Here is a 115,343-nt window from a genome sequence, read left to right on the forward strand (position 1 = left end):
TCAACCTAACACAGAAGACATTAACAGAGATAACACATTAAGTGAATTTGAAAGTTATTTTCAATATAAAATCCAAATGCGTCCTGATAAATTGCAGGTTGGACAAAATTATATTGTTGATGAAATTACCGGACAAAACTCTGAAGGAAATCCGGTTAAATGGTATCAGTTTAAAATTCCATTATACAAACCCGATACTATTGTAGGAGCAATTCAGGATTTTAAATCAATCCGCTTTTTCAGAATGTTTTTAAGAGGTTATGAAAAACCTGTTGTTTTACGTTTTGCAAAACTTGAACTGGTAAGAGGTGAATGGAGAAAATATAATGCATCTTTCTTAGAAGGAGGATTTAATTTGCCAGACGAATTATCAGATGCAGCTTTTGATGTTACTGCTGTTAACATTGAAGAAAACGGTTCAAAAACTCCTGTAAATTATGTTTTACCTCCGGGAGTTGACAGGGTAATAGACCCAACCAATCCTCAGTTACGTCAGTTAAACGAACAAGCAATGGTTCTGAAGGTTTGTGCTCTTGAAGATGGTGATGCACGTGCTGCTTATAGAAATGTAACACTTGATGTTCGTCAGTACAAACGCCTGCAAATGTTTGTACATGCCGAAGCAATGCAAGGTTTGCCAATAAATAATAACGACATGTGTGTATTCTTACGTATTGGTTCTGATTATCAGAATAATTACTACGAATATGAAATTCCTCTTACCTTAACACCTCCCGGAGCATATAATAATGACGATGAAGAAGCCCGTAAAATAGTGTGGCCCGAATCAAATATGTTCGATTTTCCATTTGAAGATTTCCAAAAGGTTAAACAATTGCGTAATAACGAAATGCGAGCTGGCGGAAGTGATATTACGCTAACTTCATTATACCCTATATATATTGGTAACAATAGAGTATCTGTTGTTGGAAACCCAAATTTAAGTAATATCAGAACTGTAATGATTGGACTTCGTAACCGCTCTAAAACCAATAACAATATTGCAGATGACGGAATGCCAAAATGTGTGGAAGTTTGGGTAAACGAATTACGTCTTACCGATTTTGACGAAAGAGGCGGATGGGCAGCTAACTTAAGAATGTCGGCAAAACTTGCCGATTTTGGAACAGTTACAGTTTCTGGCTCTACAAGTACACCTGGGTTTGGAAGTATTGAGAAAAAAGTTAGCGAACGAAGCAAGGAAGAAATTTTACAATATGATATAGCTTCAAATTTTGAACTTGGAAAATTCCTTCCTGAAAAAGTTAAACTAAGTGTTCCTATGTTTATTGGATACTCAGAAGGAATTAAAAACCCACAATATAATCCTCTGGATCCTGATATTCCATTAAAAGTTTCTCTTTCCGATTTAGAATCAAAAAGCGATAAAGATTCTTTAAGAAAAATGGTTCAGGATTATACAAGAAGAAAGAGTTTGAATTTTACCAATGTTAAATTAAATACTACCAGTACAACTCCCGCACCATGGAATATTTCAAACTTTGCAGTTAGTTATTCATTCAGCGAACAATATTCAAGAAATATCTCAACTGTTTTCAATCGTCAGAAAATGTACAGAGGTGCATTGACTTATAATTTTAACACTACACCTAAAAATGTAATGCCATTTCAAAATAGTAAATTGTTAAATAAACCGATTTTTAAACTTATTAAAGATTTTAATTTCTATTTTCTGCCTTCTCAATTCTCATTTATGACTGATGTTGACAGAACTTATAATGAAATTCAACTTCGAAATGTTGAAAATATGAGTTACCCAATTCCTGCAACATATACTAAAGATTTTCAGTGGAACAGAATTTATGACTTTAAATTTGACATAACTAAATCTTTAAAATTTGATTTCTCGGCAAATAATATTGCTAAAATTGATGAGCCTGTACAATATGGTCAAAGAGTAGATAAAGATTATAAACAGGAATACGAACATTGGAAAGACTCAGTATGGAACAGCGTTTCAAATTTTGGAAGAACTACAAATTATAGGCATAATTTCAATTTAAATTACACTTTACCAATAAATAAATTACCTATATTAAACTGGCTATCAGCTTCTGCAAGATACGGTGGTACATATGAATGGATTGCGACACCTCGCTTTGCAGACGAATCAATTAATTTAGGTAACACCATTAAAAACAGTAACACCCGTCAGATAAACGGTCAGGCAAATATGATTTCTTTATATAACAAATTGCCGGTTTTACAAAGAATTAACCAGAAATATGCCAAGGGTAAGAAACCTGCAAAGAAGCAAAAAGAAACGGTTGTATTCCCAAAACAAGGTGACCCACCTAGAAAATATAATTTTAAAGCAAATATTCCTAAATCAATTTCTCACAAACTCGGAACTATTGACGTTACAGTAAAAGTTACCGACACCTCAGGTAAAGATGTTCCAAATGTTCTGAAAGTTGTTACCGAAAACAGAGTTCTTATAACTACAGATAAAGATGTAGATATGGCATCTGTTGTTGTTACTGGTCAACGGGAAAAAGAAGATAATATTTTTATTATAGCTCTTGAACAATCTGCAAGACTTATGATGTGTGTTAAGAATATTACCGTTACTTATTCTGATAATAGCGGAACTGTATTGCCCGGTTATTTACCAAACACTAGATTTATAGGAATGGAACCTTATGGTCCAAGTTGGGCACCAGGTTTAGGATTTGTTGCAGGTATTCAGGATACTGCTTTTGGAACCAGAGCAGCAAATGAACATCGTTGGTTAACAAAAGATACTTTATTAAATGCTGCTTATTTAATGAACAACACAAGAACTCTTAATATCCGTGCTACAATTGAACCATTAACCGGAATGAGAATTGATGTAACAGCTAACAGAACTAATTCCGAAAACGAAACAAAGTACTTCAGATATAATAGCACAAATGACAATTTCAGTCAGTACGGAAAACAAGTTACAGGAAGTTTCAGTATGACATATAACACATGGAATACCACTTTCGAAAAATTTAATGCAGATTATAGCTCAAATAATTTTGACCACTTTAAAGACTATAGGCTAACAATTGCTAAAAGACTTGCTGCAAATCGTGCAGAAAGTTCATTGGCAAACTCTCAGGGTTATACAGGTCAGACAACTGCTGACGGATTCCCTGACGGTTATGGACCAACTTCACAGGATGTACTTATTCCTGCATTTTTAGCAGCATACTCGGGCAAAAGCCCAGATCATATAGGATTAACATCATTCCCTGGTGTTGCAAGTATGAGTCCTAACTGGAGTATAAATTATGGTGGCTTAACAAATTTAAAAATTGTAAAAAAATATTTCCGAACAGTTACTCTGGCTCATGCATACCGTTCTTCTTATAGTGTAAATTCATTCTCAACAAGTCTTGATTTTAATCAAGATCAATATGGTCAGGATGGTTTCAGCTGGACAAGATATACTTTAGGCAACTTTATTCCACAGCGAGAAATTAATGCTGTATCAATTAGCGAACAATTTAGTCCGCTTATTAGTATTGATGCAACAATGCTTAATAGTGTAATAGCAAAAGTAGAAATTAAACGAAGCAGAAATCTTTCTTTTGGTTTAAATAATAATCAGGTTACAGAAATGCAATCTAAAGAATTTGTTTTTGGAACTGGATACCGATATAAAGATTTAACATTCCAGATAAATTCTAAAACATTTAAAAGTGATTTAAACCTCCGCGCAGATGTTTCAATCAGAAACGATTTTACAATTATTCATAAATTAGAAATAACACAAACGGGTACTACAGGTGGCTATGATCAACTTACAGCAGGTCAGAAAATGATTACAATTAAAATTTCTGCAGATTATCAGCTGGGGCAAAACTTTAACCTCCGTTTATTCTATGATAGAATTGTTCGTAAGCCCAAAATATCTACAAGCTTTGACACATACAATACCAACGTTGGTATAAGCGTAAGGTTTACATTATCACAGTAACAAAAGTTACCCACAATTTACTTTACATCTGTTACATCTCGAAAGTTCGCCTCTTAAACGTTTTTCAACTAATCCGGTTATCTCATCACGTAAAGGAGCAATAGAAATTTTATTTATTACATCATCAGCAAAGGCAAGCATTAATAAGTGACAAGCTTCCTTTTTTGAAATTCCTCTCTGACGTAAATAAAACATTGCATCTTCGTCAAGCTGTCCGGTTGTTGAGCCATGACTACACTTAACATCATCTGCATAAATTTCGAGTTGTGGCTTTGAACGTGTTTTTGCATCATTAGTCATTAACAGATTTTTGTTCGACTGAAACGCTATTGTTTTCTGAGCCAGCTTATCAACCAATATTCTACCTGAGAATATTCCAGTTGAAGAATTATCAAGTATCCCTTTATAAAGCTGATTGCTTTCGCACTCTGGCGCTGCATGATGAATGTACGTATTGTTATCGATATGTTGATTTTTATCTGCTAACCACAATCCATAAGATTTATTTTTGGCATTTGGTTCAGAAAGATTTACATATAAGTTATTTCTAACAATACCGCCATGTAAAGTAACGTATACCGAATTTACATGACTGCTTTCCTTTTGCAAAATAAAAGTATTTGTTAACTGTACAGAATGATCATGTGCATTTTGTTGACGACAAATTTCAAATCTTGAATTTTTACCTGCATGTACCTCTGTTGTGCTATTTAATAAAAATGCATGTGGATTTAAACTATGATCGCATATAACTACACTTGCCGAGCTCTCTTCTTCAAGAATAATAAGGTTATGCGGTTGAATCATCAACTCCTCAGTTGCAACAACTAAGTTTATAAGTTGAATTGGTTTTTCAATTACAACACCTTTTGGAATATAAACAAAAAGACCATCCTGAGCAAAAGCCATATTAAGCATCGACAAAGACTCTTTTTGCTCAGCAATATATTTCCCATAATGTTTCTCTACCAATTCCGGAAACTGCTTTGAAGCTTCAATTACACTTCCAATTATAGCACCATTAGGTAAAACATTTAACTTTTTTTCTTTATCGTAAAACCATCCATTTACAAGCATTAAGTGGTTTTCTAGCTCTGGCACATCACAAGTAAATACTTCTTTAATGTCTATTGTTAGGGGCTGTGGTGAAAATTGTTTTTTATAAGCTCCAAAAAATGCAGACTCAATATTGGTATATTTATAAAACTCACTGTTTTTTGCAGGTAATCCGACTAATTCAAATTCCTGAAAGTATTTACTTCTTAACTCATTTATGAATCCAGGAGTTTGTTCAAAAATAATTTTACTGTTTTTGCGAAAAGCATCAACAAGGTCATTTTTAATAATTGATATTTTATTCTCTTCAGCCATAATAAACAAAATTAAACAGCATATTCTTTTTTTATCCAATCATATCCTTTTTCTTCCAGCTCTAAAGCAAGCTCTTTTCCTGCTGTTTTAACAATCTGACCATTGTACAAAACATGTATAACATCTGGCACAATATAATCCAGTAACCTTTGGTAATGAGTAATAACAATTGTCGCATTATCTGGACGTTTTAACTTATTTACTCCATTTGCAACAATTCGCAATGCATCAATATCAAGACCAGAATCTGTTTCGTCAAGTATCGCTAATTTAGGCTCTAGCATTGCCATTTGGAATATTTCATTTTTCTTTTTCTCGCCACCGGAAAAGCCTTCGTTTACTGAGCGATTTGTTAGCTGAGAATCAATTTCCACCAATTCCTTTTTTTCGCGCATTAATTTCAAGAAATCTGATGAGCTTAACAATGGCAAACCACGATATTTGCGAATCTCGTTTACTGCAGTTTTCATAAAATTAACCATGCTAACACCCGGAATTTCAATTGGATATTGAAAACCAAGAAATATACCTAATCTGGCTCTGTCTTCAGGAGATAATTCTAAAAGATTTTTTCCTTCCAAAAGAACCTCTCCACCAGTAACCTCGAAAATCTCACGACCTGCAAGTACAGAAGCTAATGTGCTTTTACCCGAACCGTTTGGTCCCATTATCGCATGAACTTCTCCAGGTTTAACTTCTAAATTTATCCCTTTTAAAATAGGTTTTCCGTTTATGGATGCCTTTAAATTTCTAATTGATAACATATCTTATTCTTTTTACTTTTTTGCCACAAAAACACTAACACTCAAAATTTCACTAAAGCTTATTTTAATTTTCATATTTTGTTTTATCCGACACTACCTTCCAGACTAATTTGCAGAAGTTTTTGTGCTTCAACAGCAAACTCCATAGGAAGCTGTTTAAGAACTTCGCGCGCATAACCATTTACTATTAAACCTACAGCATCTTCAGTAGAAATACCACGTTGATTACAATAAAAAATCTGGTCTTCACCAATTCTTGAAGTAGTTGCTTCGTGTTCTACTATTGCTTCTTTATTATCGACTTCAATATACGGGAATGTATGCGCTCCACAATTATTTCCTAATAACAATGAATCACATTGAGAGAAATTGCGTGCATTTTCGGCATTCTTTAGAACTTTTACCAATCCACGATAGCTGTTTTGGCTCTGTCCGGCAGAAATACCTTTAGAAACAATTCTGCTTTTTGTGTTTTTTCCAATATGAATCATTTTTGTTCCAGTATCTGCCTGTTGGTAATTATTTGTTACAGCAACAGAATAAAATTCTGCAGAGGTATTATCACCTTTTAATATACAACTCGGGTACTTCCATGTAATCGCAGAACCGGTTTCAACCTGAGTCCAAGAAATTTTTGAATTATCTTCCTTACATATTCCGCGTTTTGTTACGAAATTATAAATACCTCCCTTTCCATTTTTATCGCCAGGATACCAGTTTTGAACAGTTGAATATTTTATTTCTGCATCTTTTAATGCTATAAGTTCAACAACTGCAGCATGCAACTGATTTTTATCTCGTTTTGGAGCTGTGCAGCCTTCTAAATAACTTACATAAGATCCTTCATCAGCAATTATTAAGGTTCGCTCAAATTGACCAGTATTTTCAGCATTAATTCTAAAATATGTTGAAAGTTCCATTGGACAACGAACACCTTTTGGAATATATACAAAGGACCCATCGCTAAATACAGCACAATTTAATGTTGCGAAAAAATTATCGGTATATGGAACAACAGACCCTAAATATTTTTTAATTAAGTCGGGATGTTCGCGAACAGCTTCGCTCATCGAACAAAAAATAATTCCCAGGTCTGCGAGATTTTCTTTAAATGTTGTTTTTATAGATGCACTATCCATAACAGCATCAACAGCAACTCCGCTTAATTTTTTTTGTTCATCTAAAGGAATTCCAAGTTTATCAAAAGTAGCTTTCAGTTCGGGGTCAATTTCATCTAAAGATGCTAATTCAGCACTTTGTTTTGGAGCTGAATAATAAATAATTTCCTGATAATCAATTTTTGGAATTGTTAAATGAGCCCACTCCGGCATTTTCATTTTTTTCCAATGTTCAAATGCTTTTAGTCTCCATTCAAGCATAAATTCAGGTTCGTTCTTTCTTCCAGAAATTAATTTTACAACTTCCTCACTTAAACCTTTAGCAATAGTATCTGATTCTATTTCGGTAAAAAAACCATACTTATACTCACCATCTGTAACTTCCGAAATTATTTTATCTTGCTCGTTTTCCATAATATAAAGTTAAGTACTTTAACCACCGCAAATTTAATTAGAATAAATCTAAATAGCAAGAAATTTGGCATTTTCTTTATAAAATTGATTCATCATTTAAATAACATATTTTATAAATCATAATTTTTATAGTTCAAAAATATTTAGCATTTTTATACAATAATTATATTTAATATTTTTAGACTATGGAACACCCTTTATTAAATGAACAACACGATCTTATAAGAAAATCTGTTCGCGATTTTGCAGAAAGAGAAATTAAGCCACTAGCAAAAGAATTAGATGCTAAACAACAATTCTCTGTTGAATTAACACAAAAAATGGGCGATATTGGTTTATTTGGAATGGTTGTTTCTGAAGAATACGGTGGTCAGGGTTTAGATTACTTATCTTATATTATTGCTGTTGAAGAATTAGCAAGAGTTGATGGTTCTCATGCTGCTACAATTGCTGCTGGAAATTCATTAGGCTTAAATCCTATTTATTATTATGGTACTGAAGAACAAAAGAAAAAATATTTACCAAGATTATGCAGTGGTAAAAATCTTTGGGGTTTTGGATTAACTGAACCCGAAGCTGGATCTGACTCAAGAAATTCAAAAACCACTTCAAAAATTTTGGATGGTAATTGGGTAATTAATGGCTCAAAAATTTTTATAACAAATGCTTCTTCTGAAATCTCACTTGGCTCAACAATACAAACTGTATCGAGTGACGAGAATGGCAAAAAAGAATTTACAACAATCATAGTTGAAAATGGAACTCCAGGGTTTACACCCAAAACAATGCATGATAAAATGATGTGGAGAGCATCAAACACTGCAGAATTGTATTTTGATGATTGTAAAGTACCAGAATCAAATATTCTTGGTAAACGTGGCGACGGGTCTAAAATAATGCTTAGCACACTTGACTTAGGTAGATTATCTATTGGCGCAATGGGCTTGGGTCTTGCACAGGGAGCTTTTGAAATGGCATTAAAATATGCACAGGAAAGAGTTCAGTTTGGAAAACCAATTTGCAAACAACAAGCAGTAGCTTTTAAATTAGCCGACATGGCATTAAAAGTTGAATTAGCAAGAAACCTTTTATATAAAGCATGTTGGTTAAAAGATAACCATAAGCCATTCGAAAAAGAAGCTGCAATGTCAAAGTTATATTGTTCTGAAGTTGCAAAATTTGTTGCCGACGAAGCTGTTCAGATACATGGTGGGTATGGGTTAATGAAAGATTACGATATTGAAAGATTTTACCGTGATCAAAGATTATTACAAATTGGCGAAGGTACTTCTGAAATACAAAGATTAGTAATTTCGAGGTATATTGGGTGTTAAACACAAAAACAATTCCTCACTTAAAGGCAGTAAGTACATTTTGTTATAACATTATCTTAAAGAAATTTTATTCCTAAAATCGAAATGTCGTCAAAGAATGATTTTCGTCCTTTGTAGATATTTAATCGCTGAATAATCTTCCAGATTGTACTATCCATACTCTCTTCACTCTCCATGTAACGTTCAATTTCACTAAAACCAAATTCAACGTTTTTCTCATTTTCCATTTCAACCAAGCCATCAGTACAAAGGAGTAATTTTGAACCTGTTGTAACATCCAGAGAGCCAACTGTAATTTTAGGTATCTCGTTTAACATGCCAAATCCGGGACAGCCTTCTTTAAGATACTTTATTTCTTTATTATTCGATAAATATGCAGGAGGAATATGTCCGGCATTAATATATGTTAATTGCTTATTGTTAGTATTATATTTTGCAAGAAATACAGTAATATATTTTTCTCCATTTGTATTTGTCATTACAATACTGTTTAGCCTTATCGCAAGATCACTCAAGCTAATTTCCGTTGTAAATAATGCACGTAAACTTGCCTGAAAGTTTGACATAATAAGAGCCGCTGCCATCCCTTTTCCCGATACATCGGCAATACAAAAGCCATATTCGTTATCACTTAATTTTAAGCAATCGTAATAATCACCCCCAACTTCAAAGTGCGGATGGTAATATGCTGCAACATATAAGAATTCATTATTTGGCAAAGTATCAGGATTAGGGATTAGGTTAGTTTGCATTTTGCTTGCAAGCTCCATTTCCTTTCTAATACTTTCCTGCTGGATATGTTCATTATATAGTCTTTTATTTTCAATTGCTACAATTAAAATGTTTGTAAGCGTTTGAAAAAAATGAAGATGTTTTATTACCGGACTAATCCCATCTCTTTCTTCATCAATATCACCTAAAAGCAAATATGCCAATGGCATTGCTTTATGAAATACAGGAATTACAACATCAAAAGAAGCAAGTTTTTGATGCTCCATTGTTGTAAGATTTGTTATCTCTCTGAAATGAAGCAAATCATGCTCTACTATTATTTCGCTATATAATTCGTATCTTATTCCTGATGACAGAATACACTTCCACGTATTGTTATAACTATATAAAATAACTTTGCCAATTCCAAGATCTTCTCTTATTATTTTCTCATAACGTCGCAACAACCCTTCGGTAGAAAGATTCTCATTTATCGCCTGTGAAATATCAAGCAAAGCATCAAGCTTAAAATTCGAAAGCTGTAACCTTTTTAGTGATGCTTTTTCGCTCATAGTTTTTCTGTTAAAAGTTTCATTAAAACAGGTATTTGCTTCAGGTAAGCTATTTCTTTCATTTTTTCACGTGCCTCAGAAGCAGGAGAACCAAAATACGTCTTTCCCCCTTCCAAAGATTTAGGAACACCTGATTGACCCAGCACTACTGCTCCTTTTCCAATTGTAATATCTTTCTGAATTCCTACCTGTCCCCATAATATAACATCATCCTCAATAATTACATTTCCTGCAACACCAACCTGTGAAGCAAGCAAACAATTCTTTCCAATATTAACATCGTGCGCAATCTGTATAAGATTATCCAACTTTGTACCTTCTCCAATAATTGTATTACCACTAATTCCTCTGTCAATAGTACAATTAGCACCTATTTCAACATAATCTTTAATAATAGCTTTTCCGCATGAAATTAATTTATCAAATCCTTCTGGTTTTCTTTTATAAGAAAAAGCATCAGCTCCAATAACTGTATTGGAATGTATAACTACGTTATCACCAATTTCGCAATCATTATAAATACTTACATTAGAATGAATAACACAATTCTCTCCAATAATCACATTATCGCCAATAAAAACATTAGGTTGAATAATAGTATTCTTACCAATTTTGGCTGTATTACTAATTGCAAGTTGACTCTGTTTAAAAGTCGAGAATTGTTTAATAAATTTATTATAATCGCGAAATGGATCAGGAGAAATGATAAAGTTTTTTCCATGCTTTTCATCAGGAACTTCATTAATAATAATTACCGAAGCTGAACTAAAAAGGGCCCGTTCATAATATTTCACATTATCAACAAATGTAAGATCGCCCTTTTCTACCTGATGTATTTCGTTTACCCCATTTACAAAAACGTTGATGTCTCCATTAAAAGTTGCTCCCAGAAAATCTGCAATTTCTTTTATTGAATATGGTCTGGGCAGCCTCATAAAAAGATTTATTTCCTAACTCTTTCTGAGTAACTCAAATCGCGTGTGTCAACTTTAATTATTTCACCTACAGAAATAAATAATGGTACTTTTATTTCTAAACCGGTTTCTAATGTTGCTTTTTTAAGTGCGGTTGATGAAGCGGTATCACCTTTTAAACCATGTTCGGTATAAGTAACTTCCATTTCAATAAATGGCGGAAACTCACAAGTTAAAGGAGTTTCAGTATTTGCATCAAAAGCAATATAAATTTGAGTCCCTTCTTTTAATAAACCAGGGGTTTCAATCATATTCTCCTGAATACTTATTTGTTCAAATGTATCAGTCTGCATAAAATTAAATCCCATATCATCCTTATAAAGATACTGATAAGCCCTACGCTCAACATTTGCCAAATCAATTTTTACTCCTGATGTAAATGTGTTTTCAATAACCTTTCCGGTTTTAAGGTTTTTAAGTTTTGTTCTTACAAACGCTCCACCTTTACCTGGTTTCACATGCTGAAACTCCACTATAGAGAACAAATCATTGTTATATACTATGCAAAGTCCGTTTTTAAAATCCGCTGTTGATGCCATATCTAATTTTAAATATTATACTGCAAAAATAGGTTAATTTTTAGATTGAAAAAATTATAGTGAGACTTGTAGCTAAAATAGTAAATTTATTTAAATCATTTAATAAAAAAAGACTTAAAGAATCATATTATGAAATTTTTAGAAATATATTAGCTTTGTTTAATTTTTTAAAAAACAATTTAGTTGTGATTAACAAATTATCTATAGTTATTCCTGCGTATAATGAAGAAAAAACAATTGCTGCGATAATTGACAAAGTCGCAAATGTTAAATTAATAAATAATATTTTAAAAGAGATTATTGTTGTTGACGACTGTTCAAAAGATAAAACCAAAGAAGAAGTTGAAAAATATTGCAACGAGCACAAGATATATAACATTAAATTCTTACACCATGAAATAAATCAGGGAAAGGGGGCTGCACTTCATACAGGTATAAGACAAGCAACAGGCGATTATTTAATTATTCAGGATGCCGATAACGAATATGACCCAAGAGAATATAACGACTTACTTAAGCCAATTATCGAAGGATTTGCTGACGTTGTTTATGGATCTCGATTTATTGGTGGACGACCTCACAGAATATTATATTACTGGCACAGTATAGGAAATCGATTTTTAACTAGACTGTCTAATATGTTAACGAATCTGAACTTAACAGACATGGAGACTTGCTACAAAGTATTTAAAACTGAAATTATACAATCGATAAAACTTAAGGAAAAACGATTTGGCTTTGAACCTGAAGTAACCGCAAAATTATCAAGAATAAAAGGAATTAGAATATACGAAGTTGGCATTTCATATTATGGGCGAACTTATGCCGAAGGGAAAAAGATTGGTTGGAAAGATGGATTCAGGGCTATATATTCTATTTTTAGGTATACCATTTTTAATAAAAACTGTATTTATCACATAAAATGAAAATAGCTGTTATCATACCATGTTTTAAAGTTAGAGATCACATAATTAAATTAATTAGCGAGATAAGCTACAACGTAAACAACATATACATTATAGATGATTGTTGTCCAGAAAAAAGTGGTCAATTTGTTAAGGAAAATATTTCCGATCCTAGAGTAATCGTTATTTTTCATAATAAAAATTTAGGAGTTGGAGGTGCTGTAAAAACAGGTTATAGACAAGCCTTAGAAGATGGCTGTGAAATAATGGTTAAATTAGATGGCGATGGTCAAATGGACCCAAATCTAATCTCACAATTAATAAAACCAATAATCAATGGTAAAGCTGACTTTGTCAAGGGTAATCGTTTTCATAACATTACTACTTTATTAAAAATGCCAAGAATTAGATTGATTGGAAATAGTATATTATCTTTAATAAATAAAATAGTTACAGGATATTGGAATATAATGGACCCAACAAACGGATTCATTGCAATTCATCATTTTGCACTTAAGCAACTACCTTTAGACAAAATTGAAAACAGATATTTTTTTGAGAGCGATATGTTATTTAGACTTAGTAGTAATAGAGCTGTCGTTACTGATTTTATAATGGATGCAAAGTATCAAAATGAAAAAAGTAGTTTAAATATTAAAAAAGTATTATTTGAGTTTCCTCCTAAATATTTCATCCGATTTAACAAAAGAATATTTTATAATTATTTTCTTCGTGATTTTAATATTGCATCTATTGAATTGATTTTTGGTATAATTCTATTTCTATTCGGCTTTTCTCACGGACTAAACAACTGGATAGGTAATAGTTATTATCATATCCCAACACCAAGTGGTACAGTCATGCTTGCTGCATTACCTATTATTCTAGGATTTCAACTTCTACTTTCGGCATTAAACTTTGACATTAACAATGTACCCAAAACCCCATTGCAAGATTATTCTAAAAATTAATTAAAAAAGTTTATGAAGTTAAGACTAAAAATAAACTGGCTAAGAATTTTTAATATTTTAATAGTTGGAATACTGATAATAATTATAGCCAGGAATTCTTTATGGAAAAAGGAAGATAGAGTTATTGAATGGGATGTTGTATCATATTATGCCTATGTACCTGCTGCCTTTATTCATCATGATCTTTCACTTGATTTTTTCACAAAAAACAAACAATTACCAGGCGAAATTTATTGGCCGTTAGTTTCTCCTACCGGAAAGCCTGTAATTAAGACAACTATGGGTCTTGCAATCATGTATTCTCCATTTTTTCTTATTGCACATGCCATTACACCATATACAAAATATCCTGCAAATGGCTTTTCACAACCATATAAGCAACTTTTAGTTCTCAGCAGTGTTATATATTTGCTATTTGGTCTTTATTTTCTTAGAAAATTTCTTCAATATTATTTCAATAAATACTTAATTGGAATTACAATATTGAGCATTGTGTTAGGAACAAATCTTCTTATTTATTCAACATATTTCTCAACCACATCACACATTTATAGCTTTTTCTTATTTTGTACCTTTATTTATTTTACAAAAAAATGGTATTCTAATCCAAGCATAATTTACAGCATTATTATTGGTTTGTTAATTGGATTAATTTCGCTTATAAGACCAACAAACATTATTATAAGCGTTTTCTTCATTTTTTTCGAAGTAGATAGTCTTAGCAAATTAAAAGAAAGGTTCTACTTTTATTTTAGAAACTATAAACTAATAATTACAATTATCTTATTTTCTATTGTTATTTGGATGCCGCAAATAATATATTGGAAAATGCAAGCTGGTCAGTATTTTTATTTTTCATATCAAAATGAAAGATTTTTTTTCAACAAACTGAATATATTAAATAATTTGTTTAGTTTTAGAAACGGGTGGTTATTATATACCCCATTAATGATTTTATCATTAATGGGAATCCCTATTCTTTTAAAGAATAAGTTTATGTTTTATCCCATTTTTATTTTTACCATATTAAATATTTACATCATCTCTTCTTGGTGGTGTTGGTGGTACACAGGATATGGGAACAGAGCTTATATTGAATCATATGCCATTTTATCTATCCCTTTTATTATTCTTTTATCTAAAATTCAAAAATGGAATAAAATTATCTTTATTTTAACATTACATATTATATTTCTACTGATTGGTTTTAACCTATTCCAAAGCAGACAGTATTATAAAGGTTCTATTCATTACGACTCCATGACCAAAGAGTCTTATTGGGCGTCTTTTGGGAAAATTGAGCCAACTCTGGAATATTATAATGCTTGCAAAACCCCCAATCATAATAATGCAAAGGTTGGAATTAACGAGGATTTGTTTGATATAAGAACGTATTATTGTGGAGCTGAAAAATTAGATTCCTGCAAATCAAATTTTATATCAGAAGCAAATAATAATATTAAATTTTTATATTCATTAAATCGCACAACCGAAGAGCGTTTTAAAGGAGATTATGCTATTAAACTAAGTCAATCTGACCCATATGGCTTTACTTATATTTTTAAGGACTTTGTTTTCCCTGAAAAAATAGATATTACTGTTTGGATGCTTGATAAAAAGGGAGGCAGTAATGCTGGCATTGTATGTTCTTCAGTTACACCTGGTCTTTATTATAATTTTGGTAATACTGTAATTAAAACGTTACCTAATGGATGGAAAAAGATTGAATTAAAATTAGAGTTACCATATTTTAGACCTGAAGATATTAAGGTTTTTGTAATGAATCAAGAAATAAATCCCGTTTATTTTGATAACTTGCTTATAGTAAGACATAAGCTATTGTCAATTCCCAAACAAATGCATTAGAGGATTGTTTATTACTCTATCTCCAAATCATAAATATATCCTTTAATATCTTCAGCAGGAAAAGGAATATTATCTTGTGCAAAGGGAGCTTCGGGCCACCATTTAGTAATATGAAATTCCTGAGTAAAAATTAGCAACATCTGATTATTTGGGATTGATGTTACGGAATTGTTCATATATCCAACAACTTTCATTTTATCTTTTGATGGTCCTATTCTCCAGATAATTTCTGTTGGTTTCCATTCTATTTCAAAATAATAAAAATCAGAATCAAAAAGAGTTTTTTCAGGTTGTGGGTTTTTCAATGTTACTGCATTATACCAATGATCCCAACGATGTAAATAAAAAGTCTGATTATCATAACCTATTTCATGAACCCCTACACCAAAGTCTGAAGGATCCTTACATGCCATATCCCAATTTGTACATGTTACCATTATTTTATCCTTCATTGAAGGATCATCTTTGGGTCTTTTTGAAATATCAATGTAAGATGTTATTGGCCAACGATACGATGCTTTTAAAATCTCAAAATCAATTTCTGAATAACTTATATATGGCACTCTTTTATCTGCTTTTGTGCTAAAATATGAAGGCATAAAACCTTCATTTCTACAAATTCTTCGTTGATTCCATTCCTCGGTACTTTCATAAATAAGCCACATAGCATTAGTAATACCATTCCAAACCTGGCTTTCATTTAGTAAAGAAGTTAGTTTAACTTTTGCTCTATATTTGCCATATGTTAAACCATGTCTTGTAATAATTCCAACATCTTCTTTTTTAAATTCTTTATTCTTATTACCCGGGTTAAATATTGTTATTTCCTTTTTTATTGAATCAGAGTTTACAGTCTGGCAAGGGCATTCGGTAGTTGAAACCAACTTTTTAATCCTATCTTTATCACTTACATTACTATTTTTTTCATACTCTTCTATAGAATAATTTCCTGTTGAAACATCTGCTATAACAGGAATATTATCGAGTATAACATTATCTCCAATATTATGAATAAATTGTTGAAATGCAGCTTTTTTATATAAACTAAACCCTTTATTGCAATTCAAATTAAAATAAGAAGTATCTAATATTTTCTCTTTATTTGGTTGTTGTCCAATATATATTCCTGCGCCTAAGTCTAGATTTGCATTTACTTTTAAAACACTATCGATTTTTATAATCTCTAAATTTTTAATGTCGTCAGTCCTTTTAAAAAAGAAAGTATATGGATTTATAAACGTACTATCATTTTTAATGCAAATATCTTGTATATATGCAGGAATAATTAATTGCTCAACATTAGATTTTTCTGTAACAACAAGCATAACACTATAATATCCAACCCGTGGATTTCTTTTCCATCTGTTGTTAAAATTACCCGCTTTTCTGTTTGACTGAACAGTCCACTCGGCATCTAATAAAAGTTGTTTGTTTAAAGAATTATTGTTGGTTTTTGCCTTCTCAACAACAGAATTATACCATTCGGTATTGCTTTTTATAGAAAGAATCACATCATTTAGTTCTTTTTCTGTTGGCTCCTTAAATTGTAAATACCTTGATGCAACTCCAAAATATTTTTTTTCATTTCTTGGATTTCCAACAATTCTGAAACTGCCTTTAATATGATGTAAATTGCCATCATTAGAAATTACAGGAGTTTTTAAAAATCCGACATTAGCATTTTCCCAGCTGCCATAAAAGTTTTCTGATGCCAATTCATCTTCTTCAGAAAATTTATACGATTCATTCTGATAATAAATTTTATAATAATATTCCTGAGGTTGTTCCGAATTATTTTTCAGATCAAATTCAAACTCGAAAACACCTGTATTAATTTGCTTTATATGTGGAACTACAAACCCACTATCAATTGCATCAGTATATTCAAGATTTATTTGCTTATTGTTGATTCTCTCTGTTTGATAATTTGATATAGGGTTAAAATTTAATACCTCAAAATTATTATTCTTCTTAGAAGTACAAGAGAATAAAAAGCAAGCAATAACAAATAATAATAGTTTATACATTTTATTTAGTTTCTTGTTCTGCCATCCATACAGCATCAATATGAATCATTTCTTCAAGAGTTTTATTCTGTTCTGATGCTTTTTTTCTTATAGCTTCCAGCCAATTTGGATCAGCTTTAATTGCATTTTCAAAAGCTATCACTCTCTCATTTTGTTCTGCTAAAGTGCCCGAATATATTGCATAAAGTTTATCAATATATCCAAAGCCAAAGTTAACAATGTTATGCTCTGTTGTAACAATTAGTACAATATCTCTGTTTTCTGTTTCCTGTTTTGCATCAAGTTTTTCAACATCAATATATTTATTTACAAGAGAATCTGGCCACGAAACAATTTTATTATAATACCAATAAACTGAATTGTTACCAAAAAGCTCAGAAAAATAAGGATAAAATCCCCAGAAACTCTGATTAAAACTATCTCCTATTGAAAGTATATCAGGCTTATTTTTGGTCTCATCTTTTTCAAAAACAATGTTAGGATAGTACATTTTCCAAGAAGGTATATCCCAAATCAGATTCATCCCCTTTCCAATATCATCATCAGTAAACCTTAAATCTACATCAGTTAAATATCCTGGCTCTGAATGAAAATTAACTAAATCTAAACCCGATTTATTTTCAATATATTTAAAAAGTGTATCAGCAACTAACGTAAGTCCATATCCACTCCAGTGTGTTCCACACTTAGGAAATAAAGGATATTGAGAAGTTTTCTTTATCTCTAAAAAATATTTTCGCATATCTAAACAATTGGCATTAACCCTTGCCATCTCTTTAGAGAAAAGATCATAGTTAGATGTTTGTGCCTTTGTTATATCAACATACGAAGGTAAGTTTTCTTTTAAAAAAGAAGCCTTGCCAGGTGCTATTAACATAACAAGAGTAATATTTCTTTTTGCTAACTCATTTTGCACAAAGAGATATTTATTAACCTTCTCCTCGACTTTTTCCTTTGTTAATAGATCTTTTCCTAATAAAGCATCAATATAAAAGTCCTGATATAAAACATCCTCTTTTCCAACAACAACATTACTTGCATGTGCTGTTTTAAATAAACTAAATTCAAATTGATTTCTAATTCTTATCAGAGTATTTCTAAAACCTATATGATCTTCAACGTATTTATTAAATTGTTCCTGAAACTCACCTGAAAACCAACCATCTTTACTAAATTTTGGCTTATCGGCTAAAGTAAATACCCCATCCAAACCAGCTTCGTCAAATATTTTAATTTTCTTTTGAATATCAGGAAATATTAATGAACAAAACATTAATATAAACAAACCATATTTTATTTTTTCTTTAATCATTTTAAAATCTGAAATAAATAAAAGGATTAAATCCTGAAGAAGTTATCGAACCTAAAGATATCATAAGAAAAGAAATACATAAAACAGTCATAACTGAATAACTAAGCAAATTATGACTAGTTGCATATAATTTACTTTCCAGTTTAAGACCTAATTTTATTGATGTACTAAAAGACAATAAAATTGCAACTACAAGTATTGCCCAAAATTGCATCGAGAAATGATTTGATAAAGTAAATCCATCGAAGTAAAACATCTTCTTTAAGAAACCTAATGCACCCATAAGTGTTTCTGATCTGAAGAAAACCCAACCAATCATAGTTAATAAAAATGTAAATGCTATACTGGGCCATTTCCCAATTTTATCAAGCCATTTTATTAAGAAAATTCTATCAAGAATTAAAAAGAAACCATGAAATGCACCCCATATAACAAAGTTCCATGCAGCTCCATGCCAGAATCCCGAAATAATAAAAACCAATGCTAAATTAAAATATAATCTTGCTTTTGAATTAACTCTGTTTCCACCAAGTGAGAAATACAAATAATCTCTCATCCATCTGCTAAGAGTCATGTGCCATCTGCGCCAAAGCTCTGTTATGTTTCTTGAAATATATGGGTTATTAAAATTCTCTGGAAAAATAAATCCCATCATTCTGGCAATACCTATTGCCATATCAGAATAACCCGAGAAATCGAAATAAATCTGAAATGTGTAAGCTAAAGTTCCAATCCATGCAAGTGGTGTAGTTAATTGATCGGCAGGTAACGAGAAAATAATATCTGCTTCTTTCCCCAACACATTTGCAATTAACACCTTTTTTGATAATCCTATAACAAATCTAAAAAAGCCGGTTAATCTGTTATCGATATTTTCATTATTCCCCCTGTTTTCAATCTGATCGGCAATTTCGTTAAAACGGATAATTGGTCCTGCAATAAGTTGTGGAAAAAACAAAATATATAAAGCGTAATCTGTTATACTTTTTAGCGGCTTTTTAACATTCCTGTAAACATCAATAAGAAAACTCATTTCGTGAAATGTAAAAAAAGAAATACCAACAGGTAAAGCAACTTTCATAAACGCATGCTGCTGAAATCCAAAAATGGATAACATCTCGTTTACATTATCAGTAAAAAAATTAAAATATTTAAAATAAAGAAGTAAGCCTATATTTATGGACAATGCAGCTACTAAATAATATTTTTTGGCTTTTCTCTGACTCTTATAAATTTGATTTGCAAAAAAGAAATCCATAATCATGGCAGCCAAAACCATAAATAAATATTTTGGCGCTCCCCAAGCATAGAAAAATATACTAAAAGCAACAATAACTAGGTTCTTATATTTTCTATCGATAAAATAATAAGCAAGTAATGCTAATGGTAAAAAATATAAAATAAAGAGGCTGCTACTAAAAACCATTTGTTTAAAAATATAAACCGCAAAAATAAGAGTTTTTAATAATTATGAGAACTTTAACTAATTTATTAATTAAGATAATTCATTTCACAAAATTTATTATTGTTATATTTTTAAATCATAAGAATTAAAGAATAGACTAATCTCTTAATTTTTTGAATTATACCTTGTGAATAATTCTTGTATTATTCAACACATAACAACCTTTTATTCATTATTAGTTTATTTAAACTTGCACTAAATTTTTTATCTTTATTTAAGTGAAAGAGTTGTTACAAACAACAGAGGGTGTTATTATATTATCTATAACAGGTTTATTTGCATTAAGTTTATTAATTCAATTGTTTTATTATTTGTTTTTCTACCTTAGACTAGCATGGGGAAAAGTTAAAATAAATGAGAACAATAACGAACCTGTTTCTGTTATTATTTGTGCCCGTGAAGAAGCAGAAAATCTGGAAAAATTTCTTCCATTAGTTTTAGAGCAGGATTACCCAAATTTTGAAGTAATTGTAGTTAATGATTGTTCTGAAGATCATACCGAAAACGTTTTAAAAAACTTTCAATTAAAATATTCTAATTTACGTTACACAACTATTAAAAAAGACGAGAAATTTACTCACGGGAAAAAATTAGCTCAAACAATAGGTATAAAATCTGCCATAAATGAAAAACTGATTTTTACAGATGCTGATTGTTACCCAACAAGTAATCAATGGATAAAAAATATTTCAGGAAGTTTTCAGTCTAAAACAGAAATTCTTTTAGCATACGGCGGATACGAAAGAGCTCCCGGTTTTTTAAATAAGCTTATAAGATTCGACACTTTTTTTATTGCTTTACAATACCTTACATTTGCACGTGCAGGCATACCATATATGGGTGTTGGCAGAAATCTTTCATATTTAAAGGGCTTGTTTTTCAGAAACAAAGGGTTTGCAAGCCACGCCCGCCTTCTCTCTGGTGATGACGATCTTTTTGTAAATGAAACAGCAACAAGCAAAAACACAAGTATTTTAATTAATACAGAAAGTATTACACGATCTATCCCTAAAAAAAAATTTATTTATTGGTTGCGTCAGAAAAAACGTCATAGAACCACGTTTCCAAGATATAAATTTTCTCATAAATTTCTTTTAGCCTTAGAACCAATTAGTAGGTTATTATTTTATGCCAGTTTCACTACATTATTAGTTTTTCAGTTTTTTCCATTATGGATAATTATTGCATTTTCTATTAGGCTTATAATACAATTACTTACTTTATATTTTGCAACAAAACGTTTGCAGGAAAAAGATTTATTACTATATTCGCCAATATTTGATTTGCTTTTTATTTTTATAGGATTCATGATCAAATTTTCAGGAAAATTTAGAAATCCATATGTATGGAGATAAACCATAATCTTAGCGATAAAGCCCTTCAGGATTACCAACTGGTGCAACAAGCCATTAAAGGTGATCAAAGGTCGTATGCTGAACTTATGGGCAGATATCGTGATGCCATTTATTTTATGTTGTTAAAAATGGTAAATAATAAGATTGATGCAGAAGATCTTACCATCGAAGCTTTTGGAAAAGCATTTCGTAATTTAAGCCAGTATTCACCTAGCTTTGCATTTAGTACATGGCTGTTTAAAATTGCATCTAATAATTGTATCGATTTTTTACGAAAGAAAAAGAATGATATAATTTCACTTGATACACCTAACGATTCAAGTGAACAAGATCAAAGCATTCCAATTCCTGCAAATGTTTTAGATCCCGAAGAGGCACTAATTAAAGATCAGAAATTAAGTGTAATGCACTTGATTGTTAGCAAACTTAAACCCCGCTACCGTAATTTAATTGAACTAAGATATTTTAAAGAATATTCATACGAAGAAATATCTCAGGAACTTGAGCTACCTATAGGTACCGTGAAAGCTCAGCTTTTCAGAGCACGCGAATTGCTATATAATATTATTAAGAATTCTCAGGAAAGTATATAACAATTGACAATTATTAATTGACAATTGATAATATGGATTTAATAAAACGCTTTTTTCCAAAATTCACAAATGAACAATTATTGGCATTTGAAAAATTAATGCCTCTATATACTGAATGGAACAGTAAGATAAATGTTATTTCGCGAAAAGATATGGAGAACTTATATGAAAGACATGTTCTTCATTCGTTAGCTATTGCACGATTTATTAAGTTCCAGAAAGATGCAGAAGTACTAGACGTAGGAACCGGTGGAGGTTTCCCAGGAATACCTTTAGCAATTGCTTTTCCCGATTCAAAATTTACATTACTTGATGCAATAGGTAAAAAAATAACAGTTGTTAAAGCTGTTGTTGAATCACTGAAACTGGAAAATGTCACAGCAATTCACGGTAATGTAATTGAACTAAAGCCTAAATTCAATTTTATTATTAGCCGTGGTGTATGCGCTTTCCCCGAATTTGTTAATCTCACAAAGAAAAACATTAAGCACATTAGCGGGGTACAAAAAAACGGAATTATTTATTTAAAAGGCGGCGACTTAAAAGAAGAACTTTCCGAGTTTAAAAACAAAGTTAAAGTTGAAGATATTTATAAATGGTTTCCATTAGATTTTTTTGACACAAAAAAGATTGTGTATTACCCACTTTAACTTTCACCAATATTTATTCACTTTGTTATTATCCGATTTTTTTAATCTTGTATTGTACATTTAACAACCGGCAATGAGCTTTTATCAATTCATAAAATTCTTCTATTCTTTACTTTTGCTTTTCTTTTGATGCTTAATAATTTTTGCTTCCATGAAAAAGATTAATTCTTCAGCAATATTTTGAATATGATCTCCAACCCTCTCAAGTTTACGAATAGCAGATAACACATTCATTGCAGTCATAACATCTTCAGGGTTATTTATAATGTAATCAGATACTATTATAGTTGCATCTTTATTTATCTTATTAATTGCTTTATCTCTTCCTAAAATATTTCTTGTATCCCAATTATTCTCAGTTTCAAAAGAGTTTAAACTGTCTTTTAACAGCTCCTTACATAAATTAAACATTTCAATTATATTAGTTGATCTTAATAATTCTTCTGAAACAGGATTTTCAAGATCATTTATTAATTTGCTAACACCATTCGCATAATCGCCAATTCTTTCAAGATTGTAATTAATTTTCAGCACAGTAAGAACAAATCGCAAATCAACAGCAACAGGACTATAAAGAGCTAAAATATTTTCGCAATCTATATCAATCATTAACTCAAATGTGTCAACCATTTTTTCGTTAATTTTGATATTCTGTATTAAATTTTTATCAAAATTGGAAAACACCAATTGAGATTTATCTACCTGACTATATACCAGTTGCCACATTTCAACTGTTTTTCTTTTTAACGATACTATTTCTGTTTCTAAATGATTCATCTTTTCTGTTTTTATATAATGTGATAACAATTTATTAATTTTACTATCAACCAAAGCGACCTGTAATGTAATTCTGCGTTTTAATATTTTTTGGATTGATAAATAACTCTTTTGTTTCGCCTATCTCAACCAGTTCACCCAAATAAAAGAAAGCCGTATAATCGCTTACCCTACCTGCCTGTTGAAGATTATGTGTTACAATTACTATTGTATAATTTGCTTTTAATTCGTAAATTAATTCTTCTATTTTTGCTGTCGAAATCGGGTCAAGTGCAGATGCAGGCTCATCCATTAATATTATCGACGGCTCAATTGCCAATGCTCTTGCAATACAAAGTCTTTGTTGTTGTCCACCAGATAATTCAAAAGCAGATTTTTTTAATTTATCTTTTACCTCGTCCCATAATGCAGCTTGTTTTAACGAAAATTCAACTTTTTCTTTTAAGGTCGACATATCATTAACACCGTTCACTCTTAAACCATAGGCAACATTTTCGAATATTGATTTTGGAAATGGATTTGGTTTTTGAAAAACCATTCCTACTTTTCTTCTTAGTTCAACAATATTTGTGTCTTTTTGATAAATATTTTCTCCTTCAACTGTTATTTCACCGGTAATTCTAACATTGTCTATAAGATCGTTCATTCGGTTAAATAAACGAAGATAAGTTGATTTTCCGCAACCAGATGGACCAATTAAAGCCGTTACAGTATTTGGCAAAAAATTTATAGAAATATCTTTTAAGGCCTGTGATTCGCCATAAAATAAATTTACTTTATTTGTTGTTATAATATATTCCATTTTAATTCATTTTAACTTTTTTTCCAAAATATTTTCTTAAAGCATTAGCCAGCAAGTTAACAATTAATACGAATCCAATTAGCACCATTGCTGTCCCGTAAGCTATAGGTCGGGATGCTTCAACATTTGTCCCGCTAGTTGAAATTACATAAAGGTGATATGGTAATGCCATAACCTGATCGAAAATACTCGAAGGAAGTTTTGGTAAAAAATATGCTGCAACTGTAAATAAAATTGGTGCTGTTTCGCCCGAAACTCTTCCTACCGACAATATTATTCCTGTAATAATATTAGGAAATGCCATCGGTAAAACCACTTTGCGAACTGTTTGCAACTTTGTAGCACCTAGTGCAAGGCTTCCATGCCTAAATGAATTATCAACTGATTTTAATGCTTCTTCTGTTGTTCTTATAACAACAGGTAAAACCATTAACCCTAAAGTAAGCGATCCTGCAATTATTGAATCGCCAAATCCTAATGTGTTTACAAATAATGACATTCCAAACAAACCAAATACAATAGATGGAATACCGGCAAGGTTATTTGTCATTAATTTTATAAAACGTTTATACCAGCTATCTTTGGTGTATTCATTGATATATATTCCAGACAAAACCCCTATTGGAATTGCAAAAATCATACTTCCTGCTACCAAACATAAAGTACCTATAATTGCCGGATAAATACCACCTTTGGTCATCCCGTCCTCAGGCATTTGAGTTAAGAAATTCCAGTTTATAACACTAATCCCATTATAAATAATAAAAGATAAAATGGCAATTAAACTAAGTACAACAATTGCACTAAAAACACGAAAAATATTGAATGCAACTTTTTCTTTTAAATTCTTTTTTCGTATGACTTTTTTACTGATAATCATCTTGCGTTATACTTTTTCTTTGAGGAAACATATCCTACTATAAGATTTATAGCCATAGTAATTATAAATAATATGCAGCCAAGTGCAAATAATGCTTTATAGTGCAACCCTCCTTGCGGAGCTTCTCCTAATTCGGCTGCAATTGTTGCCGGAATAGTTCTTACGGGTTCTAAAAATGAATGTGGAATAACTGCTGCGTTGCCTGTAACCATTAAAACTGCCATTGTTTCGCCAATTGCGCGGCCAATACCAAGTATTGTTGCTGCTGTAATTCCGGATCCTGAATATGGAATGATTACTCTATATATTGTTTGCCACTTGTTAGCTCCAAGTGCTAAGCTGGCTTCCTTCATTGCTTTTGGAGTTGTTCTAAGTGCGTCCTCAGAAATTGTAATAATTGTTGGCAATGCCATAATTGCTAATACTATACTGCCAGCTAATGCTGTTTCACCAACTGGTAAATCAAATATTTTTTGAATTCCCGGAACAATTATAACTAATCCAAAAAATCCATATACTACAGATGGAATTCCTGCTAATAATTCAATAAGTGGCTTTAAAATATTTCTTATTTTGGGACTTGTAATTTCTGCCATGTAAATTGAAGTGGCTAATCCTAACGGAAGAGCAATTAGTATAGCTCCAAAACTAACCCAAAGTGTTCCAAGAATTAATGGCAAAACTCCTAATTGTGCAGCTGGTTGTGCAGTCGGGAACCATTCTTTTTGAGATATAAACTGTGAAATATTAACTTTTGTGGTTGTTAATATTTTACCGGTAAAACCTTTTCCTGTATACCTTGTTGTAACAAATGCAATTGTTCCTGGATTTTTTTCAGTATAATCGCTTATACACTGAGGTAGATATTCAAAATTTTCACCAATTGCAGAATCGGAATAGAATTCTCCAATATTATCTATATTGAATAATGTTATGGAATCGTTTTTACCGCCAACTGTCTTCCAATTAGTAATATTCTGATCGAATATGTTTTTAATTTCATTTGCTGATAATTCATTAATCGGGTTATTTTTATTTACTACTAATGAAAACCCATCTTCAATTGGTGTTTGATTAAAAGTTCCTATTCCTTCTTTAAAAAGAAAAATAATAATAAGCACTATAGCCAAAGTGGTTATAGTGCTGCTTAAAAACAATGTTCCTTCTTTAAGCTTTTCAAATGTGGATTTTAAGAACTTAATCATTCTCTTAATATTCAAATTATTTTAAACTGATGTATCCAACTTCATTAACAACTTTTTGTCCTTCTTCAGATAAAATGTAATCAATAAATGTTTTTACTTTTGCAGCATCCTTTGTTAAGTAATAATAATATAACGGACGAACTACAGGATAAGTTTTATTTTTAGCATTTATAACATTAGGCTCAATAAATGTTTTTCCTTTATCATATGATATTTTTAACGCTTTTACATTTTTCTCCATGTATGCAAAACCGATATAACCAATTGCTCCTTTAGTCTGGCTTACAGATTGAACCATTGCACCAGTTGCAGGCATCATTAATATCGAGGTTCCGTAATTTTTGTTATTAAGTACATGTTCTTTAAAAAATTCATATGTTCCTGAACTTGATTCACGTGAATAAACTACAATTTTTTCATCATCACCACCAACTTCCTTCCAGTTTTTAATTTTTCCTGTAAATATTCCTTCAATTTGTTCACGGGTTAATTGGCTTACTTTATTTGCTGGGTTTACTATAACTGAAAGTGCATCGTTAGCAATAACTACTTCTTTATATGCCTTTCCTGCATCCTGTAATTTTAGTTTTTCGCTCATTTTCATTTTTCGTGAAGCCATTGCTATATCTGTTGATCCGTCAACAAATGCAGCAATACCAACCCCACTACCTCCACCGGTTACAGTAATTTTTGCAGATTTATTTTTTTTCATGAATGTTTCTGCTTCTTTTTGCGAAAGTGGAAGTACTGTATCGCTTCCTTTAATTTTTAAATTCACTACGTTTTGTGAATAAGCACTTATACTAATTAATGTTACTATAATAAGTACTGTTGTGATTTTTGTTTTCATTTTCTTAATATTTTATATTACAAATTTCGTCTTGTTGTATTAACTGAATATTTATTTTACCTTAAGTATTTATTAATTTATGCTTTTAAAATTTATATTGAACTCTTAAAGTAAACACATTGTCTTTTAAATCTTTTGTGTAGCCTGTTACATTTTTACTTGTTTCGTTTTTAACCATATCGTAGTAAGCAGTAATTTTAACATTATTATCCCAACGATATGCCAAGCCTAATCCAATTGTAGTGTATTTTAAATCATTCTTTCCTGTTTTTGCAACTTTAATATCTGCTGATGATTTTACTGTTTGTCCAATTACATCACCGGCAACATCAGTATTAGGATCATACCAGTCATATTTTGCTACAAATTGAAATTTTGTAGTCCATATATTTTGTAGAAAATAAAAATATGCTCCATTAAAGTTTCTTATATAATTATCAGTTGTTGGTTGTGTTGTTAAACTTGCAGTTGTTGAAGAAGTGCCAGGTTGCTGCCCTTGAATATATTCTCCACGAATAGTTGTCATTCCTATAGGAAGATCAAAATTTAGCTGAAAGTCACCACCCATATATGTGCGCTTTGCTATAGCACCGTAATTAGTTGTGTCATTATTTAAAACAAATGCCATTAGCCCCGAAGAATCAGCTGCGTTTGTATATACATTTTTTCTTCCCTGACGATACCCTCCATCATAATATGAAAAACCTAATCCATAAGATATTTTCTCTGACTTTGTAGATTTATCCATTCTTATTCGTCCGATAAAATCTTTCTTATAATCAAAATCAACTGCCCCAGAACCAGTTCCATTATACATTCCGGCCTCTGCTTTAATAAAATTCCATTTTGAAGTTTTTGGCATTTGAAAAGTTAACATAGCACCTAAGTCCCTTTCGCCTGGGAAAATAATTTGCGACATCCTACCACGTTCAGGTGATTCTCTTAAGCTTGAAGAATAACCTATTTCATAACCAAATGGTCGATTCATACAACCAACAGTTAATGAAACTGCTTTTGCCCATGGTTCTGTAAATTTTGCATATATATCTTTTATTGCAAATCCTTTTTCTGTAGCATCAATTTGAAATACATATTGTGATAACAATGTTTCATAACTAACTTTTACACGAGCTCTCCTTAACATGAAACGCTTATCGGAATTGGCATTGAAATTCCCTCCTGCAAAAGAAGCTATTCCGTTTGAATCTGACATTTGAAACTGAGGTTGTAAATATCCTGAGATTTTTATTCTCTTAAGCAAATCCATATCATCTTTGAGTTTGTTTACACTATTTGCCAATGTATCAAATGGACTTTGTTCTGTTTCTTGTGCTTTTATTACTAACGAGGTATTCATTATAAACAAAGCAATAATTACTTTTAAAAAAAATTGTTTTTTCATGTTTTTTACTTTTGATTTCGAAACAAAATTAAATTTCTAATATTAACTGGATGTTAAAAGTGTTTTATGGTAATCTTAATTGTCTGTTAAGTTTGAGTAAATTATTCTGAAAACCTATACCCAACACCCTTTTGAGTTTTAATATAATCTCCTCCAAGTTTTTCTCTTATTTTTCTTATATGAACATCAATGGTTCTATAAGTTGATGCACTGTTATCACCCCATATTCTGCTAAAAATTTCATCTCTCGTAAAAACTTTATCTGGTTTTGAAGCCAACATTGCAAGTAATTCAAACTCCTTTCTTGGCAAAATGATTTCTTTATTATTCACAACAATTAAATACTTTTCTTTATTAATAAACAATTTTCCTGGCGTTAAATCATAATTATTTACATCAACAAAAATCTTTTCTGCTCTTTTTCTTGTCAACATTATTCTTAATTTCATTATGAGCACTTTTGGACTTATTGGTTTTTTTATATAATCATCTGCACCGGCATTGTATGCAGCAATCTGAGAATAATCTTCACCACGAGCAGTTAAAAAAATTATTAATGAAGAGTCGAGCTTTTCGACTTTACGTAATTCAATACAAGTCATTATTCCATCCATTTCCGGCATTGTAACATCTAACAATATTACATCAGGAATATGCTTTTTAGCAAACCGAATGCCCTCTAATCCATTTTTTGCAGAATAAACTATAAAATCCGATTTTTCCAGATTATAAGTGAGAAATTCATGAATGTTTTCTTCGTCATCAACTATCAAAACAGTTTTCATTAATTCAGCCATAATTATTAGTTAACCTAAATTTGTCAACGTAAAATTATTTTATAAGTATTAACTGATTGTTAACTTCATATTAAGTGTTAGTTACCAAAAAATTACCATCATATTTATTTTTTTGAAAAAACCCAACACAATACGTTGACTAACAACCATTTTTTATATTTTAAATAATGCTATTGACAAGTATAACCCTTTAGCTTACCTTTGCATTCCTTAAATTAATTTTTTATGAAAAATATTTTTATTACAATAGCTTTTCTGGTAACCATTACACCTGGTTTTTCTCAAAATAAAGCTAATAAAATCGAAAAAACTGTTTATTTATACACATTTGAAAACCTTACTGAGCAAACACAACCGGATAAATTAGTTGCAGATGTATTAAAAATAAAATATATTAAAGAAGCAAAAGTAAATTGTAAATGGGAAAGCGGTAAGGGTCAGCTTATTTTTGTTGTTGAACAAGAAATTACAGGATCGGAAAATATTGAAAATATTAATCTGATACCTGTAAAAGAAGCTATCTTAAATAACAACCTCATGCCAATTGAATGCAAACCAAGAGAATCTGTAAAATAACAAAGAACATGAAAACAAAAATTTCACTTTTAATATTAATGTTGACACTTTCTTTCGGGACTTCATTTTCTCAATCAGATGGATGTTCGGGTGCCACTTCCTTACCAGTTACACTAAACTGCACAACCCCAACTGCAGGTACAACAACAGGAGCTACTCAAACAATTTCCGGTTGTGTTGGTACTGCCGACGATGATGTATGGTATACCTTTACAGCAACTGCAACAAGCCACGTAATAACAGTTGTTCCTTCTGCAAGTTTGGATCCGGTTGTTCAGCTTTTTTCAGGCTCTTGTTCTTCGCTAATTTCATTAAATTGTATGGACAATGGATTAACTGGAGAAACAGAAACTATTTCTGCTTCAGGATTAACTATTGGTGTAATTTACACTATCAGGATTTATCATTATTATGCTGGTTCCGGCTCTGGCACCTTTACAATATGCGTAACACAGGCACCAACTCCTCCTTCAAATGACAACTGTGTAAATGCCACACTTTTAAATGTAAATTCAAGTTGTAGTTATACTAATGCAACATCAGTTAGCGCAACCCAATCACAAGCTGGATGCGCAGGAACCGCTGATGATGATGTTTGGTTTAAGTTTATAGCAACTAATTCGGTTCAAACTATTACAGTAGATCCATCTTCAACAATGGACCCTGTTGTTGAACTTTTCTCAGGTTCATGCGCATCTCTTATTCAGGTAACTTGTATGGACGCAGGTTTTACAGATGGAAATGAAATTATTAGTGCTGTTGGGCTTATACCTGGCAACACATATTATATAAGAGTATATGATTACTATAGCGGAACAGGAGGCTCACCTTTTCAAATTTGTATAACAGGAACTCCAACAGCAGCACCAACTAATGACGAACCTTGTAGCGCCATTCAACTTCCTGCTGTAACATCAGCTTGTAATTTTATGAATTTTACAACTGTAGGAGCAACAACTTCTGCCGGTGCACCTGTGCCTTCAGCCTGTGCTGGTGGCTCTGCGCCACAACAGGGTGGATTTAACAATACACCACAACCAAAAGATGTATGGTTTAAAATTACTGTGCCTTCAAGTGGAATAATTACAATTACTACTCAGCCAGGTTATGGTATTTCTGATGGAGTTATGGCTTTATATTCAGGTACCTGTGCGTCCCTCACCCAAATTGCATGTTCAGATGATTATAATTACCCCGGTGCGGCTAATGATTTTAAACCATTTATTTTAGCATCAGGGCTAACATCTGGATCAACAGTATATTTAAGATACTGGGCTTTTAATGGAAATACAACTAATGTATTTGGAATTTGTGTATCAACTCCAACAAATGATAATTGTGCTAACAATTTATACATTTGCGATTTAAATAATTATTCCGGAACAACAAGTGCCGCCTACTCTACTGACCGACCATGCAACATGCGTGGAAATGCTGAGACTAATAATCCTCCAACTTATACATATACCCCTGGCACTTGCCAGGGTGGAGTTTTCGGTTTAGGAGGTGCATGGGGAACAGGTGCTCCAAATTGTGATGTTAAAATTGATAATAATTCATGGATACAGTTTACGGCATCAAATACAACTGCAACTCTTACTGTAAACATCAATAATTGTTTTGTTGGAAATTATCCTTCAGGTGGAATTCAAATGCAAATTTTTTCTGCAGGTTCTCCATGTTGCAACTATACTCCTGTTTCGGATTTTAAAGAAGGCTCTTCACAACTGACAATAACTGCAAACAATCTTACAATTGGAAACAACTATTACTTAATGATTGATGGATTTGCCGGAGATATTTGTAGTTATTCGCTTACTGCTACAGCAGGAGTTCAATTTCCGGATATTACGACTACAAGTACTTCTATTTGTGCAGGTCAAACAATAACTTTAAACGGACCAGCCGGTGCAAGTGCTTACGATTGGTCACCAGGTGGACAAACAACACAAAACATTACAGTTACTCCTGCATATAGTCAAACATATTCTTTAGAAGTTACCGGTGTTTGTGGTTATAGACAGACGCTTTCAATTCCTATTACAGTAAATAATTTTCCAATAGCTACTTCAACTAGTAATAGTCCATTATGTATCGGACAAACAATAAATCTTAGTTCTGGTGGCGGAGCTACATATTCATGGTCAGGTCCAAACGGATTCACTAGCACATTACAAAACCCAACCAGGTCAAGCGCTACAGCATTAATGGCAGGAACTTATTATGTTACTGTTACAAGTTCTGCCGGATGTAGCTCAACAAGCTCTACTCCTGTAACAATAAATACACTTCCTGCAGCAACTGCTAGTAATACCGGACCTTTTTGTCAGGGGACAACCATTTCACTTTCTTCATCTGGGGGAACTTCTTATAGTTGGTCGGGACCAAGTGGTTGGACTAGCACATTACAAAATCCAACACGTACAAATGCTACAACAGCAATGAGTGGAACATACAATGTAACTGTAACAAATTCTAATGGTTGTACCGCAACAAATAGCACTGTTGTAACTGTAAACACATCACCATCAGCAACAGCTGGCAATACTGGAGCATTCTGTGTTGGAAATTCAATTTCGCTAAATTCTTCAGGTGGTACAAACTATAGCTGGTCAGGACCTAACGGATTTACAAGTTCTGTTCAAAATCCAACAATAGCAGGTGCTACAACAACGATGGCAGGAACATATTATGTAACCGTAACAAATTCCAGTAGCTGTACATCAATTGCGTCAACTTCTGTTTCTGTAAATACAAATCCAGTAGCGACAGCTTCAAATAGCGGACCTTATTGTGCAGGTGCCACAATTAGTTTAAACTCATCTGGTGGAACCTCTTATAACTGGTCAGGACCATCCACCTTTAGCTCAACTGTTCAAAACCCTATTCGCCCAACATCAACAACGGCAATGTCAGGAACATATACAGTAACAGTAACAGGAGCAAATAACTGTACTTCCGTAACAACAACCAGCGTTATCATAAATAATAACCCCGTTCCTAATGCAGGAAGTGATGTTTCTATTCCCAATGGCACCTCAACAACATTAAACGGAAGTGCTTCCGGTGGAAGCGGCAACTATTCATACTCATGGTCGCCAACATCTTCACTAGTAAACCCAAACCTTCAAAACCCTCAAACAGTAAATTTAACCGTAACAACAATTTATACAGTAACTATAACAGATAACACAACAACTTGCACATCAACCGATCAGGTAACAGTAGTTGTTACAGGATCTATTTTATCTACTAACCCAAGCGCTTCTCCTTCTACAATTTGTTCTGGAAATACAACACAATTGTATGCAAATGCCGGAGGCGGTACCGGATCATACACATATACATGGACTTCATCACCGGCAGGTTTTAGCTCTAACATTGCTAATCCGACAGTATCACCAACAGTTACTACCACTTATTTTGTTTCAATTAATGATGGTTCAAACACAACCTCATCTTCTGTTACTATTACAGTAAATCCGTTACCCTCATTAACACTTAACAGCAACAGTCCTGTTTGTGAGCAAAATGTTATAAACTTAACTTCAACAAGTGGAACAACATATCAATGGAGTGGGCCAAATGGTTTTACTTCTACAAACCAAAACCCATCAATAAGTTCGGTATCATTATCTAATGCAGGAGTTTATTATGCAACAATTTCAAATAGTTTTGGTTGCACTACAACATCCTCTACGACAGTAACAATTAACACAATTCCAGTAACAACATCCGCTTCAAACAGTCCGGTATGTGAAGGCAATAATATAAATTTTTCTCTTTCAGGAGGAACGTCATGGAGTTGGACTGGTCCTAACTCTTTTACAAGTTCATTACAATCTCCTGTTATAACAAATTCAACACCGGCAAATTCTGGAACATATACCTGTATTATTAGCAATCTTCAAGGTTGTACAAATACTGAAAACATAGCAATAGTAGTAAATAATGGCATTACCGCAAATATTAACAGTAATAGCCCTGTTTGTGAAGGCAATAACATAAATCTTACCTCATCGGGCAGTACTTCATATATCTGGAGTGGTCCTAACGGATTTAATTCTACTTCACAAAACCCAGTTATTTCTACTTCTTCAATTTCTGATGCAGGTACTTATTACGTTACAGTATCAAATATTTTTGGATGTACATCTACTTCAACAACTAATGTAATAGTAAATTCGATTCCTGCTGTAACAATCAATTCAAATAGCCCAGTTTGTGAAGGTAATAATCTGACAATTACATTAACCGGCGGAGCTGTCTGGAACTGGACAGGACCTAATTCTTATACAAGCACTTTACAATCTCCAATGATAACAGGAGTTACATTAGCTAATAGCGGAACTTATACATGCCTTGTAACAAATAGTAGTGGCTGTACAAATAATGCATCAGTAAACATTATTATTAATAGTAACCCATTGGTTAATACTAACAGCAATAGTCCTATCTGCGAAGGGAATGCAATAAATTTAACAACTATCAGTGGAACTAATTATCAATGGAGTGGCCCCAACGGCTTTACTTCTACATTACAAAACCCCTCAATTAATACAGCCTTGCTTTCAGATTCAGGATACTATTCTGTTACGGTAACCAATAATTCAGGATGTACCTCAAGTGCTTCTGAAAGCATTACTATATTTGCAATTCCTCTGATTTCCATAATATCCAACAGTCCGGTATGCGAAGGAAATAATATTTCAATTACATCATCAGGCGGTGCAACATACTTATGGTCGGGACCAAATGGATTCTTCAGCAATACACAAAACCAAACAATTAGCAATGCTAATAATTTAAATAGCGGTATTTATACTGTTACAGCAACAGGAGCAAATGGCTGTACCACTTCAGCAACAACAACAGTCTCTGTTCAAAATCTTCCAATAGTATCGTGCACAAATACTACTCCACTTTGTGTTGGTGATCCAATTGAGTTGTTTTCTTCAGGAGGTACAACTTATAATTGGACTGGACCAGACTCTTTTATAAGTACAGATCAAAACCCTGTAATACTAAATGCGTCTTTATTAAATAGTGGAATTTATAATGTTACGGTTACAGATAATTATAATTGTACAAATATTGCTCAAACTTCTATAAATTACCCAACACCTTTAATTATTACAAGTAATGTAGAACAATATCCTTCAAGCAAAACAGGATCTATTACTTTAACAGTCAGTGGAGGTTCCGGTTCTTATCAGTATTTATGGTCAAACAATGCAACTACATCATCAATATCTGAACTACAAACAGGAACTTATATTGTTACCATTACAGATAATTTACTGTGCCAGTTAATTGATACATTTACAATTGACATTCCCTTAATAATTCCAACATTAATTACACCAAACGGAGATAATGTTAATGATGATTTCGAAATTATTGGAATTGGTGCATACCCTGAAGTAACAATAGAAATCTTTAATAGATGGGGCGACAAATTATTCCTTTTTGATGGTACTGGAGAAGAGTATTCTATTCAAACAAACAGATGGAATGGAAAGTTAAAAGGTAAAGATTTGCCTTTGGGTTCTTATGTGTTTATTGTTAATTTACATAATGATAAAGATCCTATTAATGGAGTATGCTCAATCGTAAGATAATTTTATATTTAATAAAATCATCCTTTATTCTATAATATAGTAACGATTTTTATCTTATAGTTTTCTCTATGCTATCCCAAAGCTTTGATGCTGTTTTATCCCAAGTAAATTCTTGTCTGCGCACTTTTGCATTCTCAACTAAAGACTTTCTTAAATCTTCATTGCAATAAATTTCCTGCATTGCATCAGATATAGAGTCAACATTAAACGGATCAACATAAAGAGCAGCATTACCACCTACCTCAGGCATTGATGATGTGTTTGATGTAATTACAGGCACTTCGCTATACATTGCCTCAACTATGGGTATTCCGAAACCCTCAAAAAGTGACACATATGTAACAGCCAATGATGAAGCTAACAATCTTTTCAATACATCTGTTTCAACCCTGCCAACAAAAATAATATCCTCTTTATGAATTATTTTTTTATATTCCTTTTCCATCTCTGCATTCCACCAATAAACTTTTCCTACTATAACCATCTTAACTTCTGCTTTTGTTATGGAAATAAATTTATCGAATGCTTTTAAAAGATTAATAATATTTTTTCGAGGATGAAGTGAACCGACATAAAAAAAATATGGTTTACCATTTGAATATTGTTTTCTTGTAAGAGTAGAGATTTCATCGGTTACAGGACCATACATTTCATTAGCTCCATTAAATACAACATCCATTTTATTTGCATCATATCCATAATGAGAAACCACATCCTGCTTTGAAAATTCTGACACTGTTGCTATTCTATCAGCCCTTTTAATAAATTTTGGAAAATATATTTCAAGATATTTTCTGGCTACAAATGGGATATATTGCGGATAGTGTACATAATTTATATCATGAACAACTTGCAAAATAGGAACCCTTTTTGAAAGAGTACTATAACCATCAGGTGTGATAAATAAATCTGCTCCAACTTTTTTCAACACACGAGGAATAACCCATTCAAACCATATATAATATAAAAAGGGATGTCGTGCAGGAGGTCCATATACTAATGGAATAACATTTTCAGAAAAAATAAATTCTTCAGAATATGGTCTGTCAAATAAAAAATAAAACTGATGCTCCGGATGATTTTTGGTAATTCTTTTGAATGTTTCAAATGTGAACCAGCCAATTCCTTCCAGATTACCTTTTTGAAGCAATCTTGTATTTACAACAATTTTCATTTCCTGCAAAGGTAATTAAATATTAAAAATAGAAAATTCCAGAAATTAACTCATTCTTTAAAAAAAGATTTAATTATATCTTTGCCGAGCCAACTACTTAATTTATATATTATGAATAGAATATGTCAACTTTTTAATGTTCAGTATCCGGTTATTCAGGCAGGTATGATATGGTGTAGTGGCTGGGAACTTGCCTCTGCTGTAAGCAATGCAGGTGGACTAGGACTTATTGGTTCAGGTTCAATGACACCTGAAATATTAACAACTCACATTAAAAAATGCAAACTAGCTACAAACAAGCCATTTGGTGTAAACATTCCTTTAATTTTTCCTTACGCAGAAGAATTTATAAAAATTATTATTAAAGAAAATGTAAAAATAGTTTTCACTTCTGCCGGAAATCCAGCAAAATGGACTGGATTTCTGAAAGAAAACGGAATTACTGTTGTTCACGTTGTTGCAAATACCAAATCAGCAAAAAAATGCGAAGAAGCCGGAGTTGATGCTATTGTTGCAGAAGGCTTCGAAGCCGGTGGTCATAATGGTAAAGAAGAAACAACAACAATGGTTCTTATTCCATTAGTTAAAGAAATAGTTTCAATTCCAGTTATTGCAGCTGGCGGGATTGGCAACGGAAGAACCATGTTTGGAGCAATGGCTTTAGGTGCTGATGGTGTTCAGATTGGAAGTAGATTTGTTGCTTCGATAGAATCATCTGCTCATCAAAATTTTAAAAATAAAATTATAGAAATAAAAGACGGCGACACTCAACTAACACTAAAGCAACTCGTTCCGGTCAGGTTAGTTAAAAACAAATTCTTTTTCGAGGTTGAACAAAAACAAAACCAAGGAGTAAGTACACAAGAATTATCAGAATTACTTGGTCGTGGCAGAGCAAAAATGGGAATGTTTGAGGGAAATGAAGATGAGGGAGAAATGGAAATCGGACAAATCTCAGCAATGATTAATGAGATAAAACCGGCTGCTGCTATTTTAAATGAAATTATTACAGATTACATTAAAATAAAAAAAGATTTTATTAACTCTAAAGAATCATTTTAAAGTATTATTCATAATGTTACCAGATTATAAAAAGACAGGTTATCTTTCTGTTCTTGATAAAAATATTTACTACGAATTATTAAATACAGATTACTTTTCCGAAAATAATCCACTAATTATTTTTCTGCATGAAGGTTTAGGAAGCTGTCGTCAATGGCATAACTTTCCAAAAGAAATTTCGGATTATACAAAATGCCCGGTATTAATGTATGACAGATATGGCTATGGCAAATCTGAACAAATAAACGAAATCAGAACTGTAAATTTTTTAAACAAAGAAGCTCTTGAATTTTTACCTGAAATTTTAAAAAAACTGCATTTCTCAAAATCAAAAATTATTTTAATCGGACATAGTGATGGTGGTAGTATTTCTATTATATACGCCGGAGCATTTCCAAAAAATGTAGTTGGACTTATTACAGAGGCCGCACATGTTTTTATCGAAGATATTTCTGTAAACGGAATATGTTTAATAGCAGATTCTGAAAATAAAGCTAAATGGATTAAAATATTAAAAAAGCATCATGGTGAAAACACTGAAAGCATGGTAAATAGCTGGACAAATACTTGCCTTATACCCGAGTTTAGACTTTGGAATATTGAAAACTATTTACATACAATAACTTGCCCAGTTATGGCTATACAGGGCGATTTAGATAATTATGGCACCTTTGCACAACTAGAATCAATTAAGCAAAACGTAAACTCAGAAGTAGAACTTCTATATATTCCTGATTGTGGGCACGTTCCGCATCAGCAAGCAACTGAAGTCGTAAAAAAGAATATGGTTAAATTTGTATTAAAGGTTAAAAAGAGACTTTCGGCAGTTTAATTTCCAAAATTATTTATAATTTTATGACAATAAAAAACTCGAATTATTAATCACTAAAATTATAACTATGAACTTTGAATTATCAGAAGAACAAAAAATGATTCAGCAAGCTGCAAAAGATTTTGCAGAACGCGAATTATTACACGATGTTATTGAAAGAGATGAAAAAGCTATTTTTCCAACAGAAGGTATAAAAAAATTAGTAGACCTAGGATTTTTAGGAATGATGACTGACCCAAAATGGGGAGGTGGTGGAATGGATACTATTTCATATGTACTTGCAATGGAAGAAATTTCAAAAGTAGATTCGTCAGTTGCAGTAGTCATGTCAGTTTGTAATTCTCTTGTTATTTGGGGACTTGAAACATATGGAAACGATGCTCAAAAAGAAAAATATTTAAGACCACTTGCAACCGGCCAAAAAATTGGTGCTTTCTTACTTTCAGAGCCAGAAGCCGGATCTGATGCAACATCACAACGCACTATTGCAGAAGATAAAGGTGATCATTATTTAATTAATGGAACAAAAAACTGGATTACAAATGCTAATTCAGCTTCTACATACATTGTTATTGCACAAACCTATCCAGATAAAAAACATAAAGGAATAAATGCAATTATTGTAGATAAAAACACCCCTGGTATAACATTAGGCCCACATGAAAAGAAAATGGGAATGAGAAGCTCAGATACACATTCTGTAATGTTTAACGATGTAAAAGTTCCTAAAGAAAATCGCATTGGAGAGGATGGCTTTGGATTTACTTTTGCAATGAAAACATTAGATGGTGGACGTATTGGTATTGCTTCACAGGCTTTAGGTATAGCATCAGGTGCTTTTGAACGCGCAGTAAAATATGCAAAAGAAAGAAAAGCATTTGGTACCGAAATCGCAAATCATCAGGCTATCGCATTTAAATTAGCAGAGATGGCAGTTAAAATTGAAAACGGTCGTAATCTTTGCTTAAAAGCTGCTTGGTTAAAAGATCAACATTTACCTTATGGATTAGCAAGCGCAATGGCAAAACAATATTGCGCTGATATGGCAATGGAAGTTACAACTGAAGCAGTTCAGGTTCATGGAGGTTATGGATATGTTGCCGAGTATCATGTAGAAAGATTAATGCGCGAAGCAAAACTTACTCAGATTTATGAAGGCACATCAGAGGTTCAGAAAATTGTAATTTCAAGAACAATATTAAAAGATTAATTTATTAACAATATAAAAAAGAAAGAACAGAAATGAAAATTTTAGTTTGTATTAGTAATGTTCCTGACACAACAACCAAAATCAAATTTGTAAATAACAATACAACATTTGATGCAACAGGTGTACAATGGATTATTAATCCATGGGACGAACTTGCATTAACAAGAGCAATTGAATTAAAGGAGGCACATGCTGGTGCAATCACAGAAATTACAGTTGTAAATGTTGGATTACCAACAACAGAACCTACTATCAGAAAAGCACTTGCTATTGGAGCTGACAAAGCTATCAGAGTAAATGCAGACCCAAAAGACGCTTATACTGTAGCTCTTCAACTTTCTGAAATTATAAAGAAAGATTCTTATGATATTATTCTTTGTGGAATAGAATCGAGCGACTATAACGGAACTTCTGTTGGTGGTATGTTATCAGAGTTGGTAGATTATCCTTCTGTTTCTGCAGTTTCATTTATTGACATTGAAGGCGACCAGCTTAAACTAAAAAGAGAAATTGATGGTGGTCAGGAAATTATTGGCATCTCAACTCCTTTTATTGGAATAGTTCAGAAAGGTATTGCAAAAGATGCACGTATTCCTAATATGAGAGGAATTATGATGGCAAAAACTAAACCTTTGCAAGTTGTTGAACCGGTTTCTGCTGATTTATATACAGATTTTGTAAGCTTCGATTACCCTAAATCAAAAGCAGCCTGCAAAAAAGTAGATCCAGAGAATGTAAAAGAACTTGTAAACTTACTTCATAATGAAGCAAAGGTTATTTAACAAAGTGTCAATATTTATAAATCTAAAAAACTTAATATAATATGTCAATTTTAGTTTTTGCAGAAAATTGGGATGGAAAGTTTAAAAAACAAACTTTTGAACTTATTTCATATGCCCATGCCTTATCAAAATCAATGAATACAACAGTATCTGCTATTTCTATCGGAAAAGTAGATAGCGAAGAGCTCAATAAACTTGGAACATATGGAGCATCTAAAGTGTTAAATGTTACAGATTGTCGTTTATATAATCTTGATAACAAAGCATACACGATGGCAATTGCTCAGGCAGCGGCAAAAGAAAATTCTAAAGTTATTGTATTTGCTCAAAACAATACAGGAAAAGCAATTTCTCCTAGAGTTTCTATAAGATTAAAAGCAGGATTAGCTTCAGGTGTAATTGGTTTGCCAACTTCATTTGAACCTTTTACTATTGTTAAGAAAACATATACAGCCAAAGCATTAGCAAATGTAGTTATTAAAACAGATGTTAAAATAATTACACTTTCACAGAATGCATTTGGTATTGTTGAGAATCCTACAACTGCTAATATTGAAAACTTTGCACCAGAAATAGCTGATACAGATATTAAATCTACAGTTATTGAAGTTAACAAAGTAACAGGAAAAATTCTTTTAACCGATGCCGAAATAGTTGTTTCGGGCGGTAGAGGAATGAAAGGACCAGAAAACTGGGGCGGTATTGAAGAGTTGGCTCAAATTTTAGGTGCAGCAACTGCTTGTTCGCGCCCGGTATCTGACGAAGGTTGGAGAACTCATGAAGAACATACCGGACAAACCGGAAAAATTATTGCTCCTAATCTTTATTTTGCATTTGGTATTTCAGGTGCAATTCAGCATTTAGGTGGAATCAGCTCATCAAAATGTATAGTAGCTGTTAATAAAGATCCTGATGCTCCTATTTTTGAAGCTGCTGATTATGGTATTGTTGGCGATGCTTTAAAAGTTATTCCTGAATTAATTGCTGCGATTAAAGAATTAAAAGCAAATTAACATTGTACACAGAAAACAAAAAACCTCGCAAATTGCGAGGTTTTTTGTTTAACCGTTTTGTCATTCTGTCCGCCGCGGCAGAGTAGTGAAGAATCTATTTTAACATACATTGATTACTTGGGATTGTAATTTCCTTTTTTTATTGTTTAACTATTCAGCTCAGATGGATTTATAATACATCTGCAAAATATTGAAAATGCTCCTCTGGATTTACAATCCAGAGATAAATACTTTGGGGATTTGTAATCCCCTCTTCTTACTGCACCACAATTTTCTCAGTTGAATAACTATTATCAGTATATAACTTCACAAAATAAATTCCTTTTGAAAAATTGGAAATATCAATTTCCATATTATCTTGAATATTGTTAGTAGTATTAAAAATTACCTCACCCAATACATTTGCAATTTCAATAGCACTAACTCCATTAACATTTGTTATAGTAAATTTTCCACTTGAAGGATTTGGGTATACTGATAATTTTGATGTTTTATTGTTTTCTTTAATACCAGTAATTTCTGATAGTGCTCTTTTCCATACACCATTACTACTTGTACCAACATATATATAACTGTCTTTTACAAAAATAGAACTAACAGAATAATTTATTAAACCAGTACTGATATCTAACCAATTTATACCTTCGTCATTCGAGAAAAATACGCCTTCATTTGTTCCTAAATAAATATTGGCATTATCAGTTGCAAAAGAATAAACAAAAGCATTTATTATTCCAGTATTTATACTTGTCCATGTTGTACCATTGTCTGTTGATTTAAAAAGACCACCACAATCTGCAAAAATACTAGTTCCAACAATATCCAATGATTGAGCAGAGCAACTAGGTAAACTTGTTAAGGACCATGAAGCACCGTCATTTGTTGATTTAAATACTCCATCATCAGTTGCTGCAAAAATATTTTGCCCGCTTACTAATAAATCAGTTATATTTAGATTAGTTAAGCCGGTAATTGACGGAACCCAACTGACACCATTATTTATCGATTTATAAACCCCACATCCTGACAATCCTCCAATTCCCGCAAAAAGAATCGCATCCTTAAGAACTATAGCGTTTACTCTATTGTTAGTAATAGTTAATCCTGAATTCACAGTTGTCCAACTTATCCCATTGTCTGAAGATTTAAAAATTCCTTTACCCCAAGTTCCAGCAAAAATCTCAGTTCCATTAACCAATAAAGAAAAAGTCTCTTTAGTGGTTATGCCTGTATTAACTGTCAACCAGCTATCTCCATTATCTGTTGATTTAAATATTCCATTATAATCAGTACTAACTAAAATATTATTACCAATTTCAGCTATGGTATTTACTCTTGTATTTATAAAATTATTATTTATTTCTATCCAATTTAAATCATTATTATTTGTTTTATAAATACCCTCATTTAATGTCCCTGCATAAACAGTTGTTCCACTAACTGCAAAAGACCATATATATGAACCAAATAAACCAGAAGTGCTCACCTCAGTCCAGCTTGCACCATCATCTGAAGATAAAAAAATACCATGTGAAGTTCCTGCATAAACATGTGCTCCACATACTGTAAAAGCATTTACGATAAAATCATTAGTATGAGTAAATCCCTCATTTACTGCAGACCAATTTAAACCATCATTAGTTGACAAATAAACACCACCTTGCCATGTGCCTGCAAAAATATTATTTCCTTTTACTGCTAAAGATTTAACATAATAATTCAATCCTGTACTTACAGATGTCCAATTTCCACCATTATTTGAAGACAAAAACACACCACCACCAAAAGTACCGGCAAAAAGATTGCTACCACTAAATACTAATGAGGTTACATCTAAATTAGTTAAACCAGTATTTATTGAAGACCAAGAACTTCCATTATTATTTGAAACATAAATCCCCTTATTGGTACCTGCATATAAGTTGGTACCATTAACCGTTAAAAAATTTATGTTTGTTGCAGAATGAGGAATACCTGAATCAACTGCAATCCAGGAAATCCCGTTATCGGATGACATTGAAATTAATGCATTAGTATTAGAAAAAACAGCAAAAATATTTGTATTAATAACAGCTAAAGAACGAACGGTTAGCTGTTGATTTGTTGTCCCAGTTTTTAAGACATTCCAATTTACACCTTCATCTGTTGATAAAAATAATCCTCCACCTTCAGTTCCCGCTAAAACATTAGGTCCGCTAATTACGATAGATTGTACACATCCTTTATTTGGACCACCTGTCTGCTGCCATTGGGCATTTGTTGTTAATGTTATAATAATAATGCTAGTTAATAACGTGTATATTTTTTTCATAATTCTTTTTTTTAATATTAAATAAATATACTCTTTTTTACTGTCAAAACAAAATAATTTTGTATTAACAACGTGCCTAACCCTCCTAACAACATTCCTTACCCGCCAAAATGCATTTTAAGTAAAAATTTTTCTGTTTTTAAAAGCGTTATAAATTAAAGCCACTATTTTAAATAGTTTACAATTTGTAATTATTTTAATATTCTTAAGTCATGAAGCAAGTAATATACCTATGTCTTTTTCTTGTTTCAAGGATTTATACAGCAAAAAAGCTCAAAGCTCTTCCCAATGCTTAATAAGTTCTTCATGACTTTCATTTTCATCAGGGAATTTGGCATGGAAAAACTTATCCTCGTTTTCTTTCCAGGGACCTGTTTTGTTTTCAAATATTATAAAATATTCAGAAAGTGCTACAATAGTATGAAATTGTTCTGCTGAAACCCAGACCATCGTTTTTTCCTCAGCATTCATTAAAATTACTTTTAATATTTCACCATTGTTATCAAATAAAATAATTTTCCCTTTGCCCTCAATAGCAAGGAAAGACTCACCTTTTCTGATAGTTTTTCCAACATTTGTTTTAATAAAATGATTGTGAGGTTGTATGTATGTTCCCTTTTTTAGAACATTAATCATTGTATGCAACTCCTCATCATGAGAAGAATGCATTTTTTTTAAAGCACGTTTTCTTGGACTTTTATCAGCTTCCTTTTTCAACAATAACAACGTGTCATTATCTTCTATTGAAAAAGAATAATTCGTTTCCATTTAAAAACATTTCTAGTCCAAAGTTATCAATCCAGTAGATGATTCTACCATATCGCCTACTTTAACATTCACTTTTTGAATTTTACAGTCTTTTGTTGCAAATATTCTATTCTCCATTTTCATTGCTTCAATAATTATAAGCACTTCACCCTTCTTTAATTCATCGCCCTCTTTTACACTTATTTTTATAACCTTTCCTGGCATTGGTGAAGTAATGGTATTGGTATCCTCAACAAAATCTTCTAACCTGAAAACAGAATAATCTTTACTTAATATATCTTTTCGTAACAAATTAAATATATGACTGTGACAACTTAAAAAAGCATTCCCTTTAGTATCTTCAGAAATATATGTGGTGTAAAAGAAATCATCCATATAAAAGGCTAATTTGCCTTCTGCGTTTTCTTTTAAAGTAGCATGATATGTTTTTCCTTCAATATCAAATGTATATTCATCCTTTTTAGGACATTCTATGCCAATATAATATTCCTTCTCAGCAAATAAAATTTTAATCTGCATTACCTCACGCCAATATCCAATAATGTTCCATATATTATGTTCATCTGAATAATGTTTGCGTTCCTGAATATCTTTATTGTTAAGTGTAAATAAACTATATGCAATAAGTGGCACATGAGCAGGAATGTCATTTTTCTCTTTGTTAATCCCTTCTATTATCTGTGGTGTAAAATGATCACAGAACTTAGTAGAAATAGTATTTTGAATAAATGTTTCATTCTGAAGCAAGGCTATCAAATAAGTAATATTGGTTTTTATTCCATGTATTACAAACTCGTGTAAAGCATTTACCATTTTCTTTGATGCAAGATCACGATTGCTTTCCCATACTATCAACTTGCAAATCATCGGATCGAAAAAACTCTTTATTTCTGTACCTTTTGCAATACCTGTTTCTATTCTTATATCAGGAATAGTTGGGGTTTTATAAAGAAACATTTTACCGGGTGAGGGCAAGAAATTATTCGATGGATCTTCTGCATAAATTCTGCATTCTATTGAATGACCGTTTTGTTTTACATCTTCTTGTTTTAATCGAAGTGGATTCCCTGCTGCAATGTGCAATTGTTCTTCAACTATATCAATTCCTGTAACCATTTCCGTAACAGGGTGCTCAACCTGAATACGGGTATTCATTTCAAGGAAATAAAAATTCAAATCTTTATCTACCAAAAATTCAATTGTTCCTGCGTTGTTATAACCAATTGCCTTGCCAATAGTAACAGCAGCTTCTCCCATCTTCTGACGAACCTCTGGTGTTAATGTTGGCGATGGAGATTCTTCAATAATCTTCTGGTAACGACGCTGAATTGAACATTCTCTTTCAAACAGATGAATTACATTACCAAAATTATCTCCTAATACCTGAATTTCTATATGTCTTGGTTCTTCAATAAATTTCTCAATATAAACTGTCTCGTCACCAAAATAAGATTTAGCTTCGCGACTTGTTGATTCAATGGCTTCAGCAAGTTCAGATTCATTGTAAACTATCCTCATTCCTTTTCCACCTCCACCTGCAGCAGCTTTAACCAATAACGGAAAAGCAATTGTTTTTGCAGCAGTAATAAGAGTTTCAACAGTACCGGTAATACCTTCGGTAAGCGGAACATTTAAAGTTTTTACAAAATTACGGGCTTCTATTTTATTGCCCATTATCCGCATCGACTCTGTGTTGGGTCCAATAAAAACTATTCCGGCTTTATTACATTCGTTTACAAACTGAGAATTTTCAGCCATAAATCCATAACCTGGATGAACAGCATCGCAGCCATAACGTTTCGCAACATCAATGATTTTACCAATATTAAGGTAAGTGTCACTTAGTTCAACTTCGCCTATGCAATATGACTCATCAGCAAAACTAACATGCAATGACTCTTTATCAACTTCTGAGTAAATAGCAACAGTTGCAATTCCTAATTTTTTTGCAGTCTTCATTACTCTTACTGCGATTTCACCTCTGTTTGCTACTAATATTTTTTTAAATAATTTCATTTTAAACAAATTTATTTTCTATTCTATATATTGTTACAACTAACTAACCCAGTTAGGTTTTCTTTTTTCTAGGAATGCCGCCATTCCTTCTTGTCCTTCTTCTGATGCACGAATATCTGCAATAACTTTTGCTGTATAATCATGCGACTCATCAAATGACAACACATTACACACATCATAAATTAATTTCTTACAATGTGCAATGGCTTTTGGACCGCTGGTTCTTAACAATTCTATAACTGAGTTAACTTCAGCTTCCATTTTTTCAGTAGTCTCGAATGATTTATTTACAAGTTTGTATTGTTCAGCTTCTTTTCCTTTTATTCTTTTACCTGTAAGCATCAAATCCTTTGCACCATATTCACCAACTCTTTTAATAACATAAGGTGAAATACAAGCTGGCACAATACCTATTTTTACTTCACTTAATGAAAATGTAGCATTATCTTCACAATATGCCATATCGCAAGCAGATAAAAGTCCGTTTGCACCGCCTAAAGCAACGCCGTGAACCATTGCAATTGTTGGCTTTTTGCAGGTATAAATTGCATAAAAGCATTTTGAAAGTTTTTTGCTTTCGCAAAAATTTTCTTCATAACTTTGCTTTGCTACATCACGCATCCAGTTAAGGTCTACACCGGCACAAAAAGATTTTTCGCGACCACGAAGAACAACAGCTGAAATCTCTGACTTATTACTAACAGATTCAAAAAACTCAGTAATCTCAGCAATCATTACATCATTAAAAGCATTGTGCACATTTGGACGATTCATCCAAACAGTTGCAACATTTCTCTCTAATGTTATTTCAAGACTATTGTATGTTTTCATATTATTAAATTTTACATTCTGAAAACACCAAACTGTTGTTCAGGAAATTTTTGATTTAACGACATTGCAATACCCATCGCTAAAACTTTACGTGTATCCACCGGGTCAATAATACCATCGTCCCATAAACGTGAAGTACTATAATATGCCGAGCCCTCATGCTCATATTTTTCTAAAATACTTTGCCTTAATTTTTCTACTTCTTCTTCGGGCATTGTTTGTCCTCTTTCAGCCAGCTGATCTTGCTTTACCTGAATAAGTACACCAGCAGCCTGCTCACCTCCCATTACTGAAATTTTTGAATTTGGCCACATATTTAAAAGTCGAGGTTCATAACCCCTGCCAGCCATAGCATAGTTTCCAGCTCCATTTGAGCTACCAAAGACTAATGTAAATTTAGGAACATTGGCATTCGCAACAGCGTGCACCATTTTTGCACCATTACGTGCAATACCACCTCTTTCATATTCTTTTCCAACAATAAATCCTGTAATATTCTGCAAAAATAAAATCGGAGTTTTTCTTGCACAACAAAGTTCAATAAAATGAGCTGCTTTTAATGAAGATTCAGAAAACAGAACTCCATTATTGGCAACTATCCCTATTGGATACCCCATTATTCTTGCAAAACCGGTAACTATAGTTGGCGCATAACGAGCTTTAAATTCGTGAAATTTACTACCGTCAACAATACGCATAATAATTTCTTTCGAATCAACAGGTTTTTTCAAATCAATTGGCGCAATGCCATAAAGTTCTTCCGGATCATAGAATGGTTCTTCAATCGGAGCTATATCTAAAATCTGTTTATCTGATGCTTTAAGTGTTTCAAAAATATTTCTGCAAATCTGAATTGCATGAACATCATTTTCTGCAAAATGATCGGAAACGCCTGATATTGCAGTATGAACATCTGCTCCTCCAAGTTCTTCGGCTGTAACAACCATTCCGGTTGCAGCTTTCACAAGAGGAGGACCACCAATAAAAATTGTTCCCTGTTTTTTTACAATTATTGTTTCATCACTCATAGCAGGCATATATGCTCCACCAGCTGTACAAGAACCCATTACAATTGACAACTGAGGAATTCCCAGAGCAGATAGACGTGCCTGATTAAAGAAAAATCTGCCAAAATGATATTTATCTGGAAAAACGTTAGCCTGATCGGGTAAGAAAACTCCACCAGAATCAACCATATAAACACATGGCAAATGATTTTCCAATGCAATTTCCTGAGCGCGGACATGCTTTTTTATTGTTTCCTTCATGTATGTACCGCCTTTTACTGTTGCATCATTTGCCACAATAACGGCTTCCTTGCCATGAATTATTCCTATACCGGTTACAATTCCAGCGCTAGGAAACTCATTATCATACATACCATATGCAGCAAGAGGAGATAATTCCAAAAAAGGTGTATTTGGATCTATTAATAAATCAATGCGCTCACGAGCCAGCAATTTTCCACGCTCTTTGTGCTTTTTAACAGCCTTTTCGGAACCTCCGTTTTTAACGGTTTTTAAAACTCCTTTATATTCGTTTAATAATTTAAGATATGCCTCTTTATTAGCCTTAAATTCATCAGAGTTTACATTAATTTTTGTTTCTAATCGGTACAAGGTAATTTATATTTTATGGTTAAAAAATAATGGTTAGCAAACCTACCTAAATTTTCTAAAAAACACAAATTACCAACTCAAATGAATATGTTCTTTAACAGAATTATTCCAATATAAATCGATTTTCTTTAACAAAAACATATTTACAGCTCATTTTGAATTTCTTAATAAAATTATCTTTAATTTTAATGCATTATTAAAACCTTAAAAAACTATCAATATGGCATTCATTAAAATTCTATCATTCTTGATTTTAATTTATGGAATCGTTGGTTTGATTCTTTCGTTTGCTTTAATTAACGGTAAAGACAAATACGGAAACGCTACCGGAGAAAAAAAGAAAATCGTTTTTCCTTTTCATAAAATAGCCATCGGAGTTGGAGCAGTAATATTCTTTATTGCGATGGTAATTGTCAGAATCGGAGCTCAGGATGCAGGAGTTCTTGTTACACCAAGAGGAGTTCAGGATGAAGAATTACATACTGGCTGGCACATTATTATGCCTTGGAATGACATCTATATTATGGATAAAACTCTTTGGGTTTACACCTGTGCTCACAATGCAAAAGAAGGGCAAAAAAGAGATGCAGATGCTATATGGGCACCAACTAAAGATGGAATAAAAATGGGTTTTGATGTTTCTGTTTCGTGGAGAATTATTCCTGATGAAGCAAGTTGGATATATGCTAACGTTTCTGAAAATGACGGTGGATCATCAGGCAGATATTATTGGTTAGAAGAAAATGTTATCCGTCCTAAATTAAAATCTGCGTTAGCATTAACGGTTAGTCACTTTACTCCGATTGAAGTTTATTCAACAAAACGACAGGAAATTCAAGATAATATTATTAGCCGAATGAGAGCAGAAGTTAAACAATTTAAGCTTACAATTGAGCAGGTTGACTTAAGGGAAGTATTTTATAACGAAGAATATGAAAAATCTATTAACTCAAAAAAACTTGCAGAACAGGAAGCCTTACGTTTAATTGAAGTAACAAAGCAAAAAGAAGAACAATTAAAACAAGCTGAAATTGAAAAAAACATCGCAATACAGCAGGCAGAAGGTGAAGCAAAAGCACTTCAGATAAAAGGAACTTCAATAGCTCAAAACCCGAAGATTATTGACCTTGAATGGATAAATAAATGGAATGGACAATTACCTGTATATATGATGGGAAGTGGACAAGGTGTAATGTTAAATTTACCGAATAAATAATTTAAATCTTTCCGAAAGTTTGTACTACAAAGCTTTCGGAAAGATCACTTTCTTTTCTTAATCTACGGTCTTCTCTCTGGCTGCAATTTCTTCTACAATCTTTTTCTGACCTTCAATTTCTTTTTCTTTATTGACTTGATCAGATTTATTCTTCTCAATTTCCTTTTCTGCATCAGAAATTTTTGACTTATATTCTTCTATTTGTTTTTCAAGACGTTCCTTACTTCTAACAAGATCCTCTTTCTCTTTTGTAAATCCATCTAATACTTTCTGAGCATCTTTTTGTTTATCTTTTATGGCATCAATAGTAGTTTGAACAGCAAACTCTTTCACTATTTTCTCCATAACTTTATATTTTGAAGAATGTTCTGAAGAAGATAAATAAGCTCCTCCCAAATCAACCGCTACAACAATTTCGAATTCATCGTCACCTGTTTTACGAACAAATGAGTATACATCGCATGTATTTGGTGATAAGTCCTTAATTGTTGCATCATCTGCAAAAATTTCTTTTTTCATTGCAACTTTTGCATTATAATCTTTCATTAATTTTTTCCACGACTTCTCAATATCATCTATTGTTGACTCATAAATTGTAGCAACTAATGCATTATTAGAGCCACTTCCAATACTTTCACGCTCTTCGTGAACCTTTATTTTTCTTTGTCCAAATGCTACTGATGTAACAAATAACAATAATACTAATGCTGTAGTTCTCATATTTCTTTTTTTGTTTCGTTTGTAAAATTTTTAACTGCCCCACCTGTTAAAATAAACTTCATTGCTTCAGAAGGCTGTATATCTAAAGGAGTTACAAATTCTGAAGGAACTATGTACATTTCACCGGAAAAAGCATATGAATGTGGAAAATAAACTGCAACTTTTGTGCCTTCAACTTTAAGTTCAGATAAATCTTTTTGAGTTAAAAAACCCAGCTTCTCTAAATTGCTAATATTATTAATCTTAACAAGAACAGGAGCTGTAAATTTTTTTTCTTTCCCAACAAATGCTGCAAAAAAATCTTTTAAAGGCACATATATCTCTTTAATAATCGGAAGTCGTGTTATAAAACGGTTAAGCATTTCCATCATTGGTCTTGCAATTACAGTTCCTCCAATAAATCCCAAAACAGTAACAGCTGTAATTGTTAACACTATTCCCAATCCGGGGATTGCAGGTTTAAACAATCCGGCAAACCAGCTGTCAACAAAAACAAATAAACGGTATAAAACATAAAGCGTAACACCTATTGGTGCAGTATAAAATAATCCCTGAATAAAATAATAAAGCAGCTTTTTCATTTTATGCAAGTTTTTGTTCTTTTCTGATTTTTAATGAAAGGCCATTAACAACTATTTCATATGAATGATCTATTAGTTCGAGAATTAATTGCTCTGGCAAATTTCCCTCAAGCTGAACAGTATTCCAATGCATTTTATTCATATGATATCCGGGAATAATTTCTGAATATTGTTCTCTTAATTCTATTGCTCTTTCTGGATTGCATTTTAAGTTTAAACCAAAATTATTATCTAAACTCATAAGTGCAAATATTTTTCCTGCTACTTTAAAAACAAGTGTAGAATCGTCAAATGGCAGACTTTCAGTTACTGCTTTTTTACCTAAACAATATTCTCTGATTGATTCAATGTTAATCATAATGCTCTGTTTGGTAAAGATAAAACAAAATAATATTTATAGAGCAAATTAATATTTAAATTTTTAACGAGTTAATTTATATCCATTTTCAACTCCTTTTTTTATTGCAGGAATACCTTTCTCCATCCATTCTGGTGCTGGAGATCCCTTAAGATAATGATCGAAAAACTGTTGCATTCGTATTGTTAAATCCAACATATTTGATCGTTTACCAAGATTGTGTTCATCTCCGTTATAATTCAAGAGCCATACAGGTTTATCAAGTCTTCTAAGAGCAGAATAATACTCTATCCCCTGATACCATGGAACAGCACCATCGCCATCATTTGACATAATAAGTAATGGAGTTTTCACATTTGGAGCACCAAATAATGGTGAATTCTCAATATATAAACTTAAACTATCCCATAAAGTTGCACCAATACGACTTTGCCCTTTTTCATATTGAAACATTCTGCTTTGCCCGGATTCCCATCTTATACCACCATATGCACTAGTCATATTGCTAACAGGAGCGCCTGCCATTGCAGCAGCAAACATTGTATCAGTCATGGTCACAAGTTGTGCAATCTGATATCCTCCCCAGCTCTGACCTTGCAAAGCCAGATGTTTTGAATCTACCCATGAATTTTTACTTAATTCCTTAATACCCGAAATAATACAGTTGTAAGCATCTTTTCCGGGATGACCGATTCCATATTTAACATCAGGCACAAATATTAAGTATCCGTTACTGGTATAATAAGTAAAGTTAATTACAGAGCGGCTTGGACGTGGGCTCGAATGTTTAAATAATTCATTTGAATGGCGTTCATAGAAATATGAAATCATCGGATATTTTTTTGAGGGATCAAAATTCTCAGGTTTATATAACAATCCTTCTAATTCTTTGCCATCAAAAGATCTCCACTTCACCTGCTCTACACTTCCCCACAAATACTGACTTTGCTGAGGGTTTGCATTAGATATAACTACTGGATTATTAAATTTATCATTTGAATAATGAATATCAGGATAAATGTTAAATGTACATTCAGTCCACAAAAAAGAATTTGCACTTTTTGCTTTAGCACTAAATTCGATATTTGCAGGCTTTTTAATAAGGTCATATATTTTATTTGTTTTATAGTTATAATAACAATATCCCTCATTTTTATTTTCTTCGTTAAAAAAATGAAACAGAATATCTTCGTTCTTGTCTATAATATTTATTTCGATATTAGTTTTTTGATATTTATATCTTACTTTATTTTTCCTGCCATTTGTTATTATAACTGGCATACTCTTTCCCATAGGATCAAATCTCCAGATATCATATCGGTCATAAACAAGAAAATATTCATCATTATTTGTCCAGCCAGCGCTTCCATATGCATCAGGTGCGTTTGGGGTATCATCTATTTCATCATAAAAAGGAAGCTTGATTCCACATGTTAAACAAACAGGCTTTTCAGATCCAATTGGTTTAACATACCAGGCACTATCCTTAGAATCAAACCAAGTAAAATATTTTTCGGAAGGTGAAATTGAAATATTGTATTTTACTTTTTTTGCTAAAACAGTTTTTTTACCAGTTTCAATATCAATATATAAATAGTCACGAAATACAGGAAAATCCCACATTGATGATTTTTCATACAAAACATTGGAAGAAGCTAAAGCAAATTTGCCATTACCTTTAAAAGGGGTATTAATACTTTCAAAAAAAGTATCAGCTAATTGCACAATGTTATTTGTTTTCAAATGAAAAACAGCAGTATAAGTTTTTTTCTTCTCTTTATCCAGATCTTTGAGCTGTTGAGGCTGTATTTGTGCATCATTCCAGTTCCATAAATCAAGATTATATTTTTCCTCTTCTAGCAATGTGTCTTTAGGAAGATTTACAGGTCTTAATGCAGTTCCAAAATATAATTTTGACCCATCTGATGAAAACCAAGGAACGGTATATTCAGAAGCCGTCCAACCTTTTGGAATATTAACTGAGTTAGTGTCACAAATTACAGAACATTTTTTTGTGCTCGATGACCAAAGATTAAGTACAAATGTTTTATTTTCTGTTGTATCTTTAGAATTATGAAAAGCAATTGCATCTCCATTTTCACTACAGCTTATATTTTTAGCAATACCATAAGATTTAAAAACTGAAAGAGCCTCATTTTTTCTTGTATTAAAAACCCATACCTGTGCAGTATCTAATGTATCTTTATTTGTTTGTATAAAAGAAATAAGCTGCCCTTTCTTTGAAACAGAAAACTCAGTAATTCTGGGATAAGAAATTGTATCTAGGCTTGCAATATTTAATAAAATAAGTCTGGTGCCCGGTTCTTTTTTCTCTTTAGGTTTTTTCGTTTTACTATCAACTTTTTTAATATTTTTCTTTAATGTGTCAATTGTTAATACTGTATCTTTTTTTGCTTTTTTGAGTTCTTTTTCCAGGTGAATTGCCAGCCACAAAGGATTTTCTTTTGGTACTGCAAAAGATTTAATTCTTTCATATTTTAAAACTGTATCTTTTTGCATAAAATAAATAGCAAGAGAATCTTTGGGCATATCCTCCTTCTTTTTCTTATCCTTCTTAGCTTTTCTGGTTATTGCTTCGGGAGTTTTTATTTTAAATATAATGAAATCAGAAGATGGTGATAACACTGCCCTATAGCCACGTGAAAATGAATCCAGTTTATTAGTTGTTGCATTCCATAAGTAAAGCCATCCATCTCCTTTCTGAGGATTAATTTCATAACTTACCCATTTACCATCATCGCTTATTATTTCATTTGTTATAGATTTCCATCCATCATAAACCGAATGATCGAGTGACTTTTTATTTATTGTCTGCGAGAAACAATTCGTTGAAATAATAACAACTAAAATAACTGTAAATATTGTTTTCATAAATATGTGTTTTAAACAAACCCACAATCGCCGTCACCATCCTGCAACATAGACTCATTAACAAATAAATTAAATACTTTTGACTGAAGATATTTACGGGTAATATTTTTAGATTTAAGAAAAGAAATACTATTTCTATAATTGCTTTTTATTGAATCATTATACGTTGTTAATATGTCCGTTTTATATTCACACATTAAATTATTTAATGTTTCGCATACTATTTTCTCATGACCTGACTTAACATATAAATAAGGAGTTTTCATGTGTTTATCACGAACTGTTACAATGAAGAATGCGACAATTTCAGCATTTTGTTTTATTACAATAGAAATCGTTTGAAAAGATCTTGCTTCTGAACTGAAATGATACCTTTTACTATCTTTAGTGGGAAAAATAGTTTCCTTAATCCATGGAAAATTCAAAAACCATTTCATTTCTGTTTCTGATCTTTGCATTAACTGGTTTTGCAAGAATGTTTCACAAAATTTAAAACAAGTATTGTCAGGAAATTCAACAGTATATCCCGGTGAAAACTTATTTCTTTTATTTAAAAACAAGTCGTGAAATAAATTTATAAAAACATCATGCAGACTAAATAAAGGAAGTAAAAAAGAAGTTTTAGGAAACCGTGACGGGATTACTTTATGCACACATGAACGCCTGTAAATCCGAATACCAGATTTATTTACAAGCTTATCAAATTTACCAAGTTTATTATATAGAGCTTCAGCTTCGGGTGTAAATTCTGTCGCAAATATTTTTCCATTATACAAATCTATTGACAATTCGGTCATTTTTTTTGCAATTCCTTTTCCTCTCGCGTTTGGGTGAATCCATATACAACTCATCCATGCCATCTTTTCAGGAATGTTATTTACATAAACAAAATCAGGTATAATGCCTAAATATCCAATCAATTCCTTTTCATATACAAGAATTAACAATATGTCATCATCATTTGCTCTTGGGTTATTAATATGAGATAATGCCCGATGGTACGAGATTGGAATATAAGGCATAGACTTGTATTCATCGGAATGAATAAACTCTTTAAGTTGCTGTCTGTTTAATTTTACAATCTCCATTACCTATGAATAGTATTTTTTCCGAAAACAGATTTTATCAGATAGTAAAGATACTCAGTTTTGATTATTTTTTTACCTGAAGCTTTAATTCCTTCCATTGGGATTCTTTGAATATGTCTTTCAATCTGCTCATTTTTCAGCCCTGCTCCACCAAAAGAAAAATCTAAAATCGGGTTGTTTTCACTAAAATATTTATCAAATAAATTGGCTTTAACACCATCATCGGTAAATGGAAAAGCGAACAATGAAAGTGATTGCGAAAAATTTGTTTTTACTATTTCAACTGATACTTGAGTTTGCCTTAGCTGATCATCATAATTTATGTCAGAAAATTTAGGATGATCAATACTATGAGCACCAAAAACAAATCCTTTACCTGATAGTTCTGTAATTTGTTCTGAAGTTAAATATGGCTTTTCTTTCTCCAAATAATCAGCAAAACTATAGCAACATATTTTTGCAGCTTTATCTAACAAATCCTTGTTATTATAAGTGATTGCAAGCAAAGCTTCAAAAACATTATTTTTTTGTATTCCGTTATCTGCTAGAAAAACTGAAATTAATCGTATTGTTTCAGAATTTTCCTTTAAATGATTAATTAACAAACTTGCTTTATATCTGTAAAACAAATCTTTATTATCTATAAACGCAGTATTTAAAAAAATAACCGCTGGAATTCCTTTTTCTAAAAGCATTGGTGCTTCATGATAATAAAAACCGGCTAATCCATCATCAAAAGAAAGCAAAAATGAAGGACTTAAAGGTTGCTGCTTCTCTTTATAAAGCTGAAAAGCTTTTTGAGGTTCTATAACCTTAAAATACTTTTGAAGGTAATTTAAGTCATTAATAAATTCAGGTTGTGAGCGAGTTGTATACAACGAATCAATATGTAAAAGCGGTTTAAAAGCTACTGAATGATAAAAAGGAAATATTAGTTTTTTACCCGATAATTTCTGGTAAAATGAACTTGTAAGTCCATTAGAAAAAGGTGATAAAGTATTAAAAACAGATTTCTTCATTCAAATAAAACAGATATCAAAGATAAAATAAAAATATTGGAAGCTAAATATTATTAAATTGCATTAGTTTAAACAAATAATTAAATTTGTATATCATTTCTTTAAACAGCACCAGTTATTATCAAATTACAATAAAATGAAAAACTTCATCTTATTTTTTATAATTTTTATATCAATCCCATCAGGTTTATATTCTCAAACTTCTTTTGAGATAGAACCTGTATTGATTTCAAATGATACAACACAGCAAATCAGAGAAATTGATAAGTTTAAGAATAACATTATTTTAAATATTAACAATTTTCAGAAGATAGAAAAATATAAAGACAGTCTCAATTTCAGACATGTGTATCTAAGAGACAATGTATTGCAATTGATTAAAGTTCAACACAAAGTAGGGTCTATTATAAAAAATATTGAATGGTTTTATTTAAATAATCAGTTATTTTACACTGAAGCAAACTGGGTTGATACTTTAACAAATAAAAATATTAATCATGCAATATGTTATTTATACAATGACCATTTAATAGCCTGGATAAATAACGATAATAAGTTTGTTAATTCAAAGTCTGCAGAATTTAAAGATTATGAAATAAAAATTGTTCTTTATGGAAAAACTCTTTTTTCAGAGGCAATGAAATAATCACATTTTTGAACCTGAGATCAACCTCCATGCAACAACTTTATCTATAGGTAAAGTTATCTCCTCCAGATTTAGTTGTTTCAAATTAACCCATCTGAATGATTGTGCACCTTCAATTTCATCTTCATAATCGAAAGGTTTTGAAGAAATTTTAAATCTTGGAGCTTCTTTTAGTTTGGCAATATAATAAACCGAAACAACTTGCACATCGCTTCTGAATAATCCCTGCTGAAAAAAATCTGTAGTATAAAAGTGACTCACAATCTCAATCTCCTGACCTAATTCTTCCAAGGCTTCACGGTGAAGACAATCAATTATTCCCTCACCCAACTCAACACCACCACCAGGAAATTTTGTAACACGAATACCAAAAACAAATTCATCACTTATCAAAACCTCGTTTTTTTCGTTGGTAATAATAGCATAAGCTCTTATTGTGAATTTTGTTGGTTTATCCATTCCTGCAAACTGTTATTTGGTTTTGTATAAAACTAATTATATCAGGAATCTGTTCCGGCTCAAACCAATTGTAATCGTTGTTGCGATTAAACCATGAAATCTGTCTGCGAGCATATCGACGGGTATTTCGTTTAATCAACTCTACCGCAACCTCAAGATTATGAATTTCATCAAAGTATTCAAATAGTTCTTTATAACCAACAGTTTTTAATGCATTGCATGAACGATATTGAAACAAATCACGTGCTTCATTTTCGAGACCTTTTTCCATCATCAGGTCAACACGTAAATTTATTCTTTCGTGCAGTTTTGCTCTATCCATATTTATTGCAATGCGCACGATGTTAAAATGTCGTTCTTTTTTTGATTTCTGTAAAAACTGTGAATATGGTTTTCCCGTAAGCAGACACATTTCAAGGGCACGAAATACCCGATTAGTGTTTCTTAAGTCAACGTTGTTATATGATTGAGGGTCGAGTTTTTTTAACTCTAATCGCAAGCTTTCTATTCCCTCATTTTTCATTCTTTCTGCAAGTTGTTGTCGAAGTTCAGGATCAAAGTCTGGCATATCATCTATTCCATTACAAACTGCATCTATATACAATCCTGAACCACCAGTCATTATTGCCAAACCATTCTTTTTAAACAGTTCGGGCAGCAAATTTGTAACATCTTGCTCAAAACGACTTACATTATAATAATCGGTAACATTTTTAAATCCGACAAAGTGATGTTTTACTGCTTCAAGTTGTGCTGTATCGGGTGGAGCTGAGCCAATCTTCAATTCTTTATAAAACTGACGTGAGTCTGCTGAAATAATTTCACAATCAAAATATTGTGCTAAAGAAATAGCTGTATTAGTTTTTCCAACTGCAGTAGGTCCGGCAATAACAACTAATAAAGGGGCTTTTATAATCACTAAAAAAGTTTTTCTAAATCAGGAAAAAAATCTCTGACTAATCTTCGTCAGGATCTCCATCATCATCTTCATCTTCCGGTGCATCTCGATCAATATCTTCCTCCTCTTCCTCTGCTTCGCCTGCAAGTAAAGAATCATCTTCAAATTCAAACTGAATATCTTTTTCGAATGACTCGCTTGCAAAATCTTCTTCGAGTTCGTCGTCAATAATAGGAGCTACTTTTTTTGTACTGAAAACATTTATGTCATCATCATCATCATCAAACAGGCTTGATTTTTTTGCTGCTTTTTTACCAAACTGAGGTGGAATTTCACCACCAAAATCAATACATATAGGGTAATATCTATTTGAAGTATCTTGTTTGGTTTCCATTAACTCTATAAAAAACGACCTTTGATTTATTAAGTCAAAAACGTAAATAAGTTTTTGATGAGCGTCTTTCATAAAAGTGGATAATATAGCTTTATCCATAGCAATTATTTTTTCTCCTCCCTTTACTTGAGTCTCTATTAGAGCAATCTCTTGTTTTCTTTGCCAGTTGTGAGTTGCAATAAAGAATGTTGCATGTAAACTACTATCATACTCCAGTTCTTCCTGAATAAAGTCGTGTAAATCGTAAAAGGTTTGATCGGACATTATCTCAATATCCATAAAGAACTTGTCATCTTCTTCTGATAAAACCTTGAATTTGTAAATCATATTCTAAATAATTAAAGCTTTAATAAAAATTTCATTGTATCAATATTATCTGCATAGTCCCATAAGTTCGGTGCTTGCGACTTCCCGAATGGCACTGCATTTTCAATTTCATTGCTCTTACTCACAATACATTGAATTTCGTTGATATTTTCATTTATTTCGGCGGCTAATATAGTAATAACTGAATAATAGTCATAAAAAATTACAGAAAGTGGCGAAAAAATTTGACGATCGTTTTTTAACAGCATAAATCCATTATCAAAAAACTCTATCATATTCATTTGATAAACGGATTTATGATAGTCGTAATTGTTTGCATATTTATTATGTTGATAAAGATAATTCCAATGATCCATTGCTAAAAAGAAATTATCGAAATTATATTTTTCTGGAACATAAATTTTTGACACATTTCTGCATCCCATTCCGAAATATTGAAAAATATCTTTTGAAAGATTTTTTAAATCTTCAATAGTTTCTTCTCCGGTAAGTACTGCAACAGAATTTCTATTTCGCCTGATAATACTGGGATATTTGCCAAAATAATATTCAAAATATCTTGCTGTATTATTACTTCCTGTTGCAATTATAGCATCAAAATTTGTAAGTTGATTTTCTGAAAAAGAAATTGACGATGTAAACTCAGGTTCGATATCACATAAAATAGAAGATATTAATTTAATAAGAGAATCATCTTTTGACGAAAGTTTACCAATAAAATTATTTCCTGAAATTAATACCGAAACAAAATCGTGCATCCCAACCAAAGGGATGTTTCCGGCTAATATTACACCAACTGTTACTGGATTTTTCTTTTTTTGAATTAAATCATGGTATGGCTCTAACCATTTGTTTAAATTTTCTACAGTTAATAATTCCGACCATGATTTTAAAGCCAGTGTTACGTTTTCTGGTGTAAACCATTGGTTTGTCTGTCGCTGTTCTTCAATAATTTTATCTATTTTACACTTCCATTTTTCTAAAAAAGGAGAGTTAGATTTGCCGGAAATAAAATAGTCGTTTAGCAGTTGACCAAGAGCTGCAAATGCCTCTATTCTTTTTTCCGTACTCATTTTATATTTAAAATTTAAATGAAAAGCAATCTAATAATAATCATAGGTATCCCATGGCATAGATCCGGACGCTGTTCCGAGTGCCAAACCAAAAAATAATACTACAATTATTATATATATTAAAAACAATGCCGACAGTGATAATCCAATAACAGAGCAAATTTTACCGGCTTTCATGTTTTTATATGAAGACTTAGTATAAAGGTCTGGATTTGCTTTATATAATTTACCAGCTTTTCGTGAAAGTACAATTGAAATTATTCCGAGTGTAATACCTGATATTCCATAACACCAGCAAGTGGCAATGGAAATTATTCCCATAACCAGAATGCCTGTAGCATTAGGCAAATTCTTTTGAATATTTGTATCTGTATTATTTGAATAAACAGGTGGATTTATATTTATTTCTTCGTCGCTCATTTCTTAATTAATTTGAATTAATAAGTTTTACAATGTATGCAATAATCATTAACAATGCTGTAAATATAAACGAAATTTTTAAAATCAAAGCCCCGTTTTTATACTTGAAAATTAGGTGTAAAACAAGGAAAATTAATGTGAAAATTATAGGTAATAATGCCGGATATAATTTTACACTTTCTATTATATTTCCTTTTAATAATTCTATAAATGAACGTTGCATTCCACAACCCGGGCATTCTATACCAAAAAATTTTCTATAAATACATGTCCCCATATGACTCTCGAGCCAGTTAATAAAATCGTTATACAGGGAGATTTGCATCGAAAAAACATTATTTTTTACAAACATAGTTTCTTTTTATTGATGAATTTGCAGGATAATGAAATTTTTTAATACTTTTGCAGTCCAAAAAGGTCTCTTGGCCGAGTGGCTAGGCACCGGTCTGCAAAACCGTCTACTCCGGTTCGAATCCGGAAGAGACCTCAGAAAAAACCCTTAATTGTTTACACATTTAAGGGTTTTTTTAATTCATTCTTAAAAATTTTATTTAAAAAAAGTAAAAAATATATAATCAAAGTTTCGTTTCCTGTTCAGATAATAATCCAAATATTTCTGGATAATTATAATAGGCAATTAAATCTGAAGTATAAATCTTTTTTGAGTTTATTGGCATAAACTTTTTAATAGTATGTGCTTTGATTAAATCAGAAGAAACAGGAGTTATAATACTTTTAATTTTTTCAATATTTTGTTCTTTGTTAATCCATTGTTTTGCCGATTCAGGACTTAATATTAGAGGCATTCTTAATTTTGTATTATGAACCTTTGCCATAATTTCATTTGCATCAATAGTTAAAACAGCAAAAGACTTTGTTATTTGGCCTTTACTATCCTTTGTTTCATTCCAAATACCGGCAAAAACAAAAAGTTCTTCATTTTTTAAAGTCACATAATATGGTATTTTTTCCTTTTTAACTTTTCTCCATTCAAAAAATCCAGAACAAAGAACAAGACATCTACGATTTTTAAATGAATTCGCATACAGGTGACTAGATTCAATCTCTTCTGATTTTGCGTTTAGGGTATTATATTTAGATAAAAACTCATCTGCCTGCTGTGTGTTCTCTATATTGTTAGGAAGAAACCCCCATTTAAAAAAAGAAATATCATCCGGATTAGCATCTGTAATAACAGGCATAAAAGGATGATCGAAACCATTAACTATTAGCTGATCCTCGAAAAGATTAAGCTGATCGTTTCTTATAATTTTACCATTTACCAGAGCATTTACGCTCTTCTTTGTTACAGCATAATAGAAACACATATTACACTATGTTTTAACTTTTAATAGTTCGTTCCACCTTGTAGTATATCTTGGAGAAAGTTTTTCCTGTTTAAGCTTCCAGTCTTTATTATTTCCCTGTGCTGCAAGCTTTACAAAATCTTTTCCATATCTGTTATTTAATTTATCCACAAGTTTAGAAATATTTTTATTTTTATCATTACTTTCTTTCTCAAAAAGATTTCCCTGAATAACATTTTCAGATGATATTCCACTTACAATAACGCCGGCTTTCTTATAAAGTAAATTAGGTTTATATATTGACTTAAGACCTATCAATGCGGCATTAACTAAATCATGGTTATTACTCGTTTGCATTGACATTGTAACTGTAACACAATCATAAATATATTTTTCTCTTTCAGAAAAAGGATCAGTATGTATGAATATTGTTATAAAATTGGCAACCGATTTTTGTTTACGAAGCTTTTCTGCACAACGCACAGCATGATTTGCAACCGCTTCGGTAATAACATTAAAATCAGATAATTTTTTCCCAAATGCCCTTGTTGTGGCAATATTTTTTTTACAATGTGTTATTGTATCGAGCAAAATACGCTGCTGTCCTAAAAGTTCATCTCTTGTGCGTTGTCCCACAACTGTTAATTTGTTTCTTACCCAGCTTGCATCTAGTTGACTAAAATCAAACGCTGTTTTAATACCATTATTTAAAAGCATTCTAGAATATTGACGACCAATACCCCATACATCTTCTATTGATGTGTTTTTTAATGCCCATATTCGGGTCTCTTCCGAATCGATAACAAATATTCCTTCTTTCTTTTTTGCTACTTTGTTAGCAATTTTAGCCAATGTTTTTGTGTTTGCAATACCTACACCAACCGGAATACCTACAGTTTCAAATATGGTGTTTTTTATTTTTAATGCATAGTCTTTTAAATTTACATTAATTCCGTCAAGATTAAGAAATGCTTCATCTATTGAATAAACCTCAATATCGGGACTAAACAATTTCAAAGCTTTCATCATTCTATTTGACATATCTCCATAAAGTGTATAATTTGACGAAAAAACTTCTACATTATGTTTTTCAATTATTTCCTTGCGTTTAAAAATAGGTTCAGCCATTTTTAAACCTAAAGCTTTTGCTTCATTGGAGCGCGAAATTATACAACCATCATTATTTGATAGTACTACTACAGGTTTTCCTTCAATTTTATAGTTAAAAACCCTTTCGCACGAAACATAAAAGTTATTACCGTCTACTAAAGCATACATATTATTTATACTCATGAATTGCAAATCTTACCCGCCCCCATAATCTAAAATCTGAACCTTCATCTATTTTTTTTGGCTCAAACTCAGGATTGGAAGGAATAAGATAAAAATCTTTTCCTATTTTACTTACCTTTTTAATTGTAAAATCTCCATCTAAATAACACATCAAAATAGAATTCTTTCCGGGCTTAAACGCCCTGTCAATTACCAATAAATCCCCATCACATATATGATCATTAATCATTGAATTTCCTTCGGCCCAAACAAAAAAAGTTGAACTCTCATTTTTTATCAGGTATGATTTAAGATCCAGCTCATTTTCGATATAATCGCTAGCAGGTGAGGGAAAACCAGCAACTACATTACCACTAACATTAAGTTTTAAATCCTCGAGATCCTTTATATTAAGAATTTTTACCTTAATATTATCTTCTTTTGATTCCATGATAAAATTCTTTTTGTAAAGATAAGGGATATTGGGTGCATTTGTACAAAGTGAGAACACTTAAAAAGTCGAAAATAAATTCAAATTACTCTGATATTCTTTAGTACAGTATTATTTCATAAAAAAACGAGAGTTCTGATAAAATAAAAACTAAAACTTATAAATAAATGCCAGTAATGCTCTGGTATTTGCAATTGCTTTTCCTTCGGTTACTTTTCCTTTTGAATCGCCGTTTGCTTTACCATAAGTGGCTACAGTGTGCTCAATTTAATCGTTTATGGTTCTTATTTCTCCATTAATTAGAAAGAGAGGCAATGTATCATTCCGCTTAGCCATTTATTGTTTGAATCATTCTCTGCTGGAAATAATCTTAAAAGCGTTCCATCCATCACTTTCATTAAGTGCTTTACTCTTTCATCAATTTTATTATTTTTTCTATAACAAAATCCTGTTCTTCGTTAGTTAAAGCTGGAAACATTGGTAAGCTTAAACAATGTGCATAATAATTTTCTGCTATAGGTAAATCGCCATTATTCCACCCAATTTTTTTATAATATGGCATTAAATGTACGGGAATATAATGTACTTGAGCAAATATTTGAAAAGTTCTTAAAAAATCGTAAACTTTTTTTCTGTTTTTAACCTGAATAATATATAAATGATATGCATGAGATGTTTTTTCGGGATAATAAACTTGAGGAGTAATAATATCGGGATATTTAAAAAATGCCGTGTTGTATCTTGCAGCAATTTCTTTTCGCCTTGTTATACCGGCATCAGCTCTCTTAAGTTGACTAATGCCAAGAGCTGCCTGAATGTCGGTTAGGCGATAATTAAAACCAAGCTCCTGCATTTCATAATACCAACTGCCATGGTTTTCAATTAATAAATCAGGGTTCTTTGTTATTCCATGTGTGCGAAGCAATAAAAGTTTTTCGTAAATTTCTTTGCTATTTGTTGTAATCATTCCACCTTCTCCTGTAGCAATATGCTTTACAGGGTGAAATGAAAAAATTGCAGCATCACAATATTTACCATCTCCACAATTAATTTTGTTTCCTTTAGAGTCAATAAAGTAGCCACCGGGTGCATGACAAGCATCTTCTAATAACCACAACCCATATTCGTCTGCAAGTTTTCTAAATTCTTCTGTATTTACTGGATAACCGGCAAGGTCAACAGGAATTATTCCGGAAAAAGTTCCTTTAGGATGAGCTTCTAATAAGTCACGAATTTTATTAATATCTAAAGTAAAAGTATTAGGATCAATGTCCGCAAAAAAGATTTCACCTCCGGAATATAAAACACAATTTGCACTTGCTGCAAATGTTATGGAAGTTGTTATAACTTTAGTCCCATGTTTTACATTTAATGCAAGAGCTGCAAGATGAAGTGCTGCTGTGCCATTAGCAACAGCAACTGCGTATTGACATCCTATATATTTTGCGAATTCATTTTCAAATTCTGCAATTTTAGGACCTTGTGTTAGAAATTCAGAAGAAAGCACTTCGCTGACTGCAGCAATATCTTCTGGTGTAATTGTTTGTCTACCATATGGGATAGGACGTGAGATCATATAGCAAAATTCTTGTCAACAAATTCTTTTGTTAAATTTCTTATTTCTTCAACTGATAGCCATTCTGTATTAGTTCCACTATTGTATTTAAACCCTTCTGGAACATGTTTAGCAGAAAAATGACTTTCATATTTTTTCAGAACTTCTTCAGGTAGTATAGGTAAAATTATATAAAAGTCTTTTGCATCAATAGTGTTATAGCTGTCATGTTCGGTTATCATTTCTTCGTGAATTTTTTCACCGGGACGAACACCAATAATTTCCTGTTTGCAATTTGGTCCAATAGCAGTTGCTACATCTGTGATTTTATATGAAGGAATTTTTGGTACAAATATTTCTCCACCAAGTGCTCTCTCAAGAGCCATCAATACAAGCTCAACACCATCTTCAAGTGTAATGTTAAACCTTGTCATTTCGGGGTGTGTAATAGGCAAAACTCCTTCTTTACGTTTATTCATAAAAAACGGAATTACTGAACCTCTGCTTCCCATTACATTTCCATAACGTACTACAGAAAAAGTGATATCACGTTTTCCTTTAATATTATTTGCTGTTGTAAAAAGCTTATCAGAACATAGTTTTGTTGCTCCATATAAATTTATGGGTGACGCAGCTTTATCAGTAGACAATGCAACAACTTTTTTCACTCCACAATCTAATGCAGCATTTACAACATTTTCGGCTCCAATAATATTTGTTTTAATAAACTCCATAGGGTTGTATTCAGCAGTTGGAACCTGTTTTAATGCAGCTGCATGAATAATTATTTCAATTCCTTCACATGCACGACGAAATCTTTCAGCATCTCTTATATCTCCAATAAAATAGCGTATCCCATCATATTTCTCTCTGGGAAATTGCTGTGCCATTTCAAATTGTTTTAACTCATCCCGTGAATATATTACCAGACGTTTAACCTGAGGCCAACGAGTTAAAATTGTTTCAACGAACTTTTTTCCAAATGATCCGGTTCCCCCGGTTATTAAAATTGATTTTCCGTTAAGATCAAGATTTGATGTCATTTATTGTCGAATTAATCAGTAAAATTAATAATTTACTTATTGTAAGTATGCACAAAAATAATCTATTCAAAATAATAATTGAATAAAGTTTTTTTGAATTCGAAATAAAACCTGGTTAATGTGTTGACAGTTAATCTACTCTATTATCAATTTGGCATTTATGATATTTTATTTTTAAAAACATCAAAAATAATTAATACCAACAATAAAGAAGTTTTATTAAAAAATGTAATGACAATAGATTTTCTATTATTGTTTTATGATTTTCATACAATTAGTGGAATTTTCTGAAGTCATTTTTATAAAATAAATTCCATTTACATATTTTGAGACATCAATAGAAGTTTTATTTTTTATAGTTGATGAATAAAGTAGTTTACCATGTATATTTAATAGATCAATTTTTAAGTAACCGTTAATTGAATTTATTGGTTCAATATTAATCAGGTTAGTTGCAGGGTTAGGATAAATGTTGATATTATCTGGAAAATAATTTTTTTCAGAAATATCAGTTTGATTAACATAACAAATTTCAATCTTAGGATGTAAAGTTGTATCGTTAACGTCACTTGAGGCAAAAATAACACTTCTATAATATTGTTCATTTTGTAATTTAAGACTTAATCCAAAACTATTAGTTGGGTTGTTAACAATATCTTGAACTAATGAGGTGACATTAATAGTATAGTTTTGATGTATAGTAGAACTTGCAGGAACTGAAACTTGATTTTGTGTTGTTACATTTGGTTGATTATTCCATGTAATTGTCTGTTCATTCCATGAGCCAATAACTCTTTCTACAAACATTGCATTTGAGCCGCTAAGTTGACTATGTTCTCCACTGCAAGATTGAGAATTTGGGAAATTATATAAAAAAAGAGTTGCAGAAGTAATCGTTGCTCCGTCAGGAATTAATGAAAAATTAAAATCAATAAAACTTCGCTGAATCTCAGGAGTGCCACTATAAGTCCATCCTAAAATGTTAAATTCATTTGACGATCCATAATTAGTACTAGGGTGTAAGTCCCATACTAATGCATCTTTACCATCAGTAGAGTTTGGTCGAAGAGTATAACATTCTTCATTATTCAAAGTATATGTTATTACAATTTTTGGATGTAAAGTAGTATCGCTAACGTCACTTGACGCAAAAATAAGACTTCTATAATATTGTTCCGTTTGTAAGTTTAGTCTAAGCCCAAAACTATTGCTTGGATTATCAACAATATCCTGAACTAATGATGCAACATTAATAGTATAATTCTGATGTATGGAAGAACTTGCCGGAACTGAAACCTGATTTTGTGTGGTTACATTTGGTTGATTGTTCCATGTTATTGTCTGTTCATTCCACGAACCAATAACTCTTTCTACAAACATTGCATTTGAGCCGCTAAGTTGACTATGTTCTCCACTGCATGATTGCGAATTCGGGTAATTATATAAAAAAAGAGTTGCAGAAGTAATTGTTGCTCCTGCAGGGATTAATGAAAAGTTAAAATCAATAAAACATCGCTCTATTTCAGGAGTGCCATTAAAAGTCCAGGCTAAAATACTAAATTCATTTGACGATCCATAATTAGTGCTAGGGTGTAAGTCCCATACTAATGCATCTTTACCATCTGTGGCATTTGGTTGAAGAGTAATGGTTGTTTGTCCAAAAAGATTGTTATGTATAATTAAAAAAGAAATAAATACAAGTAAATTAATAACTGCAAAATGTTTCATAGTGATAAGATTTATAATTAGAAAATAGTTTTAATATTTATCTTGTTACGTAATAAAAAAAATTATGTTTACAAGAAGGAGGAATAATTATTCGCGAAAGCGCTATAAATATGATTATTAATCAAATGCGAGCTTGATTTAACTAGCAAATATTTTTTCATTATTAATAGATGGTTTTTTATTTTAAAAAGGAATAATCAACAAGTCCTAAAATAAAATTAAAAATTGTGAATACAGCACTATTACTCAATTTATACTACTTATTGAAACTCATCTTAACTGTTTTTTTGATTAATTAATGACTAGATTTTACTATGTAGAATTCTTTGCAAAAATCATCTGCCCAACAAAGTAGTATTAATCAAAATACAGGTCGCTTTTATGTTTTTGTAACAACATTTAAAAAATCTTAAGTAAACCTATGAATCTTCTTGATTTTTAACTGAACATCATAACAAAGAACAAATAAATCGTTAAAAAACTTTATCTAAAAAATTCACTTTTTGTCGTGACAAAGTAACAAAACTATGTATTCCATTATTTAATCTCTAACTCACGTATTATTACTAAAAGTTTAATATTTTCAACTCTTGAGTTGCATTTGTTAATGAAAACTAGGGCATTTTATATCGATCAAAAGCATCAATAAATGAGTTTGGTGTTGCATTAATTATGTTAATGTTCACTTGTTTGGCATATTCCTTAATGACAAAATAGCTTTGAAAAGAATAAGCAAACTTTAACAATATTTCATGGAGTTTTTTAATCTCCTTTATTTTATTCATAGGTTCTGGTTTTGATGTAGACTCGTCATAAAAGTGCTTTTGATTTACTAATACAAGATTATTGCTATCAACTGAAATTTCTGAAAGCCAGGAATGGTCGGCACCCCATAAATAAATATTTTTAAATCCAAGGTTTATTGAGAGCATTAATGAAGGTATTAATACATTATGTGTACGTGGCATACCAAATTGTTTACGGAAGAAAAAATGTCTGAACCAACGAGGTCCTTCAACTGGAGTAATATTGTAATACTTAATAGTAATATTTTTATTTTTAATTATATCTTCTTTCCATCTTTTGAATTTCCTAGCCTCATATGGAATAAACAAAGTTAAACCCCATTGGGTTTTATTAGCGATATCACTGTATAATTTTTTGCTATGTTCAATATAACTTTCTTTTACATTGTTTCGCCAAAGATCAGGAGCAGAAATGATATGAAAGGCAGGTTTTAATTCTTCGTAATATGGAGTTGTAGGAAAAAAATTAACACAGAATAAGGATTTATTTTCTATAAATGATTTTTGATTTTCAATTAAACCATTAAGTGAAGGGCCATTTCCAAGAATTAGACAATCGTTAGCGGGGTGAATGTTTTTTATTTTAGGAAACCAGTTTGCAAAAAATATAATTCGCAAAAAGGTAGCAAAAATATTTGTTGTGTTACCGAAAAAGTTTAAAAGAAGTTCTGCAAAAGTAGTTTTCATAAATATTATTACTAATAAACGATTCGTTTAAATTTGTTTATTATCATTGGAGCTGCGCCCATTGCAAAACTCATATCTCTATGCAAATGACCAATAGTAGCATTTCCGTTAATATGAATTCTGGGTAACCGGCAAATGTGCTTATGATGTTGTGTAAAAACATTTGCAAAAAGGGTTGTGGTGGCTGTTTTAAATCCAGCTTGTTCTGTAAAAACAAATTCTCTTTCTCCTACATATTGTTTGTAACCATATGGATAAGCTAAATGATAAATTTCTTTTCCTAAATTTCTTTCAAGTTCTGTTTTAGAATTTAAAATCTCTGACTTCATTTCTTCCTCGGTCAGATTTGTTAGACAAAGATGGTTAACTGTATGCGAGCCAATGGTTACTAATTTATTATTGCTTAATTCTATTAGATTCTCCCAACTTAATGCCATTGAGTTTGTTAAGCTATAAAGGTTATTTACATAATTTTTAAAAATACTTTCAAGAGCAGGAATGTATGTATTTTGATCTTTACTAACAATTATTTGGTGAACTTGCCTAAAGCAAATTTCTTTTTCTTGAATGGTATTGCAGCAAAGATTATAATCAGTGTTATTAATTGTAAAATGCAATGCCTTGTTTTTTAGCAAAATGTCTTCAAGTAAATACCACCAAATTATTGCCGTATTATTTGGAAAGCTATTGGATACGTATATCGTGAAAGGAATATTATATTTTTTAAATATAGGAAATGCGAAAGTGTAATTATCAATATAACCGTCATCAAGTGTGAAAACTACAAATTTATTTTTAATATTGTTATTAACGAGGTCGGAATATAAATTGTCAAGAGAAATAAAATTGTATTTCTTATGAATGAAAAATTGAATAAGTTTTTCAAGATATTCGGGAGTGATTTCCATTGATTTATTAACCTTAAGGCGTAAGTCACCTTTGTCTTCCAATACCCTGTGAAGCATTAGGATATGACCCTGTCCCGAATAAAAATATTTCGAAACATAATCGAGTCGCGTTTTGGCTAAAACATTTAAAATCTTATCAGTATTCATTTATTAAATGTCTAAAATTACCGTTTCGGAATATAAGGTGTCAATAATTTTAATGATATCTTCTTTACCCTTAATTAATTTAAACATGGGTAGTTTTTTATATTTAAATAAAGCCCTAATAGAATTATTTTTAAAGAACATTTCATCAATTAGTACAAAAGGAGTAAAGTTTTTAAAACAAAGGTACCGGTTAATCAAATTAGTATTACTACTGTATAGGTTGTAATTCCCCACATAAAGTATCTGAACTGTTTTTAAAAATCTTAACTTTTTTTTATTATAAATAATAAGACAGGTATCGTCAAACTGTTTTACAAATAAAAATTGAAGATTTCTATAGGCTTGGTGGTCATTAATAATTTGTAATTCTTTTTCTGATAGTTGAGGTTTTATTTTATCAATATTAAGTTCTATGCTACAATGAGAGTTAGTAACAATGGGGTTGGGAACTAGTAAAATGTTTTTTCCAATTATACTGAATCCCAGTTTTTGCATAATAGGTATTACGTGTTTTGCTGGAAAAAAACTGGTAATCACTTTATCTTTCATTTTAAAAAGGGGAGTTAATAACATTAGACTTCTGTTTTCATATCCCTCTTTAATAACCCATGTTGTTAAATTGCAAAATTCATAGGTTGTATTTTCTACCGTACGTACTGAAAATATAAAACCTATATAACCAACAACTTCATTGTTATTTGTTAATTTATAACCAAAATAATCTTCTTCTGAATGCCAATGAGGCATAAATAATTGTTTCCAGCCACTAATCTTTACTTTCGAATTGTGAAATCGCGAAAAAAGTGGAAGTATTTCTTCAAAATCTGCTTGTTTTACTTTTTCAAGCGAAAGCATTTTATGCTGTTTTTTTTAAAAGCAATTCATAGATTGATTTAAAATCTGTCATTTCAAGAATTTCTTCTGGTTCAACAGATACTGAAAATTCTTCCTCTATTGCAGAAATTATTATTAAATGATGAATGGAATCCCAGTTTTCAGAATTTTCCTGAGAAATGTCTTCAGTAACCTTAACAAAATCCATTTCAAGAGATGTGGCTAATATATTCTTTAATTTATCTTTCATGTTAAACGGGTTCAATTATTTTGTAATAATCCTTTATTTCTTGTGTTTTGTTTATTCTAAGTACATATTGTTTGATATTATCAGTATTATCTGATAAGGAAAAACCAAAATTATCATAAAAGTTTTCAACCTGCATGTTTTTAGCTGATTTTATAAAAGAAGCCTCAACTTCTACAATCCCTTTATTGTGCAGTTTATTCAACACATATGACAAAAATACATTTTCAATGTTTCTGCCGAGTATTCTACAGCTCATTAAGAAAGTATCAATATACGCTTTTTTGCTGGTTAGGTCAATTTTAGAAATACAAAGTGCAGTTATACCGTTATCGCCAAATTTATCTTTTACTGAAGCACAAATAACAATATGTTTATTATCAATAAAATTTTGAATTTCGTTTTCGGAATATCGTTTAGTAGTTAAGTTGAATTGATTTGTCTTTTGGGTCATTTGAGCAATGCGAGAAATGTTAAAAGAATTTGCTAAAGATACCGAAATTTCTATATTTAGATTTTTAATAAAGCTTTCTGTATCTGTAAAATTATTTTTAAAATCGTTTCTGATTTTATTTTCCTGATATTGTAATGTCTTTGTTTTATCTTCATTTGTTAATAAATAGATCTGGAAATATTTCTTGTATACGTCATTGAAAAATGATAGTAACTCATAAGGCTGCTTAGGGAAATCGGGAACTACCACATCAGGTAATGAGTTGATGACAAATGAACGTTCTACTGGACTGTCATCTAAAAACACAAAGGAATCAATTCCAATATTCAACTCAGTTGCTAGCTCGGCAATATTTGCTGCTTTGTTATTCCAATTTATCCTGTATGCAGAAAAGTTAGATCTTTTTAAGATCATCTGTGGGTGTTTTTCAAAAGCTTCAAAAACATCGGATTCGTTGTTTTTACTACAAATTGCTAAAATTATACCGTTTTTATTTGCTTCTAAAATAGCTTTCTGAAAGTCGACAAATGAATTTCCCGGGTATGAGTTTCCGAGTTTAATCCCATGAATTCCATCCTCACCAAGAACACCACCCCACAGTGTGTTGTCAAGGTCAAGAATCAGACACTTTTTTCGCTTTGAGAGCAGAGCATTTATTTTTTCTGAGAACCAAAGTTGAAAAGGTTTGGCAAGTTTAGGGCTAATAATGGTCTGAGAAATGTAATAAAATTTCCAGTCGATAAATGTTTGATGATGATGTTGGCTAAGAAAATCAGAAAATTCGAAAACCTTTAAATTAGAATGTTGTGAGGTAAGCTGATAAAGCTTATTGTTATAATTGTTAATGGCATTTTTAACTCTAAAGTCAGCGTTCTGCCAACGGTAATTTAAAAGATCAATTAAGTCAAATGCTATAATTTGTTTAGTAGATGGAATATTTGAAAGAATATATTCAATACCATCAGAGAAAAGTTTAATTTCATTTGTTAAAGTTTCAATATCTGTATTTATGGGAAGCAAAAAAAACCATAAATAAGCATCAGCAGCTGGTATATGTGCGATGTCATTATATCCTCCATATGAAACATTAAATGGTTCAAAAAGGATTTCAATAGTACTATTCCTGAAAATGTGATATTTTAATCCTTCCATGTTGTTATAACTCCATAGTTAATTGGAACCTTGTTTTCTAATAGTTTTTCTTCACTCATCTCCTGTAAGGGCAGTATAAGCTCTTTTTCTATTGATAAGCCACAGTTGTCAATCATGTTCCTTATTTCATCAACCGTTTTAAATAAATATAAATGATCAATAGCTGCAGAATTAATAACAGTTGTTAAATGCATTTCTCCATTTTGCTTAAGACCTTTCTTCAGTTCAAGTATTAAGTTTTCGGGGTTAGGGATATGCTCTAAAAGTTCACCACATACAATATAATCGTATTGTTTGCCATTAAATTCATATGCTTTAGTAAATAATGTATAACGCGTATCATGGACTTCCTTAAACTTTATAAAATCCTGAGTCCACTTAACAGAGTGGTTACTTATATCATATCCATCAGCGTTTACATAAGAGTTACAGAGTGCGCTATTTATATAGGATCCATGTCCGATTCCAACTTCCAGAAAATCACCATTAGGATTTTTCCATTCTTTAACCCAGTTTTCATAAAATAACCATAAGGTATAATGGTTTCTCCAAAAACAATAAGAAAGTCTTAAACCTGGCAAATAATATTTATTCATTACTTCTTCAGACTGATATACTTTCTGGTTTATGTCTTCATATGCTGAGTCGGTATAATATCCTTTTCTGATAAGAAACGATTGATATTTTATGTGTTCTAGACAAATACGGGCAAAAGAATCAACAGCATTTTCAGGTTTATAGGATGTGTTTGTAGAATTTAAAAAATGTATGGTTTCGTTATACCAATTTTCACTGAATTTGTAAAAATCTTTATCGTTTTCCAGATTTAACAATATACTTTTGCTTATAACAGCATATTTCTTCTTGAAATAATATAAAATTTCTTCGAATGTCATTTTTCTTCAACTATTTCGATTAATCCTAGGTCTTTATGATACATAAAACAAATCAAATTGTTATTCATTCCTGAAGCTACACATGGTTGTTTAAGCAATACAAATTTTATTTTCTTTAATATCTCAATTGATTTTTGAATATCTTTAGATGAATAACATATATGGTATGGTGTTACACCAACTTTACTTACAATTTGATTTACGGGTGATTTTTCATCAACGGCTTCTATCAGTTCTATAACCGGATGACCTTCTTTTTTTAAGAAACAAAGCTTTACATTTTGAACTGTATCAATTACAATCTCATTTGATGAATACCCAAGTAAAATATATTGATCCCTTGTTTTCTCAATGCAATTTGTAGCAACACCAATATGATGAAATTGTAAAGGGATATTCATTTTTTCAGGATTGAGTTTTTAAATATACATCATTTAATTCAAAATTAGTGAAAACATATGTAAGTCTTTATTTCATAACAAATATTAACATGTTAACATTATGCAAGAATTGTTTTAAAATGTTTCTCCAGATTGAGTTTTTCAGAAACAATCGAACTAATCTGTGAAATCGTAATCCGTTCTTGCTTCATACTGTCACGTTCGCGAATAGTAACTGTATTATCTTCTAATGTTTGTTGGTCAATTGTTATGCAGTATGGTGTTCCGATTGCATCTTGTCTTCTATAGCGTCTGCCAACTGTGTCTTTTTCGTCATACTGGCACATAAAATTGAGTTTAAGTGAATCCATAATTTCATGTGCTTTTTCTGGCATACCATCGCGTTTTACCAATGGTAAAACAGCCACTTTAATAGGTGATAATACAGGAGGAATTCTTAAAACCATTCGTTCTGATCCGTCTTCAAGTTTTTCTTCGTTATAAGCATAACTTAATATTGCAAGGAATGTACGGTCTAAGCCAATTGATGTTTCTACAACATAAGGCACATAACTTTCATTTGTTTCTGAATCGAAATACTGTAATTTTTTTCCGCTGAATTGTTGATGCTGGTTTAAATCAAAATCGGTACGAGAATGAATACCTTCTAATTCTTTAAATCCGAATGGAAATTCGAATTCTATATCGGTTGCTGCATTTGCATAATGTGCTAGCTTTTCATGATCGTGAAAACGATATTTAATTTCAGGAATACCTAAAGATAAATGCCATTTTTTGCGGGTGATTTTCCAGTACTCGAACCATTTCATTTCTTCACCTGGTTTAACAAAAAATTGCATTTCCATTTGTTCAAATTCGCGCATACGGAAAATAAACTGTCGTGCAACTATTTCGTTTCTGAATGCTTTTCCTGTTTGTGCGATACCAAACGGAATTTTCATTCTTCCGGTTTTGTATACATTCAAAAAGTTTACAAAAATTCCCTGGGCTGTCTCGGGACGAAGAAAAATAGTTCCTGCATCATCAGTAACAGATCCCATTTGAGTTGAAAACATAAGGTTAAACTGGCGAACATCTGTCCAGTTGCGGGTTCCAGAAATTGGACAAACTATGCCTTCTTCTTCAATAATAGCTTTTACATCAGCAAGATTGTTGTCGTTTAATGCTTTTGCAAAGCGGCTTTTAATAGAGTCGAGTTTATTTTTGTATTCAACTACTCTTGGGTTTGTTGAAATAAACATAGCACTATCAAAAGTTTCGCCGAAACGTTTTGCAGCTTTTTCGACTTCTTTATTTATTTTATCTTCAATCTTAGCTAAATGTTCTTCAATAAGTACATCAGCACGATAACGTTTCTTAGAATCTTTATTGTCAATTAATGGATCATTAAAAGCATCAACGTGACCCGAAGCTTTCCAGATGGTTGGATGCATAAAAATTGCAGAATCAATGCCTACAATGTTTTCATGAAGCTGAACCATGCTTTTCCACCAGTATTCGCGTATATTGTTTTTTAAAAGAGAGCCAAGTTGGCCATAGTCGTAAACAGCAGCTAATCCATCATATACTTCACTTGAAGGGAAGATAAATCCATATTCTTTTGAGTGACTGATGATTTTTTTAAAAAGTTCTTCTTGCGTCATATCTATATATTTTTTCTGTTGCCAAAGATAATGAATGAGATGAAGAATTTAATTGCAAAGTGAAAATTTTACAGCTAAAATGAAATAAACAATAGCAAGATATGGTGTTATACCTGAATCTGATTACTTTTTAGCAGTAGTATGTAAAATTGTATTATACCTTGTTTTGTCTTTTAAAATTGCAATAGCTTCTTTCATTGCAGGATCTCCTTTAAGTAATGCCTGCATTCTTCCTTTTTGAAAATAGTAACGGCTTACAATTTCTTCAAATAGTAATTGTTCTATTTCCGGTTTAAATACCTGAAGATCTTTATTTCTATCATGAGCAAGTTTTTTCTTTAAAACTTCTATTTCGTCTTTAACTAAGTCAAAATATTTTTCATCTTTAGTTGATTCTGTTAGAAGCTTTAAATCTTCTTCACTTTGAGTTTCATAATCACAATTTTTATCTTGCAGAAAAGCTATAAAATCGTTATAAATTTCATCAGTAATAGAAAACTCTGATATTTTAGGAATGCTAGGATGTTTAAGTGCAAATTCAGTTGCAAAATCAAATAATAAATTTTTACTATATAAGCTTCCAGACAAATTACTTAGTTGTTCCGATTCTAATAAAACATCAGGTGAAACACCACCACCATCATAAACTATTCGTCCGTTTTTTGTTTGAAATTCTGTTACTAGTGAGTCGGGAACTTTACCTACGCTGCCATCAGGGTTTCTATGGGTATAATCAAGCGCCTGAATACAACGACCGCTTGGGGTATAATATTTAGCTGTAGTAATTTTAAGTTTTGCATTATAACTTAAAGGACGTGTTGTTTGAACAAGACCTTTTCCAAAAGTACGTTGACCGATTATTACGCCCCTGTCGAGGTCTTGAATAGCTCCCGAAACAATTTCTGAAGCTGAAGCCGAACCGCTATTTACGAGAACAACAATTGGCATTTTAGTATCAACAGGTGCCATTGATGCAGTATAATTTTTATCCCAGTCTTTTACTTTACCTTTTGTGCTAACAATTGGCTCAGATTTTTCGACAAATAAATTAGTAATGTTTACCGCTTCTATTAGAAGCCCGCCGGGATTACCACGTAAGTCAAAAATTATTGATTTTACTCCTTTATTTTCTTTTAAATCTACAAGTGCTTTTTTAACTTCCGAATACGCACTTTCTGTAAAACTAGATAAATTAATATAGCCAATGCTATCACTAATTACTCCATAATAAGGAACAGCATCAATCTTAATTTCTTCTCTTTCTATTGTTTTCTCAATAGGGTCGGCAGTTCCGGGTCTTTTTAAAGTTAATTTCAAATTTGTTTTTGGTTGCCCTTTAAGCATGTCGCTTACTTCGCTTGACGATTTTCCTTTAATAGATAGTCCGTCTATCTCAATAATAATATCTCCTGCATTTATTCCATTTTTCTGAGCAGGAAAACCTTCATAAGGCTCAGTTATTACAACATAATCTCCATCTTTTCTAATTAAAGCACCTACACCACCATATTGTCCGGTTGTCATAAACCTGAAATCTTCCATTTGTGATTCTGGAATAAACACAGTGTACGGATCTAATGAATTAAGCATTGCATCTATGCTTTTCTTAACTAAATCGCCGGGTTTTGTGTCGTCAACATAATACAAATTAAGTTCCCTGAAAAGTGTATAATAAATGTCAAGGTTTTTTGCTATTTCAAATGTGGTGTTGTCATCAAATGCAACAAGGGTTAGAGATGCAACTCCTAAAAAAGTTGCAATCATCCAAATCTTTATTCTTTTAAAAATCTTTTTCATTAAAAAATTAATTAAGGTACCGGATCGTAACCATGTCCTCCCCATGGATTACATGATAAAATTCTTTTTATTGATAAAGTAGTGCCTTTAAAAGGTCCATGTTTTTGAAGAGCTTCTATTGCAAAAGCAGAACAAGTAGGAGTATAGCGACATGAATTTGGTAACACTGGCGAAATGACATACTTATAAATTTTTACCAGAAATATTAATACCGCTGTTATCGCTTTTTTCATTCAGTTTTATTAAACGCTGTAAAGTTAAGATTATTTTAGATTCAATAAATTGAAAATTTGGCACATCATCCCCAATATATGTTAAAAGAATATTCATTTGAACTTCTTTATTATTTACTATAGAAACCAACTCATTTTTATTAAGTCGATAAGATTCACGCATAATGCGTTTAATATAATTTCTGTCGACAGCTTTTTTAAATTTTCTTTTCGGTACGCTAAAAGCACATTTAATTGTTGCCTTTTCAGTTTTTGGAACAAGCATCCATCGTATTTTCAAAGGAAAAATCACAAATGAAAAACCTTCATTTATAATAAGAGTAATACTTTTTTCGCTTTTAAGATGTTCAGCTTTTCCGAATTTGAAAGGCATATGTTAATTATCAACCGACAATTTTAAAGAATTAATTGTCAATATTGGCTATTTTTCTTTAGAGCATTTTTTAATAAAACATTCCAATGCAGCGGTAATTGAAGGTGACTCGGGCGATGGAGCCTGAATATCAAGTCGCAAACCTGCTTCTAAAGCTGCCTTTGCTGTTGTTGGACCAAAAGTGCCAATACAAAGATCTTTCTGTTCAAATTTTGGGAAGTTTTCGAATAATGATTTTATTCCAATCGGGCTAAAGAATACAACAATATCATAATCATCAAGATTCACCTGTGTCATGTCACTACTTACAGTTCTGTAAAAATAGCCGATGGTATTTTTAATATTCTGTTTATTAAGTATGGCAGTCATATCAGATTTATGTGGATCTGTAAGAGGAATTAAGAAGTTTTCTTCTTTATGCTTTATTATATATTCCATTAAGTCGGCAAAATTATTATTGCCATAAAATATTTTTCGTTTGCGGTAAACTACATATTTTTGAATATAGAATGCTATTGATTCTGTTACACAAAAATACTTCATTGTGTCGGGCATAGTGATTCTCATTTCTTCGCAAATTCGGAAGAAGTGATCAACTGCAGCACGGCTGGTAAAAATAAGGGCAGTATAATCCGGAATATTTATTCTTTGTTGCCTGAATTCCCTAACTGAAACTCCTTCAATATGAATAAACGGTTTAAAATCAATTTTTAAATTGAATTTAGTTGCCAAGTCGAAGTATGGCGACTTTTCGGTTTGTGGTTCCGGTTGGGAAATTAAAATCTTTCGGATTTTCAAAGCGATGCGATTTTAATGTGTATTATATTCAATTTCACTTTGTTAATATATATTTCGAATAAATTGGTAAACATATAGAACAGGTAAAATTTCCAAGGCACAAAAATACAAAAAAGAATAAAACAAAGAAAGCCTAAATCGAAAACTTACAACAAAACCTCTGATTACCCGCATTATAAATGACACAATAAAAAGCGCAACTCCGCTATACAAAAGGATTTCGGCAACATAATCGGGCACGTATGGAATTGTAGAAACAAGTGGTAAAAGAATTATTCCAATCGATTTGTAAAAAATATTTCCATTACTTATAAACTCATGAGATTCTCTTTCTGATTTTACTAAAACCCCTGTTATCCAGTAGAAAAAAGATTTAATTATATAAAAAATGAATACCGAGATAATGCAAAAAATAAAAAGTTTAAAGCCTTTTATATCAAAAATATTAAAATGAAAGAAATTTAAAAATTCAAAAACAAAAAGTCCAGAGCTAAGTATATATAAGCCAGTAAGAAACGCTGAAGCCTTTTGAAGAATATTAGATTTTTCGTCAATTAATTTTCTGGCAGATTGTTGGTTAATGGTTGATTCAAATGTGCGAATAATCACCTTATTGTAATATATTCTAATCCAGGCTAATAATAAAGCTAAAAATACTATTAATAAAATCAACCAATCGTAACTGCCTTCAAAATAGTATTTTGAGGGATTAATAACTTTTTTTGTAGATAAAACTTTTACTGTTTGATAATTTTCGCGTTGTTTTTCACTGTTAATAATTGGTAACCAATGATTATTTAAAAAAGACAAGTTGCTCTCATTAACCGTTAAATCTTTGTTTGAAGCAACAATAAATGGATCAATAACAGATCTTGTAACCGAATCTCTTCTGGTTATTAAAGTGTCATATATTATTACCTGATTTATTGGCAAAGAAAACCCGTATTAAGAATAAATTAATTAATGGCAAATTTCGGTAAATAAAATCAGAAAACGTAAACTGTATTAAAAGAGAAATTTAAATTTCTTTATATTTACAAAATATAATTGTTTTAATATGAAAAATCTTTTTGCTTTATTTCTTTTGACAGTTGTATTTGTTAATGCATTTTGTCAAAATAACCGGTGGGACAATCAATTTAGTTTATCTAATGCACCCGATTCAACTATTTTTGCAATATCTGTTTTTGGAAATGATTTTTTTATTGGTGGAGAATTCGATTCTATTGCAAATCAGCCGGCTAGTCATATAGCAAGATTTAATGGTAACTCCTGGTATCCATTGTGAAGTGGAGTTAATGGAAATGTTTATGCGATTGTAACATCTGATACAATGACTGTTGTTGGCGGAGATTTTACTTTGGCAGGTGGATTACCTGCAAGTAATCTGGCATATTGGAACGGTTCGGTTTGGGTTCCCATAGGAACCGGATGTAATGGAACTATTAGAACATTGGAATTATTTGATCAATATTTATATGTGGGTGGAGATTTTACTTCAATCGGAGGAATTTCTGCAAATCATATTGCACGTTTTAATGGTTTGGTTTGGGAAGCTTTGGGAGCAGGAACCGACGGACCGGTAAATGTTATACATCATGGAAGTTTTTTATATGCCGGTGGTAGTTTTGCAAATGCGGGCGGAGTTAGTGCAAATAATATTGCAAGCTGGAATGGCACTTCATGGTCAGCAATTGGTAATGGCTTTGATGGACCTGTTTACTCTATATTAGGTATTGGAACAACAATCACAGCTGCCGGTAGCTTCATTAACTCTGGGTCTACTAATGTAAATAATATTGCCAAATGGAATGGCGGTTCATGGATTCCTTTTGCAACCGGAGCAAATAATACAATTTATAGTATCGAACAAGTTGGTTCATCAATTTTTGCATGTGGTTCATTTACTTCTGCAGGTGCTGTTTCTGCAAATAATATTGCCGAATGGGATGGCACAAATTGGTTAACACTTGGCAATGGATTAAATAATAAAGGTTATTGTATTAGTAGTTCAGGAAATGATCTTGTTTGTGGAGGTTTGTTTAGTACTGCCGGAATAAATACTAGTTTTTATTTTGGTAAATATTACTCTCCTCCAGTTATTATAAATCAGCCCGGCAGCTATACTAAATGTTTTGGCGATACACTTATGTTAAATGTTACAGTTTCAAGTGGACTTCCTTTAATGTATCAATGGGAAAAAGATGGTGTTCCGGTTGGAATAAATAATGATACGTTGTTAATAAGTTCAGTAATTTCAGCCGATGCTGGTATTTATACCTGTGTGATTTCTAATTCTGTCGGAACTGTTTCAATACTACCTATCACTGTTGAAGTTTATAGTTCCCCTGTTTTTACTACATTAATTCAAGATAGTGCAATTTGTGTAGGCTCTGATATTAGTATTACTGCTATTGTAAGTGGAACTTTACCAATATTTTATCAGTGGTATAAAAATTCTTCAAGTATTTTATCTGAAACCAACAATACAATAAATATAAATAATGCAGATATTAGTAATGGTGGATCATATTTTTGTGTTTCTCAGAATGTATGTGGAATCGACACTACCAATACTTTTGTTGTAACAATTAATACATTACCTGTTACTGCTTTTACAGGTTTGTCAACAGATTATTGTATTAATGGTTTAAACGACACCCTTCAGGGAACTCCAGCAGGTGGAGTGTTTTCGGGAAGCGGAATTTCGGGAGATGTTTTTTCACCAGTTGGACTTGTAGGCAACCATGCAATTACTTATACTTATATTGATGTAAATGGATGTACAGGTGTTTCAACCCAGATGGCAACTGTTCATACTTTAACCTTTGTTACTTTTACCGGTTTAAATTCTGAATATTGTTACAATTCAATTCCCGACACTTTGTTAGCAAGTCCTATGGGAGGTGTATTTAGCGGAATAGGAATGAGCAATAACGTTTTTTATGCATCTAATGTGCCTTTCGGAAATAATGCCGTTTATTACTCTTATACAGACATTAATGGATGTACAAATACTAAAAGTCAATCCACTTATATTTACGGACAAACTGCATTTACTTATCCTGCATTAGATACTTCATTTTGTGAGAATGATTTATCCGATATTGTCAGGGTTTTTCCGTTCGGAGGATATTTTACAGGTGTAGGAATGACAGACAGTACTTTTATTCCACAAAACGCAGGAGTTGGTTCGCATAATATTTTTTATCATTACACAGACGGACATAGTTGTCTAAATATAGATAGTATGACTTTTATTGTTCATTCTTTACCTGTTGTTAATATTACTGATATATCAACAGAATATTGCAAAAACGCGATTCCTGATATACTCGCAGGCTCCCCTACTGGAGGTACTTTTACAGGTAGCGGAATTATTAATAATATTTTAGACCCAAATTTATTAATACCGGGAACTTATTCTGCATATTATACTTTTACAGATTCTTTTGGATGTGCAAATTCTGATACTGCTATTTTTAATATTGTAAATGCAATTACTGTTTTATTTTCAGGAATAAGTACTTTCTATTGTCCATACGATTCTCCTGATGTTATGACAGGAATACCAGCAGGTGGTATCTTTTCTGGCCCTGGAGTAACTGGTAATACATTTTCTCCTTCAATTGCTGGTAGTGGTATTCAAACAATTGTATATAGTTACGATAATTTAAACGGGTGTTTCTCTTATGATTCTGTAGATGTAACTGTTGATGTTTTGCCAAATGTTATTATTTTACCTGTCTCAAATATTTGTGTGGGCGATGATATTACATTAACTGCTGTTAGTGATGCCGGAACTTGTGTGTGGAATACACTTGATACAACTCATAGCATTATTGTAAATCCAAGTATTACTACCGACTATTCTATAGTATTATATGGTTTAACTTGTATTAATTCTGATACCGTTACGGTAACTGTTAATCCACTTCCAGTTTTAAATCTTGGACCCGATACATCCGGTTGTGCTCCATACATAATAAATGCACCGGGTAATTTATTATCTTATAATTGGTCAAATGGAAGTACAGATAGTATAACAACAGTTAACACAACAGGAAATTATAGCCTAACTGTAACAAATAACTTTAACTGCAATTCAACTGATGAGGTATTTATAAGTGTTTCGCCAATACCTTATTTTGATTTAGGAAACGACCTTTCGATTAGTAACACTCAAACAATAATAATTGGTACAACTCCATCATTTAGCAATTACTTATGGAGTACTGGCAGCACTCAGAATTTTATTGTTGTTAATGGCCAGACTGCAGGATTTGGTGTTCATAATTATAGTCTTACTGTATATAATGATAGTGGATGTAGCTATACCGATTCAGTTGCAGTTAATATTACAAATCTTGGAATTTGCGATAATTATGAAACCACAATATGTTCAGTTTTTCCTAATCCTGCATCGGAATATGTTAAGCTTTTAATTCCTGACAATTATAAAAAGCTTGTTTGCATTGATATAACAACTGAGAATGGTAAAAGAATATCGGAGCTAAAAAAAGCTGATATTGCTGGCAATGAAATAATAATTGATTTGTCTGAATTTGCAAGGGGAATTTATTTTGTTAATTTTAAATCTGAAACTGAAGTAATATCACGTAAATTAATAGTAAATTAATTGTTGTAAGATAATTAGCTTTAGTTTTTTTTCATTTTATCTTCCTTAAACAAGTAAATTTACTTATTTAAATTAGGATATTATACTCTTATTATCAGACACTTTTGGCTTATCTTTGATAAGGCAAAATCGCTACTCAAATGAAATCACTAGCTCAAATATTCGTCTTTGTTATTTCAATTACTGCGTTTTGTGTAACATTATTAGGTGTTTCTGGAAATAATATTAAAGTAGATTCTAGAAAACTAAAAAATGTAAAATCAGAAAAACTAAGTAAATCAATATCACCCGATGATTCAAAAAGTTTTGAAGGAATAATTGAGTTGTTGGAAAGAAGTTCATTTGATACAGTTTCATATCAATTAACTATCAAACAAAATTCGGTAAAACTCGACAAGAATATTAAAAACGGTAAGCCTGAAGAGAGTTTATTATTTGATTTAGAAAAAGAAACAATTACAGCTTTACATCATTATAAAAAGATGTACTGTAATATTCCGGTTAATAATTACAATAAAGTATCAACAAATGAATATAAAATTATCAAATCAAACAATACTAAAATTATTTCTGGTTTTAATTGTCAGCAGTGGCGTGTAAAGAATCATACTGAAAATACGGAAATTACATTTTGGGTAACTGGGAAAAAATATTATTTCTACCAAAAATTTGTTCAGTTATGGAATAAAACTGATAATTGTTACCAGTATTTTCTAACTATTCCAGATGCCAATGGTTTTATGCCAATTCAACAAATAGAGAGAACTTTACTTAGAGATATTAAATCAAGTATAACAGTTAGCAAAATAATTAATCAAACAATTGATAATTCTAATTTTGAAATACCTAAAACATATATGTTATATAGCAACTAGAAGAGTTTTATAGTTGCACATTTTATTAAACACAAATTAACAAGTTATATAACATTATTCAATATAGGAGTATTATTTAGCTATTATGTTTTAGCTAAAGGAGTATTTATTACTGCTACTTTTGTAACAATCTCACCAATAGGCAAAACAGACCTCTTGTAATATTCATTTAAAACCTGTGCCATACCAGAATATAATGCTGAAATTCCACATATAATTCCAACATATCCTGCTATTACTTTTATTAATTGGTTTTCGGTGAAATCTGCAGCTGAGAGTAACACAAATAAAACAACAAGCAATCCAAAAACTATTCTCAATGCCTTGTACAATTTAAAAGTTGTAAGAAATAAAAAGAATGAGAATAAAGCCCATACTGCAAGATAGCAACCCATTGCCCTGTTTGTGGGTGCTTCAGCCAAGCCCATTTTAGGTAATACCCATATGAAAATTAAAGAAATCCAAAAAATTCCATATGACGTGAATGCAGCAGTTCCAAAAGTATTATCCTTTTTCCATTCCATAATTCCAACGATTATTTGAGCAAGACCCCCATAAAAGAAACCCATTGACATAATAATTGAATCTAACGGGAATGCTCCCACGTTATGAAGGTTTAGTAAAATAGTGGTTAAACCAAATCCGGCTAAACCAAGTGGTGCAGGATTGGATGTTTTATTATAATTTTTTTCTGTTGAATTTTCTTTCATAAAATGAATTATATGTTAATTAGTAAAAATAGTAAAAGCTCTCCTATAAATTTAAAAAATCTGTTATTAGAACTAATGTTTGAGAGCAATTATTCATTTCAAACCAATAGTTTTTTAATTGAAAAAATAATCATGACTATTCTTCAATATAGCATTTGATTTCCAATTAAGATACGGATAAATTTTAAAGTAAGTAAAACAAAAAAAAGCTGATTAAATAACAACTATATTTATTTTTGAATAATAGCAGTTAATGTCTGATGAAATTTATTCTTAACTTAAACAGATTATAACACTTTAAATAGTAATTAAAAAACATTTTTAACAGTGATATTTTATTTGAGGTATAAGTTAAAAATTAATAAATTTGTATATACAAACTTTATGTTTTTAAAATGAAAACGCAGAGAAATAGTTCTAAGAATTTTTTTATAAGAATAATTCTGCCAACACTACTTACAATCTTTTTGTTTTTCTTAACAATATTCTTTATAATAATTCCCAGTTTTAAAGAAAATATCATGAATGGTAAGCGGGAAATGATTAAAGAGCTAACCAATTCTGCCTGGAGCATATTATCAAAATATGAAAATGATGAAAGAAATGGATTGTTGTCACGTGAAGATGCACAGAATACTGCTGTTTCAAGAATCCAATACTTGCGTTACGGAGAAGAAAATAAAGATTATTTCTGGATTACAGATATGTATCCTGTAATGATAATGCATCCATACCGTTCAGATTTAAATAAAAAGGACTTGTCAAACTTAACTGATCCGCATGGTAAAAAATTATTTGTAGAATTTGTTAAAACTGTAAAAAAATCTGAACATGGATATGTAGATTATATGTGGCAGTGGAAAGATGATTCGCTTCATATTGTTCCAAAATTATCATATGTTAAAATTTTTAAACCCTGGGGATGGGTTATCGGAACAGGTATTTATATTGAAGATGTAAAAAAAGAAATTACTGCGCTTACAAATAAATTGCTGTTAATTTCAATTGGAATCTCAATACTGATTGCTTTTCTACTAATTTTTATTTCTCAACAAAGTTTAAAAATTGAACGAAAAAGAATTACAGCCGAAAATGATTTGGATGAATCTAAAGAGAAATATAAAACCCTGGTTGAAGCTGCAACAGAAGGCTTAATAATGCTCATCGATGGAAAAATTAGTTTTGCAAATGCTGTAATAAGCAGAATGACTGGTTATGAAAGTTCAAGCCTAATAAATGTTTCATTTATTGAATTTATTAGCGAAAATAATAATAAAGAAGTTTTTGAAACTTTTTCTAAACAAAGTGTAAAAGATGGACTTTATGAAATAAAACTTAAAAAGAAAAGTGGAGAATATATAGATGTTCTTATTACATCTTCTACTGCAAATTTTCACCAGAAAGCTGTTAATATAATTATTGTAAAAGATATATCTATTGACAGAAATTTAAATCTTTCAAGTTTAGATTATCAGAAACTTATAAGTACATTAAATATTGGTTTTTTCAGAGCAACAATCGATACCAAAGGAAAATTTCTTTTTGCAAATGATACAGCAATTAGAATTTTAGGTTATAATAACTTTAAGGAATTGTCAAACACATATATACTAGAGATGCTTGCAAGTTCTGAAGATAGAAAAACTCTGAGAAATAGTTTATTGAAAAATGGAGTAATAAAAAATAAAACTCTAAAAATTCAAAAGAAGAACAATGATTATATAATGGTTTCTGTTACATTGATTGCGTTTAATAGCGAAAATGCAAAAGAATTAATATGTGATGGTATTATTGAAGATATCACAGTACAGGAAAATGAAAAGCGTGAATCAAATACATTAATATCAAATCTTAAGTTAAGTAGCTTTTTAATTGAGCAACCTGTTAGACCTTTTGTTATTCCTCAAAACAGTATTGATTCTGATTCTACAATAGCTGATGCTGTGAAAATATTAACAAATAGAAAAACAGATATTTTGTTAATTACAAAAAATGATAAAGACTATATCGGAGTTGTTACTAATAGTGATATTCAAAAAAGAGTACTTGCTCTAAATCTGCATTTAGAAAATCCGGTGTATCTAATAATGAGTTCTCCGGTTAATTATATAACAGAGAGCTGTTCGGTGTGCGAGGCTTTAAATATTTGTGAAGATAAGAACATAAATCACCTTGTTGTAAAAAACGAAAAACAGGAGGTTTCAGGTATTCTTAAAATAAGTGACATTAATATGAATTTAAAAAATTCATTGTCCTTCTTTATCGAAAATGTTAAGAATTCTTTTACAAGGGAAGAGATAAAACAGAATTATAAAAATTTAAATTTGCTTGTAAAGCCTTTAATTAACAGTGAAATTGCGGTTAAGAATATTACTGTTATTAATTCTACTTTTTCTGATGTAGTAATAAATAAAATAATAGATTTAACAATTAAAGAAATTGGTGAACCTCCGGTTAGTTTCTCTTTTATTTGTATGGGTAGCGAAGGAAGGAGAGAGGAAACATTATATACTGATCAAGATAATGCTATTATTTATGAGGATGTTCCAAAAGAAAATGAAATTATAGTTAGTGAGTATTTTAATAGGTTGGGAGAAAAAATTTGCGATTCATTAAATTATATAGGATATTCTTTTTGTAAAGGGAACATTATGGCAAAGAATCAGCAATGGTGCAAACCAATTAGTGTATGGGAAAAATATTTTATTAACTGGTTATCTACTCCCGAACCTCAGAATCTTCTTGATGCCACTATCTTTTTTGATTTTAGAAATATCTACGGAAATGAGGCATTCTCCGAAAGATTAAGAAAAACTATAAGTCATTTTATTAATGAACAACCTTTATTTTTATATCATTTAGCATACAATACATTTAATATAAAATCTCAACAGATTTCTTCAGGAAATATTATAACAGAAAAAAATGCTGAGATGATTGATTTAAAAAATGCCATTAATCCTTTAATTATGTTTGCAAGAACATATGCTTTACAAAATAATATTTGGTGTACAAATACAATTGATAGGTTAAATGAATTAAAAGCAAAACAGATAATAACTTCAAGTACTATAGACGAAATACTTTTTGCTTACAATTATTTAATGAAATTAAGGTTTAAGAACCAAATATCTTTAATTGAGGAGAATCTTCCATTGTCAAATTCTTTCAGCACAAAAAAACTTATAGAAATGGAATTGTTCGTATTAAAAAAGGTGCTTTCGTTAATTCCTGCATATCAAAATAAGATGGGTGTTGATTTTAGGATAACAAATTAACCTATATAGAGAAGTTTGCATTATGTTTGAATTTTCCATGTTCATTGCAATGAACATATCCTAATTGATTTGTAAGCAAAATGGTATTCCCAATAAATAATGGTTTTTGGTTATAATGACTATGGCCGTATATCCAGAAATTTGCATCGCAGCTCTCGATATACTCTGTTAAGTCAATACAAAAAGCTTCGTTAATTGGACTATTGTTATGAATGTTAGAGTTGCAAAGATTTGAAGGTAGATGATGTGTTACTACAACCGTTTTGTTTTCTTTGTTTGCTAAGGCTTGGGTTATAAAACTCAGGCTTTCGTTATGTAATTTATTAAAATCGGAAGCTCTGATCTTTTTTTCCTTTTTCTCGATACAATCAAAATCAGAAACACTTTGTTCAATATTCTTTTCATTATTACTGCTTATTTTAGACCATAAGGTACTAAAAATAAACTTAATGTTTTCATATTCTAATTCAATATTGTGAACGATGTTAATATTACTTCTTAATTTAATATTATAGGAATTACTAAATTCAGAAAGGTCTTTATGATAAAACTCATGGTTGCCTGGCACCCAGAATACTTTTTTATAATTGTCTGCAATAAAACTGAAAAAAGAATCTTTAAAGAATTCGTCATGAAGCGGAACAATATCACCAGCTAATATTAAGATATCTCCGTTTACCAAAAGTGGGTTTTTGCTAATGTATTTATTGTTATGGTCAAATTCAAGGTGTAAGTCAGAGCAATATTGAATTTTCATTGTTGTAATTTTGCTATTTGGTACTACCTATGTTTATTTGTATTTACAATAAAGATTAAAATTATTATTTAAATCTGATAAATAATAAAAAATGACCGTTTTTCTGTTTGCTTGATTATTCATTTTTAAAATGAAAAGCAGCAAATTATGTTATACAGCAAAAAACTTATTGGATCTATTTGTAATAGTTTCTATTTGCTGTTTATAATATGAAAAAATTAGTTTGACAATAAAATACAGAAAAGCAGTTAATTAACAAAGAGTAATTAAGATGTTTTTTATTGCTTGTTTATTATAAAGCACAATATATAAGATGGGTTGTAGAGCATGTATTATTTGTTAAATAAAAAATCTAATCAACGTATGCATAGCATTATTTGCGAATTACCTTATTATGAGAGTAATTACTACTGATGTATACTAACCTCTTGTAAGTCTATAGTTTTAGTAGAATTTTATTGTTGTTATTAAACATATAGGAGTTTTATAAACATGTTGTACAGCTATGTATATAAATGACTGAAATATGTTTTTCTGGATATCTTTGGCAGTAATAATCTAAATTAAAAAAGGAGGAAATATGCTTCACGAACCAACTAATGTTATTGAAACCGATAATGCAGCTCCCAAAAAAGCTAAATTAGGGGTAATACTGTTTATTGTTTACACATTAATTTATGCAGGATTTGTAGCTATAGGTCTTACTAAGCCCGAATTAATGGGACTAGAGTTAATAGGCGGACAAAACATTGCTATTATCTATGGATTTGGATTAATAGTACTTGCTATAGTTATGGGATTTATATATAACTATTTCTGCACAAGAATGGAGAACAAAATGAATAAAAAATAAATATAAAAAAGAAATAATATGATTTACGAAGTATCAAATTTAGCTATAATAATTTTTGTATTTATAGTGGGCTTAGTGTTAGGATTGTCCTTTTATTTCGCCCGTAAAACAAAATCTGCTGCAAGTTATTATGCTGCCGGCGGAAAAATTCATTGGGCTGTTAATGGTATTGCATTTGCCGGAGATTATTTGTCTGCTGCATCATTTCTGGGAATATGCGGAATGATAGCTTATTCCGGTTATGATGGTTTTTTATATTCAATAGGATATTTGGCAGGTTGGGTAGTTGCATTATTTCTGGTTGCCGAACCATTAAGAAAACTAGGAAAATATACTTTTACAGATGCACTTGACTCAAGATTTAATTCTAAATCTATTAAACTTACTGCTGCAATAAGTACATTAATTGTTTCAATATTTTATCTGATTCCACAAATGGTTGGAGCTGGTGATTTAGTAGTACCATTGCTTGGATTACCACATTGGATGGGTGTTGTAATTGTTGGCTCAATTGTTATTTTTATTGTTGCAACAGCAGGTATGACTTCTACTACTTATGTTCAATTTATTAAAGGTGCATTACTGGTAGTTTTTTCAACAATACTTACAATATACATATTAAATAATGGATTAACATTAACTCCAAATGCAAATTATCACAAATTTGATTTAATTGCTGCTAATGTAACAAATGATACAGTTGTTGCCATACCTGACTCAACATGTATTGTAAAAACAACTAAAGTAGTTGACAAGTTGGTTTTTGTTAAGGTTAATAAAAAGGGAGCAGATTGTTGGTATCATTTAAATAAAAAAGATGATAGCGCAAATCTAGAAGAAATGCTTTATATTACTGTGTTGCCAAATGGTGACAAATTATATAACGGAGCTCCAAAATCTGCAAATAAATTTTATCAGGTTGGACATTTAAGTAAAATAATTGTTGATGGTAAAGAAGTAGACAAAACAGGTCCTGTTGGTCCTTTTCAATTTATAAAGACTATTGAAAATAGCGAAATTGTTCGCTTTTCTAAAAAAGCATTTACTGATGGTGAAGAAAAAGTAACTGTTTATTACCAAAAAGTAACATCTGGCAAAGATGTTATGAAACCTGGTCTGTTATACAAATTATCAGCTGCAGCAGGTGCAACTTTCTGGGATAAATTAAACTTCTTATCTCTTATGCTTGCATTATTTTTAGGAACATCTGCATTACCTCATATTTTAATCAGATATTATACTGTACCAAGTCAACGTGCAGCCAGAAAATCAACTATTGTTGCAATTGCAGCAATTGGATTTTTCTATGTGCTAACATTATACATGGGATTAGGTTCAATGATTAACGGCGTATTGGATGTAGAAAGTAGTAATATGTCAGGTCCTCTTTTAGCCAAATCTATTGGAGTAGGATTATTCTCAATAATTTCTGCTATTGCTTTTGCTACAGTGCTTGGAACTGTTAGTGGACTAATTGTAGCTTCGTCTGGTGCTATTGCTCACGACTTTATTGATAAATATCTGAAGGTAGAAATGACAGATAAAGGCAAGGTAAAAGCAGGAAAAATTGCCGCATTCTGTGTTGGTGTTTTTGCAATTTTATTGGGAATATTGTTTAAAGGTATGAATGTTTCATTTCTTGTTGGATTAGCTTTTGCAGTTGCAGCTTCGGCAAATTTGCCAGCAATTTTATTCTTGTTGTTCTGGAAAAAAACAACAGCAAAAGGTATATCATGGTCTATTGTTGTAGGTATTATTTCTTCTATTGGCATTATTCTATTCTCACCAACCATGTGGGAAAAATATGGCCTGATACCTAAAGATGCTCCAATACCTTTGGATAATCCTGGTATTATCTCTATACCACTTGCAGTAATAGCTTTAGTTGTTGTTTCGTTAATGACACAAAAAGATAATTCAACAAAAGACTTTAGTAAATAATTTTAAATTTTTAAAAAATGAGAAAAATTGTTTTCACATTGTTAGCATTTTCTTCTTTGTTGGTTAATGCTCAGGACAAAAAAGAAGAACCAAAATATGGTATATCTTTCTCCGGCTTTGTTAAATCTGATGTTTTTTACGATACCAGACAAAATGTAAGTATCAGAGAAGGTCATTTTTTATTGTATCCCGAAAATGAGTTAATGGATGCAAATAATAAAGATATTAATGCTGGTTCTAATTATAATATGCTTTCAATCCAATCAAGACTAAAAGGTACTATTACTGGCCCCGAAGCTTTTGGCGCAAAAACATCGGGAGTAATAGAAGCTGATTTTTTTGGAAATTCAGGTGCTGGTTTAGATGATGTTAATGGATTCAGATTAAGACATGGTTTTGTAAAACTAAACTGGAAAAAAACTGAACTTTTAGCTGGACAATACTGGCATCCAATGTTTATTGCCGAAGCATTTCCTGCTGTAATTTCTTTTAATACCGGTGCACCTTTTCAACCATTCTCACGTAACCCGCAGGTTAGATTAACACATAAGCTTGGACCATTAAGTTTAATTGCTGCCATATTCTCACAGCGCGATTTTACAAGTGCCGGACCAACTTCAAGTACTGTAACAACATCTGCAGCAAGTTCTAAATATATGAGAAATTCGGGTATCCCAAATGCTCATTTTCAGATTCAGTTTAAACCAGATTCTGCAGAACACGTTTTTGGAGCAGGTGTTGACTATAAAACTTTAAAACCAGATTTATACACTACAGTAGTCAGTAAGAATTATAAATCAGATCAAACAATAAGCAGTATATCTGCAGTTGGTTTTGCGAAATTAAAGTTTAAACCTATAACAATTACGTTGGAAGGAGTTTATGCGCAAAATGCATATGATATGGTTATGATTGGTGGTTATGCTGTAAAAGAAATATCAGATACTATTACAGGAAAAAAAGAATTTACAAATCTTAATACAGGGTCATTCTGGACTGATATTCAGACTAACGGCAAGAAACTGCAGGTTGGGTTGTTTGCAGGTTATACAATGAATCTAGGTTCTGCCGATTCTATAAAAACAGCAAATTTCTACGCAAGAGGATCTAATATTGATAATATTTACAGAGTTGCTCCAAGAGTTGTTTTTATTGCAGGGAAATTAAATATTGCACTCGAAATTGAACACACCGTTGCTACTTACGGAAAAGCAAATGGCGATTCTAAAGGAAAAGTAACCGAAGGAAAAGCAATTGCAAATACCAGAGCATTACTGGCATTTATTTATAAGTTTTAGTTTGTTTTTACTAATAAGCGAGAGTTTTGATTTTATCAAAGCCCTCGTTTTATTTTGATATGATAAAGTTGTATAAAGTGTAAATAAAAATTTTAGAGTTTATCAACAAACAAATTTAACACAATGTATTTTAATAATTTACGATTACATTTATAATGCAAAAGTAAAGCAGATTAAAATAATTACCAACAAGTTTTACCTTGTCCGCAATGTGCTGCTGAGCCTAGTTTTGAATAACTAAAACTACCACCGGTTGTATTATTAACCATTGTTCCACCATTTACAAAACTTCTTGGTTTAAATAATGTTAACCCATCAACATGATAAGTAGTACCATATGTACCCTGATACATATTACTTCCAGATAGTCCATTATTTGTATTATGACACCAAAAACAATTAACTGCAGTCCATCCATTTCCTGATAATTCCTGTGAATTTGATGTATGTGCACCTCTTTGGTGAGAACCAGTTGCAGGAGGTAATGGATCTGCAAGTCCCGGAGGTGATATTGTATATGGCGAGGTCATGTTTCCCGAGCCTGGATGACATGAGCTACACGTTGTTATAGTACCTGTAGTCCAACTTGGAGTTGTTGTATATGTTCCGGCCTGCGATCCTGTTGTTGAACTCCAGGTATCGGTACCATCTGTACCACGATATGCAGTTCGTCCATTACTATGACAATATACATTACTACATGTTTTTGCAACAGAATTCCATGTAGGTGTATTCGAATCTAAACCATTTCTTCTTGCTAATCCTGTAGGTTTAAAAACAACATTCGTTGTTCCGCTGCCATGTGTTGGTTCTAAAGTTCCACCTTGTCCGTATTGATAATGACATGTTTCACATTTAAAATTATAAGGAGGACCTGAATGAGCAGCATGTGCGCCGGTTGCAGGATAAAGATTAGGAAGTGACGAATCGTGACAATTATGACAGCCAATTGGAGTAAAGTTGTTACTGTGTGGATGGCATGTTCTGCAATCTGAACTATTGTTATGAGTCCCAGGTGAACTATTATGATGATAAGCAGAAGCTGCCAACGTATGGCAAACTTCACAAATACCATTATAGGGAGTTGCACCATCAGCAAATGATCCGGCTCCACTTACTGCTGTAAAAACAACAGCTTTAGTTCCACTGTTTGGTGTTACAACATTATCTTTAATTTGATAAATATTAGTTTTAACCGGATTATGGGTATCGTGACAAACCTTGCAGCCTTGACCCTGATGACTTCCATAATTATGACAACTAGTACACAAAACATCATTATTCGTTGCTCTCAAAATATATCCATCTGTTGATGTAGCATAATGAGTTTTATGACAACTTGAGCATTCTATTTTTCCACTTATTAGCTGAAGTGGCAAAGTTGGTGAAGCTTTTAAACTCCCAACTCCTCCGTTATATACTAGACCAACAGGATGGCTTCCTTTATTTAATGCAGGATTGTCTATCCATCTACCAACATTTCTTGAAGTATGACAATTTTTACACATGTTATCTCCTGCATTTGAAATTCGCGTATAATAATTATTGGTATTATCATTATGCTGGTTATGGCAAGTAGAACAAATAATCTGATTGCCTGGTAATCTGGCAGCCATAAGCGCATCAGACGGAGTATTAGACTCAAAAGTAGCATTTACTGCAGGTTTATCCCAGGCATGAGAATTACCACTAGTACCAGGAATTGCTTTCATAGTATTATCAAAAGGTTTTAAACTTGCCGTGCCAGTTGTTACATGACAGCTCATACACAAATTCGCATTTCCATTTACTCCGGTTATCTGACCTCCTGGAGCAGTATGATTAATATGGCATTGACTGCATACATTGTGAGGATTAGTAAATGTTTGTGACCCTCCAATAAATGCGCTTCCGGCTTTTGTTCCGGCTGAAATGGTTATATTTGCTGTAGTAATAGCAGCTACAGTTATTATATTTCCGACTACCGGTACTGAGCTTACATCAATTGTTACCCAAAAATACCTTGTTGATGTTGATAAAGCCTGAGTAAAAGCAGCAAAAGTATGTAATCCAGGCCCTAAAGAAGTTGTTAAATCAGCACCAACCTGTGTAGCTGTTGTTAAATTATTTGTAGTGTTAGTCCAAAGTCTGAATTTAGTAATATCTGCTGCAACATACCCTGCATTTGTAGTAAAATTAAATCCTGTAAAATTTGGAGTTGCAGTTGAAATTAAAGTGAACTGGTAAATTGAAATTTTAATCGTGTTCGGATAAACAGCTGCTGCTGGCACTGCTGGATTAGTAGAAGACAATGTTGTAGTTTGAGAAAAAATAAAGTTTGAAAAAAATAAATTAAAAATTATTATACTTGTTATCAGAAAAATATTTTTAACCTCGATTCTGGATAACATATAATTTTTCATGAAATAAATTTTTCAACTTTACTAAGTTTATACGTAAACTAAATCTTAACAGTTGCATTAATTTAGCTATCTAAATAAACTTATTCCATTTAATTCGCATTTAAATGCAGCGGTGGCTTATTAGTATTATTGCTGTTTCCTAAATTCTTTTTAGCAGGACAAGGTAAATCATTTGACCAACTAACCCAATCATATTCTCCATATGCCTGCCCATGACCGTGGCAAAACTGACAACCTTCACAATCATGCGACATTGGTGAAGCATTATACCAGTTTGCATGGCAAACATTGCATAAACCCTGTGCACCACCCCAACTAACATTTAATCCAGTTATGGTAACTTCCACAGTTCTGCTTACACCAAATGTATTCCATGGCGGACCATACCAAGGACCAGTGTATCTTTCGCCATCATCAATATATGAAGTACCGTTAACAACGTCACGAATAATATAAGGATTTCCTAAAGTATTGGTTTCTGTATATGAACCATGCGAATCATGACAATCCAAACAAAGCATATTAAATTGAGGAGCTCCAGAATAACCAGTCCAACCTCTTTTTGAATTTGGTCCATGTGCTGTATTTGACCATCTGTAATCAACCCACCAGGGAGAACCTCCATAGTTGCATGACTCTAATCCTCTTAATGGAATAGTTGGTCCTTTTACACTTGCAGGAAATCCTGGATTTGCAGGTCCTGATCCTCCGTTATGGCAACTTAAACAAAAACCATTTCCTGTACCAACCCAATTTGTATTTAAATTAAACGGATCGGCAAGAGGTGATGTTTTCGAAACCAAATGAGCTCCATGACAATTTAAACATTCTAGTTTTGCACCACTAAATAATTGATCGGCATTACTAATATCATGATGACTGTTTACACCACGCATTGTTCCTTCTGTACCCCAACAAAAATCACCGTATGTTTCGTTCCATTGCAAACTACCTAAGAATTTACTTGCAATATTTGGAGCAATGTTACCATTTCCAAATGGGTTTAATGGTGTTGCTAAACGGGTTGCTCCATTTGAATCATGACAACTCTGACAAAAATTTGAAACATCAGGATCACTATGTAAAGAATCTGGTTTTAAAAAATGATAGATTGTAGCACTATTATCAGCATCAATAAGATTAACATACCCACTTTGATGAGCTGACATATCATGACAAATAACACAACCAGCACCATCCAGCACAGCTCCGTAATGTGCATGTGCATTAGCTACAGGAAATTCGCCAACTACAGCTCTTCTGCCACCAACAGGGATGCCATCACCATTATCTTGCGCTATGTTATGACAATCAGTGCAATCACCACTTGGCATAAACTCGTTGTCATGGGGATGACATGTAATACAATTTGAAGCATTGTTATGAGCTCCTCCACTTCCATCATGCTTATGATAATTAGTTCCAGTATGGCAAACTTCACAGATTCCGTTAAAAGTAGCGTCAGCATCAGCATAAGAGTTGGCACCACTTTCTGCGGTAAGAATAACAGATTTTATTCCACTGCTAGGAGTAACAATATTATTATTTATCATAAAAATATTTGTCTTATCTGTATTATGGGTTTTATGACATCTTGCACAAGTCATTCCCATATGGTCACCATAAGTATGACAACTCTTGCACAAAACATCATTATTTGTTTGCCTCAATAAATTACCATCATTTGATGTGGCATTATGCACATTGTGACAACTAGAACATTCAACTTTTGAATCAACTAATATCATTGAATTAAGTGGAACCGGATTTAACCGTGGATCAGCAATATTATAAGTAATTCCAACAGGGTGACTTCCTCTATTTAATGTATTATCCGAATATCGTTTAATGTCACGGACTGTATGACAATTTTTACACATTGCATCACCAATATTTGAAGTTCTTAAAAAAGGAGCATAAGTTTGCAAATGCTGATTATGACAAGTGGAACAAACTATTGTGTCATTAATTACTCTTAATAACATTTCAGTGTTTGTTGTTAAGTTTGTTTCATATAATGAATTTACAGAATTTTTATTCCAAGCATGAGAATTTCCACTTAAACCAGGAACTGCTTTCATTGCATTTGTGAATGGCATAGTAGCAGCTGTTCCAGATGGATTATGGCAACTCATACATAAATTTGCATTGCCTCCGACCATTGTTAATTGTGAACCAGGAGATGTATGATTTATATGGCAAGAATTACATGTGCCATGTGGTGCTGCTTTATTTAATGAATTGTTAAATAAAAAAGAAAGTCCTGTTTTTAATTCATTTCCCTTTACAATTATTAAAAATGCTGCAAGAAAAAACAAAAATATAGAACCTGCTAAATATTTATAAAAGTGTTTCATTTAATAACTATTATATAACAGTAAGTGAGATTCTATGTTATTTAATTAACAGCCACTAACTCCCACATTACATATGCAAAATTAGAATGTTACAAGAAACAGTGCATGTTGCTTGACACAATTCTTTATGCTATTTAACATGTTTTCATTAAAGGATTGAAATAAATAAATGGGCTTTTCAGTCATCAGCCCATTTAAATAACAATTAAACTACTATAAATTAATCTCTTACAACTTTTTTAACAAATACTCCATTCTCAGATATTATTTTAACATAATAAATTCCACTATTAAGATAAGAAGTTGAAATATTTACAGCATTTTCTTTGTTGCTTGATAAAACAAATCTGGTTGAATAAACTTCATTTCCTATATTATCTATAACAAATAAACTACAACTTCCTTTTATTAGATTATTGAATGAAATATTTATGTTATCTTTAAATGGTGATGGAAAAACTTTAATTGACCCATCAAAAATGTCAACCTGAGGAACATTAATAGTGCTGCTAGTGTCGGCATATATACCAAAACCATAACTACCATTTGAAAAACTTGAGTCAGCAACAAAGTTCACATAAATAAAATTAAATTTATCATTTGTAATATTAAAATGATGAGTTGTTACCTGAGGTAAACCAGGTACTTCACATTTTAACTTATACTGACCCTCTGGAATTCCTGTAATTACATAATCTCCTAAAGAATTTGTTTTTACAATCTTAACAGGTTCATTTGTCAATTCATTTTGCAAATAAATATCTGCATCTGCTAAAGGCTCATTTGTTATGTCATATACTAATTTCCCACTTAAAACACCATCACCTCCAGTTAGAGAAGTATATCCAAGCATTTGTAAACTTATATTATTTGTGTCTTCGCAACTAAAGTTTATTGTTTGTGCATTTGTCCATTCCCAAACATTTTGATAATATGAATTTGTTAAAGATGTACTACTTTGATTTAATACTGACCGGGCTTTCAAAAAATAATCGCCTGCATTTTGAATATCAGAAACAAAATTACCATTAGGCTCAACTTGAATCCTTTTTCTTAAAATAGATTGCGAATTTGGAATTGTATTATAAACAAATAATTCATAAGTTGAAAAATCAACAACTAATGATGATGTTAACTGACCTTTAAGTTGGCCTGCAAATGGTTCGTTAATTAATTGCCTGCTTAAATATGAAGTACAACCATATTGACTTCTGCTTATTAAATTAACATCGTGCTGATCACCATTATTCCACCAGATATTAAGCGTATCATTATTTGTTGATGCTAAAGTATCACAATAAATTCCTGAACCAATTAACCAATTAAAATTATCTAATCCATAATCACTGCCAAATATCTGATTTGTGTTAGCAACAAATTGCCAACAACTTCCAATAGTATTAGGACATTGAGGTGGAACAGACACAAAATTACCAGTTGGAATTGGAGCAAAATATAATCTCAATGTATCAATATTTGAACAACCCTGATAATCGGCAGTCCATATAAAATCACGATAATCAGGTGTTCCAAAAACAGTAGCACTATCAGCAGTTATTGTATCGGTTGGGTTTCCACTTAAATATGTATCTGGTGATACTGCAGCCCATGTTCCATATGCGTATGGAAGTAACCCAACTTTTAAACCACAAACAGTATCAGTTTTAATTTTCGAGTTTGCACCAAATAAACCAGGCCAGTAATTTCCATTAGGATTTGTTAAAGTTGCAAGAAATGGTTTCTCAATAAAATGAACTAACACAGCTGCAGAGGTGTCTTTACATTCACCATTTAATGTAACCCAATAATAAGAATGATAACCATAAGTTCCCCATCCACTAGTGTTAATTGTTACAGCTGGCGCATTTGCTTGTGCATCGGGACTAAATATTGATGAATATGTTGGATCAAACCAATAACCTGAACCAAATGCAGGACTTTGTGCGTTTAACATATTATATTGCGATCCACAAACTACTGAGTCTGCCGGACTAACAAGTGTAGTTGCTGTCTGTATACTTGCAAAATAAATTTTAACAGAATCTGATCCAAAACACACGCCATTATTATCAATCCAGAACATTGTAATTGTGTCGTTAGGAATATTCCATTGTATATAGGATGTTAATGAATCCTTATAGCTTAAATTTAATGTTCCATTCAAGGCATCAAAGAAATTAATCCCTGCTGGTCCACTCCAATGACCACCAGTCAAAGTAGTATTAGCATGAATACTGACAAAATCTCCGCAAACAGAAAAGTCAGCTTCAACAGAAGGTGTTGGTGGTGCTAAAAACGTTACTGATACGGTATCCGAACTAGCACAAATATTGTTTGAGCTATTTTTTTCTGTCCAGATAAAATTATAAACTCCTGGTTGAGTTGCCATCACCAAAGCATTTGGCACATTGTTCTGGTAAAAATTAACTAATCCCGACGAACCAGCAACATCAAGACTCCATATTCCTTCTGCTCCGGAAATACTCCAGCTACCTAAAAGGTTATTTGTTAATCCGCACAATAAAGTATCATTTCCGGCATTTGCAACGGGTTGCTCGTTAAAAATTATCATAACGCTATCTGTAGCACTACAACCAAAACTATTTTGTCCATGCCAATAAAAATTAACTATTCTTTGACCATTCACAAAGAAATTCGATATTCCAGAAACATCAACTAAAGGATTCCATGGCAACAAATCTGGTCCAGTGTACACCACATTTAATCCCGGGAAATCCGTTGTCCACCATGCTGTATCAATATTGCTACCAACAGTATCTGCATTTAAATATAATGAAGTGCCACATACATATTGTTGCAAGCCAGCTTCAACAACAGGACTATTGTTAAATGTTATGATAATAGTATCCTTATCTATACATGACATATTTGATCCGTTCATCTCAGCCCATTCAAAAGAATAAGTACCATTAGGATAAGCATTAATTATAGTTAAAGGATTATTAGACATTCCAAAACTTGCATTCCCATTTAACGGTGTTGTAAGCACAGTCCACTGCCCTGTAGCATTTGGGATACTCCAATTACCATTTATTGAAATAGATTGCTCACAAATTGAAGTGTCATTTTGAACAGAGGCAATTGGCATTTCATAAAAAACAATAAAAGTACTGTCTACAGCATTACAACCACCCTGACCAAATGTATACCAGTAAAAAGAAACTGTGCGCTGACTATTAATAAAGAAATTTGGAACCCCCGAAGCATCAACTAAAGGACTCCATGGTATTGAATCTGTTCCAGTATATGTTATTGTAACACCTGGCACACTACATATCCAATAAGCAGAATCAATATAACTTGATATCGAGTCCGCAAAAAGCTGAGCAGCAGTTCCACAAACTGTTTGATGAATTCCTGCATCTGCATTTGGTGGATTTATATAATTAATTGAAACAGTATCTTTATCGACACATGAATTGTTTTCTGGATTTGTTTCCGTCCAAACAAACTGATATAATCCTCCCATTGTAACACTTATATCAGTATTTGGTTGGCCTGTTGCAATTATTACAGCGTTGCCAGTTGGGGGAGTTAATAAAGTTTCCCATAACCCAACATTTACTGGATTAGTCCAGTTTCCTGTCATAGTTGCATTTAGCGCACAATAATTTGTATCAAAACCAGCATCAGCTATAGGATTTTCATAAAATGTTATGGTCGTACTATCCATTTCCTGACAACCTGAAGGACTTTGAACTGTCCAATAAAAAACAACTTGTCTCTGTCCGTTTATAAAAAAGTTTGACACTGCTGAAACATCAACTACAGGGTTCCAAGGAATAGGATCAGTTCCTGTATATGAAATATTAACACCTGCAACATTACAAGTCCAGTTAGCTGAAGATGCATTACTGCCAAGAGTGTCGGCAGAAAGCATTGCAGTTGTTCCACATATTTCCTGTGCCATGCCTGCTTCAACAAATGATACAGTATTAAATGAAAACACAACAGTGTCCTTGTCTACACATATATTATTTTCAGCATTCATTTCTGTCCATTCAAACGAATAACTGCCAGATAATGATACCGATACAGCGCTATTAGGAAAGTTATTTTGTTCAAATGTTATTACAGATGAAGAAGGAAAAGAGATTGCCGACCAGATTCCTGTATAATTTGAAATACTTGACACACCTGTCAAGGTATCAGATAGAGCACAATTAACAAAATCGGTTCCAGCATTTGCGGTTGGAACTTCATAAAAATTTATTAAAAGACTATCAACCCACGAACAACCTTGCTGATTAGTTCCATTCCAGTATAAATAAACTGAGCGATTACTATTTATAAAGAAATTTGAAACAGCTGAAGCATCAACAGATGGATTCCATGGAAGTGGATCTGTACCCGAATAAGTAATATTAACACCAGGCACATTTGAAGACCAAAAAGCAGAAACAATATGACTTCCTACAGTATCGGCAGCAACAGAAGTTGTAGTTCCACAAATAGACTGATCAACTCCGGCATTTGCATGAGGAAAAGTTTTAAAATTAAACGAAACCGTATCAACATCAAAACATGAAGGATTTGCTTGATTTATAACAGTCCACTTATAACTATATTGACCAGAATGGTTTACAAAAAAATATGTAGTTGTATTATTTGGTGATGAAAACTCTGTATTACCTGCAGGAGCAGATGTTAACATCGACCATGTTCCTAAAAAAGAAGTATCTGCCATAGTAGCATTCATGTTTGCAAATAACCCACAAACAGAGCTATCTGAACCTGCATTTGCAACTGGAATTTTGTTAAATGTTATTAATACACTGTCAATCGAAGAACAACCAAATTGATTAACACCTTGCCAATAAAAATATGCCGACAGCTGATTATTAACAAATAATCCAGAAACAGAAGAGGCATCTACAATTGGATTCCATGGCAGTGGATCTACACCTGTATATGTTATTGTTATGCCGGGAATACTACAACTCCAGGATCCTGAAATCATAGAGGAGAATAAAGTATCTGCACTAAGTTGAGCAGAATATCCGCATACAGATTGATTTATACCTGCCTCTGCAAAATTTGGTCTGTAAAATGTTACACCAACCATATCTGAAACAAAAACACAACCTGTTTCATTCCAGGTAAAATCAACATATTGAAAGGCAGTTGAAAATGTAGGAACAGTTACGATTGCATGTGGATCTGAACTTGAAGGAGAATAAATGGTACCAACTGGACCAGTCCAGTTACCAGAAACGCCAGCAGAATTTAGTTGAACTGTTAATCCACATAAGGACGTATCATTTCCTGCCGAAGGACATTGCCCTTTACTAAGTAGGGAAATAAAAATTAAAAATAAAATAGTATAAACTTTTTTCATTATAGTGATTTTCTGTTTTAATCGGTAATTTAATTTCTTTCTTTTACCAGTTGTTATATGGTTTTATTCGGAATCTTTAACACATCTCACAGAGATTGCATCTTTCTTAAAATAATGAGATCTGCTAACAGTTGTTTCATCATGATATAGTCTTCTTGTTCTTGCTTTTTTACTATCAACCTCTGTCGATGTCCAATAATATGTATATTGTCCCAAAAAGGTAAAAACTCCTCTTAAATATCTTATTCCTGCAGGCAAGCCAGTAAATCCACTTCTATTGTCAGCTCCGGTTTCAGGATCTCCCCAGTGTTCATGGCCAGCCTCCTTCATATAGTTTCCTATAAATTTTCCTCTATGATCTTCTTTATTACAATTAACATCAGTATTTTCTTCGATGAAGTTTTCTAAAACACAAAACTCTTCATCTGTAGGAACATGCCAGCCTTCTGGGCAGATCTTTCTGTTATCTGCAACAACATACCATGTATAAAGTCTTCCATAATCCTTAACTAAACTATCATTGCTTTGGTACGACCATTGAAATTTTGGTTGAACAGCATTTGTTAAATCAATTGTGTCTGGTTGTTGCGTTTCAATTAGATCACCATTGTTATAGTGAATGACTTTCAAATTATCTTTCATCCATAACTGCGAACCTATTTTTACTGTTCTATAAACATTTCCATCAATGTCTTTAATAGCAATTCCTTTTTCCTGTGAAAAAGCATGAGCAGTAAAACCGCATAAAAAACAAAATGCTAACAATATACTTAATTCAATTTTAAAGTAATTTATTAGCATTTCGTATAGCTATATTTAATTATAAGAAGGATTATATGTTTTGGAACTTGTTGAATGCCCAGTACCATGGCAAGTTACAACACAGGAGTTAGTTGCTGTTCCTGCAGCATGAACAAACGCAGATTGCGATGTATTATAAGGCGCTGCTCCAAATGCAGTAATGCAACTTGGTACATTTCTGGAAAAATTCCAATTATGATTTACTTCACTACCATGAGAATCGTGGCAATCATAACAAGCTGCTTTGGACAGATGATATTGATGATAACCAAATCTAGACCCGGTGTTAGTTCGTCCCGACACATGACATTTAGTGCAAACTATATTAGCCCCTGGATTTGTACTATGATAAGTTGGATATTGAGTTGCGCCACCTATTCCATTATCAAGTAAGTGTAAATTTGCAGAACCGTGAGGTCCATTTCCATGCCCTGCAGTTGCAGATGCTGTGTTTCCATGACAATCTGAACAATACATACGAGAAGTATATGACCAACCTGCCTGAAATGCAGTAGCATTAATATTTAAATTTTTACCAGCAGCTAAAATAGGATGATATGAAGCATTATTTGGATTATACTCTCTGGCCATATCTCTATTATCTGCAATTTGATTATTTGTTCCACCTGTTGTCAACTTTTTTAACCCATCAGCAATAGCAGCAGCATTCTGATAACCACCTGGCAAGTAAGTTGGTAAAGTTGTATAACTGGAGTGGCATTTAAAACAAACCTGATATTCTTGAGTTACTGAGGTCTGCCATGTAAACCCTGTAGGTGCTCCAGCTCCGGCATAAATTGGCTCTGCACCAGTGGCACCAATCATTGTTGGTAACAATGTGGGGGCTGTTGCAGTTCCTGCTTTAGCTCCATGTGGGTTATGGCAATCAACACATTCAACATGTCTATTGGTCCCCGTAAAACTTGCTCCACCAGTTTCTCCACTTACATGCTTGCGATATGTTGCAGCTGGATCATGTTTAAAGAAATTTGTTGCTGTATTTGTATAAGTACTAAATGCTAGATGTACTTTTACCGTTGCTAAGCCGGCAGCTCCATGGCATGTTAAACATAACCCTTCTTCTTCATTCATTAAATCTGTTCCTGTTCCAGGACCAGCATATGTTGCAGGACCAAGTAAATTTCGTTTATTTGAACCATGCCCGTTATCGTGGCAGTTTAAACAAGTACTTGTTGAAGCAGCTCCCTTGTGTGAAGATGCTGCCCACATTGTAGCATCAACAACAGGAACAGTAACGCCATCACTAAAAGGTGTAACATCACCATTAGATCCGTTTGCATCATGGCATTTTAAACAGAATGATTCTACACTTGATTTATTTGCAGGATCGTAAGTAAACACATTAACATAACCTAAATCCGGATCGAGTAATTTCACGTTTCCATCTTTATGATCACCCATATAATGACATTTAATACAATCTGCAACTGTAGGTGCTGTGTTAGAGTGATGAGATGTTCTTACAAAATCTCCACTTGCACCAACAACTGCACGTCTACCACCAACTGGTCCTACACCAGGTTTATCCTGAACAGTGTTATGACATCCAAGGCAATCTGTTTGTGCAGCAAAGGCTTTATTGTGAGGGTGACATGTTGTACATTTAACTACCGGACTAACAATATGTCTTGCATCAACAGTACCCATTGCGGTATTTGTAAAATGATCAGTTTGTGTATGACAAACTTCACAAACACCATTATATGTTGCAGTACCATCGGCAAAGTTTGATCCGCTAACATTGGTTGTAAAAACTGCTGCTTTAGTTCCACTGTTTGGTGTTAAAATATTATCATTAATTAGATAAATATTTGCAGAACCATTGCTATGTCCGTAATGACAGGTTGTACAACTCATTCCTTTATGATTAAGAGTAATATCAAAACCTAAATATGTATGACAGGTTGCACATAAATTATCTTTACTAGCATTACGCAGAATATTTCCATCAGATGATGATGAAAAATGTGTAGCATGACATGTACTACAGACAACCTTACTAGTTGTACTTAAAGGCAATGACATTGACTGGAATCTTGAATCAGCAATAGAATAAGTAATCCCGACAGGGTGTGTACCTTTATTTGCTACATTATCTGCATATCTTCTAATATCTCTAGCTGTATGACATTGTAAGCAAAGTGCATCTTCTGTATTTGCAATTCTTAAAAACGGAGAATTAGCTGTTGAATGCTGATCGTGACATGTTGAACAAACAATCTGATTGCTATAAACTCTTGCTGTCATTTGTGCATTACTTGGAGCATTAGTTTGGTATGTTGCATTAACAGTATTTGTATTCCAAGAATGTGAGTTTCCGCTAACACCCGGAATCGCCTTATCTGAATTTGAGAATGGAGAAGAACTTGCAAGTCCTGCTGCAGTATGACAACTCATACATAAATTTGCATTGCCATTTACAGTTGTTAACTGCATACCAGGAGAAGTATGATTTATATGACACTGACTACAAACATCATGAGGTGTTGCAACGGTAACTGCAAGTGTAGAAGCAGCACTAGTACCACATGCGCCAGTTGCAGTTACAGAAATATTTCCATTTTGGCCTATTGCACCAGACGTTACAGTAATTGCTACGGTACCGGTTCCTCCTGTAATTGACCAACCAACAGGCACTGACCAATTATAACTTGTTGCACCAGAAACTGCAGCAATACTATATGCTAAACCAGTAATACCAGGCCCCGCTGAAACTGGACCAGAAATTATACCCGGAGTTGCTGGTGCTCCATTAACAATCATTGTTATAACATTAGAAGTTGCAGTAGTTGGCGATGCACAAGCAAGATTGCTTGTCATTACGCAACTTACTGTATTTCCATTTGCCAAAGCAGCATTTGTATATGTATTGCTATTGGTACCAACATTGGCTCCATTTAATTTCCATTGATATGCAGGTGTTGTGCCTCCATTTGTTGGAGTTGCAGTAAATGTAACAGATGTACCTGAACAAATTGCTCCTGCTGGAGCTGCTGCAATGCTAACAGAAGGAGCAAGAGTAGATGTTGTTCCAGTAACACTAAACCCCTTCACATATAATGCTGTAGTTGTAGCATTAGCTGAGCCATATATTCTAAACCTGAGAACCTGTCCCTGAGGAACAGCTATAGACAAAGCAGAATTATTATATGCAGTTAATGTAGTTGTTAATGTTAAGTTTGTTATAACAGTATATGCACCTCCATTTACAGAATATGAAAATCTATAATAACCAGCAGTACTATTCCTCATATGTGAAAAACTTGTAGAAGTAACTGTTAAATTTCCACAAGTAGGAGTAATTGTAAACTCAAAATATTCTGTTGTTTGTACTACCGGGGTTACAGTTGTTGCCCAGGCAGTAGCAGGCACACCATTAGTAGCGCTATAAGCACCAATAGTTATTCCCGTACCTGTCATTGCAGTTGCAGTTATATTTCCAGTTGTAGCAACACTTGAATTTGCAGTAAGAGCCCATGTTGCAGTAGCAGCTTGAGAAAATAATTTTTGTGAAAAAGCTGATAAAAAAAACATTATACCTATAAGGCTGTATATTTTTACAACATTTATACAATTAGAATATTTTTTCATGAGATTAGGCAGTTATTCTGTTACTATTTAGAGTTAAAAATAATTATTTATTTAAAATAATTTTTTCTGTTTTTGAAAAATCATCGGAAGATAACTTAACAGTATAAATTCCAGAAGAAAAATTACTAAGGTCAATATTTTCTTTATTCTGATTGCAAATTCTAGAAAGTACAACCTGTCCAATAGAATTGATTACTTCTACTAAAAAAGTACTATTGTTTGCAAAAGAAGTTGATATTGTTATAAATCCATGAGATGGATTAGGATAGACCAAGATACTGTTTTGCTCTTTATTATTAACAACATTTAAAGATGTTAAATCTAAAGTTTGTGTCATAGTACCATCCGGACAAAGTCCATTTGAAACAGTTAATACCACATTGTATATAGCTGGTGATACATATTGATGAATAGGATTAATTTCGGTACTTGTATGACCATCGCCAAAATTCCACAAATAACTGCTTGAATAAAGAGAATTATTTGTAAAATTGAATTCTAGCCCATTTGCTGTATAAACGAATGAAGGAACAGGAAACTCAGCAGCAACCAAATCGGTGTTTCCAAACATACTTGTACCAATACAATTACCAGAAGAAATACCTATTACCTGATAAAGACCAGGAGTATTTACAGAAATATAATACGGATTTTCATTTGTTGTTATTGTTGTTGGATTTAATCCATCAATTGTATATACAAATGTCCATGGTGCTATACCATTAAAGTTTATAGGAATATTTGCGAGTAAACCACTACATGAAGCTACAGTTGGATTATTCATTGAAGAACCAGGCAAAGGTGTTACTATAACTTCTGGTGTGCCAACTGTTGAAGAATTATAACAATTTACATCAGAAACTGATTGAATTTCATAAAAACCACCATCGGCAACATTTAATATATATGGATTATCTGATGTAGTTATTGTTACAGGATTAATATTATTTGTAGTATAGGTAAACGACCATGGAGATGCTCCAGAAAAACTAATAGGTAAACCAGCAGTCTGTCCTTCACAAACTGAAACCTGATTATTTCCAAAAGTAAAAGTTGCTGTTGGTAATGGCAACAACGAAACACTTGCACTACCTATATTATTTGTTCCATAACACCCATCACCTTCTAAACTTGTAATTTGATAAACACCATCAAGATTTACTGCCATTTCATACTGATAATCAGTTGTACTAACAGTAATAAAATTTGCATTATTAACAGAATATGTAAAAGTAAAAGGTGAATTACCAGTAAATTGAATTGGAATATTTGTAGTATATCCCATACATGCACTTGTATTAATACTTGCCATTACTGAAGTTGGAATTGGTTTTACAATTACCTCTTGTCCCTGTTGCGGAACATTGCTTGTGCAATTAGCATCAGTAACTGTTGTTAAATTATACAAACCTGCTTGTGTTGCAGTTAAATTAAAAATATTTGAAGTTGAAGTATAACTTATTTCATTTTCTCCATCAATTGTATAAGAAATATTCCACGGTGATGTTCCGGTAAATTGAACTGGAAGAATTGCAGTTTCTCCCTGACAAACTGAAACAGATGGACCACTAGAAATGAATGATGCTGTTGGAACATTATTAATAGAAATATTTGCGTTTCCAACAAAAGTATTTCCAACACATCCTCCAGAAGAAATTGCTGTAACTTCATATAATCCGGCATCCGAAGCAGATAATAAATATGGATTATTTGCTGTTAATATTGTTGTTGGGTTTGCTCCGTCTTTAGTATAAGTAAATGTCCATGGAGAAGCACCAGTAAATTGAATTGGAATATTTAACGAACTTCCTGCACATACAAATGCATTTCCAGTTGTAATATTTGAAGTTGGAATTACACTATTTACTGTAATTTTTGCACTACCCGAGAAACAAGTGCCGCTTTTATACATATCATTTAATGCAGTAATTTCATAAATACCACCCGTATTAACATTTAACACATAAGGATTATCATTGGTTGTTACAGAAACAGGATTTAAACCATCAACTGTATATGTAAAAGTCCATGGTGCTGTTCCGGTAAAATCAATTGTGATATTTGTTGTTTGATTTGAGCAAATCGTTGCATCAGAATTTACTATATTAGAAGTAGGAAGTGTATCAGCAACATTAAACACTTCTAACGCTCCGTTATTCATAGAAGCAACAATTATTCTTTCCTGGGAGTCAAACAACACATCAAGTGGAACATTTAATTCACCTGGTTGTGTTCCAAACTGACCAAAACGCGTAATAAATGTATTATTCTCATTAAAAACAGAAATATTGCCTTGAAATGGATCACAAACATAAAGATTCCCACATTTACCAACAGTCATTCCCTGTATTCTGTAAAATTGTCCGTTTCCATTTCCTGCAGAAGCAAAACTTCCTTGTAGAACTCCATTCAGATCAAATTTCCAGATTTTACATACCGGTAAACCGCTCATTCCTACACCAGGGCCAAAACCACCATGTTCAGCTACTAAAATTCTACTATTTCTATAATCATATACAACTTCTGATGGAAACACTAATGTCCCAACACCTATTGTTTGTATTACATTAGCAGAAACATCTAAAGCAATTACTTTTTGTGATTTGCCATCAGCAACATAAAGTATACCTTCCGGACTAAAAGTCATTGAAGAAGGAAAAACACAGCCTGAATAAAACTCAGTTAAAGTACCATTTGATTCCACTTTTGAAATTATTCCAGTTTCTCCATCACCAATAAAAATCTGATTTGTATTATTTATTGCAACTGAAACAGGCGAACCCCCAACTGAAATTGATTCAATAAAGTTTCCTTGTAAATCGTATTTTACAATTGCTTTCTCATGGGCATCTGTAACATATAAAATATCATTATGATCAATTGCAATACGTACAGGAGATTTAAGATTCTGGGTAATGCTTGATTGATAAGTTGTATTTTGAGCAGAAACACTTTCTACACATACATTGGTGCAAACCACTATAGCTGCAAGTAGGTTAAATAATGTTTTCAAAATATTAATTTTTTAAATTTAACTTCGAAGTTTTACGTAATAAATAGTTAAAAGTTGTGTTTTTTAACCATTTTTTTAATTTTAATAAAAATTTCCAAAGAACCTTATTGTCTGATATATTCTTTTTCTGAATGACAACCTGGAAAACAAGTTCCACCTTTTTCACGAACAATATAATTCATTTTAAAACTCCACTTTCCAAACTTTACATTATCTAAAATTAAATGCTCATTAACAGTTGCATGAATATCGTGACACATTGTACAATTTCTGCCTTTTTTGCCATTAATATGAACAAAGTGCAGATTTGTTTCACCATTTCTAAAATTTGTTGCTGAAGTTGTTTTTTCTGCTTCTAATATTCCGCTATCATGACAATCAAAACATAAAGAAAAAGTATCTTTTTTTGCAAACGCATAGTTATCCTGAGGAAAGAGTTTAGTTAATAAACTATTATTTACAGAAGCATGCGATTTATGACAGGAAATACAGCCCCCTTCAATTGCAGAATGAATCGTTTTTCCAAACTTAATTTGCTGATTAATATTGGTAATTTTTTTATTTCCTGATGTAATCGTTTTATTATGACAGCTTAAACAAAGCTCATTTCCGGATAAAATTAAAAGTTTGCTTTGATTAGTGGAATGAGGAGAATGGCAATTAACACAAAACTTTTTTTGATTTACTATTTTATGAACTGACTTTCCACTTTCTATTTCTGATTTAATAGCATCATGACAAGTATAACAAAGTGCGGGCATTTTTTCAACCAGAGTAAATGTTTTTCCTTGTGCAGGTGGATGATTTGACACATCGCCCTGATGACAATTTGTACAACCATCATCTAAAGCTGCACTATGTTTTGATGACTTCTCAATTAAATCTGAATGACAATCAGTACATTTTGGATCAACTGAATAATTTTTGACAGCAATAACTCTTTTTTTAATAATCAACAAATCGCTACTATTTGTTAATTTACTAGAATATAGAAAATTTAAAATTACAGGCCATAGAATAATATATGTGAATAATTTTCCCATAATTAGAACTTTCTAACAATCTTTAAATAACCACCATAAAAATTTATTCCTTCTGCTAAATAGTTTCTTCTATATAATTCTGCTCCTGCAGAAAAATATAACTGTCTATAAACAGTTGTTAAATCTAACCTTGAAGTTAAATAACTTAACTCTATGCCATTTACTCTCTGATTCATATAACCTGCACTTGCCGAAATTGTAGTCATTCCCCAAATTCGGTATGCAACTTTACCTGAAAAAGAAGTAAATTTTTGAGTCAATGAATCACCTGTCATTTTATAATCGCGAACACTGCCATGTAAGCTAACATTTACTCTTTGGCTAAAATTCTTTTGTAAATCTAAATAATACCATAACATTGTATAAGGAATTACATTGCTATGGTAGATACTATATTCGGTTCCGGCTTTTGCAAACTTATATTCGAACATAGCACCATAAGTTTGTTGTGTGTAATAATTTAAAACCAAATTCTCAATCTTCTCATGCATTACATAATCCATTTTACTGAATCGATAATAGAATTCCATTAATTGTTTAAATAATCTTACACCTGCATAAAAATTTTGATTATTTGCAACATATTTGTAAGAACCAGGCTGGTTTGCTACATAATCAATATAAACGGCAGTTCCATTTGGAATAAGCCCACCAACAAATCTTTGAATTTCTAAATAATTATTTCTTTCAATTAAAATATAATCCAAATTCAACTGATAAACTATTGTACCTGTTATATCTCGTACTACAATAGATGCAGGATCAATATAAGGTCTGTTCAACAAAACTACATTTCCATCAGTTAAAACATATTCTTCATGAATTGCCTGAAACATTATTGGGTCACTTTCGGTAGTCTGAAATTGTTTAGTGTATTTATATGACATTGAAAGCATCCCATTTGTAGGTATTTTCTTATTATATCGAATATCAAAACCTGCTAAATGAAGACTCCTATTATAAAAATCGCTTTTCTGAGTATTATATTCATAAATTAAACCAGAATACAAACTTTCATATAATTTATGGCTGAATGCACTTTTTACATTATGTTGAATAACTTTATTTGAATCTTGTTTTAAATTATTATATCCATAACTCGTAACAAAATTAAAGTTTTTAGGAAGTTTTAATGAAAGATTTTCGAAAACCTGAAGTCGTTCTAAATTATAACTCCCTTTTTGAATTGACTTAGAAATATTCGAACTAAAATTATATCTCTTTTTAAAATCGAGATTGTAATTGTTATACAAACTTATAACATCTGCTTTATTTTTTAAATTTATATATTCTGTTGAATTTACAAACTCGCTATGGTTATACGATATTTCATTTCTGTCATCAAACTTTGTTAAATTAAAAGAAGATCTTGCATATAAATCACTTTGTTCCTGATTAAAAAAGCGACCAGTTTGCAATTCATCCTGATAATTCTTAGAATTTGAATATCCTACTTGTGTTGGAAAATATTTATTGGCATATGATAACATACCACCAAAATTTCTATTATTCGATTTAATATTCGCAAGACTTTCGCGGTTTTGATAAAGCTGATTAAAAGAGGCAAACGTTGTTAAAGAAACAGGCTTTTCGCTAAAAAAAGTTGACCTCAAATCTAATTTATTTAATGTTCTGGCTTCAGCACGGTCGGGAAATACTAAATATTGATCTCCATCAAAACCTGAATTGTATTCTGCATCTACATCAAGCAACATAAATTTAGGATCCCAGATAGCACTTCTTGTATTTATTAATAATCCGCCAGTATAATTTTTACTTTTTTGAAATTCTGAAAGCAAATCACGATCTATTTTTTGTTCTCTATAAAATCCTTCTACTTTTGCTTCACCATTTATATAGATTAATCTCCATAATTTAAAAGAAGATTTCTGTTTGCTTTCACCAAGCAAAGTTTGAGCATACCCATATCCGGATACAAGAATTAACAGCAATATTAATATTCTTGCTTTCATTAATTATTTAAAAATATATTTATCCTCACCTCCATGTGGATTATGACATTCTGTACAATTTGTTTCACCTAAATCTGCATGTGCCTCATTTTTTAATACATCTTTTGAATCATGACAATAATAACATAATTGTTGTCCTTCACGCAAAACTAATTTTTTATAGTCAGACA

General features: G+C 31.9%; 88 protein-coding genes and 1 tRNA gene (1 of these 89 running past the window's edge). 25 read left to right on the forward strand and 64 right to left on the reverse strand.

Annotated features, from left to right (window positions below):
* Nucleotides 1-3,970, forward strand: a 3,970-nt coding sequence (gene sprA / locus HY951_07900) for a cell surface protein SprA (protein MBI5539965.1), incomplete at its 5' end; no start/stop codon positions are given.
* A 6-nt stretch (nucleotides 3,971-3,976) separates the two neighbouring features.
* Here sprA and sufD read toward each other — a convergent pair.
* The 3 genes from sufD to sufB all read right to left on the reverse strand — a co-directional run bounded on the left by sufD (nucleotide 3,977) and on the right by sufB (nucleotide 7,637).
* Nucleotides 3,977-5,341 (reverse strand): Fe-S cluster assembly protein SufD, encoded by a 1,365-nt coding sequence (gene sufD / locus HY951_07905; GenBank protein ID MBI5539966.1) that lies wholly within the window; start codon nucleotides 5,339-5,341, stop codon nucleotides 3,977-3,979.
* 11 nt (nucleotides 5,342-5,352) lie between these two features.
* Complete coding sequence (sufC, locus tag HY951_07910; GenBank protein ID MBI5539967.1) at nucleotides 5,353-6,105, reverse strand: Fe-S cluster assembly ATPase SufC; 753 nt, start codon at nucleotides 6,103-6,105, stop codon at nucleotides 5,353-5,355.
* Between the two features lie 83 nt (nucleotides 6,106-6,188).
* On the reverse strand, nucleotides 6,189-7,637 hold the full coding sequence (gene sufB, locus HY951_07915; GenBank protein ID MBI5539968.1) for a Fe-S cluster assembly protein SufB: 1,449 nt from the start codon (nucleotides 7,635-7,637) through the stop codon (nucleotides 6,189-6,191).
* Between the two features lie 185 nt (nucleotides 7,638-7,822).
* Here sufB and HY951_07920 point away from each other — a divergent pair, with 185 nt between their 5' ends.
* The gene (locus HY951_07920) at nucleotides 7,823-8,971 is read left to right on the forward strand and encodes an acyl-CoA dehydrogenase family protein (GenBank protein MBI5539969.1); all 1,149 of its coding nucleotides are present in this window, start codon (nucleotides 7,823-7,825) and stop codon (nucleotides 8,969-8,971) included.
* 56 nt (nucleotides 8,972-9,027) lie between these two features.
* Here HY951_07920 and HY951_07925 read toward each other — a convergent pair whose 3' ends face one another.
* Genes HY951_07925 through efp form a run of 3 tightly spaced genes read right to left on the reverse strand, consistent with a single transcriptional unit; the run spans nucleotide 9,028 to nucleotide 11,767 of the window.
* Complete coding sequence (locus tag HY951_07925) at nucleotides 9,028-10,254, reverse strand: SpoIIE family protein phosphatase (GenBank protein MBI5539970.1); 1,227 nt, start codon at nucleotides 10,252-10,254, stop codon at nucleotides 9,028-9,030.
* A complete protein-coding gene (locus HY951_07930; protein MBI5539971.1) occupies nucleotides 10,251-11,189 on the reverse strand; it encodes a UDP-3-O-(3-hydroxymyristoyl)glucosamine N-acyltransferase in 939 nt (312 codons plus the stop codon). Before HY951_07930 ends, HY951_07925 begins: the two co-directional genes overlap by 4 nt.
* An 8-nt stretch (nucleotides 11,190-11,197) precedes the next feature.
* Nucleotides 11,198-11,767: an elongation factor P gene (gene efp, locus HY951_07935; GenBank protein ID MBI5539972.1), complete on the reverse strand. Its 570-nt coding sequence runs from the start codon at nucleotides 11,765-11,767 to the stop codon at nucleotides 11,198-11,200.
* Nucleotides 11,768-11,952: 185 nt separating this feature from the next.
* Here efp and HY951_07940 point away from each other — a divergent pair, with 185 nt between their 5' ends.
* From HY951_07940 to HY951_07950, 3 genes are read left to right on the forward strand one after another with little or no spacing between them, the layout of a single operon-like run.
* On the forward strand, nucleotides 11,953-12,693 hold the full coding sequence (locus HY951_07940) for a glycosyltransferase family 2 protein (GenBank protein ID MBI5539973.1): 741 nt from the start codon (nucleotides 11,953-11,955) through the stop codon (nucleotides 12,691-12,693).
* Nucleotides 12,690-13,643, forward strand: coding sequence for a glycosyltransferase family 2 protein (locus tag HY951_07945; protein ID MBI5539974.1), 954 nt, complete (start codon nucleotides 12,690-12,692; stop codon nucleotides 13,641-13,643). The genes HY951_07940 and HY951_07945 overlap by 4 nt, the downstream gene beginning before the upstream one ends.
* A 12-nt stretch (nucleotides 13,644-13,655) precedes the next feature.
* Nucleotides 13,656-15,509, forward strand: coding sequence for a hypothetical protein (locus HY951_07950; protein ID MBI5539975.1), 1,854 nt, complete (start codon nucleotides 13,656-13,658; stop codon nucleotides 15,507-15,509).
* Nucleotides 15,510-15,520: 11 nt separating this feature from the next.
* On the opposite strand, the gene HY951_07955 is transcribed toward HY951_07950, so the two are convergent.
* From HY951_07955 to HY951_07965, 3 genes are read right to left on the reverse strand one after another with little or no spacing between them, the layout of a single operon-like run.
* Nucleotides 15,521-17,536, reverse strand: coding sequence for a hypothetical protein (locus HY951_07955; GenBank protein MBI5539976.1), 2,016 nt, complete (start codon nucleotides 17,534-17,536; stop codon nucleotides 15,521-15,523).
* Between the two features lies 1 nt (nucleotide 17,537).
* Nucleotides 17,538-18,848: a hypothetical protein gene (locus HY951_07960; protein ID MBI5539977.1), complete on the reverse strand. Its 1,311-nt coding sequence runs from the start codon at nucleotides 18,846-18,848 to the stop codon at nucleotides 17,538-17,540.
* A 1-nt stretch (nucleotide 18,849) separates the two neighbouring features.
* Nucleotides 18,850-20,274: an MBOAT family protein gene (locus HY951_07965; protein ID MBI5539978.1), complete on the reverse strand. Its 1,425-nt coding sequence runs from the start codon at nucleotides 20,272-20,274 to the stop codon at nucleotides 18,850-18,852.
* 257 nt (nucleotides 20,275-20,531) lie between these two features.
* Here HY951_07965 and HY951_07970 point away from each other — a divergent pair, with 257 nt between their 5' ends.
* From HY951_07970 to rsmG, 3 genes are read left to right on the forward strand one after another with little or no spacing between them, the layout of a single operon-like run.
* Nucleotides 20,532-21,668, forward strand: coding sequence for a glycosyltransferase (locus HY951_07970; protein MBI5539979.1), 1,137 nt, complete (start codon nucleotides 20,532-20,534; stop codon nucleotides 21,666-21,668).
* On the forward strand, nucleotides 21,659-22,261 hold the full coding sequence (locus HY951_07975; GenBank protein ID MBI5539980.1) for a sigma-70 family RNA polymerase sigma factor: 603 nt from the start codon (nucleotides 21,659-21,661) through the stop codon (nucleotides 22,259-22,261). The genes HY951_07970 and HY951_07975 overlap by 10 nt, the downstream gene beginning before the upstream one ends.
* 32 nt (nucleotides 22,262-22,293) lie before the next feature.
* A complete protein-coding gene (gene rsmG / locus HY951_07980) occupies nucleotides 22,294-22,911 on the forward strand; it encodes a 16S rRNA (guanine(527)-N(7))-methyltransferase RsmG (GenBank protein ID MBI5539981.1) in 618 nt (205 codons plus the stop codon).
* 102 nt (nucleotides 22,912-23,013) lie between these two features.
* Here the strand turns inward: rsmG and phoU are convergent, their stop codons facing one another.
* The 7 genes from phoU to HY951_08015 all read right to left on the reverse strand — a co-directional run bounded on the left by phoU (nucleotide 23,014) and on the right by HY951_08015 (nucleotide 29,624).
* Entirely contained in the window at nucleotides 23,014-23,688 is a 675-nt protein-coding gene (gene phoU, locus HY951_07985; GenBank protein MBI5539982.1) for a phosphate signaling complex protein PhoU, read from the reverse strand.
* Between the two features lie 46 nt (nucleotides 23,689-23,734).
* A complete protein-coding gene (locus HY951_07990) occupies nucleotides 23,735-24,490 on the reverse strand; it encodes a phosphate ABC transporter ATP-binding protein (GenBank protein MBI5539983.1) in 756 nt (251 codons plus the stop codon).
* A gap of 1 nt (nucleotide 24,491) precedes the next feature.
* Nucleotides 24,492-25,370 (reverse strand): phosphate ABC transporter permease PstA, encoded by an 879-nt coding sequence (pstA, locus tag HY951_07995; protein MBI5539984.1) that lies wholly within the window; start codon nucleotides 25,368-25,370, stop codon nucleotides 24,492-24,494.
* The gene (gene pstC, locus HY951_08000; GenBank protein MBI5539985.1) at nucleotides 25,367-26,575 is read right to left on the reverse strand and encodes a phosphate ABC transporter permease subunit PstC; all 1,209 of its coding nucleotides are present in this window, start codon (nucleotides 26,573-26,575) and stop codon (nucleotides 25,367-25,369) included. Before pstC ends, pstA begins: the two co-directional genes overlap by 4 nt.
* Nucleotides 26,576-26,591: 16 nt before the next feature.
* Nucleotides 26,592-27,425, reverse strand: a complete 834-nt coding sequence (locus HY951_08005; GenBank protein ID MBI5539986.1) for a PstS family phosphate ABC transporter substrate-binding protein — start codon at nucleotides 27,423-27,425, stop codon at nucleotides 26,592-26,594.
* 85 nt (nucleotides 27,426-27,510) lie between these two features.
* The gene (locus HY951_08010) at nucleotides 27,511-28,827 is read right to left on the reverse strand and encodes a porin (protein ID MBI5539987.1); all 1,317 of its coding nucleotides are present in this window, start codon (nucleotides 28,825-28,827) and stop codon (nucleotides 27,511-27,513) included.
* A 101-nt stretch (nucleotides 28,828-28,928) separates the two neighbouring features.
* Nucleotides 28,929-29,624 carry a response regulator transcription factor gene (locus HY951_08015; protein MBI5539988.1) on the reverse strand — a complete coding sequence of 232 codons (696 nt, stop codon included), beginning with the start codon at nucleotides 29,622-29,624 and terminating at the stop codon, nucleotides 28,929-28,931.
* A gap of 225 nt (nucleotides 29,625-29,849) precedes the next feature.
* On the opposite strand from HY951_08015, the gene HY951_08020 reads away from it, so the two are divergent.
* Complete coding sequence (locus tag HY951_08020; GenBank protein MBI5539989.1) at nucleotides 29,850-30,200, forward strand: hypothetical protein; 351 nt, start codon at nucleotides 29,850-29,852, stop codon at nucleotides 30,198-30,200.
* Nucleotides 30,201-30,208: 8 nt separating this feature from the next.
* Complete coding sequence (locus HY951_08025; protein ID MBI5539990.1) at nucleotides 30,209-35,821, forward strand: gliding motility-associated C-terminal domain-containing protein; 5,613 nt, start codon at nucleotides 30,209-30,211, stop codon at nucleotides 35,819-35,821.
* 49 nt (nucleotides 35,822-35,870) lie between these two features.
* Here HY951_08025 and HY951_08030 read toward each other — a convergent pair whose 3' ends face one another.
* Complete coding sequence (locus HY951_08030) at nucleotides 35,871-36,995, reverse strand: glycosyltransferase family 4 protein (GenBank protein MBI5539991.1); 1,125 nt, start codon at nucleotides 36,993-36,995, stop codon at nucleotides 35,871-35,873.
* Between the two features lie 111 nt (nucleotides 36,996-37,106).
* Here HY951_08030 and HY951_08035 point away from each other — a divergent pair, with 111 nt between their 5' ends.
* The 5 genes from HY951_08035 (at nucleotide 37,107) to HY951_08055 (ending at nucleotide 41,894) form a co-directional block, all read left to right on the forward strand.
* Entirely contained in the window at nucleotides 37,107-38,057 is a 951-nt protein-coding gene (locus HY951_08035; protein ID MBI5539992.1) for a nitronate monooxygenase, read from the forward strand.
* A gap of 13 nt (nucleotides 38,058-38,070) precedes the next feature.
* A complete protein-coding gene (locus HY951_08040; protein MBI5539993.1) occupies nucleotides 38,071-38,889 on the forward strand; it encodes an alpha/beta hydrolase in 819 nt (272 codons plus the stop codon).
* Nucleotides 38,890-38,956: 67 nt separating this feature from the next.
* Complete coding sequence (locus tag HY951_08045; protein MBI5539994.1) at nucleotides 38,957-40,099, forward strand: acyl-CoA dehydrogenase family protein; 1,143 nt, start codon at nucleotides 38,957-38,959, stop codon at nucleotides 40,097-40,099.
* Nucleotides 40,100-40,131: 32 nt separating this feature from the next.
* Nucleotides 40,132-40,881, forward strand: coding sequence for an electron transfer flavoprotein subunit beta/FixA family protein (locus tag HY951_08050; protein MBI5539995.1), 750 nt, complete (start codon nucleotides 40,132-40,134; stop codon nucleotides 40,879-40,881).
* 41 nt (nucleotides 40,882-40,922) lie between these two features.
* Nucleotides 40,923-41,894 carry an electron transfer flavoprotein subunit alpha/FixB family protein gene (locus HY951_08055; GenBank protein MBI5539996.1) on the forward strand — a complete coding sequence of 324 codons (972 nt, stop codon included), beginning with the start codon at nucleotides 40,923-40,925 and terminating at the stop codon, nucleotides 41,892-41,894.
* 256 nt (nucleotides 41,895-42,150) lie between these two features.
* Here the strand turns inward: HY951_08055 and HY951_08060 are convergent, their stop codons facing one another.
* The 5 genes from HY951_08060 to HY951_08080 all read right to left on the reverse strand — a co-directional run bounded on the left by HY951_08060 (nucleotide 42,151) and on the right by HY951_08080 (nucleotide 49,439).
* Entirely contained in the window at nucleotides 42,151-44,205 is a 2,055-nt protein-coding gene (locus HY951_08060; GenBank protein MBI5539997.1) for a T9SS type A sorting domain-containing protein, read from the reverse strand.
* 273 nt (nucleotides 44,206-44,478) lie between these two features.
* Nucleotides 44,479-44,973, reverse strand: coding sequence for a cupin fold metalloprotein, WbuC family (locus HY951_08065; GenBank protein ID MBI5539998.1), 495 nt, complete (start codon nucleotides 44,971-44,973; stop codon nucleotides 44,479-44,481).
* A 12-nt stretch (nucleotides 44,974-44,985) separates the two neighbouring features.
* Nucleotides 44,986-46,989: an acetyl-CoA carboxylase biotin carboxylase subunit gene (locus HY951_08070; GenBank protein ID MBI5539999.1), complete on the reverse strand. Its 2,004-nt coding sequence runs from the start codon at nucleotides 46,987-46,989 to the stop codon at nucleotides 44,986-44,988.
* A gap of 39 nt (nucleotides 46,990-47,028) precedes the next feature.
* A complete protein-coding gene (locus HY951_08075; GenBank protein ID MBI5540000.1) occupies nucleotides 47,029-47,820 on the reverse strand; it encodes an enoyl-CoA hydratase/isomerase family protein in 792 nt (263 codons plus the stop codon).
* 11 nt (nucleotides 47,821-47,831) lie between these two features.
* Nucleotides 47,832-49,439 carry a methylcrotonoyl-CoA carboxylase gene (locus HY951_08080; protein MBI5540001.1) on the reverse strand — a complete coding sequence of 536 codons (1,608 nt, stop codon included), beginning with the start codon at nucleotides 49,437-49,439 and terminating at the stop codon, nucleotides 47,832-47,834.
* A gap of 220 nt (nucleotides 49,440-49,659) precedes the next feature.
* Here HY951_08080 and HY951_08085 point away from each other — a divergent pair, with 220 nt between their 5' ends.
* Entirely contained in the window at nucleotides 49,660-50,655 is a 996-nt protein-coding gene (locus HY951_08085; protein MBI5540002.1) for a prohibitin family protein, read from the forward strand.
* Between the two features lie 57 nt (nucleotides 50,656-50,712).
* Here HY951_08085 and HY951_08090 read toward each other — a convergent pair whose 3' ends face one another.
* The 6 genes from HY951_08090 to HY951_08115 all read right to left on the reverse strand — a co-directional run bounded on the left by HY951_08090 (nucleotide 50,713) and on the right by HY951_08115 (nucleotide 57,313).
* Complete coding sequence (locus tag HY951_08090) at nucleotides 50,713-51,375, reverse strand: hypothetical protein (protein ID MBI5540003.1); 663 nt, start codon at nucleotides 51,373-51,375, stop codon at nucleotides 50,713-50,715.
* Nucleotides 51,372-51,956 carry a DUF502 domain-containing protein gene (locus tag HY951_08095; GenBank protein MBI5540004.1) on the reverse strand — a complete coding sequence of 195 codons (585 nt, stop codon included), beginning with the start codon at nucleotides 51,954-51,956 and terminating at the stop codon, nucleotides 51,372-51,374. Before HY951_08095 ends, HY951_08090 begins: the two co-directional genes overlap by 4 nt.
* A 1-nt stretch (nucleotide 51,957) precedes the next feature.
* A complete protein-coding gene (locus tag HY951_08100) occupies nucleotides 51,958-52,311 on the reverse strand; it encodes an MmcQ/YjbR family DNA-binding protein (GenBank protein ID MBI5540005.1) in 354 nt (117 codons plus the stop codon).
* A gap of 66 nt (nucleotides 52,312-52,377) precedes the next feature.
* Complete coding sequence (locus tag HY951_08105) at nucleotides 52,378-55,206, reverse strand: S9 family peptidase (protein MBI5540006.1); 2,829 nt, start codon at nucleotides 55,204-55,206, stop codon at nucleotides 52,378-52,380.
* 11 nt (nucleotides 55,207-55,217) lie between these two features.
* The gene (locus tag HY951_08110; GenBank protein ID MBI5540007.1) at nucleotides 55,218-56,294 is read right to left on the reverse strand and encodes a GNAT family N-acetyltransferase; all 1,077 of its coding nucleotides are present in this window, start codon (nucleotides 56,292-56,294) and stop codon (nucleotides 55,218-55,220) included.
* Nucleotides 56,294-57,313, reverse strand: a complete 1,020-nt coding sequence (locus tag HY951_08115) for a polysaccharide deacetylase family protein (protein ID MBI5540008.1) — start codon at nucleotides 57,311-57,313, stop codon at nucleotides 56,294-56,296. Before HY951_08115 ends, HY951_08110 begins: the two co-directional genes overlap by 1 nt.
* A gap of 136 nt (nucleotides 57,314-57,449) precedes the next feature.
* Between HY951_08115 and HY951_08120 the strand changes: the two genes are divergently transcribed.
* A complete protein-coding gene (locus tag HY951_08120) occupies nucleotides 57,450-57,959 on the forward strand; it encodes a hypothetical protein (GenBank protein MBI5540009.1) in 510 nt (169 codons plus the stop codon).
* Here HY951_08120 and HY951_08125 read toward each other — a convergent pair whose 3' ends face one another.
* The 6 genes from HY951_08125 to HY951_08150 all read right to left on the reverse strand — a co-directional run bounded on the left by HY951_08125 (nucleotide 57,960) and on the right by HY951_08150 (nucleotide 61,855).
* Nucleotides 57,960-58,418, reverse strand: a complete 459-nt coding sequence (locus HY951_08125) for an NUDIX hydrolase (GenBank protein MBI5540010.1) — start codon at nucleotides 58,416-58,418, stop codon at nucleotides 57,960-57,962.
* Nucleotides 58,411-59,334 (reverse strand): tRNA (adenosine(37)-N6)-dimethylallyltransferase MiaA, encoded by a 924-nt coding sequence (miaA, locus tag HY951_08130; protein ID MBI5540011.1) that lies wholly within the window; start codon nucleotides 59,332-59,334, stop codon nucleotides 58,411-58,413. Before miaA ends, HY951_08125 begins: the two co-directional genes overlap by 8 nt.
* 40 nt (nucleotides 59,335-59,374) lie before the next feature.
* On the reverse strand, nucleotides 59,375-60,037 hold the full coding sequence (locus HY951_08135; GenBank protein MBI5540012.1) for a hypothetical protein: 663 nt from the start codon (nucleotides 60,035-60,037) through the stop codon (nucleotides 59,375-59,377).
* An 11-nt stretch (nucleotides 60,038-60,048) separates the two neighbouring features.
* A complete protein-coding gene (locus HY951_08140; GenBank protein MBI5540013.1) occupies nucleotides 60,049-61,110 on the reverse strand; it encodes an acyl-CoA reductase in 1,062 nt (353 codons plus the stop codon).
* A 30-nt stretch (nucleotides 61,111-61,140) separates the two neighbouring features.
* Nucleotides 61,141-61,431, reverse strand: a complete 291-nt coding sequence (locus tag HY951_08145; GenBank protein MBI5540014.1) for a hypothetical protein — start codon at nucleotides 61,429-61,431, stop codon at nucleotides 61,141-61,143.
* Between the two features lie 106 nt (nucleotides 61,432-61,537).
* Entirely contained in the window at nucleotides 61,538-61,855 is a 318-nt protein-coding gene (locus HY951_08150) for a DUF2752 domain-containing protein (protein MBI5540015.1), read from the reverse strand.
* Nucleotides 61,856-61,946: 91 nt separating this feature from the next.
* Here HY951_08150 and HY951_08155 point away from each other — a divergent pair.
* Nucleotides 61,947-62,017, forward strand: a tRNA-Cys gene (locus HY951_08155).
* Between the two features lie 88 nt (nucleotides 62,018-62,105).
* Here the strand turns inward: HY951_08155 and HY951_08160 are convergent.
* The 19 genes from HY951_08160 to HY951_08250 all read right to left on the reverse strand — a co-directional run bounded on the left by HY951_08160 (nucleotide 62,106) and on the right by HY951_08250 (nucleotide 81,195).
* Nucleotides 62,106-62,858 carry an SOS response-associated peptidase gene (locus HY951_08160; protein ID MBI5540016.1) on the reverse strand — a complete coding sequence of 251 codons (753 nt, stop codon included), beginning with the start codon at nucleotides 62,856-62,858 and terminating at the stop codon, nucleotides 62,106-62,108.
* A 6-nt stretch (nucleotides 62,859-62,864) separates the two neighbouring features.
* Nucleotides 62,865-64,115, reverse strand: a complete 1,251-nt coding sequence (locus tag HY951_08165; GenBank protein MBI5540017.1) for a Y-family DNA polymerase — start codon at nucleotides 64,113-64,115, stop codon at nucleotides 62,865-62,867.
* Between the two features lies 1 nt (nucleotide 64,116).
* The gene (gene umuD / locus HY951_08170; GenBank protein MBI5540018.1) at nucleotides 64,117-64,560 is read right to left on the reverse strand and encodes a translesion error-prone DNA polymerase V autoproteolytic subunit; all 444 of its coding nucleotides are present in this window, start codon (nucleotides 64,558-64,560) and stop codon (nucleotides 64,117-64,119) included.
* A 406-nt stretch (nucleotides 64,561-64,966) separates the two neighbouring features.
* Nucleotides 64,967-66,136 carry a UDP-4-amino-4,6-dideoxy-N-acetyl-beta-L-altrosamine transaminase gene (pseC, locus tag HY951_08175; GenBank protein ID MBI5540019.1) on the reverse strand — a complete coding sequence of 390 codons (1,170 nt, stop codon included), beginning with the start codon at nucleotides 66,134-66,136 and terminating at the stop codon, nucleotides 64,967-64,969.
* Nucleotides 66,133-67,158, reverse strand: a complete 1,026-nt coding sequence (gene pseB, locus HY951_08180; GenBank protein MBI5540020.1) for a UDP-N-acetylglucosamine 4,6-dehydratase (inverting) — start codon at nucleotides 67,156-67,158, stop codon at nucleotides 66,133-66,135. Before pseB ends, pseC begins: the two co-directional genes overlap by 4 nt.
* A gap of 249 nt (nucleotides 67,159-67,407) precedes the next feature.
* Nucleotides 67,408-68,886: a DNRLRE domain-containing protein gene (locus HY951_08185; protein MBI5540021.1), complete on the reverse strand. Its 1,479-nt coding sequence runs from the start codon at nucleotides 68,884-68,886 to the stop codon at nucleotides 67,408-67,410.
* A 614-nt stretch (nucleotides 68,887-69,500) separates the two neighbouring features.
* The gene (locus HY951_08190) at nucleotides 69,501-70,379 is read right to left on the reverse strand and encodes a hypothetical protein (GenBank protein ID MBI5540022.1); all 879 of its coding nucleotides are present in this window, start codon (nucleotides 70,377-70,379) and stop codon (nucleotides 69,501-69,503) included.
* An 11-nt stretch (nucleotides 70,380-70,390) separates the two neighbouring features.
* A complete protein-coding gene (locus HY951_08195) occupies nucleotides 70,391-71,434 on the reverse strand; it encodes a polysaccharide deacetylase family protein (protein ID MBI5540023.1) in 1,044 nt (347 codons plus the stop codon).
* Between the two features lie 3 nt (nucleotides 71,435-71,437).
* Nucleotides 71,438-72,289, reverse strand: coding sequence for a hypothetical protein (locus HY951_08200; GenBank protein MBI5540024.1), 852 nt, complete (start codon nucleotides 72,287-72,289; stop codon nucleotides 71,438-71,440).
* 1 nt (nucleotide 72,290) lies between these two features.
* Complete coding sequence (locus HY951_08205) at nucleotides 72,291-72,518, reverse strand: acyl carrier protein (GenBank protein MBI5540025.1); 228 nt, start codon at nucleotides 72,516-72,518, stop codon at nucleotides 72,291-72,293.
* A gap of 1 nt (nucleotide 72,519) precedes the next feature.
* Complete coding sequence (locus tag HY951_08210; protein MBI5540026.1) at nucleotides 72,520-74,121, reverse strand: HAD-IIIC family phosphatase; 1,602 nt, start codon at nucleotides 74,119-74,121, stop codon at nucleotides 72,520-72,522.
* A complete protein-coding gene (locus HY951_08215) occupies nucleotides 74,109-75,017 on the reverse strand; it encodes a methyltransferase domain-containing protein (GenBank protein ID MBI5540027.1) in 909 nt (302 codons plus the stop codon). Before HY951_08215 ends, HY951_08210 begins: the two co-directional genes overlap by 13 nt.
* Nucleotides 75,014-75,418 (reverse strand): VOC family protein, encoded by a 405-nt coding sequence (locus tag HY951_08220; GenBank protein ID MBI5540028.1) that lies wholly within the window; start codon nucleotides 75,416-75,418, stop codon nucleotides 75,014-75,016. Before HY951_08220 ends, HY951_08215 begins: the two co-directional genes overlap by 4 nt.
* 98 nt (nucleotides 75,419-75,516) lie before the next feature.
* Nucleotides 75,517-77,061 (reverse strand): glycine--tRNA ligase, encoded by a 1,545-nt coding sequence (locus HY951_08225; GenBank protein MBI5540029.1) that lies wholly within the window; start codon nucleotides 77,059-77,061, stop codon nucleotides 75,517-75,519.
* A gap of 123 nt (nucleotides 77,062-77,184) precedes the next feature.
* A complete protein-coding gene (locus HY951_08230; GenBank protein MBI5540030.1) occupies nucleotides 77,185-78,858 on the reverse strand; it encodes a S41 family peptidase in 1,674 nt (557 codons plus the stop codon).
* An 11-nt stretch (nucleotides 78,859-78,869) separates the two neighbouring features.
* Complete coding sequence (gene yidD, locus HY951_08235; GenBank protein MBI5540031.1) at nucleotides 78,870-79,091, reverse strand: membrane protein insertion efficiency factor YidD; 222 nt, start codon at nucleotides 79,089-79,091, stop codon at nucleotides 78,870-78,872.
* The gene (locus tag HY951_08240) at nucleotides 79,042-79,464 is read right to left on the reverse strand and encodes a ribonuclease P protein component (protein MBI5540032.1); all 423 of its coding nucleotides are present in this window, start codon (nucleotides 79,462-79,464) and stop codon (nucleotides 79,042-79,044) included. The genes yidD and HY951_08240 overlap by 50 nt, the downstream gene beginning before the upstream one ends.
* Before the next feature lie 48 nt (nucleotides 79,465-79,512).
* Complete coding sequence (locus HY951_08245) at nucleotides 79,513-80,262, reverse strand: uroporphyrinogen-III synthase (protein ID MBI5540033.1); 750 nt, start codon at nucleotides 80,260-80,262, stop codon at nucleotides 79,513-79,515.
* A gap of 42 nt (nucleotides 80,263-80,304) precedes the next feature.
* On the reverse strand, nucleotides 80,305-81,195 hold the full coding sequence (locus HY951_08250; protein ID MBI5540034.1) for a DUF4271 domain-containing protein: 891 nt from the start codon (nucleotides 81,193-81,195) through the stop codon (nucleotides 80,305-80,307).
* Nucleotides 81,196-81,319: 124 nt separating this feature from the next.
* Here HY951_08250 and HY951_08255 point away from each other — a divergent pair, with 124 nt between their 5' ends.
* The 3 genes from HY951_08255 to HY951_08265 all read left to right on the forward strand — a co-directional run bounded on the left by HY951_08255 (nucleotide 81,320) and on the right by HY951_08265 (nucleotide 85,776).
* Entirely contained in the window at nucleotides 81,320-81,550 is a 231-nt protein-coding gene (locus HY951_08255; GenBank protein ID MBI5540035.1) for a hypothetical protein, read from the forward strand.
* Nucleotides 81,551-81,595: 45 nt separating this feature from the next.
* A complete protein-coding gene (locus HY951_08260) occupies nucleotides 81,596-84,901 on the forward strand; it encodes an immunoglobulin domain-containing protein (protein MBI5540036.1) in 3,306 nt (1,101 codons plus the stop codon).
* Nucleotides 84,902-85,041: 140 nt separating this feature from the next.
* Nucleotides 85,042-85,776, forward strand: coding sequence for a DUF4412 domain-containing protein (locus tag HY951_08265; protein MBI5540037.1), 735 nt, complete (start codon nucleotides 85,042-85,044; stop codon nucleotides 85,774-85,776).
* An 83-nt stretch (nucleotides 85,777-85,859) separates the two neighbouring features.
* Here HY951_08265 and HY951_08270 read toward each other — a convergent pair whose 3' ends face one another.
* Nucleotides 85,860-86,486, reverse strand: coding sequence for an acetate uptake transporter (locus HY951_08270; protein MBI5540038.1), 627 nt, complete (start codon nucleotides 86,484-86,486; stop codon nucleotides 85,860-85,862).
* Between the two features lie 521 nt (nucleotides 86,487-87,007).
* Here HY951_08270 and HY951_08275 point away from each other — a divergent pair.
* On the forward strand, nucleotides 87,008-89,764 hold the full coding sequence (locus HY951_08275; protein MBI5540039.1) for a cache domain-containing protein: 2,757 nt from the start codon (nucleotides 87,008-87,010) through the stop codon (nucleotides 89,762-89,764).
* 1 nt (nucleotide 89,765) lies between these two features.
* Here the strand turns inward: HY951_08275 and HY951_08280 are convergent, their stop codons facing one another.
* A complete protein-coding gene (locus HY951_08280) occupies nucleotides 89,766-90,521 on the reverse strand; it encodes a metallophosphoesterase (protein MBI5540040.1) in 756 nt (251 codons plus the stop codon).
* Nucleotides 90,522-91,101: 580 nt separating this feature from the next.
* Here HY951_08280 and HY951_08285 point away from each other — a divergent pair.
* From HY951_08285 to HY951_08295, 3 genes are read left to right on the forward strand one after another with little or no spacing between them, the layout of a single operon-like run.
* Nucleotides 91,102-91,374, forward strand: coding sequence for a DUF485 domain-containing protein (locus tag HY951_08285; GenBank protein MBI5540041.1), 273 nt, complete (start codon nucleotides 91,102-91,104; stop codon nucleotides 91,372-91,374).
* Between the two features lie 18 nt (nucleotides 91,375-91,392).
* A complete protein-coding gene (locus HY951_08290) occupies nucleotides 91,393-93,315 on the forward strand; it encodes a cation acetate symporter (GenBank protein MBI5540042.1) in 1,923 nt (640 codons plus the stop codon).
* 17 nt (nucleotides 93,316-93,332) lie between these two features.
* The gene (locus HY951_08295) at nucleotides 93,333-94,613 is read left to right on the forward strand and encodes a hypothetical protein (GenBank protein ID MBI5540043.1); all 1,281 of its coding nucleotides are present in this window, start codon (nucleotides 93,333-93,335) and stop codon (nucleotides 94,611-94,613) included.
* 182 nt (nucleotides 94,614-94,795) lie between these two features.
* Here HY951_08295 and HY951_08300 read toward each other — a convergent pair whose 3' ends face one another.
* The 9 genes from HY951_08300 to HY951_08340 form a co-directional block, all read right to left on the reverse strand.
* Nucleotides 94,796-97,015, reverse strand: a complete 2,220-nt coding sequence (locus HY951_08300; protein MBI5540044.1) for a CxxxxCH/CxxCH domain-containing protein — start codon at nucleotides 97,013-97,015, stop codon at nucleotides 94,796-94,798.
* 89 nt (nucleotides 97,016-97,104) lie between these two features.
* Nucleotides 97,105-99,372 (reverse strand): hypothetical protein, encoded by a 2,268-nt coding sequence (locus HY951_08305; protein MBI5540045.1) that lies wholly within the window; start codon nucleotides 99,370-99,372, stop codon nucleotides 97,105-97,107.
* 220 nt (nucleotides 99,373-99,592) lie between these two features.
* Nucleotides 99,593-104,731: a T9SS type A sorting domain-containing protein gene (locus HY951_08310; protein MBI5540046.1), complete on the reverse strand. Its 5,139-nt coding sequence runs from the start codon at nucleotides 104,729-104,731 to the stop codon at nucleotides 99,593-99,595.
* Between the two features lie 63 nt (nucleotides 104,732-104,794).
* The gene (locus tag HY951_08315; GenBank protein ID MBI5540047.1) at nucleotides 104,795-105,532 is read right to left on the reverse strand and encodes a fibrobacter succinogenes major paralogous domain-containing protein; all 738 of its coding nucleotides are present in this window, start codon (nucleotides 105,530-105,532) and stop codon (nucleotides 104,795-104,797) included.
* Between the two features lie 15 nt (nucleotides 105,533-105,547).
* Nucleotides 105,548-109,144, reverse strand: a complete 3,597-nt coding sequence (locus tag HY951_08320) for a hypothetical protein (protein ID MBI5540048.1) — start codon at nucleotides 109,142-109,144, stop codon at nucleotides 105,548-105,550.
* 43 nt (nucleotides 109,145-109,187) lie between these two features.
* The gene (locus tag HY951_08325; GenBank protein MBI5540049.1) at nucleotides 109,188-112,157 is read right to left on the reverse strand and encodes a T9SS type A sorting domain-containing protein; all 2,970 of its coding nucleotides are present in this window, start codon (nucleotides 112,155-112,157) and stop codon (nucleotides 109,188-109,190) included.
* Between the two features lie 104 nt (nucleotides 112,158-112,261).
* Nucleotides 112,262-113,200 carry a hypothetical protein gene (locus tag HY951_08330; protein ID MBI5540050.1) on the reverse strand — a complete coding sequence of 313 codons (939 nt, stop codon included), beginning with the start codon at nucleotides 113,198-113,200 and terminating at the stop codon, nucleotides 112,262-112,264.
* Between the two features lie 2 nt (nucleotides 113,201-113,202).
* On the reverse strand, nucleotides 113,203-115,173 hold the full coding sequence (locus HY951_08335) for a hypothetical protein (protein MBI5540051.1): 1,971 nt from the start codon (nucleotides 115,171-115,173) through the stop codon (nucleotides 113,203-113,205).
* Nucleotides 115,174-115,176: 3 nt separating this feature from the next.
* On the reverse strand, nucleotides 115,177-115,343 hold the 3' portion of the coding sequence (locus tag HY951_08340) for a hypothetical protein (protein MBI5540052.1). Its footprint extends 394 nt past the window's final position; the window shows 167 of its 561 coding nt (coding positions 395-561); the start codon falls outside the window, past its right edge; the stop codon is at nucleotides 115,177-115,179.

Source organism: Bacteroidia bacterium (assembly GCA_016218155.1).
Lineage (GTDB): Bacteria > Bacteroidota > Bacteroidia > Bacteroidales > GWA2-32-17 > GWA2-32-17.

What these genes read in the sequence shown, in the direction of transcription:
- sufD (MBI5539966.1), bottom strand. Translation starts at nt 5,341, where the DNA reads ATGGCTGAAGAGAATAAAATATCAATTATTAAAAATGACCTTGTTGAT.
- sufC (MBI5539967.1), bottom strand. Translation starts at nt 6,105, where the DNA reads ATGTTATCAATTAGAAATTTAAAGGCATCCATAAACGGAAAACCTATT.
- sufB (MBI5539968.1), bottom strand. Translation starts at nt 7,637, where the DNA reads ATGGAAAACGAGCAAGATAAAATAATTTCGGAAGTTACAGATGGTGAG.
- HY951_07920 (MBI5539969.1), top strand. Translation starts at nt 7,823, where the DNA reads ATGGAACACCCTTTATTAAATGAACAACACGATCTTATAAGAAAATCT.
- HY951_07925 (MBI5539970.1), bottom strand. Translation starts at nt 10,254, where the DNA reads ATGAGCGAAAAAGCATCACTAAAAAGGTTACAGCTTTCGAATTTTAAG.
- HY951_07930 (MBI5539971.1), bottom strand. Translation starts at nt 11,189, where the DNA reads ATGAGGCTGCCCAGACCATATTCAATAAAAGAAATTGCAGATTTTCTG.
- efp (MBI5539972.1), bottom strand. Translation starts at nt 11,767, where the DNA reads ATGGCATCAACAGCGGATTTTAAAAACGGACTTTGCATAGTATATAAC.
- HY951_07945 (MBI5539974.1), top strand. Translation starts at nt 12,690, where the DNA reads ATGAAAATAGCTGTTATCATACCATGTTTTAAAGTTAGAGATCACATA.
- HY951_07950 (MBI5539975.1), top strand. Translation starts at nt 13,656, where the DNA reads ATGAAGTTAAGACTAAAAATAAACTGGCTAAGAATTTTTAATATTTTA.
- HY951_07955 (MBI5539976.1), bottom strand. Translation starts at nt 17,536, where the DNA reads ATGTATAAACTATTATTATTTGTTATTGCTTGCTTTTTATTCTCTTGT.
- HY951_07960 (MBI5539977.1), bottom strand. Translation starts at nt 18,848, where the DNA reads ATGATTAAAGAAAAAATAAAATATGGTTTGTTTATATTAATGTTTTGT.
- HY951_07965 (MBI5539978.1), bottom strand. Translation starts at nt 20,274, where the DNA reads ATGGTTTTTAGTAGCAGCCTCTTTATTTTATATTTTTTACCATTAGCA.
- HY951_07975 (MBI5539980.1), top strand. Translation starts at nt 21,659, where the DNA reads ATGGAGATAAACCATAATCTTAGCGATAAAGCCCTTCAGGATTACCAA.
- rsmG (MBI5539981.1), top strand. Translation starts at nt 22,294, where the DNA reads ATGGATTTAATAAAACGCTTTTTTCCAAAATTCACAAATGAACAATTA.
- phoU (MBI5539982.1), bottom strand. Translation starts at nt 23,688, where the DNA reads ATGAATCATTTAGAAACAGAAATAGTATCGTTAAAAAGAAAAACAGTT.
- HY951_07990 (MBI5539983.1), bottom strand. Translation starts at nt 24,490, where the DNA reads ATGGAATATATTATAACAACAAATAAAGTAAATTTATTTTATGGCGAA.
- pstA (MBI5539984.1), bottom strand. Translation starts at nt 25,370, where the DNA reads ATGATTATCAGTAAAAAAGTCATACGAAAAAAGAATTTAAAAGAAAAA.
- pstC (MBI5539985.1), bottom strand. Translation starts at nt 26,575, where the DNA reads ATGATTAAGTTCTTAAAATCCACATTTGAAAAGCTTAAAGAAGGAACA.
- HY951_08005 (MBI5539986.1), bottom strand. Translation starts at nt 27,425, where the DNA reads ATGAAAACAAAAATCACAACAGTACTTATTATAGTAACATTAATTAGT.
- HY951_08010 (MBI5539987.1), bottom strand. Translation starts at nt 28,827, where the DNA reads ATGAAAAAACAATTTTTTTTAAAAGTAATTATTGCTTTGTTTATAATG.
- HY951_08015 (MBI5539988.1), bottom strand. Translation starts at nt 29,624, where the DNA reads ATGGCTGAATTAATGAAAACTGTTTTGATAGTTGATGACGAAGAAAAC.
- HY951_08020 (MBI5539989.1), top strand. Translation starts at nt 29,850, where the DNA reads ATGAAAAATATTTTTATTACAATAGCTTTTCTGGTAACCATTACACCT.
- HY951_08025 (MBI5539990.1), top strand. Translation starts at nt 30,209, where the DNA reads ATGAAAACAAAAATTTCACTTTTAATATTAATGTTGACACTTTCTTTC.
- HY951_08030 (MBI5539991.1), bottom strand. Translation starts at nt 36,995, where the DNA reads ATGAAAATTGTTGTAAATACAAGATTGCTTCAAAAAGGTAATCTGGAA.
- HY951_08035 (MBI5539992.1), top strand. Translation starts at nt 37,107, where the DNA reads ATGAATAGAATATGTCAACTTTTTAATGTTCAGTATCCGGTTATTCAG.
- HY951_08040 (MBI5539993.1), top strand. Translation starts at nt 38,071, where the DNA reads ATGTTACCAGATTATAAAAAGACAGGTTATCTTTCTGTTCTTGATAAA.
- HY951_08045 (MBI5539994.1), top strand. Translation starts at nt 38,957, where the DNA reads ATGAACTTTGAATTATCAGAAGAACAAAAAATGATTCAGCAAGCTGCA.
- HY951_08050 (MBI5539995.1), top strand. Translation starts at nt 40,132, where the DNA reads ATGAAAATTTTAGTTTGTATTAGTAATGTTCCTGACACAACAACCAAA.
- HY951_08055 (MBI5539996.1), top strand. Translation starts at nt 40,923, where the DNA reads ATGTCAATTTTAGTTTTTGCAGAAAATTGGGATGGAAAGTTTAAAAAA.
- HY951_08060 (MBI5539997.1), bottom strand. Translation starts at nt 44,205, where the DNA reads ATGAAAAAAATATACACGTTATTAACTAGCATTATTATTATAACATTA.
- HY951_08065 (MBI5539998.1), bottom strand. Translation starts at nt 44,973, where the DNA reads ATGGAAACGAATTATTCTTTTTCAATAGAAGATAATGACACGTTGTTA.
- HY951_08070 (MBI5539999.1), bottom strand. Translation starts at nt 46,989, where the DNA reads ATGAAATTATTTAAAAAAATATTAGTAGCAAACAGAGGTGAAATCGCA.
- HY951_08075 (MBI5540000.1), bottom strand. Translation starts at nt 47,820, where the DNA reads ATGAAAACATACAATAGTCTTGAAATAACATTAGAGAGAAATGTTGCA.
- HY951_08085 (MBI5540002.1), top strand. Translation starts at nt 49,660, where the DNA reads ATGGCATTCATTAAAATTCTATCATTCTTGATTTTAATTTATGGAATC.
- HY951_08090 (MBI5540003.1), bottom strand. Translation starts at nt 51,375, where the DNA reads ATGAGAACTACAGCATTAGTATTATTGTTATTTGTTACATCAGTAGCA.
- HY951_08095 (MBI5540004.1), bottom strand. Translation starts at nt 51,956, where the DNA reads ATGAAAAAGCTGCTTTATTATTTTATTCAGGGATTATTTTATACTGCA.
- HY951_08105 (MBI5540006.1), bottom strand. Translation starts at nt 55,206, where the DNA reads ATGAAAACAATATTTACAGTTATTTTAGTTGTTATTATTTCAACGAAT.
- HY951_08110 (MBI5540007.1), bottom strand. Translation starts at nt 56,294, where the DNA reads ATGGAGATTGTAAAATTAAACAGACAGCAACTTAAAGAGTTTATTCAT.
- HY951_08115 (MBI5540008.1), bottom strand. Translation starts at nt 57,313, where the DNA reads ATGAAGAAATCTGTTTTTAATACTTTATCACCTTTTTCTAATGGACTT.
- HY951_08120 (MBI5540009.1), top strand. Translation starts at nt 57,450, where the DNA reads ATGAAAAACTTCATCTTATTTTTTATAATTTTTATATCAATCCCATCA.
- HY951_08125 (MBI5540010.1), bottom strand. Translation starts at nt 58,418, where the DNA reads ATGGATAAACCAACAAAATTCACAATAAGAGCTTATGCTATTATTACC.
- HY951_08135 (MBI5540012.1), bottom strand. Translation starts at nt 60,037, where the DNA reads ATGATTTACAAATTCAAGGTTTTATCAGAAGAAGATGACAAGTTCTTT.
- HY951_08140 (MBI5540013.1), bottom strand. Translation starts at nt 61,110, where the DNA reads ATGAGTACGGAAAAAAGAATAGAGGCATTTGCAGCTCTTGGTCAACTG.
- HY951_08145 (MBI5540014.1), bottom strand. Translation starts at nt 61,431, where the DNA reads ATGGGAATAATTTCCATTGCCACTTGCTGGTGTTATGGAATATCAGGT.
- HY951_08150 (MBI5540015.1), bottom strand. Translation starts at nt 61,855, where the DNA reads ATGCAAATCTCCCTGTATAACGATTTTATTAACTGGCTCGAGAGTCAT.
- HY951_08160 (MBI5540016.1), bottom strand. Translation starts at nt 62,858, where the DNA reads ATGTGTTTCTATTATGCTGTAACAAAGAAGAGCGTAAATGCTCTGGTA.
- HY951_08165 (MBI5540017.1), bottom strand. Translation starts at nt 64,115, where the DNA reads ATGTATGCTTTAGTAGACGGTAATAACTTTTATGTTTCGTGCGAAAGG.
- umuD (MBI5540018.1), bottom strand. Translation starts at nt 64,560, where the DNA reads ATGGAATCAAAAGAAGATAATATTAAGGTAAAAATTCTTAATATAAAG.
- pseC (MBI5540019.1), bottom strand. Translation starts at nt 66,136, where the DNA reads ATGATCTCACGTCCTATCCCATATGGTAGACAAACAATTACACCAGAA.
- pseB (MBI5540020.1), bottom strand. Translation starts at nt 67,158, where the DNA reads ATGACATCAAATCTTGATCTTAACGGAAAATCAATTTTAATAACCGGG.
- HY951_08185 (MBI5540021.1), bottom strand. Translation starts at nt 68,886, where the DNA reads ATGAAACATTTTGCAGTTATTAATTTACTTGTATTTATTTCTTTTTTA.
- HY951_08190 (MBI5540022.1), bottom strand. Translation starts at nt 70,379, where the DNA reads ATGAAAACTACTTTTGCAGAACTTCTTTTAAACTTTTTCGGTAACACA.
- HY951_08195 (MBI5540023.1), bottom strand. Translation starts at nt 71,434, where the DNA reads ATGAATACTGATAAGATTTTAAATGTTTTAGCCAAAACGCGACTCGAT.
- HY951_08200 (MBI5540024.1), bottom strand. Translation starts at nt 72,289, where the DNA reads ATGCTTTCGCTTGAAAAAGTAAAACAAGCAGATTTTGAAGAAATACTT.
- HY951_08205 (MBI5540025.1), bottom strand. Translation starts at nt 72,518, where the DNA reads ATGAAAGATAAATTAAAGAATATATTAGCCACATCTCTTGAAATGGAT.
- HY951_08210 (MBI5540026.1), bottom strand. Translation starts at nt 74,121, where the DNA reads ATGGAAGGATTAAAATATCACATTTTCAGGAATAGTACTATTGAAATC.
- HY951_08215 (MBI5540027.1), bottom strand. Translation starts at nt 75,017, where the DNA reads ATGACATTCGAAGAAATTTTATATTATTTCAAGAAGAAATATGCTGTT.
- HY951_08220 (MBI5540028.1), bottom strand. Translation starts at nt 75,418, where the DNA reads ATGAATATCCCTTTACAATTTCATCATATTGGTGTTGCTACAAATTGC.
- HY951_08225 (MBI5540029.1), bottom strand. Translation starts at nt 77,061, where the DNA reads ATGACGCAAGAAGAACTTTTTAAAAAAATCATCAGTCACTCAAAAGAA.
- HY951_08230 (MBI5540030.1), bottom strand. Translation starts at nt 78,858, where the DNA reads ATGAAAAAGATTTTTAAAAGAATAAAGATTTGGATGATTGCAACTTTT.
- yidD (MBI5540031.1), bottom strand. Translation starts at nt 79,091, where the DNA reads ATGAAAAAAGCGATAACAGCGGTATTAATATTTCTGGTAAAAATTTAT.
- HY951_08240 (MBI5540032.1), bottom strand. Translation starts at nt 79,464, where the DNA reads ATGCCTTTCAAATTCGGAAAAGCTGAACATCTTAAAAGCGAAAAAAGT.
- HY951_08255 (MBI5540035.1), top strand. Translation starts at nt 81,320, where the DNA reads ATGAAAAATCTTTTTGCTTTATTTCTTTTGACAGTTGTATTTGTTAAT.
- HY951_08260 (MBI5540036.1), top strand. Translation starts at nt 81,596, where the DNA reads ATGACTGTTGTTGGCGGAGATTTTACTTTGGCAGGTGGATTACCTGCA.
- HY951_08265 (MBI5540037.1), top strand. Translation starts at nt 85,042, where the DNA reads ATGAAATCACTAGCTCAAATATTCGTCTTTGTTATTTCAATTACTGCG.
- HY951_08270 (MBI5540038.1), bottom strand. Translation starts at nt 86,486, where the DNA reads ATGAAAGAAAATTCAACAGAAAAAAATTATAATAAAACATCCAATCCT.
- HY951_08275 (MBI5540039.1), top strand. Translation starts at nt 87,008, where the DNA reads ATGAATGGTAAGCGGGAAATGATTAAAGAGCTAACCAATTCTGCCTGG.
- HY951_08280 (MBI5540040.1), bottom strand. Translation starts at nt 90,521, where the DNA reads ATGAAAATTCAATATTGCTCTGACTTACACCTTGAATTTGACCATAAC.
- HY951_08285 (MBI5540041.1), top strand. Translation starts at nt 91,102, where the DNA reads ATGCTTCACGAACCAACTAATGTTATTGAAACCGATAATGCAGCTCCC.
- HY951_08290 (MBI5540042.1), top strand. Translation starts at nt 91,393, where the DNA reads ATGATTTACGAAGTATCAAATTTAGCTATAATAATTTTTGTATTTATA.
- HY951_08295 (MBI5540043.1), top strand. Translation starts at nt 93,333, where the DNA reads ATGAGAAAAATTGTTTTCACATTGTTAGCATTTTCTTCTTTGTTGGTT.
- HY951_08300 (MBI5540044.1), bottom strand. Translation starts at nt 97,015, where the DNA reads ATGAAAAATTATATGTTATCCAGAATCGAGGTTAAAAATATTTTTCTG.
- HY951_08305 (MBI5540045.1), bottom strand. Translation starts at nt 99,372, where the DNA reads ATGAAACACTTTTATAAATATTTAGCAGGTTCTATATTTTTGTTTTTT.
- HY951_08310 (MBI5540046.1), bottom strand. Translation starts at nt 104,731, where the DNA reads ATGAAAAAAGTTTATACTATTTTATTTTTAATTTTTATTTCCCTACTT.
- HY951_08315 (MBI5540047.1), bottom strand. Translation starts at nt 105,532, where the DNA reads ATGCTAATAAATTACTTTAAAATTGAATTAAGTATATTGTTAGCATTT.
- HY951_08320 (MBI5540048.1), bottom strand. Translation starts at nt 109,144, where the DNA reads ATGAAAAAATATTCTAATTGTATAAATGTTGTAAAAATATACAGCCTT.
- HY951_08330 (MBI5540050.1), bottom strand. Translation starts at nt 113,200, where the DNA reads ATGGGAAAATTATTCACATATATTATTCTATGGCCTGTAATTTTAAAT.
- HY951_08335 (MBI5540051.1), bottom strand. Translation starts at nt 115,173, where the DNA reads ATGAAAGCAAGAATATTAATATTGCTGTTAATTCTTGTATCCGGATAT.